Origin of the sequence: Arthrobacter sp. AL12, from assembly GCF_029960645.1 — a bacterium.
Classification (GTDB): domain Bacteria; phylum Actinomycetota; class Actinomycetes; order Actinomycetales; family Micrococcaceae; genus Arthrobacter.
Genome location: NZ_JASBQY010000008.1, coordinates 57,462 through 172,804, shown reverse-complemented (window position 1 = coordinate 172,804; position 115,343 = coordinate 57,462). Strand labels below are relative to the sequence as shown.

Annotated in this window: 97 protein-coding genes, 1 other RNA gene, 2 pseudogenes and 1 riboswitch; of the genes and pseudogenes, 40 read left to right on the top strand and 60 right to left on the bottom strand. The window is 67.1% G+C overall.

Translation table 11 applies throughout. The features are described from left to right. Window positions 1-15 precede the first annotated feature (15 nt). Complete coding sequence (locus tag QK291_RS11255; protein ID WP_282381793.1) at window positions 16-474, top strand: Fur family transcriptional regulator; 459 nt, start codon at window positions 16-18, stop codon at window positions 472-474. On the opposite strand, the gene QK291_RS11250 is transcribed toward QK291_RS11255, so the two are convergent. The 8 genes from QK291_RS11250 to QK291_RS11215 form a co-directional block, all read right to left on the bottom strand. Continuing rightward, complete coding sequence (locus tag QK291_RS11250) at window positions 471-2,096, bottom strand: MDR family MFS transporter (RefSeq protein WP_282381762.1); 1,626 nt, start codon at window positions 2,094-2,096, stop codon at window positions 471-473. The genes QK291_RS11255 and QK291_RS11250 overlap by 4 nt on opposite strands. After that, on the bottom strand, window positions 2,093-2,722 hold the full coding sequence (locus tag QK291_RS11245; RefSeq protein WP_282381759.1) for a TetR/AcrR family transcriptional regulator: 630 nt from the start codon (window positions 2,720-2,722) through the stop codon (window positions 2,093-2,095). The genes QK291_RS11250 and QK291_RS11245 overlap by 4 nt, the downstream gene beginning before the upstream one ends. 114 nt (window positions 2,723-2,836) lie before the next feature. Next, the gene (locus QK291_RS11240) at window positions 2,837-3,727 is read right to left on the bottom strand and encodes a metal ABC transporter permease (RefSeq protein WP_282381758.1); all 891 of its coding nucleotides are present in this window, start codon (window positions 3,725-3,727) and stop codon (window positions 2,837-2,839) included. Then, window positions 3,728-4,531: a metal ABC transporter ATP-binding protein gene (locus QK291_RS11235; RefSeq protein ID WP_282381755.1), complete on the bottom strand. Its 804-nt coding sequence runs from the start codon at window positions 4,529-4,531 to the stop codon at window positions 3,728-3,730. A 115-nt stretch (window positions 4,532-4,646) separates the two neighbouring features. Further along, complete coding sequence (locus QK291_RS11230; RefSeq protein WP_282381752.1) at window positions 4,647-5,618, bottom strand: zinc ABC transporter substrate-binding protein; 972 nt, start codon at window positions 5,616-5,618, stop codon at window positions 4,647-4,649. A 93-nt stretch (window positions 5,619-5,711) separates the two neighbouring features. Then, a complete protein-coding gene (locus QK291_RS11225; RefSeq protein WP_282381750.1) occupies window positions 5,712-6,776 on the bottom strand; it encodes a hemolysin family protein in 1,065 nt (354 codons plus the stop codon). Continuing rightward, on the bottom strand, window positions 6,773-8,110 hold the full coding sequence (locus tag QK291_RS11220; RefSeq protein ID WP_282381747.1) for a hemolysin family protein: 1,338 nt from the start codon (window positions 8,108-8,110) through the stop codon (window positions 6,773-6,775). The genes QK291_RS11225 and QK291_RS11220 overlap by 4 nt, the downstream gene beginning before the upstream one ends. A gap of 386 nt (window positions 8,111-8,496) precedes the next feature. Then, entirely contained in the window at window positions 8,497-9,975 is a 1,479-nt protein-coding gene (locus QK291_RS11215; RefSeq protein WP_282381745.1) for a GuaB1 family IMP dehydrogenase-related protein, read from the bottom strand. 318 nt (window positions 9,976-10,293) lie between these two features. Here QK291_RS11215 and QK291_RS11210 point away from each other — a divergent pair, with 318 nt between their 5' ends. The 4 genes from QK291_RS11210 to QK291_RS11195 all read left to right on the top strand — a co-directional run bounded on the left by QK291_RS11210 (window position 10,294) and on the right by QK291_RS11195 (window position 16,409). Continuing rightward, the gene (locus QK291_RS11210) at window positions 10,294-14,103 is read left to right on the top strand and encodes a multifunctional oxoglutarate decarboxylase/oxoglutarate dehydrogenase thiamine pyrophosphate-binding subunit/dihydrolipoyllysine-residue succinyltransferase subunit (protein ID WP_282381744.1); all 3,810 of its coding nucleotides are present in this window, start codon (window positions 10,294-10,296) and stop codon (window positions 14,101-14,103) included. 128 nt (window positions 14,104-14,231) lie between these two features. Further along, a complete protein-coding gene (locus QK291_RS11205) occupies window positions 14,232-14,831 on the top strand; it encodes a GDSL-type esterase/lipase family protein (protein WP_282381743.1) in 600 nt (199 codons plus the stop codon). A 130-nt stretch (window positions 14,832-14,961) separates the two neighbouring features. Continuing rightward, window positions 14,962-15,789, top strand: a complete 828-nt coding sequence (locus tag QK291_RS11200; RefSeq protein WP_282381742.1) for a DUF4097 family beta strand repeat-containing protein — start codon at window positions 14,962-14,964, stop codon at window positions 15,787-15,789. Beyond that, entirely contained in the window at window positions 15,789-16,409 is a 621-nt protein-coding gene (locus tag QK291_RS11195) for a PadR family transcriptional regulator (protein WP_282381741.1), read from the top strand. Before QK291_RS11200 ends, QK291_RS11195 begins: the two co-directional genes overlap by 1 nt. A 296-nt stretch (window positions 16,410-16,705) precedes the next feature. Here the strand turns inward: QK291_RS11195 and rsrA are convergent, their stop codons facing one another. Both rsrA and QK291_RS11185 read right to left on the bottom strand, forming a co-directional pair. After that, a complete protein-coding gene (gene rsrA / locus QK291_RS11190; protein WP_282381740.1) occupies window positions 16,706-16,966 on the bottom strand; it encodes a mycothiol system anti-sigma-R factor in 261 nt (86 codons plus the stop codon). Beyond that, window positions 16,963-17,835 carry a sigma-70 family RNA polymerase sigma factor gene (locus QK291_RS11185; protein WP_348994571.1) on the bottom strand — a complete coding sequence of 291 codons (873 nt, stop codon included), beginning with the start codon at window positions 17,833-17,835 and terminating at the stop codon, window positions 16,963-16,965. The genes rsrA and QK291_RS11185 overlap by 4 nt, the downstream gene beginning before the upstream one ends. 315 nt (window positions 17,836-18,150) lie before the next feature. Here QK291_RS11185 and QK291_RS11180 point away from each other — a divergent pair, with 315 nt between their 5' ends. The 11 genes from QK291_RS11180 to QK291_RS11130 all read left to right on the top strand — a co-directional run bounded on the left by QK291_RS11180 (window position 18,151) and on the right by QK291_RS11130 (window position 26,928). Then, window positions 18,151-18,732 carry a DoxX family protein gene (locus QK291_RS11180; RefSeq protein ID WP_282381739.1) on the top strand — a complete coding sequence of 194 codons (582 nt, stop codon included), beginning with the start codon at window positions 18,151-18,153 and terminating at the stop codon, window positions 18,730-18,732. A 7-nt stretch (window positions 18,733-18,739) separates the two neighbouring features. After that, the gene (aroA, locus tag QK291_RS11175; RefSeq protein WP_282381737.1) at window positions 18,740-20,170 is read left to right on the top strand and encodes a 3-phosphoshikimate 1-carboxyvinyltransferase; all 1,431 of its coding nucleotides are present in this window, start codon (window positions 18,740-18,742) and stop codon (window positions 20,168-20,170) included. Then, window positions 20,154-21,269, top strand: coding sequence for a ribosome small subunit-dependent GTPase A (locus QK291_RS11170; RefSeq protein ID WP_282381735.1), 1,116 nt, complete (start codon window positions 20,154-20,156; stop codon window positions 21,267-21,269). The genes aroA and QK291_RS11170 overlap by 17 nt, the downstream gene beginning before the upstream one ends. A 110-nt stretch (window positions 21,270-21,379) precedes the next feature. Continuing rightward, window positions 21,380-22,192, top strand: a complete 813-nt coding sequence (hisN, locus tag QK291_RS11165; RefSeq protein ID WP_282381733.1) for a histidinol-phosphatase — start codon at window positions 21,380-21,382, stop codon at window positions 22,190-22,192. A gap of 77 nt (window positions 22,193-22,269) precedes the next feature. Further along, window positions 22,270-22,383: riboswitch (SAM riboswitch) on the top strand. Window positions 22,384-22,417: 34 nt separating this feature from the next. Continuing rightward, window positions 22,418-23,896 carry an aminotransferase class V-fold PLP-dependent enzyme gene (locus QK291_RS11160; protein ID WP_282381731.1) on the top strand — a complete coding sequence of 493 codons (1,479 nt, stop codon included), beginning with the start codon at window positions 22,418-22,420 and terminating at the stop codon, window positions 23,894-23,896. 134 nt (window positions 23,897-24,030) lie between these two features. Continuing rightward, on the top strand, window positions 24,031-24,789 hold the full coding sequence (locus tag QK291_RS11155; RefSeq protein WP_282381729.1) for a class I SAM-dependent methyltransferase: 759 nt from the start codon (window positions 24,031-24,033) through the stop codon (window positions 24,787-24,789). Between the two features lie 36 nt (window positions 24,790-24,825). Further along, window positions 24,826-25,539 carry a metal-dependent transcriptional regulator gene (locus QK291_RS11150; protein WP_282381726.1) on the top strand — a complete coding sequence of 238 codons (714 nt, stop codon included), beginning with the start codon at window positions 24,826-24,828 and terminating at the stop codon, window positions 25,537-25,539. After that, window positions 25,526-25,939, top strand: a complete 414-nt coding sequence (locus QK291_RS11145) for a CrcB family protein (RefSeq protein ID WP_282381724.1) — start codon at window positions 25,526-25,528, stop codon at window positions 25,937-25,939. The genes QK291_RS11150 and QK291_RS11145 overlap by 14 nt, the downstream gene beginning before the upstream one ends. Continuing rightward, on the top strand, window positions 25,936-26,310 hold the full coding sequence (locus QK291_RS11140) for a CrcB family protein (RefSeq protein WP_282381721.1): 375 nt from the start codon (window positions 25,936-25,938) through the stop codon (window positions 26,308-26,310). The genes QK291_RS11145 and QK291_RS11140 overlap by 4 nt, the downstream gene beginning before the upstream one ends. 62 nt (window positions 26,311-26,372) lie before the next feature. Then, the gene (locus QK291_RS11135) at window positions 26,373-26,744 is read left to right on the top strand and encodes a hypothetical protein (protein WP_282381719.1); all 372 of its coding nucleotides are present in this window, start codon (window positions 26,373-26,375) and stop codon (window positions 26,742-26,744) included. A 49-nt stretch (window positions 26,745-26,793) separates the two neighbouring features. Further along, on the top strand, window positions 26,794-26,928 hold the full coding sequence (locus tag QK291_RS11130) for a hypothetical protein (RefSeq protein ID WP_282381717.1): 135 nt from the start codon (window positions 26,794-26,796) through the stop codon (window positions 26,926-26,928). A 109-nt stretch (window positions 26,929-27,037) separates the two neighbouring features. Here the strand turns inward: QK291_RS11130 and ssrA are convergent. The 13 genes from ssrA to QK291_RS11065 all read right to left on the bottom strand — a co-directional run bounded on the left by ssrA (window position 27,038) and on the right by QK291_RS11065 (window position 37,497). After that, window positions 27,038-27,406: a transfer-messenger RNA gene (ssrA, locus tag QK291_RS11125) on the bottom strand. Window positions 27,407-27,537: 131 nt separating this feature from the next. Beyond that, window positions 27,538-28,008, bottom strand: a complete 471-nt coding sequence (smpB, locus tag QK291_RS11120) for an SsrA-binding protein SmpB (protein WP_226759107.1) — start codon at window positions 28,006-28,008, stop codon at window positions 27,538-27,540. A gap of 108 nt (window positions 28,009-28,116) precedes the next feature. Further along, complete coding sequence (locus QK291_RS11115) at window positions 28,117-29,562, bottom strand: M23 family metallopeptidase (protein ID WP_282381789.1); 1,446 nt, start codon at window positions 29,560-29,562, stop codon at window positions 28,117-28,119. A 34-nt stretch (window positions 29,563-29,596) separates the two neighbouring features. Then, window positions 29,597-30,511, bottom strand: a complete 915-nt coding sequence (ftsX, locus tag QK291_RS11110; protein ID WP_282381710.1) for a permease-like cell division protein FtsX — start codon at window positions 30,509-30,511, stop codon at window positions 29,597-29,599. Next, window positions 30,508-31,314: a cell division ATP-binding protein FtsE gene (gene ftsE, locus QK291_RS11105; protein ID WP_282381707.1), complete on the bottom strand. Its 807-nt coding sequence runs from the start codon at window positions 31,312-31,314 to the stop codon at window positions 30,508-30,510. Before ftsE ends, ftsX begins: the two co-directional genes overlap by 4 nt. Window positions 31,315-31,558: 244 nt before the next feature. Further along, the gene (gene prfB / locus QK291_RS11100) at window positions 31,559-32,674 is read right to left on the bottom strand and encodes a peptide chain release factor 2 (RefSeq protein WP_282381705.1); all 1,116 of its coding nucleotides are present in this window, start codon (window positions 32,672-32,674) and stop codon (window positions 31,559-31,561) included. 87 nt (window positions 32,675-32,761) lie between these two features. Next, entirely contained in the window at window positions 32,762-33,175 is a 414-nt protein-coding gene (locus tag QK291_RS11095; RefSeq protein ID WP_282381787.1) for a pilus assembly protein TadG-related protein, read from the bottom strand. Window positions 33,176-33,264: 89 nt separating this feature from the next. Then, complete coding sequence (locus QK291_RS11090) at window positions 33,265-33,717, bottom strand: hypothetical protein (RefSeq protein ID WP_282381703.1); 453 nt, start codon at window positions 33,715-33,717, stop codon at window positions 33,265-33,267. Between the two features lie 46 nt (window positions 33,718-33,763). Beyond that, window positions 33,764-34,108, bottom strand: coding sequence for a TadE family protein (locus tag QK291_RS11085; RefSeq protein WP_348994572.1), 345 nt, complete (start codon window positions 34,106-34,108; stop codon window positions 33,764-33,766). A gap of 57 nt (window positions 34,109-34,165) precedes the next feature. Beyond that, window positions 34,166-34,414 (bottom strand): hypothetical protein, encoded by a 249-nt coding sequence (locus tag QK291_RS11080; protein ID WP_282381699.1) that lies wholly within the window; start codon window positions 34,412-34,414, stop codon window positions 34,166-34,168. A gap of 67 nt (window positions 34,415-34,481) precedes the next feature. Beyond that, a complete protein-coding gene (locus QK291_RS11075; protein ID WP_282381697.1) occupies window positions 34,482-35,423 on the bottom strand; it encodes a type II secretion system F family protein in 942 nt (313 codons plus the stop codon). Continuing rightward, the gene (locus tag QK291_RS11070; RefSeq protein ID WP_282381695.1) at window positions 35,420-36,274 is read right to left on the bottom strand and encodes a type II secretion system F family protein; all 855 of its coding nucleotides are present in this window, start codon (window positions 36,272-36,274) and stop codon (window positions 35,420-35,422) included. The genes QK291_RS11075 and QK291_RS11070 overlap by 4 nt, the downstream gene beginning before the upstream one ends. Then, on the bottom strand, window positions 36,274-37,497 hold the full coding sequence (locus QK291_RS11065; protein ID WP_282381694.1) for an ATPase, T2SS/T4P/T4SS family: 1,224 nt from the start codon (window positions 37,495-37,497) through the stop codon (window positions 36,274-36,276). The genes QK291_RS11070 and QK291_RS11065 overlap by 1 nt, the downstream gene beginning before the upstream one ends. Before the next feature lie 511 nt (window positions 37,498-38,008). Between QK291_RS11065 and QK291_RS11060 the strand changes: the two genes are divergently transcribed. The 3 genes from QK291_RS11060 (at window position 38,009) to QK291_RS11050 (ending at window position 43,345) form a co-directional block, all read left to right on the top strand. Beyond that, window positions 38,009-40,525 carry a GH25 family lysozyme gene (locus QK291_RS11060; RefSeq protein WP_282381692.1) on the top strand — a complete coding sequence of 839 codons (2,517 nt, stop codon included), beginning with the start codon at window positions 38,009-38,011 and terminating at the stop codon, window positions 40,523-40,525. A gap of 152 nt (window positions 40,526-40,677) precedes the next feature. After that, a complete protein-coding gene (locus tag QK291_RS11055; RefSeq protein WP_282381690.1) occupies window positions 40,678-41,721 on the top strand; it encodes a substrate-binding domain-containing protein in 1,044 nt (347 codons plus the stop codon). Then, window positions 41,708-43,345, top strand: coding sequence for a DUF2142 domain-containing protein (locus tag QK291_RS11050; protein ID WP_282381688.1), 1,638 nt, complete (start codon window positions 41,708-41,710; stop codon window positions 43,343-43,345). The genes QK291_RS11055 and QK291_RS11050 overlap by 14 nt, the downstream gene beginning before the upstream one ends. On the opposite strand, the gene QK291_RS11045 is transcribed toward QK291_RS11050, so the two are convergent. After that, entirely contained in the window at window positions 43,342-43,833 is a 492-nt protein-coding gene (locus QK291_RS11045) for a GtrA family protein (RefSeq protein ID WP_282381686.1), read from the bottom strand. The two genes, QK291_RS11050 and QK291_RS11045, sit on opposite strands and share 4 nt — an antisense overlap. Before the next feature lie 169 nt (window positions 43,834-44,002). On the opposite strand from QK291_RS11045, the gene QK291_RS11040 reads away from it, so the two are divergent. After that, entirely contained in the window at window positions 44,003-45,604 is a 1,602-nt protein-coding gene (locus QK291_RS11040; RefSeq protein ID WP_282381684.1) for a DUF2142 domain-containing protein, read from the top strand. Between the two features lie 89 nt (window positions 45,605-45,693). On the opposite strand, the gene QK291_RS11035 is transcribed toward QK291_RS11040, so the two are convergent. The 3 genes from QK291_RS11035 to QK291_RS11025 are packed head-to-tail and all read right to left on the bottom strand — an operon-like array spanning window position 45,694 to window position 48,933. Continuing rightward, the gene (locus QK291_RS11035; RefSeq protein ID WP_282381683.1) at window positions 45,694-47,118 is read right to left on the bottom strand and encodes a bifunctional dTDP-4-dehydrorhamnose 3,5-epimerase family protein/NAD(P)-dependent oxidoreductase; all 1,425 of its coding nucleotides are present in this window, start codon (window positions 47,116-47,118) and stop codon (window positions 45,694-45,696) included. A gap of 3 nt (window positions 47,119-47,121) precedes the next feature. After that, window positions 47,122-48,120, bottom strand: coding sequence for a dTDP-glucose 4,6-dehydratase (gene rfbB, locus QK291_RS11030; RefSeq protein ID WP_282381681.1), 999 nt, complete (start codon window positions 48,118-48,120; stop codon window positions 47,122-47,124). A gap of 45 nt (window positions 48,121-48,165) precedes the next feature. After that, window positions 48,166-48,933, bottom strand: a complete 768-nt coding sequence (locus QK291_RS11025) for a glycosyltransferase family 2 protein (RefSeq protein ID WP_282381680.1) — start codon at window positions 48,931-48,933, stop codon at window positions 48,166-48,168. 151 nt (window positions 48,934-49,084) lie between these two features. Between QK291_RS11025 and QK291_RS11020 the strand changes: the two genes are divergently transcribed. The 7 genes from QK291_RS11020 to QK291_RS10990 all read left to right on the top strand — a co-directional run bounded on the left by QK291_RS11020 (window position 49,085) and on the right by QK291_RS10990 (window position 55,429). Continuing rightward, entirely contained in the window at window positions 49,085-50,317 is a 1,233-nt protein-coding gene (locus QK291_RS11020; protein WP_282381678.1) for a polysaccharide biosynthesis protein, read from the top strand. Further along, window positions 50,307-51,233, top strand: a complete 927-nt coding sequence (locus tag QK291_RS11015; RefSeq protein WP_282381676.1) for a glycosyltransferase — start codon at window positions 50,307-50,309, stop codon at window positions 51,231-51,233. The genes QK291_RS11020 and QK291_RS11015 overlap by 11 nt, the downstream gene beginning before the upstream one ends. A gap of 83 nt (window positions 51,234-51,316) precedes the next feature. Further along, window positions 51,317-52,066, top strand: coding sequence for a glycosyltransferase family 2 protein (locus tag QK291_RS11010; protein WP_282381675.1), 750 nt, complete (start codon window positions 51,317-51,319; stop codon window positions 52,064-52,066). Window positions 52,067-52,068: 2 nt separating this feature from the next. Further along, window positions 52,069-52,503 (top strand): DUF2304 domain-containing protein, encoded by a 435-nt coding sequence (locus tag QK291_RS11005; protein WP_282381673.1) that lies wholly within the window; start codon window positions 52,069-52,071, stop codon window positions 52,501-52,503. Beyond that, complete coding sequence (locus QK291_RS11000) at window positions 52,504-53,391, top strand: glycosyltransferase (protein ID WP_282381671.1); 888 nt, start codon at window positions 52,504-52,506, stop codon at window positions 53,389-53,391. A 24-nt stretch (window positions 53,392-53,415) separates the two neighbouring features. After that, on the top strand, window positions 53,416-54,513 hold the full coding sequence (locus QK291_RS10995; protein ID WP_282381669.1) for an NAD-dependent epimerase/dehydratase family protein: 1,098 nt from the start codon (window positions 53,416-53,418) through the stop codon (window positions 54,511-54,513). 25 nt (window positions 54,514-54,538) lie between these two features. Continuing rightward, window positions 54,539-55,429: a glycosyltransferase gene (locus QK291_RS10990; RefSeq protein ID WP_282381667.1), complete on the top strand. Its 891-nt coding sequence runs from the start codon at window positions 54,539-54,541 to the stop codon at window positions 55,427-55,429. A gap of 62 nt (window positions 55,430-55,491) precedes the next feature. Here the strand turns inward: QK291_RS10990 and QK291_RS10985 are convergent, their stop codons facing one another. Continuing rightward, complete coding sequence (locus tag QK291_RS10985) at window positions 55,492-56,574, bottom strand: acyltransferase (protein WP_282381666.1); 1,083 nt, start codon at window positions 56,572-56,574, stop codon at window positions 55,492-55,494. A gap of 123 nt (window positions 56,575-56,697) precedes the next feature. Between QK291_RS10985 and rfbA the strand changes: the two genes are divergently transcribed. Both rfbA and QK291_RS10975 read left to right on the top strand, forming a co-directional pair. Further along, on the top strand, window positions 56,698-57,567 hold the full coding sequence (gene rfbA / locus QK291_RS10980) for a glucose-1-phosphate thymidylyltransferase RfbA (protein WP_282381664.1): 870 nt from the start codon (window positions 56,698-56,700) through the stop codon (window positions 57,565-57,567). Between the two features lie 60 nt (window positions 57,568-57,627). Beyond that, the gene (locus QK291_RS10975; RefSeq protein ID WP_282381662.1) at window positions 57,628-59,637 is read left to right on the top strand and encodes a DUF6541 family protein; all 2,010 of its coding nucleotides are present in this window, start codon (window positions 57,628-57,630) and stop codon (window positions 59,635-59,637) included. Between the two features lie 27 nt (window positions 59,638-59,664). Here the strand turns inward: QK291_RS10975 and QK291_RS10970 are convergent, their stop codons facing one another. From QK291_RS10970 to glf, 6 genes are all read right to left on the bottom strand, one after another. Further along, a complete protein-coding gene (locus QK291_RS10970) occupies window positions 59,665-60,060 on the bottom strand; it encodes a hypothetical protein (RefSeq protein WP_282381660.1) in 396 nt (131 codons plus the stop codon). Window positions 60,061-60,310: 250 nt separating this feature from the next. Beyond that, window positions 60,311-62,212 carry a L,D-transpeptidase family protein gene (locus tag QK291_RS10965; protein ID WP_282381658.1) on the bottom strand — a complete coding sequence of 634 codons (1,902 nt, stop codon included), beginning with the start codon at window positions 62,210-62,212 and terminating at the stop codon, window positions 60,311-60,313. Between the two features lie 217 nt (window positions 62,213-62,429). After that, window positions 62,430-63,182, bottom strand: a complete 753-nt coding sequence (locus QK291_RS10960; RefSeq protein WP_282381656.1) for an ABC transporter ATP-binding protein — start codon at window positions 63,180-63,182, stop codon at window positions 62,430-62,432. 1 nt (window position 63,183) lies between these two features. Beyond that, window positions 63,184-64,053, bottom strand: coding sequence for an ABC transporter permease (locus QK291_RS10955; RefSeq protein WP_282381654.1), 870 nt, complete (start codon window positions 64,051-64,053; stop codon window positions 63,184-63,186). Continuing rightward, the gene (locus QK291_RS10950) at window positions 64,054-66,045 is read right to left on the bottom strand and encodes a glycosyltransferase (RefSeq protein WP_282381652.1); all 1,992 of its coding nucleotides are present in this window, start codon (window positions 66,043-66,045) and stop codon (window positions 64,054-64,056) included. Next, window positions 66,042-67,229, bottom strand: coding sequence for a UDP-galactopyranose mutase (glf, locus tag QK291_RS10945; protein ID WP_282381650.1), 1,188 nt, complete (start codon window positions 67,227-67,229; stop codon window positions 66,042-66,044). Before glf ends, QK291_RS10950 begins: the two co-directional genes overlap by 4 nt. Window positions 67,230-67,428: 199 nt before the next feature. Between glf and QK291_RS10940 the strand changes: the two genes are divergently transcribed. Next, window positions 67,429-71,352, top strand: coding sequence for an FtsK/SpoIIIE domain-containing protein (locus QK291_RS10940; RefSeq protein ID WP_282381648.1), 3,924 nt, complete (start codon window positions 67,429-67,431; stop codon window positions 71,350-71,352). Window positions 71,353-71,408: 56 nt separating this feature from the next. Here the strand turns inward: QK291_RS10940 and QK291_RS10935 are convergent, their stop codons facing one another. Next, a complete protein-coding gene (locus tag QK291_RS10935; protein ID WP_282381786.1) occupies window positions 71,409-71,789 on the bottom strand; it encodes a hypothetical protein in 381 nt (126 codons plus the stop codon). A 351-nt stretch (window positions 71,790-72,140) separates the two neighbouring features. Between QK291_RS10935 and QK291_RS10930 the strand changes: the two genes are divergently transcribed. Continuing rightward, window positions 72,141-72,389: a WhiB family transcriptional regulator gene (locus QK291_RS10930; protein WP_003804966.1), complete on the top strand. Its 249-nt coding sequence runs from the start codon at window positions 72,141-72,143 to the stop codon at window positions 72,387-72,389. 145 nt (window positions 72,390-72,534) lie between these two features. Here the strand turns inward: QK291_RS10930 and QK291_RS10925 are convergent, their stop codons facing one another. The 4 genes from QK291_RS10925 to QK291_RS10910 are packed head-to-tail and all read right to left on the bottom strand — an operon-like array spanning window position 72,535 to window position 80,973. Next, the gene (locus tag QK291_RS10925) at window positions 72,535-74,004 is read right to left on the bottom strand and encodes a PAS domain-containing sensor histidine kinase (RefSeq protein ID WP_282381646.1); all 1,470 of its coding nucleotides are present in this window, start codon (window positions 74,002-74,004) and stop codon (window positions 72,535-72,537) included. 35 nt (window positions 74,005-74,039) lie between these two features. Further along, window positions 74,040-78,914 carry an NAD-glutamate dehydrogenase gene (locus QK291_RS10920; RefSeq protein WP_282381644.1) on the bottom strand — a complete coding sequence of 1,625 codons (4,875 nt, stop codon included), beginning with the start codon at window positions 78,912-78,914 and terminating at the stop codon, window positions 74,040-74,042. 59 nt (window positions 78,915-78,973) lie between these two features. After that, entirely contained in the window at window positions 78,974-80,332 is a 1,359-nt protein-coding gene (locus QK291_RS10915; RefSeq protein ID WP_282381642.1) for a P-loop NTPase, read from the bottom strand. After that, window positions 80,329-80,973, bottom strand: a complete 645-nt coding sequence (locus tag QK291_RS10910) for a hypothetical protein (protein ID WP_282381640.1) — start codon at window positions 80,971-80,973, stop codon at window positions 80,329-80,331. The genes QK291_RS10915 and QK291_RS10910 overlap by 4 nt, the downstream gene beginning before the upstream one ends. A 148-nt stretch (window positions 80,974-81,121) precedes the next feature. Between QK291_RS10910 and QK291_RS10905 the strand changes: the two genes are divergently transcribed. Then, window positions 81,122-81,337, top strand: coding sequence for a helix-turn-helix domain-containing protein (locus QK291_RS10905; RefSeq protein ID WP_282381638.1), 216 nt, complete (start codon window positions 81,122-81,124; stop codon window positions 81,335-81,337). 38 nt (window positions 81,338-81,375) lie between these two features. On the opposite strand, the gene QK291_RS10900 is transcribed toward QK291_RS10905, so the two are convergent. Beyond that, window positions 81,376-81,954 carry a hypothetical protein gene (locus QK291_RS10900; RefSeq protein WP_282381636.1) on the bottom strand — a complete coding sequence of 193 codons (579 nt, stop codon included), beginning with the start codon at window positions 81,952-81,954 and terminating at the stop codon, window positions 81,376-81,378. A gap of 157 nt (window positions 81,955-82,111) precedes the next feature. Here QK291_RS10900 and QK291_RS10895 point away from each other — a divergent pair, with 157 nt between their 5' ends. After that, window positions 82,112-82,927 carry a LysM peptidoglycan-binding domain-containing protein gene (locus QK291_RS10895; RefSeq protein ID WP_282381634.1) on the top strand — a complete coding sequence of 272 codons (816 nt, stop codon included), beginning with the start codon at window positions 82,112-82,114 and terminating at the stop codon, window positions 82,925-82,927. 104 nt (window positions 82,928-83,031) lie between these two features. Next, window positions 83,032-83,523, top strand: coding sequence for an Rv3235 family protein (locus QK291_RS10890; protein ID WP_282381632.1), 492 nt, complete (start codon window positions 83,032-83,034; stop codon window positions 83,521-83,523). Window positions 83,524-83,687: 164 nt separating this feature from the next. On the opposite strand, the gene secA is transcribed toward QK291_RS10890, so the two are convergent. From secA to mtrA, 7 genes are all read right to left on the bottom strand, one after another. Next, window positions 83,688-86,423, bottom strand: coding sequence for a preprotein translocase subunit SecA (gene secA / locus QK291_RS10885; protein WP_282381630.1), 2,736 nt, complete (start codon window positions 86,421-86,423; stop codon window positions 83,688-83,690). Window positions 86,424-86,493: 70 nt separating this feature from the next. Beyond that, complete coding sequence (locus tag QK291_RS10880; RefSeq protein WP_282381628.1) at window positions 86,494-87,789, bottom strand: crosslink repair DNA glycosylase YcaQ family protein; 1,296 nt, start codon at window positions 87,787-87,789, stop codon at window positions 86,494-86,496. Between the two features lie 32 nt (window positions 87,790-87,821). Continuing rightward, window positions 87,822-88,547 carry a ribosome-associated translation inhibitor RaiA gene (gene raiA / locus QK291_RS10875; protein WP_282381626.1) on the bottom strand — a complete coding sequence of 242 codons (726 nt, stop codon included), beginning with the start codon at window positions 88,545-88,547 and terminating at the stop codon, window positions 87,822-87,824. 162 nt (window positions 88,548-88,709) lie between these two features. Beyond that, window positions 88,710-89,645 (bottom strand): phosphoribosyltransferase family protein, encoded by a 936-nt coding sequence (locus QK291_RS10870; protein WP_282381625.1) that lies wholly within the window; start codon window positions 89,643-89,645, stop codon window positions 88,710-88,712. Window positions 89,646-89,733: 88 nt separating this feature from the next. Next, a complete protein-coding gene (locus tag QK291_RS10865; protein ID WP_282381624.1) occupies window positions 89,734-91,455 on the bottom strand; it encodes an LpqB family beta-propeller domain-containing protein in 1,722 nt (573 codons plus the stop codon). Then, window positions 91,452-93,395, bottom strand: coding sequence for an MtrAB system histidine kinase MtrB (gene mtrB, locus QK291_RS10860; RefSeq protein WP_282381785.1), 1,944 nt, complete (start codon window positions 93,393-93,395; stop codon window positions 91,452-91,454). The genes QK291_RS10865 and mtrB overlap by 4 nt, the downstream gene beginning before the upstream one ends. A 337-nt stretch (window positions 93,396-93,732) precedes the next feature. Next, window positions 93,733-94,407, bottom strand: coding sequence for an MtrAB system response regulator MtrA (gene mtrA, locus QK291_RS10855; protein WP_282381623.1), 675 nt, complete (start codon window positions 94,405-94,407; stop codon window positions 93,733-93,735). A gap of 185 nt (window positions 94,408-94,592) precedes the next feature. Between mtrA and QK291_RS10850 the strand changes: the two genes are divergently transcribed. Next, the gene (locus QK291_RS10850; RefSeq protein ID WP_282381622.1) at window positions 94,593-95,306 is read left to right on the top strand and encodes a DUF4166 domain-containing protein; all 714 of its coding nucleotides are present in this window, start codon (window positions 94,593-94,595) and stop codon (window positions 95,304-95,306) included. Window positions 95,307-95,337: 31 nt separating this feature from the next. Here the strand turns inward: QK291_RS10850 and QK291_RS10845 are convergent, their stop codons facing one another. The 8 genes and pseudogenes from QK291_RS10845 to mnmA form a co-directional block, all read right to left on the bottom strand. Continuing rightward, on the bottom strand, window positions 95,338-96,381 hold the full coding sequence (locus tag QK291_RS10845; protein ID WP_282381621.1) for a hypothetical protein: 1,044 nt from the start codon (window positions 96,379-96,381) through the stop codon (window positions 95,338-95,340). A 2-nt stretch (window positions 96,382-96,383) separates the two neighbouring features. Further along, the gene (locus QK291_RS10840; RefSeq protein ID WP_282381619.1) at window positions 96,384-96,896 is read right to left on the bottom strand and encodes a chorismate mutase; all 513 of its coding nucleotides are present in this window, start codon (window positions 96,894-96,896) and stop codon (window positions 96,384-96,386) included. A gap of 34 nt (window positions 96,897-96,930) precedes the next feature. Beyond that, window positions 96,931-98,165 (bottom strand): annotated as a pseudogene (locus tag QK291_RS10835) (IS110 family transposase). 267 nt (window positions 98,166-98,432) lie between these two features. Next, window positions 98,433-100,136, bottom strand: coding sequence for an ABC transporter ATP-binding protein (locus QK291_RS10830; RefSeq protein WP_282381618.1), 1,704 nt, complete (start codon window positions 100,134-100,136; stop codon window positions 98,433-98,435). Next, on the bottom strand, window positions 100,133-101,146 hold the full coding sequence (locus QK291_RS10825; RefSeq protein ID WP_282381616.1) for an ABC transporter permease: 1,014 nt from the start codon (window positions 101,144-101,146) through the stop codon (window positions 100,133-100,135). Before QK291_RS10825 ends, QK291_RS10830 begins: the two co-directional genes overlap by 4 nt. A gap of 2 nt (window positions 101,147-101,148) precedes the next feature. After that, complete coding sequence (locus QK291_RS10820) at window positions 101,149-102,240, bottom strand: ABC transporter permease (RefSeq protein ID WP_282381614.1); 1,092 nt, start codon at window positions 102,238-102,240, stop codon at window positions 101,149-101,151. Window positions 102,241-102,373: 133 nt separating this feature from the next. Beyond that, a complete protein-coding gene (locus QK291_RS10815; RefSeq protein WP_282381611.1) occupies window positions 102,374-104,002 on the bottom strand; it encodes an ABC transporter substrate-binding protein in 1,629 nt (542 codons plus the stop codon). 313 nt (window positions 104,003-104,315) lie between these two features. Then, window positions 104,316-105,440, bottom strand: a complete 1,125-nt coding sequence (gene mnmA / locus QK291_RS10810) for a tRNA 2-thiouridine(34) synthase MnmA (protein WP_282381609.1) — start codon at window positions 105,438-105,440, stop codon at window positions 104,316-104,318. 276 nt (window positions 105,441-105,716) lie between these two features. Between mnmA and QK291_RS10805 the strand changes: the two genes are divergently transcribed. Beyond that, window positions 105,717-106,961, top strand: coding sequence for an FAD-dependent oxidoreductase (locus QK291_RS10805; protein WP_282381783.1), 1,245 nt, complete (start codon window positions 105,717-105,719; stop codon window positions 106,959-106,961). A gap of 15 nt (window positions 106,962-106,976) precedes the next feature. Here the strand turns inward: QK291_RS10805 and QK291_RS10800 are convergent, their stop codons facing one another. Further along, window positions 106,977-108,209, bottom strand: a complete 1,233-nt coding sequence (locus tag QK291_RS10800; RefSeq protein ID WP_282381607.1) for a cysteine desulfurase family protein — start codon at window positions 108,207-108,209, stop codon at window positions 106,977-106,979. A 50-nt stretch (window positions 108,210-108,259) separates the two neighbouring features. Between QK291_RS10800 and QK291_RS10795 the strand changes: the two genes are divergently transcribed. Continuing rightward, a complete protein-coding gene (locus QK291_RS10795; RefSeq protein WP_282381605.1) occupies window positions 108,260-109,156 on the top strand; it encodes a DMT family transporter in 897 nt (298 codons plus the stop codon). 2 nt (window positions 109,157-109,158) lie between these two features. Here the strand turns inward: QK291_RS10795 and QK291_RS10790 are convergent, their stop codons facing one another. The 4 genes and pseudogenes from QK291_RS10790 to QK291_RS10775 form a co-directional block, all read right to left on the bottom strand. Further along, window positions 109,159-109,902, bottom strand: coding sequence for a transcriptional regulator (locus QK291_RS10790; RefSeq protein WP_282381603.1), 744 nt, complete (start codon window positions 109,900-109,902; stop codon window positions 109,159-109,161). 404 nt (window positions 109,903-110,306) lie between these two features. Then, a pseudogene (locus tag QK291_RS10785) lies at window positions 110,307-110,788 on the bottom strand (Tn3 family transposase); the annotation flags it as partial. A 42-nt stretch (window positions 110,789-110,830) separates the two neighbouring features. After that, the gene (locus QK291_RS10780) at window positions 110,831-111,091 is read right to left on the bottom strand and encodes a hypothetical protein (protein ID WP_282381602.1); all 261 of its coding nucleotides are present in this window, start codon (window positions 111,089-111,091) and stop codon (window positions 110,831-110,833) included. A gap of 366 nt (window positions 111,092-111,457) precedes the next feature. After that, complete coding sequence (locus tag QK291_RS10775; protein ID WP_282381600.1) at window positions 111,458-111,943, bottom strand: hypothetical protein; 486 nt, start codon at window positions 111,941-111,943, stop codon at window positions 111,458-111,460. 443 nt (window positions 111,944-112,386) lie between these two features. Here QK291_RS10775 and QK291_RS10770 point away from each other — a divergent pair, with 443 nt between their 5' ends. From QK291_RS10770 to QK291_RS10760, 3 genes are read left to right on the top strand one after another with little or no spacing between them, the layout of a single operon-like run. Beyond that, the gene (locus QK291_RS10770) at window positions 112,387-113,508 is read left to right on the top strand and encodes an acyl-CoA dehydrogenase family protein (protein WP_282381598.1); all 1,122 of its coding nucleotides are present in this window, start codon (window positions 112,387-112,389) and stop codon (window positions 113,506-113,508) included. A gap of 12 nt (window positions 113,509-113,520) precedes the next feature. Continuing rightward, window positions 113,521-114,333 (top strand): PhnD/SsuA/transferrin family substrate-binding protein, encoded by an 813-nt coding sequence (locus QK291_RS10765; protein WP_282381596.1) that lies wholly within the window; start codon window positions 113,521-113,523, stop codon window positions 114,331-114,333. Next, window positions 114,324-115,319: a radical SAM protein gene (locus QK291_RS10760; protein WP_282381594.1), complete on the top strand. Its 996-nt coding sequence runs from the start codon at window positions 114,324-114,326 to the stop codon at window positions 115,317-115,319. Before QK291_RS10765 ends, QK291_RS10760 begins: the two co-directional genes overlap by 10 nt. Window positions 115,320-115,343 lie beyond the last annotated feature (24 nt).

Genomic DNA, 115,343 nt, shown 5'->3' with positions numbered 1-115,343 from the left:
GAAGCGAGTTCCACGATGTCCCAGGGCGCCACAACCGACGGCAGCCGGGCCACGGTGCCGGCACCTGCCGCGGCCAAGGAACAGCGCGTCACCAAGCAGCGCCTCGCGGTCAGCGCCGTCCTCGACGAACTGACGGACTTCGTCAGCACCCAGGAGCTGCACCGCATCCTGCAGGATCGCGGCACCTCGGTGTCCCTGGCCACGTCCTACCGGATTCTGCAGTCCCTCGCGGACGAGGGCCTGGTGGACGTCCTCCGGAACGCCGACGGCGAGGCCGTGTACCGCCGTTGCGCCGTCACCGGCCATCACCACCATCTGCTGTGCCGCAGTTGCGGCAGGGCCGTCGAGGTCGAGGCCCCGGCGGTCGAGGCCTGGGCCGCGCGGACGGCAACCGAGCACGGCTTCACCTCGGTCGAACACACGGTCGAGATCTTCGGGCTGTGCCCGGACTGCACGGCCCGGGCTGCCGGCTAGTTCCTGGCCCTGCTGGCCGGCACAAGGGCCTCGTCGTCGGAGTCGTCGGCCATGATCAGGATGTTGCCCTCCGAAATGGATTCGGACAGAACATCGTGCTCAATGGCGGTGGCCAGCGGCTTCTGCTTGACGAAGCACATCAGCACGGCGGCGACCAGCGCCAGCGGGACCATCCAGATGAAGATGGGCGTCAGCGCGTCGTTGTACGAGGAAATGATGGCCTCCTTGATCGGGGCTGGCAGCTGGCTGACCACCGCCGGAGTCAGCGAGTTTGTCCCTCCCGGAGGGCCGCCCCCGGTTGCCGAGGCGGGTAGACGCTCGGCCAGCAACTCGGCCAGCCGGCTCGCGAAGAGGCTGCCCACCACGGCGGAGCCAAGTGTGGCGCCGATCTGCCGGAAGAAGTTGTTCGACGCCGTTGCGGTGCCGACTTCGCGTAGCGGGAAGGAGTTCTGCACGATGAGCACCATGATCTGCATGCTCAGTCCGAGGCCCAGGCCCATCACGGCCAAGTAGGCGCAGATTTCCCAGAGCGGCGCTCCCGGCTGGAGGGTGGAGAGCACCACGAGGGCGATCGCGACCAGCACGCCGCCGGCAATCGGCATCCACTTGTAGCGGCCGGTCCGGCTGACCATCTGCCCGGAGACCACCGAGGCAACCAGCAGGGCGCCCATCATCGGGATCATCAGCAGCCCGGACTCGGTGGCGTTGACGCTGAATGCCATCTGCAGGTAGGTCGGCAGGTAGCCGATGGCGCCGAACATGGCCACACCGATCAGCAGGCCGGCGACCGTCGCAAGATTGAAGTTGAGGTCCTTGAACAGGTGCAGCGGGATGATCGGCTCGGCCGTGCGGCGCTCCACCAGGACGAAGGCGACCGCGCTAAGAACCGTACCGGCGATCAGCGCGATGATGACGGGATCGCCCCACGCGTATTTGCTGCCGCCCCAGGTGGCGAACAGCACGAGGCAGGTCGTGGCGATCGCAAGCAACAGCATCCCGCCGAGATCCAGGCGCGGTTTGCCGCTGTGCTTCGGAAGCTTGAGGAAGAACACGGCGCCGGCCAGCGCGAGCAGCCCCAGAGGGATGTTGATCCAGAACACCCAGCGCCAGCCGGGCCCCTCGGTGAACCAGCCGCCGAGCAGCGGACCGGCAACGGAGGCAATGGCGAAGACGCCACCCATCATGCCCATGTATTTCCCGCGTTCGCGGGGCGGTACGACGTCGGCGATGACGGCCTGCGACAGGATCATCAGCCCGCCGCCGCCGAGTCCCTGGACGACCCGGGCGGTGATCAGCACGCCCATGTCGTTGGCGAGGCCGCCGATGACTGACCCGATCATGAACAGGATGATGGCGGCCATCAGCAGGGCCTTGCGTCCCATCAGGTCACCAAGTTTGCCGTAGATGGGCATGGTGATGGTGGAGGCGAGAATGAAGGCCGTGATGACCCAGAGCATGTCGCTGACCCCGTGGAGTTCACCCACGATGGTGGGCAGGGCCGTACTGAGCACGGTCTGGTTCAGTGCGGCCAGGAGCATCGAGAGCATCAGGCCGACGAAGAGCAGCACCATGTGCTGCTTTCCCTCGGCCGGTCCCGCCGTGGGGCCAGCGTGCTTGGTCATGAAAGCTTCCTTAGTAAATGGTGGAGTAGGGCCAGCGAGGGTCCGAGGGTTTCCGTGGAGATGCCCCCGGCGGGGTTAAAATCGGTCGAGGTGATTTCGAAGCGGAGAGGGACGCCGGCGATCATGACCAGCATGCGCGCGGTTTCCTCCAGACTGAAGCCCTCGGCACCGTCCGTCCAGGACGGGTCCCGGGCCAGCACACCGGAGATCCCCCGGCAGACGAGGCTCTCGGCTTTGACCATATAGTCCATGTGGCGGCGTCCCAGATTGGGGTACCGGGCAATCAGCTGGCGGCGACGTGTGCGGTCGGTGCCCCCGATCGCCGTCCAGGCGACCGTCATCAGCAGCCTCGACACCTGCCCGACCAAATCATCGGCAGTGGTGGAGATGCCGGACAGTTGTTCCTCGTCCAGGACAGGTTCACGCAACCCCACGATGGCGTCTTCCTTCACCGGAAAATAGTTGAAGAAGGTCCGCGGGGAGACGCCGGCACTGGAGGCGATGGCCTCCACTGTGGTCTGGTCCACGCCGTGCTGCAGGGCAAGCGACGCGGCCGCCTCATGGAGGGCGGTCCAGGTCTCGGCTTTTTTGCGCTCACGCAGGGGCAGAGGAGCGGCGGCAGTCATGGGTTCAAGAATTGCACGACTGCAAAGATTGCACAAATGCATTCTTGCAGTGATGCAAGAACACCTCCTTGAAGGAATGCACTCTTGAGCGGGCGGCGCGTTGGCCAGGCCCGCTCAGGCGGCCGGCACGGCCGTGCTGCGCAGCACCCGGCCGTCGCTACCGCGCTTGGCTCGGAACCCGCCGATCACCCGGCAGACGACGTAGATCAGGAAGGACAGCGTCGTCACGTACGGGCTAATGGGGATCCGGCCGCCGAGGGCCAGCAGGATGCCGCCGACGGTGGCCGTCATCGCGAACACCACGCTGAGGATCACTACCAGCCGGGGTGAAGACGTCACCCGCATGGCCGCCGCCGCGGGAGTGATCAGCAGCGCCAGCACGAGCAGCGCGCCGACAATCTGGATGGAGAGCGCGACGCTGACGCCGAGCAGCAGCATGAACGCGACGGAGAGTGCCCGCACGGGCACGCCCCGGGCCGAGGCGACGTCGGGGTCCACGCTGGCGAAGGTCAGCGGGCGCCAGATCGCCACCAGGGCAATCATCACCACGACGGCGGCGATCGCCAGGACCTGGAGCTGAACGGTTCCGACGGACACGATCTGGCCGGTGAGCAGCCCGAACTTGTTGGCGGCGCGCCCCTCGTACAGGGAGAGGAACAGGATGCCCAGGCCGAGCCCGAACGGCATGATGACGCCGATGATCGAGTTCTTGTCCCGCGCGCGGACGCCCAGCAGGCCCAGCAGCAGCGCCGCCACCACGGACCCCACCAGGGAGCCCAGGACGATATCCACCCCGATGAGCAGGGCAAAGGCCGCGCCGGCAAAGGACAGTTCGGAGATCCCGTGGACGGCGAAGGCCAGGTCACGCTTCATGACGAAGGTCCCGATCAGCCCGCCGAGCAGGCCCAGCACTGCGCCCGCCCAGAGGGAGTTCTGCACCAGCGCGAGCAGTTCGCCATAGTTTTCGAAGTTGAAGATTGAACTGAGCAGGCTGTCCAAATCCATCTAGCCCACCTCCCCCGCCACCGCGTGGGCGTCCTCGTGGTGGTGCGTCGCGCCGTCCGGCAGCCCGACGACGATCAGCCGTCCGTTGGCGTTGATGACTTCGACGTGGCTGCCGTAAAGGTCGGACAGCACTTCCGTGGTCATGACCTCCTCCGGCGGGCCCACCCGGAACCGTCCGCCAGCCAGATACAGCACGCGGTCCACGTAGTCCATGATCGGGTTGATCTCATGTGTCACGAACACCACGGCACTGTCCTGGTCGTGGCATTGTTTGTTGATCAGGGCACTCACAGCCTGCTGGTGCTGCAGGTCCAGGGACAGCAGGGGCTCGTCGCAGAGCAGCACCTTGGGATCGGTGGCAAGGGCCTGCGCCACCCGCAACCGCTGCTGCTCGCCGCCGGAGAGCTGCCCGACGGGGACCCGCGCGTAATCCGCGGCCCCCACCAGATCGAGGAGTTCGTCGATTCGGCGGTTCACCCTCGCCGTGCCGAGCCGGAGCCCCCAGCGGTGGCCGTCGACGCCGAGCCCCACGAGGTCGCGGGCGCGCAGCGGCGTGTCAGGGTCGAAGGACTTCTGCTGCGGGACGTAGCCGATTCCCCGGCTGCCGCGTTCCACAGGCCGGCCGGCGAGCATGGCCGTGCCGGAGCTGAGCTCCTGCAGGCCCAGCAGCACCTTGAGGAATGTCGTTTTCCCGCTGCCGTTGGGGCCGAGGACAGCGAAGAATTCACCCGGGTTGATGTCCAGATCCAGGCCCTCCCACAAAGTCCGCCTGCCGAACGTCAGGGAGGCTCCACGGAGGCTCACTACGGGTGTCAACTTGGATTCCTCGAATTCTGCGCAAGCCGTTGGCTCGCATTCTTTACCTGGGCCGTCTGACCCGGCTGCCGACCCGGCTGTCCGACGGGGCTGTCTGCTAATCCTAGGCCAGTGCCTTGGCGATGTTGTCGACATTCTCCGTCATCCACCGCAGGTAGGTCTTACCCTCCGGCAGGGTCTCGCTGAAGTCCACCACCGGGACACCGGCAGCTGCTGCCGCATCCTTGACCGCGACCGTCTGCGGGCCCTCGGTCTGCTGGTTGTAGGCCAGCAGCCTGACGCTGCCCGAGCCCATCAGGTCGGTGGTCGCCTTGAGTACGGCGGGCGGCACGTCGGTGTCTTCTTCGATCGCGGCGGTGAACCCGTCCGGGGTCTGGTTTTCCAGGCCGGCGGCGTCCAGCAGGTAGAGCGGCACCGGTTCCGTCACGGCGACCGGTGCGGCACCGGCGGACGCCTTGATTCCCGCGAGCTTGGTTTCGAGGCCGCCGAGTGACTCCTTGAAGGCTGCGGCGTTGCCGCGGAACGTCTCGGCGGAGGACGGTTCAAGCTCGCCGAGCCTGGCCGCGATGGCGTCAGCCAGCCGGGCCATGGCCGGCAGACTGTACCAGACGTGCTCGTTGAAGCCGGCATGTTCATGGCCGTGGCTGTCGGCGGTGCCGGACGGGCCGGCGGTCTCTTCCGGAGCCAGCCCGGACGCTTCCACAGCATTCAGGACATTGGCGTGGTCCAGTCCCGTGTCGTCCGCGAGTTTGTGGATGAAGCTGTCATACCCGCCGCCGTTTTCGATCAACAGTTCGGCCTTGGATACCGCCAGCTTGTCCTGCGTGGTCGCCTCATAGGAGTGCGGGTCCTGACTGGTGCGCGTGATGATGGAGTTGACGCGCACCTTGTCCGCACCGATGGTGCTGACGATGTCCCCGTAGACGCTGGTGGAGGCAACCACCTCGACGATTCCGTCGCCGGCACCGGCGGAATTCCCCGAAGCGGAGTTTCCCGACGTCGGGGCGCAGGCCGTCAGCAGCAGGGTGGCGCCGGCAAAGGCGGCGACGACAGCACGGGCAGCGGGACGGTGCACGGAAAACCTCGGATCTGTTATTGAGAATCAGGAGCAATAGCTCCGAGTGTATCCCTAAATAGGAATGATTCCTATTTAGGGATACGCCGGCACCTACTGGTCCTGGCCGAGCCTGCGGTAGCCGGTGGCCTGGGTGGCGTCCCGGATCTCGCCGACGAGCTGCTCAATTACGTCCTCCAGGAACAGGACGCCCTGGGTGAGGCCGTCCGGGCCGATCACGCGCGCCAGGTGCGAGCCGGTCCGCTGCATGACAGACATGGCCGTCTCGATTTCGTCGTCCATCGCCAGGTTCGCCAGCGACCGGATGTGGCTCTCCGCGATCGGCTGGTGGTACGCCGCGTCGGGGATCGAGAGCACGTCCTTGATGTGCAGGTAGCCGGAGAGCATCCCGTCGTCGTCGAGCATCGGGAAGCGGGAGAACCCGGTGCGGCTTACGGCCTTCTCGAACTCCACCGGGGTGGTGTTCGATTTCATCATCACGAGCTTGTCGAGCGGGACCATCACATCGGCCGCGGTGTGTTCGGAGAACTCCAGCGCTCCGGTGATGAGTCCGGCGTCGTCATCCACGAGCCCGTGGCGGGTGGATTCCTGCACAATCGACTGGACTTCCTCGAGCGTGAAGGAGGAGGTGACTTCATCCTTCGGCTCGATCCGCATCAATTTCAGGATGTGGTTCGCGGACCAGTTGAGCGCGACGATCACCGGCTTGACCAGCCGGGCGATGAACATCAGCGGCGGCGCCAGCAGCAGGGCTGCTTTGTCCGCCACGGAGACCGAAATGTTCTTCGGGACCATCTCGCCGATGGTGACGTGCAGGAAGGTGACCAGCAGCAGGGCGACCGCGAAGGCCACAATGTCGGCGATTTCCACCGGGATGCCGACGGCCTCCAGCGGCACGGCCATCAGGTGGTGGATCGCCGGTTCGGCCACCTGCAGGATCAGCAGCGAGCAGACCGTGATCCCGAGCTGCGCGCAGGCGAGCATCAGCGAGACGTTTTCCATGGCCCGCAGGGTGGTTTGCGCCCGCTTGGATCCCGCCTCGGCGAGCGGCTCGATCTGGCTCCGGCGGGCGGACATGACCGCGAATTCGGCACCAACAAAGAAGGCGTTGCCGAGCAGCAGCACCACCAGCCAGAGGATTCCCGCCCAGTCGCTCATGCGACACCGACCTGGCCGTTGGAGTGCTCCCTCTGGTGCACCGGGACCGGTTTGAAGCAGATCCGGTCAATCCTGCGCCCGTCCATGCGGGTGACGGCCAGGGTGCCGCCGTCGACGTCGACCGTGTCCCCCACCGCTGCGATCCGGCCCAACTTGCTCATGACGTAGCCTCCCACCGTTTCATAGGCAGACTCGTCGGGCACGGTCAGGCCCGGAATCTGTTCGGAGAGTTCATCGGGGCGAAGCAGCCCCGGGAAGTACCAGTCCCCCGACGCGCTTTGCAGCAGTCCCGGACGCACCTTGTCGTGTTCGTCGGCCACCTCCCCGACGATTTCCTCGACGAGGTCCTCCAGGGTGGCGATGCCGGCGGTCCCGCCGTACTCGTCCAGGACCACGGCCAGCTGCAGATTGCCTTCGCGCAGTTCCGCCAGCAGGGCATCGAGGTGGATGGTTTCCGGGACCCGGAGCACATCGGTCATGATGGCCCCGGCCTCCAGCTTGGCGCGCCGGCCCGAGGGGACGGCGATGGCCTTCTTGATGTGCACCACGCCGCGGATGTCGTCCGAGGATTCCCCGATGACCGGGAAGCGCGAATAACCCGTGCGGCGTGCGGCCTCGACAATGTCGGAGACCGGCTGGTCGCCGTCGATGGTCTCGACCCGGATGCGGGGCGTCATGACGTCCGCTGCTGTCCGGCCCGAGAACTTGAGGGTCCGGGCGATGAAGTTGGCGGTCCCGGCGTCGAGGGTTCCCATCGCCGCCGAGCGGCGGACGAGGGAGGCCAGCTCGGCCGGAGTCCGGGCGCCGGAAATCTCCTCCTTGGCCTCAAGGCCGAAGATGTTCAGCACCTTGTTGGAGAAGCCGTTGAGCACCACAATGGCGGGCCTGAAGACAGCCGTGAACATCAGCTGCGGCCGGGCCAGGGCCTTGCCGACCTGGAATGACAGCGCGATGGCCATGTTTTTCGGGACCAGCTCGCCGATCAGCATGGACAGGAGGGTTGCGAACGCCATCGCCATGACCAGCGACACGGAGGAAACCGCGGCCTCCGGCAGGCCCAGGGCGCCCAGCGGGGCTTCGAGCAGTTTGCCCACCGAAGGCTCCATGACGTAGCCGGTGAGCAGCGTGGTGATGGTGATGCCCAGCTGGCAGCTGGAGAGCTGCGTCGACAGGGACTTGAGGCATTTGAGCAGGGGCGCGGCAGCAGTATCGCCGTCATCCACGGCCCGCTGGACGGTGGCCTGGTCAAGGGCAACGAGGGAAAATTCAACGGCGACGAAAAAGCCGGTTCCGAGGATGAGCAGCAGGCCTGCTCCGAGAAGAAGCCACTCCATTTAGCGGCCTGCTTCCGGGCCGGCGGCGCGGCGCAGCGCCCGGCTGCCGGAGGACCGGGTGACGGGGTATCGGGTGCCTGGGCGCCGGGACGGGGTGCCTGGCGGAGGATGATCAGCCGCGGCCGACCCTGTTTCCTGGCAGGTCCCGTTGTTTTGAAGGGCATTTGGCGGGCGTGCCGCCGGCGAATGATGGGCATGTGTTCGGGGTTTGCCGGCTCTTCGGGTGGACTGCGCGGGAACGGTTTCCGTTCCCGCCTGACAGCCCCCAGGCCGGCACCTAGATTTACTGTCCATAAGAGTTTCAGTCTACAGGAGCGGCGGGCGCCGGCCGCCGTCGGGACACCGCAGGTGGCGCCCGAATGCGGCCGCCGCGCCAGCGCCGCGGCTCACCAGCTCTGCGGGACCGGACGGCCTTCCTCATACCCGGCTGCGGACTGGATGCCCGCCACGGCGCGTTCCCGGAACTGCGCAAGATCCGCGGCGCCGGCGTAGCTCATCGAGCTGCGGAGCCCGGCCGTGATCATGTCCAGCAGGTCTTCGACGCCGGGCCGCGCCGGATCGATGAACATCCGGGAGGTGGAGATGCCTTCCTCGAAGAGGGCTTTGCGGTCCTTTTCGAAGGCGCCCTCGCGCTGGTTGCGGTTCTGCACGGCGCGGGCGGACGCCATGCCGAAGCTTTCCTTGAACTGCCGCCCGGCAGCGTCCTGCTGCAGGTCCCCGGGGCTCTCGTGCGTCCCGGCGAACCAGGATCCGATCATCACCTGGCTGGCGCCGGCCGCCAGGGCCAGCGCGACGTCGCGGGGGTAGCGGACTCCGCCGTCGGCCCAGACGCGGCCGCCGGCAGCCCGCGCGGCCGCCGAGCACTCAAGCACGGCGGAGAACTGCGGCCGGCCCACGGCTGTCATCATGCGCGTGGTGCACATCGCGCCGGGGCCAACACCGACCTTGACGATGTCCGCGCCGGCCTGGATGAGCTCGCGGGTCGCCTCCGCCGTGACCACGTTCCCTGCCACCACGGGCACACCGGGGTTGAGCCCCTTCACCGCGGCCAGGGCATCAAACATCTTCTGCTGGTGCCCGTGCGCGGTGTCGAGGACCAGCACGTTGACCCCGGCGGCCAGGAGTTCCGCGGCCCGCCCGGCGACATCGCCGTTGATCCCGACGGCGGCGGCCACCTTCAGCCGGCCGGCCGGGTCCAGCGAGGGACGGTACAGCGTGGAGCGCAGGGCGCCCTTCCGGGTGAGGACGCCGGCCAGCACACCGTCCCGCTGCACCGGCGCAAAGTCGGTCCCGGCGGCGTCCATCGCGTCGAAGGCGCGGCGCAGGCCGGCGCCGGACCCGCCGCCGGACCCGCCGCCGTCGGGGGTGTCTTCCAGCAGTGCCGCGTCCAGCACCAGCGGCTGGTGGCGCATTACCGAGGCGAGCGAGGCGAACCGGTCCTGGCCGTCGCAGTCGGCGGCACGGACGACGCCGGTGACGGCCCCGGAGTCATCGACGACCATGACGGCACCGTGCGGACGCTTTCCCATCAGATGCAGGGCATCGATGACGGTGTCGGCCGGCGACAGCGTCACCGGGGTTTCCAGGACGGGGTGGCGGGTCTTGATCCAGGCCGTAACGTCGCGGATCACGTCGAGCGGCACGTCCTGCGGCAGCACCGCCAGCCCGCCGCGCCGGGCCATGGTCTCGGCCATGCGCTTGCCCGTCACCGCGGTCATGTTCGCCGCGACGAGGGGAATCGCGGAACCGGTCCCGTCATCCGCCGCCAGGTCCACATCCAGCCGGGACGTGACGTCGGAACGGGACGGTACAAGGAAGAGGTCCGAGTAGGTCAGGTCGGTGGTGGGCTCGGTCAGGAAACGCACGGCTGCTCCTTCAATAGGCATTCCGGCAATAGTCATTCCGGTGCTCAACGGGTTCTCCGTGTGATTCTAGCGAGGCCAGCCACGGGCCCGGCACCGGTCGGGCCCACTACTCCGGGCGGCTCCGGAGGGCCGGACGGGGTGCCGCGACGGAGCGTTGAGGCGACTTGATGATTTGAGTCACCCTTATTGGCGGTTTGGCAAGAATCGTCACTAGACTGGCAGAGGTCTGGGTTCACTGGACGCGGAGACTGGATCAATCGCCGTGCCGAGGCACCGTGAACCAGTAGGAATCAAACTCATGGAAGAGGCGTAATTCAAGTGCCAGAGCAGCCTAGCCACCGTCTACCAGAGGAATTTGGCGGAAACGAGTGGCTCGTTGACGAACTGTACGAGCGGTATCAGCAGGACAAGAACACGGTGGACGCCAAGTGGTGGCCCCTGTTCGAATCCTTCGGTGCCGGAGACAGGTCGTCCACCAACGGAGCCTCAGGCGCAGCGACAGTTGCGCGCCCCGCCACCCGCGAACTTCCCGTAGTAGCCCCGGCTGCCGCGACGGCAACGCAGCCGCCCGCGCCGGCCCCTGTTTCCACCGCGCCCGCCCCTGCCCCCGCCGCTCCGGCCCCCGCTCCGGCGAAGAAGGCCCCGGCGACCGTTGCCCGCGACGGCTCCAAGGCCTCGGACGCCGGCCCCGGCACCGCGCCGATACCGGCCCAGCTCCCCAAGAACATCAAGGCACCGACCGCCCCCGAGGAAGACGTCGTCTCCGTCCTCCGCGGACCGGCCAAGGCCATCGCCACCAACATGATCACCAGCCTGGAGGTCCCGACCGCCACCAGCGTGCGGGCAATCCCGGCGAAGCTGCTGATCGACAACCGCGTGGTCATCAACTCCAACCTGGCCCGAGCCCGCGGCGGCAAGGTGTCCTTCACGCACCTGATCGGCTACGCCGTCATCCGCGCCCTGGCCCAGTTCCCGTCGATGAACGTCTACTACGACGAAGTCGACGGCAAGCCTGTCGCGGTCCAGCCGGCGCACGTGAACTTCGGCATCGCCATCGACATGCCGAAGCCCGACGGCTCCCGCCTGCTGATGGTGCCCAACATCAAGAAGGCGGAGACCCTCAACTTCTCCGAGTTCTGGCACACCTACGAGGACCTGATCAAGCGTGCCCGCGCCGGCAAGCTGACCGCCGACGACCACTCCGGCACCACTGTCTCGCTGACCAACCCCGGCGGCATCGGAACCGTGCACTCGGTGCCGCGTCTGTCCAAGGGCCAGGCCGCCATCATCGGCGTCGGCGCACTGGACTACCCGGCCGAATTTCAGGGTGCCAGCGCGAAGATCATCGCGCACAACGCCATCAGCAAGGTCCTCACGCTGACCTCCACCTATGACCACCGCGTCATCCAGGGTGCCGGCAGTGGCGAGTTCCTGAAGCTCGTGCACCAGCTCCTGCTCGGCGCACAGAACTTCTACGACGAGATCTTCGAATCCCTGCGCATCCCCTACGAGCCCGTGCGCTGGAGCCCGGACCTGCAGGTGGACCCGGCCGACGAGATCAACAAGGTCGCCCGGATCCAGCAGCTCATCCACGCCTACCGCGTCCGCGGCCACCTCATGGCGGACACCGATCCGCTCGAGTATGTGCAGCGCAAGCACCCGGACCTGGACGTCCTCACGTACGGCCTCACGCTGTGGGACCTGGACCGCGAGTGGCCCACCGGCGGCTTCGGCGGCAAGCCGATGCTCGCCTTCCGCGACATCCTTGGCGTGCTCCGCGACGCCTACTGCCGCACCGCGGGCATTGAATACATGCACATCCAGGACCCGGAAGAACGCAAGTGGTTCCAGGACCAGATCGAGCACCCGTACTCCAAGCCGAGCCGCGACGAGCAGCTGCGCATTGTCTCCAAGCTCAACGCTGCCGAGGCCTTCGAGACCTTCCTGCAGACGAAGTTCGTCGGCCAGAAGCGCTTCTCACTTGAGGGCGGCGAGTCGCTGATCCCGCTGCTTGACGCCATCATCTCCGATGCTGCCGACGACGAACTCGACGAAGTGGCGATCGGCATGGCCCACCGCGGCCGGCTCAACGTGCTCACGAACATTGCCGGCAAGACCTACGCCCAGGTCTTCCGTGAATTTGAAGGCACCCAGGACCCACGCTCCGTGCAGGGCTCGGGAGATGTGAAGTACCACCTCGGCACCGAGGGCACCTTCACCTCGGACAACGGCAAGGAGACCAAGGTCTACCTCGCCGCCAACCCGTCCCACCTCGAGGCCGTGGACTCCGTCCTCGAAGGCATCGTCCGCGCCAAGCAGGACCGCCTCGACCAGGGCGTAGCCTTCCCCGTACTGCCGATTATGGTGCACGGCGACGCCGCCTTCGCAGGACAGGGCGTCGTGGCGGAAACGCTCAACCTCTCCCAGCTGCGCGGCTACCGCACCGGCGGCACCATCCACATCGTGGTCAACAACCAGGTCGGCTTCACCACGGCCCCGTCGTCGTCGCGTTCCTCCACCTACTCCACGGACGTCGCCAAGATGATCCAGGCGCCGGTGTTCCATGTGAACGGCGATGATCCGGAAGCCGTGGTCCGCCTCGGACAGCTCGCCTACGAGTTCCGCCAGCGGTTCCACAAGGACGTTGTCATCGACATGGTCTGCTACCGCCGGCGCGGCCACAACGAGGGCGACGACCCCTCGATGACCCAGCCGTTGATGTACAACCTGATCGAGGCCAAGCGTTCGGTCCGCAAGCTGTACACCGAATCCCTGATCGGCCGCGGTGACATCACCGAAGAAGAAGCCGAACAGCTGCTGCGCGACTACCAGGAGCGGCTGGAGCGTGTCTTTGCCGAAACCCACGCCGCGCAGACCTCCCCGATCCCGATCATCAAGGCGGATTCCGCAGCGGTGTCCGATCTGGAGCGCCCGATGGCCCAGCAGTCCGATACCGGGATCAGCGCCCCGACCTCGACGGCGATTTCCACCGAGACCCTGGCGCGCATCGGCAAGGCCCACATCGACATCCCCGAGGGCTTCACGGTCCACGCCAAGCTCAAGCAGCTGCTGGAGAAGCGTGAAGTGATGTCCCGTGAAGGCGGCATCGACTGGGGCTTCGGCGAACTGGCCGCTTTCGGTTCGCTCATCATGGAGGGCGTTCCCGTCCGGCTCGCCGGCCAGGACTCGCGCCGCGGCACGTTCGTGCAGCGCCACGCCGTGTTCCACGACCGCGCCAACGGCGACGAGTGGCTGCCCCTGGCCCACCTCTCCGATGACCAGGCCAAGCTCTGGATCTACGACTCCCTGCTCTCGGAATACGCGGCCATGGGGTTCGAGTACGGCTACTCGGTGGAACGCCCGGATGCCCTGGTGCTCTGGGAAGCGCAGTTCGGTGACTTCGTCAACGGCGCGCAGACCATCATCGATGAGTTCATCTCCTCGGCCGAGCAGAAGTGGGGCCAGAGCTCCTCGCTCGTGCTGATGCTCCCGCACGGTTACGAGGGCCAGGGCCCGGACCACTCGTCCGCCCGGATCGAGCGCTTCCTGCTGATGTGCGCCGAAGAGAACATGATCGTGGCCAACCCCACGACCTCGGCGTCGCACTTCCACCTGCTCCGCCGCCAGGCGTACAGCCGGCCGCGCAAGCCGCTGATCATCTTCACGCCCAAACAGCTGCTTCGGCTCAAGGCCGCTGCGTCCTCGGTGGAGGACTTCACCACCGGCACCTTCCGGACGGTCATCCCCGAGCACGAGCAGCTGCCCGGTGACGCCGTCGAGCGTGTCCTGCTGGTCTCCGGCCGCCTGTACTACGATCTGCTGTCCACCCGGCAGAAGACCGGTGACAAGACGACGGCGATCGTCCGGGTCGAGCAGCTCTACCCCCTGCCGGCCGCCGAGATCGCCGCCGAGCTTGCCAAGTACCCGAATGCAGAGGTTGTCTGGGCACAGGACGAGCCCGCCAACCAGGGTCCGTGGCCGTTTATCGGCCTGAACCTGCCGGATGCCCTGGACCGCCGGGTCCGTCTCGTTTCCCGCCCCGCCTCGGCTTCCACCGCGGCCGGATCGATGAAACGCCACGCAGCCGAGCAGGACTCGCTGCTCAAGCAGGCTTTCGCACGTAAGTAAGGTCAGCGCTGCCCGGCCGGAGATGGAAAGATGCAACTCCGGCCGGGCACCGTTGTTTAACCGGCTTTGTCCCCCTATCACGAATGGCGGGGACGGCTTAATGGACGCTCTGAAGTGAAGAGGTAGTCGTGGAAGATCGAAAGCTGCGGATCGCAGCCGTGGGCGATGAAATGCTGGCCGGGCTGGGAGATCCCCGCGCGCTGGGCTGGCTGGGGCGGGTGCTGGCGCGCACGCCGCAGGACGGGCTGTCCCTGGAGTGCTATTCCCTGCCCTGCCCGCAGGAAGGCACGGAAGGCCTGGCCGCCCGCTGGTTCCAGGAAGCCGGCCGGCGCTTCAACGACCGCCACGAGAACCGCCTGGTGATCGGGCTCTCGGGACGCGACGTCGAGTTCGGGCTCTCTACGGCCCGCAGCCGGCTCAACCTCGCCAACATCCTCGACTCCGCGTCGCAGAACAAGATCGAGGTCTTCGTCGTGGGACCGCCGCCGACCCTGGACCCGACCCAGAACCGCAGGCTCGGCGAGCTCAACACCGCCTTTGCCGACGTCACCACGCGGCGCAAACACCTGTACGTCGACACGTTCTCCCCCCTGCTGAACCACGAGCAGTGGCGCCAGGACCTCGCCGCCAACGGCGGCACCCCCGGCCAGGCCGGCTACGGGCTGATGGCCTGGCTCGTGCTGCACCGCGGCTGGTTCCAGTGGCTGAAAATCGACGCCCCGGAGTAGCCTGCGCCCCACGACGCCCCCGGGAACTTCGCGATATATCTTGACTCCGCAAATTCGGCGATATATCGTGACTTTATAGTCACGATATATCGCATTGATTCGCAGCAGTATCGCCCCGCCCGGAGGAACCATGGCAGAGAACTACTGGACCGTCACCGGTCCGCAGACCATCGACGTCGACGGCGTCAGCTCGCTTAAGCTCGGCATCGTCCGGGGCCGGTTTGACATCGTCACGCACGATGAGGCCGTCGCCCGGATCGAAGTGGCCGACGTGCACGGGGACCCGCTGGCGGTCAGCCTCGTCGACGGCCGCCTGGAGGTCCGGCACCAGCTGAACGGGCCGCAGGGCTGGTTCAAGAACCTCATGGGCACCGTCAACAACAGCAGCAGCAACTCGGTGGTCATCAGCATCGCCCTGCCCGCCGGCGTCGAGGTCGAGGCAGGCACCGTCAGCGGCGACGGCATGGTCTCGGGGATCAGCGGGCGCACCCGGCTGAACACGGTGTCCGGTTCCGTCCTGGCCGACGGAACCTCCGGGGACCTGTCGGTCAGCACCGTGAGCGGCGAAGTGATCGCCCGCAACCACCACGGCGTCCTGACGGCCAAGAGCGTCTCCGGCGAGGTCACGGCCTCCGGCGATTTCAGCCACATCCGCGCCAACACCGTCAGCGGGGACCTGAGCTTCGACCTGCACGGCTTCACCGAGGACTTCGGGGCGAACTCGGTCTCGGGTGATGTCACCATCCGCCTCCCGCACGACGTCGGCGTGGACATCATCGCCAAGTCCGCCAGCGGCGCCATCGTGATTAACGACCAAAGGTACAACCAGCCCAGCGGAAGCGTGCAGACCATTGCCGGCCCTGACACCCAGCTCATGCTGGTCCGTACCAACTCCGTGTCGGGGAAGACCTCGATCTTCCACGGGCGGCCGGGCGCGGATCCCACGAAGGGTCCCTGATGCCTCCGGTCTTTGCCCACGGGGCACTGCGTCTCTACCTGCTCGCGCTCCTGGAGTCGGGTCCGAAGCACGGCTACGAGCTCATCAAGGCGCTCAGCGAACGCTTCGGCGGCACCTACTCCCCCAGCGCCGGCACCATCTATCCGCGGCTTGGCAAGCTCGAGGAGGAGGGGTTGGTAGCCACCCACACCGAGGGTCGCCGGACGTACTACAGCATCACACCGGACGGCCTTGCGGAGCTGAACAGCCGGCGGGACGAACTCGCCGGCGTGGAGAACGACATCTCCGCATCGATCCGGCGGCTCGCGGACACCCTGCGGCAGGACATCAAGGTCAACATGCGCGGGCTGCGGGCGGATCTGGCCGCCACGGCCGAGGCCGCGCGCTCCTCGGCCCGTGCGGCCGGATCAACGGTCGCGTCTCTGGCAGGCCAGCGGTACTCGCAGGAGGGCGACGGACGGCTGCGGGAGGCCGAGATGCTGGTGCAGGCCTTCCGGGATGACATCCGCGTGGAACTCCGCCGGCACGGCGGCCGGCACCCGATCACGCCCGTGACGCTGGAGACGGTCAAGACCGTGCTGGACCAGGCACGGATCTCCATACGCAACTCCCTGGACTGATTGGGCCGCTGTGATTGTCGCCTCTATCACCCCCCGCCCGCGCCGGTTCGCGGCGGGTGCCCTGATGTGGGAGACTTGAGGGCAGCTCTTTTGAGTACCAAAAATTAAGGAGGCCAGCTATGAGCAAGCGTGCACGTAAACGTCGTGACCGTAAGCGTGGCGGCGCGAACCACGGCAAGCGCCCCAACGCCTAAGCAAAGCTTGGAATGACAGCTTTAAACGAATGACCCCGGAAACCTCACGGTTTCCGGGGTCATTCGTTTTGACGGGCGAATCGTTGGGATGCCCCCGCCGGGTCAGGCTTCGACCGGGTTGCTGTTGTGAATCCGGTCCAGGATCGAGTTCTTGAGGTTCTCCGGGGCAGCCTCGGTGCAGGAACGCTTCACCATGACGCGGATGACACATTCGAGGTCGTACTGCTCAAAGCACTCCGGGCACCCGTCCAGGTGGTCCTTAATCTCGGCGATGTCATCGTGTGTGAGGGCACCATCCAGATACTCGTAGATACGTTGCATCCGGGCGTCGTCGCAGTCGCCCAGCCCCTGGCAGTCGCTCATTTCCTGTTCTCCTGTTTGTTGCTTCCGGCCGCCGCGATGGCATCGGCGCCCTTGAATCCCCGCTCGGCGGCGTAGTCGGCGAGCATGTCCCGCAGCATCTTCCGGCCCCGGTGCAGGCGGGACATAACAGTCCCGATCGGGGTGTTCATGATGTCTGAAATTTCCTTGTATGCGAAGCCCTCGACGTCGGCGAAATAGACCGCCAGCCGGAATTCCTCCGGGATGGCCTGCAGGGCGCGCTTCACGTCCGAATCCGGCAGGTGGTCCAGCGCCTCCGCCTCCGCCGAGCGGAGTCCGGACGAGGTGTGGGATTCGGCCCGGGCGAGCTGCCAGTCCTCTATGGTGTCGGAGTTCGACTGCAGCGGCTCGCGTTGCCGCTTGCGGTAGAGGTTGATGTAAGTGTTGGTCAGGATGCGGTACAGCCAGGCCTTCAGGTTCGTGCCCGGCTTGTACTGGTGGAACGCGGAAAACGCCTTCGTGTATGCCTCCTGGACCAGGTCCTCGGCATCAGCGGGATTCCGGGCCATCCGCATGGCCGCGGAGTAGAGCTGGTCCACGTACTGCATGGCGTCGCGCTCGAACCGTACCCGGCGTTCCTCCGTGGTTTCCGTCGCAACGTCCAGGGCCTGCCCGTCCACGATCGTCTCCCGGGCGGCCGCATCCCGCACGGCGTCAGTCGCTGCGGTGCCCGGTGATGGGGCGTCATTTACGGTGCCCGCCGGCGCGGCGCCAGGCTCCGGGACCGCTCCGGCGTCCGGGGCAGGTCCGGGAGGTGCGCCGGCGGGGCCGGCTACAGGTGACTTCGCGGGCGTGGCGCCGTTTCCGGTGACCTTGTGCATGGCCGCAACGGCCGGATCCATGGTGCTCATTGCGTCCCAGTCTACTGTCACCGCGCGGCGGGCGCCCGGAACTGCCGGACTTACCCGGTCCTGCCGGGCCATGGTCCACAATGACGCAGGTTCCGCCTCCAGTTGTGCGTCCTTCACCAGAATCAAATGTCCGCCTCCTGCTCACATCAGCTCGTCGTCAGCTCATTCATCATCAGCTCGTCGTCCGGCCGCAAACCGGCGGCCGGGACCTTTCATGCACAACCCCTCCCGGCAGGCAAATATTCCGCAAAAGTGCAAGACTAGAACCGGTTCTCCCGCAGTACTTCCGCGGTTCGTCCATCCAGGAGGAAATTCATGTCTTTTGTCCGCTTTCTCGCCCGTCCCATGCTCGCCTCCAGTTTCGTCCTTGCAGGCATGGACAAGCTCAAGAACGCGGATGACACGGCCACGCAGCTGTCACCCCTGCTGCGCCGCGCGGCTGAATCCCTACCGTTCCAGACCAACGAAAAGGTCCTGGCCCGCGTTATTGGCGGCACCCAGATCGGAGCGGGCGTGCTTTTCGCGCTCGGCAAGTCAGCCCGCCTCGCCGCGACTGTGCTGGCCGTCATCTCCGCACTCAACGGCTACGTTGAATGGCGCAGCGCCGACATCACCTCCAAGGAGGGCCGCGATGCCCGCCGCAAGCAGCTGCTCAAGAACGTCTCGCTGACCGGCGGCGTGCTGCTGGCTGCCGTCGACACGAACGGCCGGCCCAGCCTGGCCTGGCGCGCCGAGCACCTTGCCGCGGACATGAAGAAGTCCACCGGCCACCTCGCCGCGGACGTGAAGAAGTCCACCAACCACCTCGCCGCCGACGTCAAGAAGACCACCGGCAAGCAGCTGAAGAAGGCCGACAAAGCCGTACGCAATGCCGTAGACCACACCGTCGGGGCCTAAGACAGCAATGACAGGCACCACCCCCACCGCAGCTGCCCACACCGTTCCCGCCGCAGACACTCCGCCCTGGCGGGCGCCGTTCGCCGGACAGCCGCTCGACGCAACGGTCACCGTCCCGGGATCCAAGTCCCTGACCAACCGGTACCTCGTGCTGGCCGCACTCGCCGACGGACCCTCGCGGTTGCGCGCCCCGCTGCATTCCCGGGACTCAGCGCTGATGATCGAGGCTCTGCGGCAGCTCGGGGCCACCATCACGGAAGTTCCGGGGGACGGCGATTTCGGTCCCGACCTGGCCATCACGCCCTTCGGCCCGGACGCCACCGGGGCCCGGACCGGTATCGACTGCGGACTGGCCGGGACGGTCATGCGGTTCGTCCCGCCCGTCGCGGCCCTGCGCCGGGGAGTGACCCTGTTCGACGGCGACCCGCACGCGCGCAAGCGCCCGATGGGGCCGATCATCGAGGCGCTGACCGGGCTGGGCGTCGCTGTCACCGCCCCCGACGGCGGCCCCACCTCCTCGCTGCCGTTCGCCGTCGACGGCACCGGCGAAGTGCGCGGCGGCCACCTCGTCATTGACGCCAGCGCTTCCTCGCAGTTTGTCTCCGCGCTGCTCCTGGCCGGAGCCCGCTTCACTGAGGGACTGCACCTCGAGCATCGGAGCAAGGACGCCGGGCAGCCCGTCCCCAGCCTGGACCACATCAACATGACGGTCGCCGTGCTCCGCGGATCCGGGGTGGCCGTGGATGACTCCCGCCCGAACCACTGGATTGTCTCCCCCGGGCCCATCCGCGCCTTTGACCTCAGGATCGAACAGGACCTCTCCAACGCGGGCCCATTCCTTGCGGCGGCCCTGGCCACACGCGGCACCGTCCGCATCCCCAACTGGCCGGCCGAGACGACGCAGGTCGGCGATTTGTGGCGCAGCATCCTCACGATGATGGGTGCCACTGTGACCCTCATGGACGGCACCCTGACCGTCACCGGCGGCCCGGAGATCAAGGGCGCGGACTTTGACGAGACCAGCGAGCTCGCCCCCACGGTCGCCGCGCTCTGCGCCCTGGCCAACGGCCCCTCGCGGCTGAGCGGCATCGCCCACCTCCGCGGGCACGAAACAGACCGGCTGGCCGCTCTCGTCGCCGAGATCAACCGCCTGGGCGGCGACGCGGAGGAGACCTCCGACGGCCTCATCATCCGGCCCGCACCGCTGCACGGCGGTGTCGTCCACAGCTACGCCGACCACCGCATGGCCACGGCCGGCGCCATCCTGGGCCTCGCCGTTCCCGGCATCGAGGTCGAGGACATTGCGGCCACCGCCAAGACCATGCCCGGGTTCGCGCAGCTCTGGGAGTCCATGCTCGCCCAGGGCACCGCCGGCAGCGCGGCCCCCGCAGGCCCAGCCCCCGCAACGAAGGGCACGTCCGGTGGCACGCAGCACTGACTCCTGGGACGAATCCGACGTCCGGATCCGGCCCAACAAGAAGGGCACGCGGCCCCGCACCAAGGACCGGCCCGCCTACGACGACGCTGTCACCGGGCGGATCATCACCGTTGACCGCGGGCGCTACACCGCCGTCGTCGCCGAGGGCACCCCCGAGGAACGCAAGATCATCGCTGCCCGGGCCCGGGAGCTGCGCCGCAACCCCGTCGTCGCCGGCGACTTCGTCTCCCTGGTCGGGGACGTCAGCGGGGAACCGGACACACTGGCACGGCTGGTCAAGATCCAGGACCGCAGGACGCTGCTGCGGCGCAGCGCCGACGACACGGACCCCATCGAGCGCGCCGTCGTCGCCAACGCCGACACGCTGGTGATCGTGGTGGCGGCCGCCAATCCGGAGCCCCGGACCGGTTTCATCGACCGCGCCCTCGTGGCCGCGTACGACGCCGGCATCGAGCCGCTGCTGCTCGTCACCAAGGCCGACGTCAAGGATCCCGCGGAGCTGCTCTCCAACTACCAGCACCTTGCCTTCCCGGTGATCATCTCCAAGACGGCGGACTCCGCCGCCTCCGGCATCGATGCCCGCTCGGATGACGGGCTCTCCGCCCGGCTGGACAAGGACGCCGTCTCCCAGCTCCGGGCCCACCTCGACGGGAAGGTCACCGTCATGCTGGGCCACTCCGGCGTCGGCAAGTCCACCATGGTCAACGCACTGACCGGCGCCGAGCGCGCCACCGGCGGCGTCAACGCCGTCACCGGGCGCGGCCGCCACACCTCATCCTCCGCCCTGGCCCTCAAGGTCAACGAGGCGCCCCCGGGCAGCTGGATCATCGACACCCCGGGCATCCGCTCCTTCGGCCTGGCCCATGTGGATCCCGACCGGATCCTGCGGTCCTTCCCCGACCTCGAGCCCGGCACCGACGACTGCGAACGGGGCTGCAAGCACGATTCCAGTGCCGTCAACTGCGGCGTGGATGCCTGGGTGGCCGCCGGCCATGCCGGCGAATCAGGCCCCGCCCGGCTTGCCTCACTCCGCCGCCTGCTGGGGACCGACCCGCGGATGGAAGCCCAGGACGTCAAGGAACTGGGCACCGTCTCCTAGTCCGGCAGCGCGGCTGCCCGGGCCGTCAGCCGTCCCGCGGCGGGCGGCATCCGGCGGCGCAGCCCCGTGGCCTCCCGCCCCGGCGCCCGCTTTGCCGGTAGTTTGGAACCATGAGTCAACCCGCTTCGAGTTACAACGATGACCTGCGCCTTGCCCATGTACTGGCAGATTCCGTAGATTCCCAGACCATGAGCCGTTTCAAGGCGCTCGACCTTCGGGTTGAGACGAAGCCGGACCTGACGCCGGTGACCGACGCCGACAAGTCGGTTGAGGAAGCCATCCGCGGCCAGCTCTCCCGCTCCCGTCCCCGCGACGCCGTCCTCGGCGAGGAGTTCGGCAGTTCCGGCCACGGCTCCCGCCGCTGGATCATCGACCCGATTGACGGGACCAAGAACTTCGTCCGCGGCGTCCCCGTCTGGGCCACACTGATCGCCCTCGTCGACGAGGGCGAGCCGGTCGTCGGCGTCGTCAGCGCCCCGGCGCTGGGCAAGCGCTGGTGGGCCGCCAAGGGCGCCGGAGCGTACATGGGCCGTTCGCTGGCGGCCGCCACCCGGCTGAAAGTCTCCAACGTCGCCAAGCTCTCGGACGCTTCCCTGTCCTATTCCAGCCTAGGCGGCTGGAAGCAGCGCGGCAACCTCGACGAGTTCCTGGGCCTGACCGAGGAGGTCTGGCGCACCCGCGCGTACGGGGACTTCTGGTCCTACTGCCTCGTGGCCGAAGGCGCCGTCGACATCGCCTGCGAGCCCGAACTGAACCTGTATGACATGGCCGCGCTGGTCCCGATCGTCACCGAGGCCGGCGGGCGCTTCACCTCCCTCGAAGGCGAAGACGGCCCGTTCGGCGGCAACGCCCTCGCCACCAATTCGATCCTGCACTCGGAGGTCCTCAAACGCCTCAACCCGGGCCTGGACGACCTGCTCTAGGGAACTCCCGTAACAAAGCACTTCACATTCCGGCCCCGCCTTTTCTGCGGCAGCGGGCATGACCTACGCTCGAAGCAGGTCACGAGTGCCAGCGCTAAACCCCGGTTTGCTGGCCGGCAACCCTCCATTCGCGGTGGGGTGCCCCGGGTGACGACCTGGCCGGTCCGGAACGGACCCGGCAAGCGCGGATCCCCGGTGCGAGGGGTCCTTTTCGAGCGAGGTCCCATGACGACTGCCACCATTCCCGCCACTCCTGGATTCCAGGCCAGCGACAGCCAGGCCCGTCCCGACGAGCGGTTCGCCTTGGCCCGCCGGCCGCTGGCCGCAGTGACCGGCGCCGAGATCCAGGCACCGCTGATCCAGGGCGGCCACGTCCGCTACGCCAACCTGGACTATGGCGCCTCGGCCCCTGCCCTGTCGGTCGTCTCGGCCTACCTCAATGAGATCCTGCCGTTTTACGCCAGCGTCCACCGAGGCGCCGGCTACGCCTCGCAGATCAGCACTTCGGTCTACGAGAACGCCCGCACCATTGTCCGCGACTTCGTGGGCGGCCGGCCGGAGGATGCGGTAATTTTCACCCGGAACACCACCGATTCCCTGAACCTGCTGGCCGGCTGCCTGCCCGCCGTGGACGGCGTGCACACCGGCGACGTGCTCTACCTCGACATCGAGCACCACGCCAACCTGCTGCCGTGGCAGCGCGTCCCGCACCGCAGCGTCATCGCCGCCCCCACGCTCGCCGCCACCCTGGAACTGCTCCGTGCGGAGCTCGCCCACGGCGGCGTCAGCCTGCTCGCCGTGACCGGCGCCTCCAATGTCACCGGCGAGATCCTGCCGATCCGGTCCCTGGCCGCCCTGGCCCACGACTACGGCGCCCGGATCGTCGTCGACGCCGCCCAGCTGGCGCCGCACCGGCGGATCGACATCGCCGCGGACGACGTCGACTACCTCGCCTTCTCCGGGCACAAGCTCTACGCACCGTTCGGCGCCGGGGTTTTGGTCGGCCGCCCCGACTGGCTGGACGCCGGCACCCCGCACCTGGCCGGTGGCGGGGCCGTGCAGGACGCCCGGATCGACGGTGTCAGCTGGACCACCGGCCCCGCCCGGCACGAAGGCGGCTCCCCCAACGTCCTCGGCGCCGCCGCCCTGGCCCGGGCCACCCAGGTGATCGCCGACCTGGACGTGGACCAGTGGCACGCGCACGAAAACGCGATCCGGTCCTTCCTCGTCGAGGGCCTCGCCCGGATCGACGGCGTGAGCGTCCACCAGATCTTCATTGACAGTGCGTCCTTCGACTATCCGGCAGGCGCCGGGCCCGCCAACGACGAGGATACCGGCGCGGGTACCGGCACGATCGGCGTCGTCAACTTTTCGGTGAAAGGCTACGACGCGGGCCTCGTGGCGGCGTACCTGTCGGCTGAACACGGCATCGGGCTGCGGGACGGCCGCTTCTGCGCGCACCCCCTGCTCCGGCGGCTCGGGCTGCCTTCGGGCTCCCTGCGGGCCAGTTTCGGCCTGGGTTCCCGGCTGGAGGACGCGGAGCGGCTGCTAGCGGCCCTCCATGAGCTGCGCCGGACCGGCCTTGGCTGGGACTACGTCGTGGATGCCGGACGCTGGGTGCCCGCCAACGACACCCGCAGCTACCCGCACTGGGCCCCGAACACGCCAGGCACCGCCGGTGCGGCCCCCTGCACCCAGGACTAGCGGGTCCGGTGGCATACCACGGGGCACCTGTCGGGTCAGGGCACGCCCGGACGGATCCGGTGGGAAACCACCGGCCCTGCCGCGTGCGGTAAATTCAAATGGTACCCACCCGGACCTGCCGAAGGAGATCGCACGTGGCACGCGGCGGACCCAAGCTGCATCAGGAACGCCGCCAGGAGCTGGGGCTGAGCTTCCAGGGCGGCGGGGAACACTACGAACGCGTCCGCCCCGGATACCCCGCCGACTCGGCCGACTGGCTGATCCCCGCGGGCGCTAAGGACGCCGCGGACCTCGGCGCCGGAACCGGTAAGTTCACGGCCTTGCTGGTCGGGCGCGGCCTGCACACGATCGCGGTGGACCCTTCCGCCGACATGCTGGAACAGCTGCGCCGGACGGTTCCGGGCATCACCGCCGTCGTCGGGGCCGCCGAGCACACCGGGCTGCCCGCCGGTGCGTTCGACCTCGTGACCGTCGCCCAGGCCTGGCACTGGTGCGATCCGCTGCTGGCCAGCACGGAGATTGCACGGATCCTCCGGCCCCACGGTGGGCTGGGACTGATCTGGAACCAGCTGGACACGTCCGTCCCCTGGGTGCACCGCCTCTCGCGCATCATGCACGCCGGCGACGTCCACAAACCGGATTTCAGACCGCCCGTTGGCCCGGAATTCACGGGGCTGGAGAGCCACCTCACCCGCTGGGAAGATCCGGTGCGCACCGCGGACATCATCGAGCTGACCAAGTCCCGCAGCTACTACCTGGCGGCCGGTGAGGCGACCCGGGCCAGGGTCCTGGACAACCTCGAGTGGTATCTGCACGAGCACCTCGGCCACGACCGCGGCGAGATCCTCCCGGTCCCCTACCTGACGCAGAGCTGGCGGGCCGTCCGGGCCTGACGGTCTCCGGCGCCGCCTGACGGTAGGCTGGAAACTGTGAAGACCAGTCTGCCCTCCTCCTCGATCGAGGACTACGTCAAGGTCATCTACTCCTTTACGGAGTGGCAGGACAAGCCCATCACCTCCACCCAGCTGGCCCAGCGACTCGGCGTTGCCAACTCCTCGGTCTCCGAGATGGTCCGCAAGCTCAAGGACCAGGGCCTCGTGGACCACCAGCCCTACAGCGCCATCACGCTGACGCCCGACGGCGTCCGGCTGGCGCTGTCCATGGTCCGGCGGCACCGGCTCATTGAAACGTTCCTGGTCCGGGAGCTTGGCTACCGCTGGGATGAGGTCCACGACGAGGCCGAACTCCTGGAACACGCCGTCTCGGAGACGTTCATCGAGCGGATGGCAGCCAAGCTGGGGAACCCGGTCCGGGACCCGCACGGCGATCCGATTCCGGCGGCGGATGGCTCCGTCGAGGTGCCAGCGGCCCACCGGATGAGCGAACTCGACGACGGGCACACGGGCCGGATCACCCGGATCAGCGACGAAAACCCCGAGTTGCTGCGCTACCTGTCGGCCGAGGAGATCGATCTGGACGCCGAGGTCGAGGTCCTGGGCCGCAGGCCGTTCGGCGGCGCCCTGGTGGTGCGCATCGGATCCGGTGCGGCCCGGCACGAGTTCGACCTCGCCGAGGAAGTCGCCTCCGCTCTCTGGGTCCACAGCGAGTCCGGCCATCCCAGCTGCAGCCTTGAGCGAAACTAGCGGCTGGCGTGCGTGGGCGGCCGTCGCCGTCGGCGGCCTGATCGGAACGGAACTGCGCTACGGTGCCGGCCTGGTGTTCCCGGAGACAGCAGGCTCCATCCCCTGGACCACCCTGGTGATCAACGTCGTCGGCAGCTTTGTTTTGGCGGCCCTCACGACGGTCTGGATCGCACGGCCGAAAACAGCCTTCTGGCTGAGGGCCGGGCTCGGGCCCGGACTGCTGGGTTCCTTCACCACCTTTTCGGCCGTGGTGTTCGCCATCGACCAGCAGTTCCGTGCCGGTTTCCATGCCGGCTGGCTGGCCTACCTGGCCCTGTCGCTGGTCCTGGGTCTCGGCGCCGCGGCCGCCGGCTGGAAAACCGGCAAGGCCCTGGCCGACCTGGGCGGTGGCGCCGTATGATCACCGCTGCATTGGTGGGAGTCTTCGGCGTCGCCGGCGCCCTGCTGCGGTTCGCCGTCGACTCCTGGTTTGCGCACCACCCTGGGCGCCATCCGCACTGGCCCTGGGCGACCCTCACCGTCAACGTGACCGGCTCCTTCATCATCGGCGCCGCACTGGGGATCACCGCGCAGCTGGGACTCGGGGCCGAGTGGCAGTCCGGCCTCACGGCCGGGCTCGCCGGTGGTCTCACCACTTTCAGCTCCTGGACCACAGCCACGGTGCGGCTGGTCAGCGAGACGCGCTACCGCGCCGCCGCCCTCAACGTCGCCGCGAACCTTGTCGCCGGCCTGGCGGCGGCGGCGCTCGGCCTCGCCCTCACGGGGCTGTGACGAGCCTAACTCCGGCGCCCTGACGGCGATCCGGGGGCCGTCCCATCCCGTATCGTTGAAGGATGGTTACCCGACGTGAAGCAGCCCAGATCCTCGACATTCCGCTGGAAATGGCCCACCGTCACGGCATCCCGTCCCGGCTGAGCGAGACCGAACTCGGCGACCTCCTGGACAAGCCGCCGGCCTGGCTCGTCCAGTCCAAGGCCAACCGCACCGGCAAGCGCCCCATCTGGGTCCAGCTGACCTGCGCGGTCTGCGGGTTCTCCGAGGCAGCCCGGCCGAAGAAGTGGTGGCCGGAATTCACTTACGTGTGCTGCGCCCACCACGCGCCGTACGAGGTCCCGGGCGTCGCCGCGGGGCTGGTCCGCAGCGAGTATGAGGGTGTGGGGAGCCGTTTCGTCGGCATCGTGGACGTTGCGGTGCCCGAGGCGTAACTTAATATCACGGGGCCATCCCGGCCCCCTGCCGTTAGGGAGCGCCGACATGCCTGACAAAACGCCGCACCGGAGCATGGCCAAGAAGCCGGTGAAAACCATCAAGGAAAAACGGGCCGAGAAGAAGTCCAAGAACGTCGCGGAGACGCACACGGACCCCGTCGCCCACATCAAGAAGCGCTGAGCACGGCCCACCAGCCGGGCTGTGCAGGCAAAGCAAAAGGCCGGAAGCTGACGCTTCCGGCCTTTTGTGTGGAACTTTACGGGGTGGAGCACCGTCTCCGGCGCTCCGATGGTGGAGATGGGGGGAATTGAACCCCCGTCCGATGTCGTGTTGTCAGGGCTTCTCCGGGCGCAGTTTGCGTCGGATTTTCTCGGCCCCAGCCATGCTGCAAACAGCTGGCTGATCCGGGCCCAGTCATCAAAGAGTCCCGTTTACCCCGATGACGGGGGTAAACAGCAGTGGCTATCTAAATGACGCCAGGATCCGGGGCAATAGCAACCTCGGGCTGACGGACTGTCTTACTGCTTAGGCAGCGAGAGCGAAGTCAGTGCGTTTTGATTCGGCACTTATTGGTTTGCAGACAGCGTTTACGAGATAATTCTGCATCCTCGGCCCGCTTCACCTGTCGCGACTAACATCGTCGAAACCGATCATCCCCGTATTTTTTTATCAAACCGAACAGTTCTGGCGCTTGACCGCTACTGCGGTGTACGCGCCGTTCCTTACCGGACTATTAGCATAACGCACGTCCCCGCAGAATCATTCCCGTCGGTTTCGGGGGGCAGGTCCCTAGCGCCGGTTCCGCTCGCGCATGACGCGCAGGGCCTCGCGCTTGTCCTGCTGCTCGCGCAGGGTCTGGCGCTTGTCGTATTCCTTCTTGCCGCGGGCGACGCCGATCTCCACCTTGGCCCGGCCGTCCAGGAAGTACAGCTGGAGCGGGACGATCGTGAAGCCGGACTCGCGGATCTTGTGCGAGATCTTGGTGAGTTCGTCGCGGTGCAGCAGCAGCTTTCGACGGCGGCGCGCGGCGTGGTTGGTCCAGCTCCCCTGGTGGTACTCGGGGATGTGGATGCCCTCCATCCACAGCTCGTCGTTGTAGAAGGTGCAGAAGCCGTCGACCATGGAGGCGTGGCCCTCACGGAGGGACTTCACTTCGGTGCCCATTAGCGCGATCCCGGCCTCGTAGGTGTCGAGGATCGTGTAGTCGTGCCGGGCCTTGCGGTTGGTGGCCACTACCTTGCGGCCACTTTCTTTCGGCACGGTAGAACTCCTTGAATCGATGGGTGGGCCCGCTGCCGGGCCGGCGCGGGCTTCTTCCAGTTTACGGCAGAGCCGCAGCCCGGCCGCGGGCCTTCCGCTCCGGGCGGATCAGAGCAGGTTCATCGGGTCCACGGCCCGGCCGTTGAGCCAGGTCTCGAAGTGCGAGTGGCAGCCGGTGGAGTTGCCGGTGGTTCCCGAATAGGCGATCAGCTGTCCCTGGCTGACCTGCTGTCCGGGGGAAACAGTCACGCTGACGTTGTGGTAATAGATGGTGGTCAGTGAGTTTCCCTGGACGACGCCGTGCGAGATCTTCACATTGTTGCCGCCGCCGTCATTGGCCCAGCCCGCGGAGAACACGTTGCCCGCGGCGGCGGCGTAGACCGGCGTACCGCAGGCCGCGGCGAAGTCGATGCCGGTGTGCATGTAGCCACCCTGGCCGTAGAAGTCGGTGGTGCCCGGAGGAGTGGCGCGCCAGCCGAAGCCGGAGCTGATCCGCACGCCGTTGAAGGGGTGCCGCAACCCGAACGCCGACGGGTTTCCGGGCGGGGCGGGGACGTACGGTGCCGGGGCCGGCGCCGGCGGCCTGACCTGCCCGGCGGCACGGGCGGCCGCCTCGGCGGCTGCGGCGGCGGCTGCCGCAGCTGCCCTGGCGGCCTCGGCGATCCGCCGCTGCTCGGCTTCCCAGGCCTCACGCAGCTTGCGGTCACGCTCGATGATGTCCGCCGCGACGGCGTCCTGCTGGGCCTTTACCTGGGCGATCTGGGTCTGAATGGCGGGCTTGGCGGCCTGGAGTTCGGCGTCGAGGCGGGCGGTGTCGGCGATGAGCTGGTCCACCTGGGCCTTTTTGGCCTCGGCCTCGTCACGAGCAGCCTGTTCACGCGCCAATGCGGCGTCGGCCTTGGCCTTGAGATCCTTTATTTCGACTTCCACGGCTTCGAGCCTGGCCTGGGAGTTGACGTTGGTGGCGTTCTGCTGGGTGAGCTTGTCCATTGCGGAGTTCTGGCTGCGCATCGCTTGGTCGGCCAGGTCGATGGTGTCCGTAAGGCTGCCGCCGCTGTTCGAGCCGAAGAACAGCGAAAGGTTGGAGGGCACACCGCCGGACTTGTAGGCCTGGGTGGCGATCTGTCCGATCAGCTTCTTGGTGTCGGCGATTTTCTGCTTGTCTGTCTCAAGCTGCTGGGTGATCTTGGCCTTGTTCTGCTGTGCCAGGTCCACGCGAGCGGCGAGGGCCTCGGCCTCCTTGACGGCACTGGCCACGCGGCCCTGGGCCTCCAGCAGGGCCTGCTGCGCTCCGGGGAGCTGGCCCTGGTACAGGACGAGGTCCGAGGCGGCCTGCGCGATCCTGGAGTCCACGAATTCAAGGGAATGCTGGACCCGGGCTGCTTCCTCGCGGAGGGCGGCCTGCTGGTCCTCGAGGGTATCGGCGAACGCCACCGGGGTCGGTGCGCCCAGGCTCGCAGCCAGGACGAGCGTCAGCGCGGCGCTGACAAAGCGGCTGCGGCGGACCGCCGCCGGGAGCCGGTTCGAAGCCGGCCGGGGGGCGGGTCGGTGCATCCGTGTCATGGGTATTCCCTTTTCGTTGCGCACGCTAGACCCTCAAGTATCGCCGGAGGGTCAGGAGTGATGATACTCCTGCCAGCAGGACGCCGAGACCGATCAGGGCCGGCGCCAGGATCAGCGTCTGAGCTGCGGAGATGAAGGCGGTGTCCGGATACTGCTGGGACAGGTAGCCGCCGAGGAAGAAGTGCGCCACGGCCCACAGCGTTGCCGAAGCCAGCGCCGCGCCGATCACGGCGGCAATCACGCCTTCCAAAATGAACGGCAGCTGGATCACTATCTTCGATGCCCCGACCAGGCGCATGATCCCGGTCTCCCGGCGCCGGCTGAAGGCCGAGAGCCGGATCGTGGTGGCAATCAGCAGAATGGCGCAGACAATCATCACGCCGGCGACACTGACGGCCACGAGCGACGCCGCGTTCATGACCGAGAAAAGCCGTTCCAGCAGCTGGCGCTGATCGATCACGGTTTCGACGCCGGCCTGGGAGGAGAACGTCTCGCTGATGATCTGGTACTTCTCCGGGTCCTTCATGTTGATCCGGAATGAGGCCGGAAGCTGGTCCGGCGTCACCGAGTCCACAATCGGGGAGTTGGAGAACTGTTCCTTGAAGTGCTTGTACGCGTCGTCCTTGGACTCGAACTGGAAGTCGTTGACGTACTGGGCCACGGCGGGCGATTCAAGCAGCTTGGCCAGATTGTCCTGCTGTTCCGGGGTGGCCGGGCCGGTGGCGCAGCCGGCCGCCGTCGACCCGTCACTGCAGAGGAAGATGGCGACCTGGACTTTGTCGTACCAGTAGCCCTTCATCTGGTTGATCTGCAGCTGCAGCATGCCTGCGGCGCCGACGAAGGTCAGGGACACGAACGTCACCAGGATGACCGAGACCACCATGGAGAGGTTGCGGCGAAGGCCGCTGCCGATCTCGGCGAGGACGAACTGGAGCCTCACAGCTGACCCTCCCCTGCGGCGCGGGCATCGACCCCGGTGACGGCGGTCGGGACGGCAGCAGGCTCGGGTTCCCGCCCGCTCGCATCCCGCAGGCGGCGTGACTGTCCGACGATCGGAATCATGGAGGTGTAGAGGGCCTTGGCCTCGTCCCGGATGATGACGCCGTTGCGGAGCTCGACGACGCGTTTGCGCATCTCGTTGACGATGTCGTCGTCGTGCGTGGCCATAACGACGGTCGTGCCGTTCTGGTTGATCTTGTCCAGCACCCCCATGATGCCCATGGAGGTGGTGGGGTCCAGGTTACCGGTGGGCTCGTCGGCGAGCAGGATACCCGGCCGGTTGACGACGGCGCGGGCGATCGCCACGCGCTGCTGCTCGCCGCCGGAGAGCTCGTGCGGCAGGCGGTTTTCCTTGCCTTCGAGGCCGACGGTCTTGAGGACCTCTGGAACGGTGTCGCGGATGACGCTTCGGCTCTTGCCGATGACTTGCATGGCGAAGGCGACGTTGGCGAACACGGTCTTCTGCGGAAGCAGGCGGAAATCCTGGAACACGACGCCGATCCCGCGGCGGAGCCGGGGCACGCGCCAACTGGAAATGTTCGCTACGTTCTGGCCGGCGACGTAGACGGCGCCGGAGGAGGCCCGGTCCTCTTTGAGGACAAGGCGCAAGAAGGTGGACTTGCCGGACCCGGAGGCCCCGACGAGGAAGGCGAATTCGCCGCGGTCGATCTCAAGGTTGATCGAATCCAGCGCGGGTCGCGCCTTCTGGTCATAGACCTTGGTGACATTTTCGAAACGGATCATGGCCCTAAGTACCCTGCAGGACGTGGACGGGTACGGCCCTGTTCTGCTGCCGGCGCGCGGGCTTTCTAGTGGGGGAAGTAGAGCTCCGGCTTCTCGACTATACGCACGGGTCCGGGCGGATCGGCCCGAGCGCCGGGGCGTGTCGCAGGATTAGACCCGAGGGGCAGGTGTGGCCCAAGAGGCAGTAGCGGCGCGCGTCAAAGGAGCCGGGGCAGCTCTGCCGTCGGCGGGTATTAGCCCGAGGCTACTTGTCCGCGTTGCGGTTGTCGGTCCGCCAGCGGATGCCGGCGTCGATGAAGTCGTCGATCTCGCCGTCGAACACGGCGGAGGTGTTGCCGACCTCGTGCTCGGTGCGGAGGTCCTTGACCATCTGGTAGGGGTTCAGGACGTAGGAGCGCATCTGGTCGCCCCAGGAGGCCTTCACATCACCGGCGAACGCCTTCTTCTCCGCGTCCTCCTGTTCCTTCTTCAGCAGCAGCAGCCTGGACTGCAGCACACGCAGGGCAGCAGCCCGGTTCTGCAGCTGGGACTTCTCGTTCTGCATGGACACCACGGTGCCGGTCGGGATGTGGGTCAGGCGCACGGCGGAGTCCGTGGTGTTGACGGACTGGCCGCCGGGGCCGGAGGAACGGAAGACGTCGACGCGGATCTCGTTGTCCGGGATGTCGATGGAGTCCGTCTGCTCGATCAGCGGGATGACCTCGACGGCCGCGAAGGAGGTCTGACGGCGGCCCTGGTTGTCGAAGGGGCTGATCCGGACCAGGCGGTGGGTGCCGGCCTCGACGCTGAGCGTGCCGTAGGCGTAGGGGGCCTTGACCTCGAAGGTGGCGGACTTCAGCCCGGCCTCTTCGGCGTAGGAGGTGTCCATGATGGTGGTGGGGTAGCCGTGGCGTTCGGCCCAGCGCAGGTACATCCGGAGCAGCATTTCGGCGAAGTCCGCGGCGTCCACGCCGCCGGCGCCGGCCCGGATGGTGACGACGGCTTCACGCTCGTCGAACTCGCCGGACAGCAGGGTCACGACCTCGAGCTCCTTCAGCGCCTTGCGGATCGATTCCAGCTCAACGGCGGCCTCACCCATGGAGTCGGCGTCGTCCTCGTCCTGGCCCAGTTCGACGAGGACTTCAAGATCGTCGATCCGCGAGGTGAGGGAATCCAGACGGGCCAGTTCGGACTGGCGGTGCGAGAGCCTTGAGGTGATGACCTGGGCGGCCGCGGGGTCGTCCCACAGATTGGGTTCGCCGGCGCGTTCGCTCAGTTCGGCGATGTCTTCCTTCAGCGCCTCGACATTCGAAACGTTCTCGATGGAGGCGTAGGTGGCGCGCAGGGCGCGGATTTCTGCGGGAAAATCAATGTTTGCCATGGTTTTTTAAGCCTACGCTATCCGTGCGAGCCGCCCGGACTGGGTTGCAGGGCCCGCCCGGGCTGGGCTGCAGGGCCCGCCTAACGGCTACCGCGTGAGCCGGGAACGCGCCGTCGAACTCGCTTCGATCCTGATGCCGTCGGGGACCAGGAAATTGACCACGGGCGGGTGGACGGCGGCGCTGAGCACCACGACGGCAGTGGAACCGTCCGGACTGCCCGTTCCCGGCCCGACGGCGAGGGCGCTGAATCGGCCCGAGGCGCTGCTGCGGTCCAGGAACTCGACGGCGGCGCTCCGCACGCGGGCTCCGCTGAGGACGGCGGTGGGGCTGCCGCCGCCCGTTTTGAGCTGCCCAAGGGTGAAGCTGTCCGCGGCGGCCACCGAGGCGCCGTCCGCCAGCGACAGGAGCTTCTTGTGTTCGATGTAGACACTGGAGGCGGCGACGACCACGGTCATAAGAAGCAGCGCGAGCAACACGAAGCCGATGATCAACACCGCTATTTGCCCGGCCTCCCTGCCCTGGTCTCGGGGTGGCGGAGCCGTTTCCCGGCCCTGCCGCGGGCGCCCGCGGCGCTGCCTCCGGGGACGGCTCATCGGAAGCGGCCCACCAGTTGGGTGGCGGAGGCGCTGAGCTGCCCGGCATTCAGGTTCAGCGCCTCGCTGAACGGGACGAACGGCAGCGGCACCGTCAGATGGACGGTGACCGTCACGGCTGTGCCGGCGGCCAGGCATTCCGCGGGGGCGCAGCTGGTTTCGACCCGGGCATGCGACGCGGCGTGCCCATGGTCGGCGAGCGCCAGCAGGACGGCCTGCTCGGCGGCGGCCCGGCCGGCGGCGGCATCCGTCTGGGCGACGTAGACCTTGGCAGCCTGGTCCGCGGCACCGACGACCGCGAAGGAGCCGCCCTGGAGCTGTCCCATGGTGATGATGAAGTAGACCAGGGGGACCATCAGGAGCACCGACAGGAACGTGAACTCCACGACAGCGCTTCCCCTTTCGGCATCGCCGACGCCGTTGGTGGTTATCTCCGCGGTTTCTCCCACGGGCCGCCGGCCTGGTGCGTCAAGAGCTTCAGGCGCGTCAGGCGCGTCAGGGCTGGATGGCCGCATGCCCTTTCACCTCCAGGACTGCGCGGGGCCCGATCAGACCGATCACGGGCAGCGGCGCGCGGACCGTGACTTCCAGGGTACGAATGCCCTGGTACGTCGCTTCGGTCGTCGTCACGTCCTGGGCGAACGCAGGATTGAGTGCGACGCCGATCAGCTGCGCCGTCCGTTCCCTGGCGTCAACGGCGCTACGGTCCGCGAGGGTGCCGTATCTGGCGCCTGACGCCGCGGCGTCGATCAGCGTATTCCTGACGTGCAGAACGAGGGTGAGCTGGACAATAGCAAGGAACAACAGCGTCAGCAGCCCTGCCACGAGGACAAAGTCCACCACCGCCGACCCTCGTTCCTCAGTTTTGCCCCAGCCGGCGCCGGGCAGGCGCACGCGCTACTGCCCGACCTTGTCCATGGCCTGGTTGAACAGTCCTTCCAGGGCAGGGACGGCGATCGCGAGGAGTGCTGCGACGAGCACGGCGGACATCAGGGTGATCATCACCCAACCCGGCACATCGCCCCGCTCGCGGGGATCCCCGGGCCGTTCGGGCTTCAGGACACTGGCCGAATGCGTCCTGGCGACCCCGGGCACCAGGCTGATGGTCCACAGCAACTGCGCCATGCGGTTAAGGATCCGTTTCACGTTCTCCCCCTTGGGTTGGTGTTTCGTTTGTCTTCCTGCGCCTTCGCTGCCGTTCCTTTGACGGTTGCTACAAACCCATGCTGATGGCGGCCAGTCCTGGAAAAACCGCGAACACGACAGTCAGTGGCAGGACGCCGAAAACGACGGGAACCATCATTCCGATTTCCTTCTTGCCCGCCGACTCCATCAGCTCGCGCTTTGCCGTGTCCCGGACGTCCTGGGCCTGGGCCCTCAGCACATCAGCGAGGGGCGTCCCGCGTTCGACCGCCACAATCAACCCGTCCACGAAACGCAGCAACGGGCCAAGCTCCGTCCGGGATGAGAACTCCTGGAGGGCTTCCACCAGTGGTTTCCCTGCCCTGGTCTCGGCCAGCACGCGGGTGAAGTCCTTGGACAGCTCTCCCCGGGCACTGCGGCACACCCTGTCCAGTGCCCCCGTGGCGCTCTCTCCCGCACTGACGGCCAGGGCCATGAGCTCGGCGATGCTGGGGAACTCCGCCATCATGCGCGCTTCGCGCTTCCTGACCTGGGCGCCCAGCAGGTAGTCGCGCAGCAGAAATCCACCGGCGGCGCTGCCAAGCACCAGCACTACGGCGAGCAGGGGGCTGGACCGTCCGGCCGCGCCCGAGACCATCACGGCACCGACCGCCGCGACAAAACCGCCCGCGCCCCAGAGAAGCTGTTCTGCCCGGAAATCCGCCGGCGACTTATCGCCCCCGGCCCTCGTCAGGCGGCGGTCCAGGGCGGCGGAGCCGGGATTCAGCCGTCCCAGCCGCGAGACGGCGTCGCCAAGGACCGGGCGCAGGATTCGCTCCAGCGGACCGAACGGGGTGACGTTTCGCGGCGCGGCTAGCAGGAGCCGGGACTGCAGGTTGTGCGACTTCAGCTGCGGGCCGATACGCTCCACGAAGGTGGTCGGCCGCATGAACGGCAGCCTGGTCAGCAACAACCAGGCACCGCAGCCAAGGACCACGCCGCAGGCGGCAGCCGCCGCCATGAGCCCTGTCATCGGAGGACCCGCTCGTCTGCCGGCAGCGCTCCAATGCGCAGCATGACGGCATAGGAGACCAGGGACACGGCCAGGCCGCCAATCAAAACGGCGGCGCCGAGGGGGGTGTTGTAGGCCGCCACCGCCTCGGGCCGGCTAGCCAGCAGCATCAGGACGATCCAGGGGGCGGCCACCGCCAGCCGAGCGGCGTTGACGGTCCAGGACTGCCGGGCCTCAAGCTCGCTCCGGGTCCGGGCACTTTCGCGCAGGAACTCCGCCAGCGTGCCCAGCAGCCGGCCGAGATCCGAGCCGCCCACTTCCCTGGTTAGCCGCAGCGCCTCCACGATCCGGTCGGCGACCGGATCTGCCAGCCGGTCCTTCAGCCGGGTCAGGGAGGGATCGAACTGCCCTCCGGAGCGATAGTCGGAGCCGAACTCGCGGAACACATGACGGAGTTCCTCTGGACCTTTGTCGCCCAATTGGATGAGGGCTTCCGGCAGCGACAGTCCGGCGCGGATCGCCGAGCGGAGGTGGTCAACGACGTCGGGCCACAGCTGGCGCAGAACAGCGGTGCGCTTCCGCGCGCGCCACTTCACGATGGCCAAGGGCAGCCACCCCCCGAAGAGGCCAAAACAGCCTGCGATCGGCCACGACCTGGTCACCGCAAAGAAGATGAGCGTCGTGAACGCTCCGACGCCCAGGCAGCTCGCCAGCAGGCCGGGCCCGCTGACCCTCTCGATTCCAGCGGAGCGCAGCAAATCCTCCAGGCGGTTGGGTCCAGGCCGGCGGCTGGCCGCCTTCGGCTGCTCCCAGGCCGACCACCAGATCAGCAGGAATCCGGCACCGGCCAGGATGCCCAGCAGCGCCGCCATCAGCGTGGCTCCAGCAGGGTTGCGACGTCGTACCCTGCCCGGGCGAACTTCTCGGCGGACGGCATCGAGTTGGCCCTGGGCTGCAGCCGGCCCTCAGCGAGGGCGAACACCATGGACGACTCGATGATGCCGTTCTCCACCCTCCGGCCCAAGGACAGTATCTCCGTCACTTCCCTCCGCCCGCTGGCGTGGCGGGCGCAGTGGACCACAAGGTCGATGCAGGACGCGACAGTCGGAACTACGAAGGCGCTCGAGATGTTCTCGCCTGCAAGCAGCGGGAGCGTGCAGATCTTGGTCACCGCGTCGCGGGACGAGTTTGCGTGGACGGTGCACATCCCGGGCAGGCCTGAGTTCAAAGCGATCAGCATGTCCAGGCTCTCGGCCTCCCGGACCTCGCCCACCACCAGCCGGTCGGGCCGCATGCGCAGTGCTTCCTTGACCAGCCGGCGCATGGGGATTTCGCCTTCGCCCTCCAGATTCGGCTGCCGGCACTGCAGCCCGACAACGTCCCGCAGCGGAAACTGCAGCTCGAAGATCTCCTCGACGGTGATGACGCGCTCGCGGGTTCCGATGCTGGCCGCCAGACAATTGAGCATGGTGGTCTTGCCCGCCTGGGTGGCACCGGAAACCAGGATGTTCAGCCCGCTGGCCACGGCAGCGCCGAGGAACCGGGCAGACTGGGGCGTCAGCGTGCCCAGTTCCACCAGATGCTCGAGCCGGCTGGCCTTCACCACGAACTTGCGGATGTTGACCGCCCAGTGCCGCCGCGTCACATCCGGGATGACAACATGCAGGCGGGAACCGTCGGGCAGGGCGGCATCCACGAACGGGGACGACATGTCGAGGCGGCGCCCGGAGCTTTTGAGCATCCGTTCCACGAGGTCCCGGACCTGCTGGTCCGTGAGCGAGACCGAGGTCAGCTCGGATTCGCCGTTCCGAGCCACATAGATCTCGTTGGGAGCGTTTAGCCAGATCTCCTCAATGGCGGGATCGTCCAGCAGCGGCTGCAGGGCCCCGAACCCCGCCACGGCGTCGAAGACGAACCTTCGGGCATTCTCCAGCGGACCGATCGGTGGGAGTGGCGCCAACAGGGCTCGCTCATCGTAATCCAGCACCGCTGCCTCAACGAGGCGGCGGACTTCACCTGTCTGGCTGAGGGGGTCGAGGCCGCGCCGGCGCATCAACTCGCGGACTTCATCCTCGACAATATGTACAGCCTCCACCGTGGCCCCCAATATGACTGCCGCCCTGTCCCCCGGGGCGCTGCAATTGGGTTAAAGCTATGGGTGGGCGGGCCGCCGAACAAGGGCCTGCAGGGTGGCATGTGGAAAACCGCCGCGGGAGTTCTTCACATTTGTCCCACCAGTAACAACAGAAACTCTGGTTCCGCCTAACCGGCGGTGTTAGGGTGAGCGCGACAAGTCAGACATTCTCAAATCCGGGCAGCTTCGTCAGAGTCCACCGGGCGCGAGATCACTATGACACTGCCACGAGCGTGTTGTTCCGGAGCGACGAATGAAGCGGACCCTATTTCCCCCCAACAGTCACCTCGGCAGCCGGGTCGGGGCCGCGCTGCTGGCCGTCGCCCTCATCGCGGCTCCCGGCCTGGCCACTCCGGCAGCCGCCGTCGAGCCGACACCAACGGCACCCGCTGCCGCAACGGGTGGCACGACAGCGCCTCCGACCGCAACGGTCCAATCCACGGCTTCGCCCGCCCGGACCACAACGACACCTGTGCCCACTCTGCAGGCCAGCACGGGCCCGGCCACGGTCGATGGATCGTCCCAGGCCTACCGGAGCGCCATGGCCGAGGCCACCAAGGCCGGCGGGGCCGAGATGGGGCAGGGAACACGTGCCGCCGGCGGATCGATTGACGGCAGCAAGGCCGTGGCCACTGAGGCGCTGGCCACGGAAGGCACCTGGATGCCCAGCTTCGGCGTGCAGGGACTCGACGTCAGCAAGTACCAGGCCGGCATCAACTGGCAGACCCAGTGGAACATGGGCGCCCGCTTCGCCTACATCAAGGCCACCGAGGGGAATTACTACACCAGCACCACGTTCGGCGACCAGTACCTGGGCTCCAGGGCTGTTGGCATGATCCGCGGCGCCTACCATTTCGCCAACCCCGCGGCCTCCTCCGGCGCTGACCAGGCCCGGATCTTCGCCCAGAACGGCGGCGGCTGGAGCACCGACGGGTACACCCTGCCCCCCGTGCTCGACTTTGAGGGAAACCCCTACGCGGGGCAGACCATTGGCGGCTACTACCAGGGCAACACCTGTTACGATATGACGCCCGCCCAGTTGACGTCATGGGCCCGCGACTTCGGCAACACCATGAAGGCACTGACCGGCCGGCTGCCGGTCATGTACACCACCACCACGTGGTGGAACTACTGCACCGGCGGACCCTCCGGTTTCGGCGACTGGCCGCTGTGGATCGCCCGCTGGCCTGGCTCGCCCAGCGACAGCCCGGGCGCCCTGCCCTCCAGCTGGACCAACTTCAGCTTTTGGCAGTACAGCGAGTCCGGACCTTTCGCCAACGGCGGGGACTCCAACGTCTGGAACGGGGACTACGCCTCGCTTAAGCGGTTCGCCACGGGCACGGCAACGCCTCCCCCGCCCGCCCCGCCGGTCGCGCCCGCCCCGCCGGTCGCGCCCGCCCCGCCGGTCGCGACCGACTCGACACGCCTGCTGGTGTCTCCGGGTGACTTCGACGGAGACGGCACCCCCGACCTCATCCAGCGCAAGTCCGACGGAGAGCTCTGGTTCTACCCCGGCAATGGCGCCGGGGCGTATCTGGCCGGGCGGCGGATCGGTTCCGGCTGGGGGATCTATGACCGGGTCCTCGGTGTGGGGGACTACAACTCCGATGGAAAGAACGACCTGGTCACGAGGAAACTCGACGGGTCACTCTGGTTCTACGCGGGCACCGGACGGGTGTCGGCAACCGACGAGGGCTACCGCCCCGCCGTCAAGATCGGGGAGTTCGGCTGGGATGGCTTTGACTCGCTGCTGGGCGTCCGGGACTTCGACGGCGACGGCAAGTCCGATCTCCTGGCCCGGAAGCCGGACGGGAAGCTGGTCCTGTATTCCGGCACCGGCACCGGCAGTACCGGGTCCTCCCGCCAAACTGATTTTGGCTGGGAGGTCTTTGACCAACTCATAGCGATCCAGGACTACAACGGCGACGGCACAAGCGACCTTGCGGCCCGGCGTCCCGACGGCACGCTCTGGTTCTACTCCAACACCGGCAGCGGGGCACTCATCAACCCGCGCCAGATAGGTTCGGGGTGGGGCGTTTACGAGCACATTGCCGGTACCGGGGACGCCAACGGGGACAGGATGGCCGACTTCGTCGCGAGCGACTCCAATGGTGGCGTGTACTTCTATGCCGGCACGGCCATGCGCGAGCCCGCTTACCAGGCGGCCAGGAAGATCGGCGACTTCGGCTGGGACGCCTTCGACGCCCTGGTTGGCACCCGCGATTTCAACGGAGACGGCAAGGCCGACCTCCTGGCCCGCCGCCCGGATGGCACGTTGTGGTTCTATCCCGGTTCCGGCAGCGGCGACTACAGTGCCGCCCGGAAGATCGGCGACTTCGGCTGGGACGCTTTCAGCGCCCTCCTTGGCGTGGGCGACTTCAACGGAGACCTCAAGAACGACCTCGTGGCCCGGGGCCGGGACGGTTCGCTCTGGTTCTACGCCGGCACCGGCAGAGTCGACTCAACGAGCAATGGCTACAAGCCCGCGGTGCGGATCGGCCTCTTCGGCTGGGAAGCCTTCACGGCGCTGACCGCCACGGGCGACCTCAACGTAGACGGGAAGAACGACCTCCTCGCCCGGCGGGGCGACGGCTCGATCTGGCTCTACCGCGGCACGGGCAAGGTGGACGCGGCAAACAACGGATACCTGCCCGCCCAGAAGGTTGGAGACTTTGGCTGGGAGGCTTTCGCCCAGATCACCGGCCCTGGTGATGTGGACTCCGACGGCAAGAACGACCTCCTGGCCCGGACGGCCGACGGGACGGTGTGGCTGTACCCAGGCGACGGGTCTGGCAAACCCGCCGGAGCACGTCGTATCGCGACGAACTGGAGCGGCTACGACGCGGTGTTCGGGGCGGCGAACCTCAACGCCGACGCCTATCCGGACCTCGTGGCGCGCAAAACTGACGGATCGCTCTGGAACTATGCCGGCACGGGAATGAACCCGAGTGAAGGCTATCTTCCGCGCACCCTGGCGTTGAAGTTCTGACTCTCCCGCGGCCACGGACATCAACCGTGCTCAAGGCGGCGGACTGGTTCACCGGCTAAGGTATATAGGGGTCGCGGGCGCGGCCCGCCAGCTAGAGCATTGAGGAGACAGGCCGGATGAAACCCACGCACAGGGGGCGGAGGTTGGTCCTCATGGCCACCATCTGCGCATTCGGACTGACAGCTTGCTCAGCGGACGAGGCGGGTTCCGGCGTCGTCGGTTCCTTGACAGCCATCGGCAGTTCCAGCCAAAACGGTCCCCTCTCAGCATGGCAGCAGGGCTGGTCCAAGGATTTCCCGGGGACCTCGATGCGTTACTCTCCCGACGGCGATGCGATCGGCCGTGACGCCCTCTTCCGGGGCATGGCCCACTTCGCCAGTATCGATTCACAGCTCACGCCGGAGGACTGGGAGAAGTCCAAGCAAGCCTGCGGCGCCAGCGGAGCCTTGGCGGTTCCGACGTCGGTCACGGCGATCGGCGTCTCCTACAACGTCGCTGGCCTGCGCAATGTCCGCTTGGACCCGGACACCCTTACTGCGATGTTCGACGGCGCCATCACCCGCTGGGATGACGCCAGGATCGCGGCGCTGAACCCGGACACCGATCTGCCCGATCTGGAGGTCGTGCCCGTATGGGCGAAGAATGACTCCGGGCTGACCCACGCCGTCGGCGAGTACCTTGCTTCCGGCATGAGTGGGGGGATGGATATCGACAAGACATGGCCCGACGGGACCGCGGGCGAGTCCGTAGCCAGTTACCCGGACCTCGCCACCAAGGTGGATGACACCGCCGGGGCAGTTTCCTTCATGGACCGGGCCGAGATCGGCACCCGGTTTTCCACTGCGACACTGAAGTTTGGCGACGAATTCGTGACCGCCACCAACGACGCCCTCGCCACCGCCGTAGAAAGCGGCGACGTCACAGGGGCGCCAGGCGGCGGCGTCCAGTTGAACCTGCACCCCGGTACAAGCCCCGGCTACTCGCTGGGCTTCGTCGGATACCACGCGTTTTGCCACGCCTACCAAAACGAAGCGCTCACCCGGCTGGTCCGATCGTGGGCTTTCTACGTGAACGGCGAAGGCGGACAAGCCAACTCCACCTACTTCGCGCAGGTCGGCAGCCCCAGTGTTGAGGCCCTGAAGAAATCCAAGTCCGCACTCGAATCAATCAAGGCGGCAGACAATGTCAACCAGTAGTTCAGGACTCCTTTCCACCCGGCCAGGCACCGCCGGTAGCCCGGGGAGCGCACAAAACGTCACGACCGCGGCCGACCGGGCCGCTGCCGGCGGCCCGGTCAGGCTCTTCTTTCGCGTCTTCGCGCTGTTTGCCCTGATGGCCTCGCTCTGGGTACTGGCCACGCCCCTAATGGCCTACCCGGATGAGCCATCCCACACGATCAAGGCCGCGGCAGTCGCACGGGGACAGTTCATGGTCCAGGAAGGCCAGTCCTACGGCCACGGCGTCCACGTCCAGGTCCCTTCCTATATCGCGAACCTCTCCGCCCAGACATGCACTGCGTTCAAGAAAGACGTGACGGCCTCATGCGCGCCGGCGATCCCCACAGACGATAACTACCTCACTCTGGGCGTGACGTCCGCCGGCCTGTATAACCCGATGTACTACTGGCTGGTGGGTCTCCCCAGCCTCTTCCTGACCGGGGCCCCGGCCCTGCTGGGCATGCGAATTGTCAGCGCACTCCTCGCTACGGCCTTCCTGGCGGCAGGCCTGACGGCGCTTACCCGGCTCAAACGGCCCAAATGGCCGGTCACGGCGGCCGCCGTGGCCTTGACGCCGATGGTTTTCTTCCTCAGCTCCGGCATCAACCCCAACTCCCTGGAAGTCGCCGCGACCATGGCGGTCTTCTGCGGCCTGCTGGTGTGCCTGGAGAATGCCCGAAACCCGTCCCGGGTGAAGCCGGCGATCGTCACCGTCGGCGTCTCAGCGGCCGTCCTTGCCAACACCCGCAACGTTTCGTTGGTCTGGCTGCTGGTGGCGTTCATCGTCGCCGTGTCCTTCTACGGGCTCCGCAGTCTCTGGAGCCTGTTCCGCGACCGCCGGGTGCTCGCCGCGATCGCCTTCATAGTGGTCTCCATGGGACTCGGGATGCTGTGGATTGTCCTGATGCTCTTCGCTCCCGGGTCCACAGCCGCAGCCCCCGAAGGAATCTCCAACGTCGTGGAAGGCGCCCGGCCTCATCAGGCCTTCCTGACTATGCTGGACCGGGCGTTCGACTTCGTGCCTCAATACATCGGGGTGATGGGCTGGCTGGAAGTACCGGCACCACAAGCGGTCATCCAGTTCTGGAGCATGCTCCTGATACTCGCCCTGCTCGTTCCCTTCATGGCGCGGCCGAGGCGCAACGCGGTGGGTTTCTGGATTGCCCTCGGCGCCCTGGCACTCGTCCCCGCGGTCGTCCAGGCGGGCCTCATCACCACGGTGGGCTACATCTGGCAGGGCCGCTACAACCTTCCGCTGTTTGTGATTACAGTGATAGCCGCGGGGATGGCCATCCGGTTCCGCAGCTTCAACCCCACTCCCGGCTTCCGAGGCCTCGCACGCGTTGTGGTCACCGTAGGCGCGATCGCGCACGTTTACACCTTTGTGTACATCCTCCGCCGGTACGTGGTGGGACTACGCGACACCAGCAACTGGCAGGTGATGATCACCCATCCGGGCTGGCAGCCGCCGTTGGGATGGATCCTCTTGACCCTGGCCTATGCCGCCCTGGTCTACGTCGGCGCATCGGCACTATACGCGTACCTGTTCAGCGGACAGCAGCTGATCCGCTGGTCCAGGCCCGGCCGGCAGGGCGCGAGTTAGTCCTGGGAAGAAGGCTTGGCCACTGCTTCGGCCGCTTCGGCGGAGGCAGTGCCGTCCGCGGAATCCGCGGGGCGCGGTTTGAAAATCCAGTATTTGTACAGCAGGAAGTTCCAAGCGGTCGTGACGACGGTGGCAACCACTTTGCCCACAGCGTAGGAGACGCCCGAGGCAGCAAAAAGGTTGACGATGACGTCGATGGCTACGAGGTTGAAAATGACCAGGACGCCGTATTTCAGGAAGCTCACGTGCGCGCGTGCGCCGGACTGGAAGGTGAACTTTCGCTGGACCAGGAAGTTGAAGACCAGGCTGGCGAGGAATGCGATCGGCGTGGCGATCCACAGGTCCATTCCCCCGACCTCGTGGAGCAACGCCAGTAGGCCCAGGTCAATGGCGAACGATGCCACCCCGACGACAAGGAATTTGACGAGGTATCCGTTGTGCACGATATTTTTCAGACGGTCAACCAGGCTTAGAGAACTACCCTGCATGATTCGAAACTACCGCCTGTACTCGTTGGAGTGCCGGGCACCGTACTCGCCCAATGACACCAAAACAGTCTAGACCAGACGTGGGTCTTGTCCACCTCGCGTTGTCCCGGCGGGCAGCAAGTAGAGTTAATCCAGACCTCCGGCCCCCACAGAGAGAACTATCCTTCCCGTGAAACTCGGATCCATGTCCCCCGGGCTGCTGCGCTTTCTGACGGCATTTGCCGTGCTGGCGACACTCACCACCCTTTGGTCCCTGGCCAGCCCCCTGATTTCCGTCCCGGACGAGCAGGCGCACACGATCAAAGCCGGTGCCGTGGTCCGCGGCCAACTCCGGGGCGAATCGGGCACGGCCCAGGGCGAACGGTCCCAGGTCGTCGTCCCGGTATATATTGCCTCCGTCGACGGCCTTTCGTCATGCTACGCATTCAAGCCGGCAATCGCCGCCGACTGCAGCCCGCAGCTGCCCGCGGACGAGACTCCCATAAAGGCGCTGACGAGCGCCGGCAATTACAACCCCATGTACTACGCGGTGACCGGCCTGCCCAGTCTGGTTCTCTCCGGCGCCAAGGCGATCTATGGAATGCGGGTCGTGAGTGGCCTGCTGAGCGCCGCATTCCTGGCCCTGGCGTTTTCAGCGCTGGGAGGTCTGCAGCGGCGCCGCCTGCCGCTGTTCATCGGAAGTTTCGCGGTGACCCCGATGGTGCTGTTCCTCGCCGGAGCGGTGAACCCCAATGCCCTGGAAATTGCGTCGTCGCTGGCTGTCTTCACCGGCCTGTGCCTGAGCTGGGAGCGGATCAGTACCAAGGGAGCGTGGGCGGGGCCGCTTGCCATGGCGGCCGTCTCTGCCGCCGTCCTGGCCAACACCCGTGCCGCGTCACTGGTGTGGCTGGCCCTTGCCGTAGCCGGGTCGCTGCTCCTCTTCGGGCTGGGGCCCCTGTTGGCCGTCCGGCGGCAGCGCTTCCTGTGGGCGATGGTTGCCGTCGTGGGCTTCGGATGCGCGCTTTCGCTGCTCTGGCTCAAAGCCGCCGACAGCCTGCAGAACCTGATGGGCCAGGGCATCGACGCGACCCCGCTGGAAGTCGCCGCCATCATGTTGGACAAGACCTTTGACTTCGCTGCAGGCTACGTCTCTTATTTGGGCTGGCTGGACACGCTGGGTCCTTCCGGCGTGCTGGTAATCTGGTCAGCCCTGATTGGCGGCAGCATCGTGGCGGCCCTGTCCGCGGCCAACCGCGCGGGACGCCTGGCCGTCGGCTTCCTGCTGGTTGGGGTCATCGCCCTTCCGGCGCTGCTGCAGATTCCGCTGGCGAAAGACGTCGGAATCATCTGGCAGGGGCGGTACATCCTGGCCCTGGTCGTGGTGCTGATAGCCTCCTGCGGCGTCGCCTTGCGCCACTGCGCGGTCGGCAACTCGGTGGCTCTGCGCCGGGGAATCAAGATTCTGCTGGGGCTGATGGTGTTCGGCCACTTCTACAGCTTTGTGTACGGCCTCCGCCGCTATGTGATCGGCATCCAGGATCCCGCCAACTGGGGCGACATGATCACCGCCCCGCTCTGGCAGCCGCCCTTCGGCTGGGTGGTCCTGGCGCTGGCGTACCTGGCGGCGCTGACCGCGGGCGCGATGCTGCTGTACCGCAGCACCGCCCCGGCCCAGTACCCGCTTGCGGCGGACACTCCTGCCCTCGGTTCCCACGCCCCCAGCACGGTTCCCCAGTCCCCTGGAACCCGGTCCGCCGCCGCGGAGGACGCCAAGCCGCTCCCCTCCGCCTGAGCCTGAGCCGCAAAGACCCCCGCCGGCCGCCACCCAATGGTGGCGGCCGGCGGGGGTCTTTTCGCGTTGAGCTTGCCTCGGGCCGGCGGTTAGGAGGAAGCCCGGGAGCCGCGCAGGTAAGCCTGCAGCCGGTCCCCCGCCTCCGCCGGAGCATAGCCGGCAGCCTTGATCCGGGACAGGTCCAGGACGCTGTTCGCTGGCCGCGGCGCAACGGTCTTCCCGCGGAAGTACTCCTCCGTGCTGACGCCGGTGACGTCTGTCCGGGTGGCGCCTTCCAGTTCGTAGACGTCCGCCGCGATGTCCGCCCAGCTCTGCGGGTCACCGTCGTTGCTCAGGTTGTAGGTTCCATACGGTGCGCCGGTGGAGATCAGGTGCCGGATCCCCGCTGCGATGTCCTCGGTGAAGCTGAGCCGCCCGACCTGGTCGTTCACGACGGCGGGTTTGATGCCCCGCGCCGCCAGCGACGCCATCGTCCGGACGAAGTTGTTGCCCTCGCCGATCACCCAGCTGGTACGCACGATGTAGTGGCGCGGCACGACGCTGACCACGGCATCCGCGGCGGCCTTGGTCTGCCCGTAGACCCCCAGCGGCGAGAGCTGCTCATCTTCGCTGTGCGACTCACGGGTCCCGTCGAAGACGTAGTCCGAGGAGACATGCACCATGGTCAGGTCATGGTCGACGGCGGCCCGGGCGAGGCGGGCAACGGCGGTGACGTTGACCGCCCACGCAGCACTGCGGCCCTCGGAGGTCTCGGCGGCGTCGACGGCGGTGTAAGCGGCCGCGTTGATAATGGCCGAGTAGTTCTTCCAGTTCCGCGAGGTGAAGGCCTCGTCGCTGCCGAGATCGAACTGTGCGCGCCCGGCGAATTCAACGCCCGCGTCGCCGGCGTAGAGTTCCCGCAGCGCCGTGCCAAGCTGGCCGCCCGCGCCGACGACGAGGATTTTCTTCGCTGGCATCGGCACGACGTCCGCGAGGCGGGGGTGTGCCTTGTCCTTGTCGGAGAGTTCCGCCTGCTCCAACGGGATCGGCCAGGCAATGGCGGCGGTCTCATCGGCCAGGTTCAAGAAAGTGTACCGGCCCTGCGCGTCCGCGGACCAGTGGTCATTGACGAGGTAGGTGTACGCGGTGTTGTCCTCCAGGGTCTGGAACGCGTTGCCCACGCCCCGGGGGATGAAGATGGCCTGGCTCGGATCCAGCTCGGCGGTGAACACCGCCCCGAACGCGGGTCCCTCGCGCAGATCCACCCAGGCACCGAAAATCCGGCCGGTCGCGACTGAGATGAACTTGTCCCACGGCTCGGCGTGGATGCCCCGGGTGGTCCCGGCCAACTCGTTAAACGAGATGTTGTTTTGTACCGGGCGGAAGTCCGGCAGGCCGAGGGCCACCATCTTTTCCCGCTGCCAGTTCTCCTTGAACCAGCCCCGGTTGTCACCGTGGACTGGAAGGTCGTACAGGACAACGCCGGGAATCGGGGTTTCATGGGCGGTCAGCTTTTTCGAGAACTCGATCGACATAATCTACTGGCCCTGTTCCTTGTACTTAGCTTCGGTGGCCGCCTTCTGCGGGCGCCACCAGTCCTCGTTGGCCCGGTACCAGAGAATCGTGTCCTCGATGCCGGCGTCGAAGTTGGAGAAGCGCGGCGCCCAGCCGAGTTCCTGCCGGAGCTTCGTGGAATCGATCGCGTAGCGCAAGTCGTGGCCGGGACGGTCCACCACGTGGTCGTATGCGTCCGGCGCCTGGCCCAGGTGCTTAAGGATCAGCTCGACGACGTCCTTGTTGTTCTTCTCGCCATCCGCGCCGATCAGGTAGGTCTCGCCGATTTGTCCCTTGGCGATGATGGCCAGGACCGCGGAGGAGTGGTCATTGGCGTGGATCCAGTCGCGGACGTTCTCGCCCTTGCCGTAGAGCTTGGGGCGGATTCCATCGATCACGTTGGTGATCTGGCGTGGAATGAACTTCTCCACATGCTGGTACGGACCGTAATTGTTTGAGCAGTTGCTGATCGTTGCCTGCAGCCCGAAGGACCGGACCCAGGCGCGCACCAGCAGGTCCGAGCCGGCCTTCGTGGAGGAGTACGGGCTGGAGGGGTTGTACGGGGTGCTCTCGGTGAACCGCTCGGGATCGTCCAGTTCCAGGTCGCCATAGACCTCGTCGGTGGAGATGTGGTGGAAGCGCTTGTTGTGTTTCCGGGCCGCCTCGATGAGCGTGTACGTGCCGATGATGTTGGTGTCCAGGAAGGGCCGGGGGTCGTGCAGCGAGTTGTCGTTGTGGGATTCCGCGGCATAGTGGACCACCACGTCGGCGTCGGCCACCAGTGAGTCGACGAGCGCCGCGTCGCAGATATCGCCCTGAACGAACTGGAAACGCTGGGCGGGAAGGCCCTTCAACGACTCCAAGTTACCGGCATACGTGAGCTTGTCCAGGACCGTGACATGGTCCCCGGTGTTCGCAAGCACGTAGTGGACAAAATTCGAACCGATGAAGCCGGCACCGCCGGTGACAAGGAGTTTTTGCATTCAGCCAGCTTACCGGCATGGCCAACGTTGCGCCGGAGACGCTGGCTAGGAGCCCGGGGCCGGGCGCACGCGGGAACGCCGGCGGACCGCTTCAAGCAGCAGGCGGACCAGGACCACCCGGGCGGCCAGGATGACCGGCAGCGAGCGCCAGCCCCGGGGAGTCGCGTTATCGCCGTGAATCCGCCGCAGCAGGGTGGACTCGTCCAGGTGCCCGATGGAACCCAGAACGTTGCCGCAGATCGCCAGCCAGAGGTCGTGCGATTCCCGCAGGTAGGGCGGTACGGGGGCGAACATATCCAGGACCTCGCGGCGGAAGGCCATTCCGCACCCGTAGTAGGCGCGGTAGCCGACGAGGATCCCCAGCAGGTTGGCAGCCCTCCGGTTGGTGTCACTGCTGCGGAGCCGCGGTATCGCGGGCCGGGGGCCGCCGCCGAGGACGTCGAAATTACTCGCCACGACCTGGTGCTCTTCGAGTGCGGTCAGCATCAGCTCAAGCCGGCCGTCGGTCCAGACGTCGTCCTGGTCCGCGAGCAGAACGCTCGCTCCGGAGCTTGCCCGGCAGGCCTGCTCGAACGACCTGACATAGCCCTGGTTGGCTGTTGCCTCGATCAGCCGGATCCGCGGATCGGCGAAGCTGCGCACCAGCTCCCGCGTCCCGTCGGTGGAGGCATCGTCGACGATCACGAGCTCGTCCCGCTGCCCCAGCTGGGCCAGGATCGACTCGACCTGCTCCGTGATGAAGGCCGCACCGTTGTAGCTGGCCATGCAGACGCTGGCGCGCACGGCTGGGCTGTTCAGGGGTGAGGAATTCATGGACTCGCTTCGCTTGGACGGGCACGTCGCGGCGCCGAGGCGGCGCCCATACCGGTTTATCCTATGCGAACCGTGCCGGCCGGCGCGGCTGCCCGGCGGCCATCCCGTAAGATCGAGGCAGCCCCCGAGACCACCAAGGACACCCGCACGAATGAAGACCGTACTGCTCCGCCTGTCCGGATTCGCGGTCCTTCCACTCCTGTCCCTGATCACCCCACTGCTGCTCCTGCCCGTTGTCTCCACGGTGGTTGGCGGGGAGGGCATCTCCAGTGTTATTGCCGGGCAGGCGATCGGCACTTTCGCGGCTACGGTCCTGCTGTGGGGATGGAATGTCGACGGCCCAGTGGCGATCGCCCGGGCCGCTGACAACCGGGAACGCGGGCTGATTTACCTCCGCAGCATCCGTACAAGGCTGCTGCTGCTCGTGGCGGTGCTTCCGCTGGCCGGGGTGGTGGCCGCCGTCGTCGCCGTGCCGCAGTTCCGGCTGGAGGCAGCCGCGATGTGCTGGGCTGTTGCCCTGACCGGAATGTCACCGGCATGGTTCTGCATCGGAGTAGGCCAGCCGCGGCTGCTGGCGCTCTACGACACGATCCCCCGTTTTCTGGCCACAGTGGCGGCGGCCCCGGTGCTGCTGCTGACGCAGCAGCTCTGGAGTTACACCGCCCTGCTCGCGCTGGCCACCCTCGGCTCGCTGGTGGGGTTCCACCGGGCGTTCGCGGCCCCGGGCGCGTGGCTCCCGCTCAGCCTGCGCGGCACCCTGGCCGACCTCCGCCGCCAGGGCAAGACGGCAGGGATCAGTCTCGCGGGCAGCGCCTACGCGTCCACCCCCGCGCCGATCGCGACGGCGACAACTGCCCCGCAGGCGTCCGGAAGCCTGGCGACGGCGGACACGCTCTACCGTTTCGGCCTGTTTACCGTCATCGCCCTGGGCAACGCCTTCCAGAGCTGGACGATCGAAAGAGACGCCATCAACCGCCGTCGCCGGCATCTGGCCGCCATCTGGGCGCATGCGGGACTCGGGGTGGCCGGAGCGGTCATCCTCACGCTGGCGGGGCCTTTCGTGAGCAGCCTCCTTTTTGCCGGCCAGGCCCAGGCGAGCACCCTGCTCTGCGCCTATTATGGGATCGCGTTCGTGTTCCTGAGCGCGAGCACCCCGTTCATCCGCAACCTCCTGATTCCCGCCGGCCGCCAGTCGACCGTGCTCCGTTGGACACTGGTCTCCGCTGTCTTCGGGGTGGCCGTGATGCTCTGGGCCGGCGCCGCCGGGAACGCACCGGGCATCGCCCTGGGCATGGCACTCAGCGAAGCTGTCCTGTTCTTCGCCCTGTTGATCCCCGGCCTCAAGCTCCTCCCTGAAGAAAGGGCACCCGACCATGCCTCCTAGCGACAATCGTCCCTCCGTCGCCGCCGTGATTGCAGCGTACTCACCTCCGGAGACCCTGCTGGGCACTGTCCGTGCACTGCTGGTCCAGGTCCCCCACGTGGTGGTGGTCGACGACGGCTCCCCCGCAGAACTTTCCGGGCTCTACACCCGCCTTGCCGGCGAGGGAGCTGTGATCATCCGCCAGCCGACCAACCTCGGGATAGCGGCGGCCCTTAACGCGGGACTCAAGCTCGCCGAAACGACCTGGGACCCGGCGTTCTTCCTTACCCTCGACCAGGATTCCGTCATTACCGATGGGTACGCCGAACGCGCACTGCGAACCTATGATGAGGCCCGGAAGGCCGGGATCGACGTCGGGGTCGTCTGCGCAGCGTCCTACAGCGGCCATCCCGTGCCCACAATCTCCGGCACCGGTCCGTTCGTGAACGCCTTCGACCCGATGCAATCCGGGTTTGTCCTGCCGCGCTCCACGGTGGACCGGATCGGGCGCTTCGATGAAGGCCTCTTCATCGACGGTGTGGACTCCGAATACACCATGCGTGCCCGTTCTGCCGGGCTCAGCGTGCTGGTGGGTGCGGGCTGTGACATTGCGCACGACCTTGGCCAGCGGCAGCCGGGCGTGCTGCTGGGGCGCCCGGTCCGGCTCGGCGGCCGGGAGATCTCCTACAATTACCACTCGCCCGCGCGGGTCTACTATATTTCCCGGAACGGCACGGTCCTCACCCTGCGCTACGCATTGAAGGCCCCCGTCTGGACGGCGAGACGGCTTGTGGAGGAACTGAAGGCACATGTGCTGCGGTTCAGCTTCAGCCCCGGCAGGGGCAAGCTGCTGTGCGCTGCAGCCCGCGGATTCGTCGACGGCGTCCGCGGCGTGACGGGACGCATACCGCTGGATCTGGAACGACGGCTCCGGTAAGCCAGCGCCCCGGCCGCGCCGCACCGCACCGCACGGCCCCCCGGATCGAGGGGGCCGCCCGACATTGATATAGTTTGGACACCATGGAACCAACTGTCGCCCCACGTGTTCTGGTCATAATGCCCGCTTGGAATGAAGCCGAGGCGATCGACCAAACCGTCCGAGAAGTCCTGGCGACCAGCGACCGCTACGACGTCGTGGTCGTCGACGATGGTTCAACCGACGACACGGCCCGTCTGGCAGCAGCGGCCGGAGCCACCGTCCTCCATCTGCCGTTCAACCTGGGGGTGGGCGGAGCCATGCGGGCCGGTTTCAAGTATGCCCACCGTCTCGGCTACCAGCAGGTAATCCAGGTCGATTCCGACGGCCAGCACGATCCGCGGAACATCGACGAGGTTCTCGCCGGGCTGGAGCATGCGGACATATCGATCGGAGCACGGTTCGCTGACCGCGGCAGCTACCGGGTTAGCGGGCCACGCAAGTGGGCCATGGTGTTCCTTGCACGGGTCATTTCCTCATTGGCCAAGACCCGGCTGACTGACGTCACCAGCGGCTTCCGTGCCGGCAACGAACGTGCCATCGCCCAGTACCTGGACCACTACCCTGCGGAGTACCTCGGCGACACCATTGATTCGCTGGTAGTGGCCGTCCGCTCGGGCTGCCGCGTCACCCAAGTGCCGGTCGAAATGCGCCCCCGGCAGGGCGGCAAACCCAGCCACAATCCAGCCAAGGCCGCCGTCTACCTGGGCCGGTCGATCTTCGCCCTTCTGTTTGCCCTGACCCGCAAGCGTTCAGAGATCACCGTGCCTGCGCACGGATTGAAAGGACCATAGCCTTGGGCAATATTGCTGCTTTCCTTCTCGCCCTGGCGATTGTGGCCCTGGTCGTGGAAATGCTGCGGCGCAAGAAACTTCGCGAGAAGTACGCTGCGCTGTGGCTCGTGGTCGGTGTGGCCACCCTCGTTCTCGCGGCTTTCCCCCGACTACTGAACATCGTCGCGGAATTCGTGGGAGTCCAGCTCCCCTCCAACTTGCTGTTCATCATGAGCATCCTGATGCTCCTTGGCGTCTGCCTGCACCTGTCGTGGGAGATCTCCGTCGTGGAGGACGAGACGCGGACGCTCGCCGAGGAGGTCGCCATCCTGCGCTCCCAGGTGGAGTCGCTCAGTGCCGACCCCGCCGCCGCGCCCCGCAGGTCGCCGGTCTCGCCCGGGTCCAGGGTGCCGTCCGCCGGTTCCTCCGACACTTCAACCGAAAGTTCCGATTCCTAAATGGCACTCGATATCTTTGTCCCGTACTGGGGTGACCCGGCCTTCATGCGGGAAACCGTGGACAGTGTCCTCGCACAGGAGAACCCGGACTGGTTACTCACAGTCGTCGACGACGCCTATCCGGGCCTTGAGATCAAGGAATACGTCTCCGGGATCAATGACCCTCGCGTGAGGTACATCCGCAAGGACATCAACGCCGGCATCACGGAGAACTACCGCACGTGTGTGGCCATGGCCACCGAAGACGTCCTGGTGATTCTCGGCTGCGATGATGTGTTGCTGCCCAATTACGTGGACGTCATCCTCACGGCACATCAGCGCTACCCCCACGCCGCAGTCATACAGCCCGGAGTTGAGGTCATTGACGAAAACAGCCGTGTGGTGACAACTCTGGCGGACACGGTGAAGCAGAAGCTGGTCAAGCCTCGGGTCCACGGCGCGCGGGTCGTCGCCGGCGAGCCCATCGCCCGGAATCTGATGCATGGTGACTGGCTGTACTGGCCGTCGCTGGCCTTCCGCACCGACAAGATCCGGGAAGTCGAGTTCCGCGAGGGTTTCCCGATCATCCAGGACCTGGCGCTGGTCATGGACATGATCTTCGAAGGAAGCCAGTTGCTGATCGAGCCGACACTGTGCTTCCGCTACCGACGGCACTCCAACAGCGCCTCGTCCGCCAAACTGGTGGACGGGTCCCGGTTCGCCGGGGAACGCGAGTATTTTGCGGTCGCGGCAGCCCAGGCCGAGGAGCTTGGCTGGACGCGTGCGGCGCGCTCGGCGCGGCTCAGGCTGACCTCCCGTCTGCACGCCATCTATTTGCTCCCCAAAGCGGCGGGGACCCGGAATTCGACCGCGGTCAAGGCCCTTACCCGTCATGCCTTCGGCCAGTAACCTGCCAGCAACGAAAGGTCCCCAGTGACTTCTCCCTTTCCCCCCTCCTCCCGTCCCGGCGGCACGGTTCTCGTCACCGGCGGCGCCGGCTTCATCGGCTGTGCCATCTCGACGCCGCTTGCGGAGGCATTTGACCGCGTCGTTGTCGTCGACAACCTGCACCCGCAGATCCACGAGTCCGGTGAACGGCCCGTCGAACTCGATGCCCGGGCAGAGCTCATCGTCGCGGATGTGGCTGAGGCCGCGACCTGGGACAAGGTACTGGCCGATGTCACCCCGGATGTGGTCATCCATCTGGCCGCCGAAACCGGAACGGGACAGTCCCTGGAGGAGTCGACGCGGCACACCCACGTCAACGTCGTCGGCACCTCGCAACTCCTGGACGGGCTGAACCGTCATGGGAAGCTGCCCCGCCGGATCGTTCTGTCCTCCAGCCGCGCCGTTTACGGCGAAGGCGCCTGGCAGGACGCGGACGGCAGGCTGTTCTATCCCGGCCAGCGCACCAGCACCACGTTGGACCAGGCGCAGTGGGACTTCCCCGGCGCCGCCCCCGTAGCGATGAAGGCTTCGGAGACCTTCCCGGCACCGGTCAGCGTCTATGGTGCCACCAAACTGGCCCAGGAACACGTGCTGCAGGCGTGGGCGAAGTCCTTTGGCGTGGAGACCGTTGTCCTGCGGCTGCAGAACGTCTACGGACCGGGGCAGTCTTTGATCAACCCCTACACCGGCATCATGAGCCTTTTCTGCCGGATGGCGATGGGTGGCAAGTCGATTCCGCTCTACGAGGACGGCGAAGTCCGGCGTGACTTTGTGCTCATCGACGATGTTGCCTCCGCTATCGTCGCGGGCGCCACATCCCCTCAGGTCCAAGGCGAGCCGATGGATATCGGTTCAGGCGAGTTCCAGACAATCGGCACCGCGGCGAAGCTGATCGCGGCCCACTATGGCGCCCCGGCGCCGCACGTTACCGGGCAGTACCGCCAAGGCGATGTCCGCCACGCCTGGGCCGATGTTTCCGCAGCACGGGAAGTCCTCGGCTGGACCCCGCAGTGCAGCCTCGAGCAGGGTATCGACCGACTGGCCAACTGGATTGATGCCCAGCCGGGCGTCAAGCCGGCCTGACCCGCGCCAACGAAACGGATTAGTCGTGCCTGTGACCGCCGCCGTCGTCTCCTTGTACAACCCGTCGAAGAGCATCCTGGCCAACGCCGAGATACTTCTGACGCAGGCGGACGCCGTCGTCGTGGTCGATGACGGCAGTCCGGAAGATCCTTCGGAAATCCTCGACAGGCTGTCCGAGATGGGCTGTGAACGGGTACGCCTGACCGAGAACTCGGGGATCGCCGCAGCGCTGAACGCCGGCGTCAGCTCCGCCCTGGCCGGGCCGCGGAAGCCGGACTTCATCCTCACGATGGACCAGGATTCGTCGCTTGACGACGGATACGTGAAGGCACTGGTGACTGCGGCGACCCAGGCTGAGGCTGCCGGTATTCCAGTGGGCATGGTGGCGCCGGGCTCCATCCGCGGGCTTCCCGTCCGGCGCGGGCCCGTCCGGAACGGCGTTCAACTGGGCGGAGAACCGATCCAGTCCGGCCTTCTGCTGCCCGTTCCCGTGCTCGAACGGCTCGGCCTCTTCGACGACTCACTGTTCATCGACGGCGTGGACAGCGAGTACTACCTGCGCTGCCAGGCCGCCGGCCTGGAAGCGGTCCTGGCCGAGGGTGCATCCCTGGGCCACGCCCTGGGCAGTACCGTGCCAGCCAGTGTGTTCGGACGGGCGGTGGGACTGGGAGGGAGACCTCTGCAGGTGAGGACGGCAGCACCGTGGCGGTACTTCTACATTTTCCGGAACAGGATCCTGCTGGCGCGGGACTACGGCCACCGCTACCCGGGCTGGACCATCAGGGGCATCCTGGCTGACTATCGCCACCTGGCGATCGTTACACTCCTGGCCCCCGGCCGGCGCACCCGGCTCATAAATGCCTTCAGCGGAGTCTCTGAAGGACTCGCCGGCCGCAGAGGCAAACGCCGTCCCTGACGCCGTCCGGGCCCGGGATCAGGAGCCGCAACCTGTGTCCGGGAAGCCTGCTGCAGTCCGGCCTAGATGCTTTTCTTGGCCCGGCGCATGACGGGCCGCTCAACAAATAGCCAACTCGCCGCGGCGAACGGAATGGTGCACAAGGTCGCCGCGACGGTGAACCACCACACACCCCAGTGGTAGGCCCCAAAAACCGCCAACAACTGCTGCACCGGGAAGGCGTAAATGTACGCGCCATAGGAAATGTCGTGCCGGGCGATCAGCCTCGGCTGCGGCAGCCACGTCGAAATCCACAGCAACCCGTATGCGATGAACGGTGCCGCGAGCTGCCCGCCGTAGCCGTCGACCAGCATGATCGAGAGCGCCGCAACCACAATGGACGCCGGCCCGGCTATCCGGTGGATGCCAAGGCGGGAACTGAGGACCTGGACCACCGCACCACCCAGGAAGTAGGGAATCAACCGGGCGGCGAGTTCAAAGTCAAGGTTGGACTGCAGGTACGGCTTGACCGCCGCGATATTGGCCCACAGCAACACGCTGGCGGCAAAAGCGGCGACGATGGGCCACGGTGTCTTCCGGACCAGCGGGATGAACCCCAGCATCGCGACCAGCAGGTAGCACATGAACTCGAAATAGAGGGTCCACAGCGAGCCGTTCCAGGCCCCGGGGTACGGCACTCCGGCCGGCGTACCGGCAATGTCGTAGCTGACAATCCTCAGACCCAGATTGGCGAAAACAGAGTTGAGCGGCGTCGTGGGTGCCGACAGGAATCCCTGCAGCGAACCGTGCTGGATGAGGAACGCGACCGGGGCGAACACAAAGGCCATCAGAACGAGGCAGACGATAAACGCGGGGAAGATCCGGGCCACACGGTGCACCAAATAGGTACCGATTCGGTTGCTGAACCGGCTCGCCGTTATCAGGTAGCCGCTGATGCCAAAAAAGCCCGCCACGGCCCAGCCGCCGAGGTTTTCGCCGCGGAAGCCCGGCCCGTTGCCCGCGCCGACGATGTGCCAACTGTGCGCGAACAGCACGGAAAGGGCCAGGACCAGCCGGATGAGGTTCAGGCTGTTGCCGCGCGGATCCAGCCGGTACCCAAAGGTGGGCGACGGAATCGCTTCAGGCTTCAGTGCAACTGTGCTCAATTCCGGGCTTCCTTCGTCACATCGTACCGGGCGCTTAAGTCTACATGGCGGCACAGACGCCGTTTCCGCCCCGCGCCCGGCACCGGTTTGCTGTGGCGGCACCAGTACGGGAGGATTGAAACCATGCGTGGAATAATTCTGGCCGGCGGTACCGGCTCCCGGCTGCACCCGATCACATTCGGCATCAGCAAGCAGCTCGTCCCCGTCTACGACAAGCCGATGATCTACTACCCCTTGTCGACGCTTATCCTGGCCGGAATCCGCGACATCCTCATCATCACCACCCCACATGACGCTGAACAGTTCCAGCGCCTGCTCGGCGACGGTACACAGTTCGGTGTGAACCTCACGTACGTGCAGCAGCCCTCCCCCGACGGCCTCGCCCAAGCTTTCATTCTCGGCGCGGAGCACATCGGCAACGAAACCGTGGCCCTCGTGCTCGGCGACAACATCTTCTACGGCCAGGGCATGGGCACCCAGCTCCGCCGGCACGCCAACATCGACGGCGGCGCCGTTTTCGGCTACTGGGTCAAGGACCCCAAGGCGTACGGCGTGGTGGAGTTCGACGACGAGGGCAAGGCCCTGTCGCTGGAGGAGAAGCCGGCAAAACCCCGCAGCCACTACGCCGTGCCCGGACTGTATTTCTATGACAACGATGTCATCGACATCGCCAAAAACCTGCAACCGTCACCGCGCGGCGAACTTGAGATTACCGACGTCAACCGCACGTATCTGGAGAACGGCAAACTGCAGGTCGAAATCCTTCCGCGCGGCACCGCGTGGCTGGACACCGGAACCTTCGACGACCTCAGCGACGCTTCCAACTTCATCCGGACTGTCGAGAACCGCCAGGGCCTGAAGATCGGCGCGCCGGAAGAAATCGCCTGGCGCAACGGCTACCTCACCGACGAGGAGCTCAGGCAGCGCGCCGAACCCCTGGTGAAGAGCGGGTACGGCGCCTATCTGCTGGGACTGCTGGACCAGACCATCTGAGATGGGTTTGCCGCGCTACCGGCCGCGCCCGGACCGCCCTGACATCGTGCGGTCCCGACGTTGAGCTGGCTGGAGACCGTCCCGTTCCTTGCCGCAGCCGCTGTTTTCCTGATCCTGCCGGGCGGCATGGTCACTCTGGTCCTCGGCCTGCGTGGCCTGCCGGCACTCGCCCTGGCGCCACTGGTGACCGTGGCGCTGTCAGCCGTGATCGGTGTCGCGCTTCCCTACGCCGGGTTGCCGTGGTCCTCTGTCCCGATCCTGCTCGGCGGGACGGCTCTGGCGCTCTCGCTGGGGCTCGCACGCCGGCTCAGCGGCGACCCGATCCGGTTCACGCCGACGGAACCGCGGCTCCTGCTGCGCCGCCAGTCACTGGTCATCGCAGGGTCCTATCTCGCCGGGGCGGCCGCCATTTTGGCCCAACTGGCCGTCGCCTTCGGCACACCAGAGAGCTATTCCCAGACGTTTGACAACGTTTTTCACCTCAACGGGGTCAGGTACGTGCTGGAGACCTCCAACGCGTCCTCCCTCACGATGACTTCGATGACCAGCGGCGGCCAGCCGCCCTACTTCTATCCGGCCGCCTGGCACGGACTGGTAGCCGCCTTCATCCAGCTCACAGGCCTGCCTTTGACCGTCGGGGTCAACGTCCTGAACATGGCGATCGCCTCGGTGGTCTGGCCGCTCGGCGCCATGCTGCTGACGCGTGTGGTGGCTGGCAAGCGTCCTGTGGCGGTGGCCGCCGCCGGCGCCCTCTCTGCAGGGTTCGCGGCTTTCCCCATCCTGCTCCTCGATTTTGGTGTCCTGTACCCGAACTTCCTCTCCGTGAGCATGTTGCCCTCGTCCCTGGCCGCCGTCGCGCTTCTCTTCGGACAGGCCGAGGACCTTCCGGTCGACCCCTGGGCCAGGTTCGGCCTCCCCCTGCTGCTGGTGCCCGCAGTGGCCCTGGCCCACCCTAACGGTTTTATGTCGCTCCTGGTGCTCTCCGTGCCGGTCGCGGTCCAGGCGTACTGGCGGCGCTACGTTCCGGCCCACGGCTACCGGATTCGCCGCCGTGAATTTGCGCTGTCGACGGCGGCACTCGTCGCGGGCGCCGCCGGCTTTGCCCTGCTCTGGAAGGTGATCCGGCCACCCCAGGACGCTGCGTTCTGGGGACCGATCCAATCCGTGGCCGGTGCAGGTTGGGAGGTGCTGGCAAACTCCGCCATGAACCGTCCGATCGCGCCCGGGATCAGTCTCCTGATGCTGCTGGGGCTGCTCATCTCCCTGCGCCGCGGCAGCAGGTTCTGGCTGCTGGCCTGCTTCGCCACGACAGGCGCGCTGTTTGTTGTCGTATCGGGAATGGAGATCAGTCCCTTCCGGAGCGACGTCACGGGGGTCTGGTACAACGACAGCTACCGGCTGGCGGCCCTCCTGCCGCTGACCGCGCTGCCCTTTGCCGCGCTGGGAGCCGACGAAGGCTGGCGCCGGATCTCTGCGGCCCTCAGCAGGGGCAAGGACGGACTCCGGAGCGGCGAAACGGCCCCCCGCCCGGCGGGGAAGGCCCTCCGTACGGCCGGAGTTACGGCGGCCCTGGTCCTGATGGTCATCGTGTCCCAGGTGCCGTCCCTGGCGGGGGCGGTCGGATCGGCACAGCGGAACTACGCGGCAGGCCCGGACTCGGCGCTCGTCTCGACGGACGAACAAGCGGTGCTCGACCGGCTCCCCGAATTCGTTCCCGATGGTGCTGCCGTGGCAGTGAACCCGTGGACGGGCGCGGCCCTGGCCTACGCCCTCGCCGACCGCGATACGACGGCAAAACACGTCCTGACTGCCAACACCAGGGACGTCGAGATACTGAATGCCCACCTGCGCGATGCCGGCGCGGTCCCCGGCGTGTGCGAGGCGGCCCGCGCCACGGGCGTCCGCTACGCACTCGACTTTGGCACCCAGGAAGTCCACGGCGGAACCCATCCCTTCCCGGGGCTTGCGGACCTGGCCGGTTCCTCCGCGGTGAAACTCGTCTTCCGGCAGGGCCAGGCCGCCCTGTACGAACTGACGGCCTGCCAGCCGGCTGGGCCCGGTCAGGGATAAACCAAGAGGCGGACCCGGGGCAGCGGGTCAGGGCAGCTTTGCCACCTGGATCAGTTTCTGTTGCGCGTCCTCGATGCGGCCTGCTGACCCGGTGACCCCAAGGCTCAGCCTCGTCACCTGGAGCCCGTCGACAACTTCAAGCACGTACTCGGTGGACCCGCTGAGGGTGTTGACCGAGTACCAGGCTCTGGCACCAAGCCCCGGCACTGTTTCCGGCGCCATCATCAGCCTGGGCAGCCCCAACCGGCCCAGGGCGGCCTCGTCCGCCGCAGTGGTGGTCGAGACCAGCAGTGAGTTGCCGGTGTCCGGCGCCTGACCGGCGGGGACGGGTGCCAGGGCGAAGGTGCAGTTGAGCTCCACCAGGCCGTCCTTGGCGGACGTCTTCGCTGCCGCCGGCTGAAGATCCGCTGCTATTGGCCCCAAAACTTCTTTGACCTCTGCCACCGATGGCGCGCTGCAGTCCTCCGGCCGGGGCGGAAGGACCGTGCGCCCGTCATGGACGGTGGGCTGACTGCCCGGACCGACTTCCGAGGTGGCAGTGGGGGTGTGCGCCGGACGGGTGGCTTCGTCCGTTTGCGCCGCGTCCGGCCCCGCGGACGCTGTACAGGCAGAGACGGACATTCCAGCAGCCAGCAGGGCTGCAGAGCACCTCAGCGCCGCGCTGCGTCGCCGCCTAGTTGAAGATGTCATAAGCAACTCCCATGACGAACCGGTCGCCCGGGTGTGCGGTCCTCAGGTACTGCAGCAGGTCCCCGTCGTTGAGGGAGATGCACCCCCAGGTTGGAACGTTGTTCCCGTGCAGGAAGATCGCGAAGCCGGCGTTCATGGTGATCGGGGCATCCGGCGGGCGGTTGTAGTTAATGACTACACCCTGCCGGTAGTCACGCGAAGGGCGCGTCGCGAAGTACCACATGTTCTCGTCCGGGAACACGTCAGCGCTGGACTCGAAGTACTTGTTGTAGTTGTTGTTGAGCTGCCCGCCCCAGCGGGAGTACGGGTTCAGGGTCCGGTAGGCCAGCGCGGTCCCGGGGTCACCGAGCCCGAAAGCCTCGGTGACGGTAAAGCTGCCGGTCGGGGAGTATTTCTGCCACGTCGGTCCGGTGGCAACGCCCGGTCCGGCGAAGCCCGACTCACCCGCGGAGCCCAGCGCACCCCACTCCTTGACGTAGCTTCCGTCCGGCTGGCGCACGCACGTGATGAAGTTGACCCGGGTGGCTCCGTATTCCTCTGCAATGGAGAAGGTAACCCTTGAGGCGCCGTTTGTGTTGTATTTGACCGCCCCCGAGTTCAGCCCCGGGCAGTACGCGGCGGCAGAGATGCGGTAACGGACACCCTTGCCGGGAATCCATTCGAGGACGCCGAACTGGAAGGACTGGCTGCAGAAGCCGCCGGAGTTGCATGCCTCGGCGCTCACCGGGTAGCCGAGGGCGCCGTCCTGGGCTTTGCGTGCGGTGTAGAAATGTCCCAGGCCGCCCCAGACAGCCTGGGTGCCCGCGCCGACGGCATAGTAGATGCGCCCCCGCTGGAATTCCTGCGAGCAGCCGCCGCCGCGGAGCCCGCACTTTTCGGTCGCGGAAGGGTATCCGAGGTAGCTTGAGTGCGCCCCCAGGCCCGCGTACTTGGCATTGATTGCCCCCCAGACCGGAACGGTCCCCACTCCGGGCGCGTAGTACATGGATCCCCGCTGGAATGTCTGCACGCAGGCGCCGGACGGAAGACCGCACTGTTCCGCGGCCGTCGGGTAGCCCAGGTAGCCGCTGGCTCCACCCAGTGAATCGTAGGCTGCGCCGATGGCCCCCCAGATTTGCCAGGTGCCGGCCGGCCCGTAGTAGATCAGGCCGCGCTGGAAGTGCTGGACGCAGGTACCGGCCGGCTGGCCGCATGTTTCGGCTTCCACGGGATAGCCGAGGTAGCCGCTTTGGCCGCCCAGTGCCTCGTAGCTGGCGTTGATGCCGCCCCAGACCGGAAACGTGCCGCGCTCGGGAACGGCGTGCAGCCGTCCGCGCTGGAAGGCCTGCCGGCACAGTGCTGTGGTTCCGACGCAACTGACGTTGCCCGTCGGATAGGCCAGATAGCCGTCAACCCCGCTGTACTTGACCCAGGCGGCTTCGATGTCTCCGGCAACGAGATGGGCGCCCGTGGCCTGGCTCCACGCAATGGTGCCGTTGGCAAATACCTGGAGGCAGCCTCCGTTCACCAGCCCGCATTTCTGTTCGGCGGTGGCCGGTCCGGCGGCTCCGGTGTCGCCACCCAGGCGCTGGTGTTCGACGCCGATAGGGCCGGGCACGGTGAATGCCGCTTCAGCCACTGCGGCGGGCGCCGTGGTCTCCGGAGCGGGGGTGGCCGTAACTGCAGGTGTCGGGGCAGCCGTGGGCGCCCCGGTGTTGGTGGGGGGGACGGCAGACGGGCTCGCGGCCGGGGCGGCCGTCGTCGGCGGCGAAGGGGCCGGCGACGGCGGCTGGGTCGGCTGCGGGGCCACGCTTGAGGCAGCGGGCGCCGGCGTTGTGGCGGACGGGGCCGGCGTCGGCGTCAGGGCCTCCATGGGGATCGCGCCGGCCGCAGCCGGTCCCTGCACTAGGGCAGCGAAACACAGGGCTGCGGTGAGCGCCGCGGTGACGGTCCGGCCGCGTTTCCAATGCCCTTGGTCAGTGCGGTGTCCCTGGATTCGGTTCCGTTGTTTCTTCGGTGCCCACACTGCCATTGCTATGCTCCCGCATCCCCCGGACGAGGCTGAGTCCCCGTTTCGGCCCCAGCATAGCTGATGGCGTACCAGGATGGCCCGGTACACGCCGCTACTGGACTGTGGACCGCCGCCGCAGTTCGCCGACGACTTCGTGGACGTCCCCGTCCATGACGATCTCCCCGTGTTCAAGGAGGACGCCGCGCTCACACACGGTGGCGACCAGGTCCAGGTCGTGGCTCACGACAAAGAGGGTCTTCCCCATGCCCGAGAGTTCCTTGATTTTCGCGATGCACTTGCGCTGGAAGGGCTCGTCCCCCACCGCGAGGATCTCGTCGATCAGGAAGACTTCCGGATCCGTGTGCACCGCGATGGAAAACGCCAGCCGCAGGTACATCCCTGAGGAGTAGAACTTGACCTCGGTGTCGATGAACTCGCCGATTTCGGAGAATTCCACAATCGAGTCGAACTTCTCGTCGATCTGCTTCTCGGACATGCCAAGGATGGCCCCGTTGAGGTAGACGTTGTCCCGGCCGCTGAGGTCATGGTGGAAGCCTGCGCCGACTTCGATGAGCCCGGCGACGCGGCCGCGCGTGCGCACCGTTCCGCCGTCGGGCTGCAGAACCCCGGAGATGAGCTTCAGGAGGGTGGACTTGCCGGAGCCGTTGAGCCCCATCAGCGCCACCGTTTCGCCTTGCTTAACTTCAAGGGAGACATCCTTGAGGGCCAGGAACTTCTTCGACAGGTCCCCCTTTCGGCCCTTGACCAGCCAAACCAGTGCTTCTTTGAGGGAACGGGTGTGGCGGAGCACGAACTGCTTCCGGAGGTCGATGCAGCTGATGGCTACATGGCCGTGTGCGGTCATGTCAGAGCTCCTGTGCGAAGTGGACGGCGAGCCGGCGGAACGTCAACTGCCCGACGAACAGCACGGCAAGCGTGATCAGCGTGGCGACGGGCAGCCACAGTGTCAGCAGGCCCGGGGGCGTGGCGTCGGCGACCAGCTGGTCCGCCTTCAGCGTCGGTTCCCAGAAGGCCCAGTGGAAGACCTCGACGGCGACCGTCATGGGGTTCAGCTGGTAAATCCAGAACCACTGGCCCATCGCCTCTTGGACCATCGTCCAGAGGTAAAGCACCGGGGAGGCCCACGTGACCACCATGACGATCATTTCGACAATGTTTTCCGAGTCCCGGAAATAGACGTTGACAGCGCCGAACAGCAGGCCGAGGCCCGTGCCCAGGACGGCGACCATCAGGAAGATCAGGACGACGGCGGCCAGCTGAAGGACCGACGGGGTCCATCCCACGATCAGGCAGGCACCCACGAGCACCAGCAGCTGGGGCAGGAAGTGCACCGCCGACACCCAGACGGTCGCCACGGGGAAGAGCTCGCGGGGCAGGTAAATCTTCCGGATGAGGTCCCGGTTGTCCACGATCGAGCGGGTGGCGTTGGACAGCGATTCCGTGAAGAAGTTCACCAGGACAATGCCGGAGAACAGGTAGATCGCATAGTTGGGTGTCCCCCGCTGGAGGTTCAGGAAGATGCCCAGCGCCACGAAGTAGATCAGGAACTGCACGAGCGGCTTCACGTACGACCACATCAGGCCCAGGACCGAGCCGCGGTAGCGGACCTTGATTTCCTTGCGCACCAGCAGCTTCAGGAGGAACCGGTCCCCGTAAACGTCCAGGAGTCCCCGCCCGGATCCGGGCTTCACCAGCTGGTCAACCTGGCTTGCCATCTAGTCGCCGTCCTTGGAGTTCGCCTCGAACGTCTTCTTCCACGCGTCGAAAGAGCTGATCTCCGCTACGGCGGACCGGTACTGCTGGGCTAGCTGGTCCCATTCGCGGTAGACCTGCAGGTGCAGCCGGGTGGCTTCGGTCAACATGGCTTTGAGCTTCTTGGGGTCCCGCTGGTACCAGGAGGCGCCGGTGCCTTCGGCGTTGGACACCACGACACTGTCATAGTGCGCCACCCGGTACCAGCGGTTGTCGCGGTGGGCCAGATACCCCTGCGGCCTTTCCGCACTTTCCGGGCCGGGCGCTTTGATCAGCTGCCGCGCGACAGTCTTGATGCCCCACGGGATGAGGTCCTTCTTGCGGGGCATGCCGACGACGGTTCCGCCCATCGGCCCGCGGCCGATCTTTGGCGCCGGGAAGTCGTCGACGTCGTCCTTCAGCTGCGCGTCCGGGTAGTCGGCCTTCAGGGCGCTGATTTCCGGCAGCTTGGTGCCGAGCACCTTGTGGAGGTCGTCGGGGCCCTTCAGGAGGTCGCGCAGCGCTTCGATGTGTCCGTGCTCGGTGAAGTACTGCATCGACACGAGGTGCTTGACGTCGGACTGGAAAGATTCGCGCAGCACCCGGCCGCCCTTGGGGTACGGGCTGTGGATCAGGGTGGTGATGAGCCTGTTACGCGCGTGGAAGTAGGCCTGCCAGCCGACCAGGTCGTCCTTGTCAAGCCACGACACGTGCCAGACGGCAGCGCCGGGCATCGATACGGTGGCAAAGCCGGCCTCCCGGGCGCGCAGTCCGTATTCGGCGTCGTCCCACTTGATGAACAGCGGCAGCGCCAGCCCGATTTCCCGGATCACCTTGGTGGGGATCAGGCACATCCACCAGCCGTTGTAGTCCACGTCCACGCGGCGGTGCAGCCACGGGGTCTGGCGGAGGTTCGCGACGCTAAAATCGTGCCGCGTCTCCATGTCGGCGTGGGGCAGGGCCGGCACGATCCGGTAGGGGTCCACGACCTCGCCGAAGGTGTGCAGGACGCTGCGGTTGTAGAGGTCGAACATGTGGCCGCCGACGATCGTCGGCTTGCGGCAGTGATCGGCGAACGTCAGGAGCCGCACGATGCTTTCGGGTTCGACGACAATGTCGTCGTCGAGCAGCAGGGCGTAGTCACTGCCGTTTTCGACGGCCTCGAACATGCCGCGCGCGAAGCCTCCGGAGCCGCCAAGGTTTGCCTGGTTAATGATCCGGAGCTTGCCTCCGAGGGCATCCCGGACGGCGGCGAAGCCCTCCTGGTCCTCGACTTTTTGCGTGCCCTGGTCCACGATCAGGATTTCCTTGACGTTCGCCAGGACGTCCGGGTTATCCGCCAGGATGCGGGCGTTGTTCAGACAGAAGTCGGGCTTGTTCATCGTGGTGATTTCGAGGGTGACCTGCCCCTTGGGGCGGCCGGTTCCCGCGGTCTCCCACTGGGCGCTCTCGAGCACCAGCCCGTCCGCGCTGGCGGCGAGGTCGAACCAGTACCATCCGCCGTCGCCAAACGGCTTCAGCGACAGCTCGAACACCGAGGTGGTGTCACCATCGACGTGGACACCGTCGACGCGCTGGACGGAGCCGCGGGCGTTCGACTTGTACACGGTGACCGTGCCGGTGCCGCTGGTCCGGACGACCAGCCGGATGTCCCGGACGGACGTCCAGCGCCGCCAGTAGCTCGCGGCGAACGCGTTGAAGTAGGTGCCGAAAGAGATCTGTTCACCGGACCGGACGCGCATCGAATGCCGGTTGATAAGGTCTTCGAAGTGCGCCTGCTGGCTGCCGGAGCTGAACATCTGCAGTTTGTCTTCGGGAAGCTTCGGTGTCCGGGCCAGCTCGTCGTTCTCGCGCAGCCGGATGCCGCTGGCCGTCCCCGCGTCCGCGTACAGGGAAACCGTGTCCGGCTGGTCCGCCGAGGGCAGGATGACGCGCTGGATCGCGGCCCAGGCTGTGGTTCCTTCGGCGGCGCTCATGCGTCCACTCCTCCGCTTTCAATCGTGGCGCCGGCCTCGAAATGCGGCCGGATCGTGTTGTCGAACATGGTCAGGGCAGAGCCGATGGCCATGTGCATGTCAAGGTACTTGTAGGTGCCGAGCCGTCCGCCGAAGAGGACGTCCTTCTCGGCCGCCGCCAGGTCGCGGTATTTGAGCAGGCGCTCACGGTCCGCGGCGGTGTTGATCGGGTAGTAGGGCTCGTCGCCCTTCTCGGCGGCCCGGGAGAACTCGCGCATGATGACGGTTTTTTCCGTCTGGTAGTCGCGCTCCGGGTGGAAGTGGCGCGGCTCGATGATCCTCGTGTAGGCGACATCGGCGTCGTTGTAGTTGACCACCGACGTGCCCTGGAAATCACCGACGTCGAGCACTTCTTCCTCGAAGTCGATGGTGCGCCAGGAGAGGTCGCCCTCGGCGAAGTCGAAGTAGCGGTCGACCGGCCCGGTGTAGACCACGGGGATGTTCCCGACGACCTTGTTCTTGCTGTACTGCTGGGACTCGTCGAAGAAGTCGGTGTTGAGGTGGACTTCGATGTTCGGGTGTTCGGCCATCTTTTCGATCCAGGCGGTGTAGCCGTTGGTCGGGAGGCCCTCGTGCGTGTCGTTGAAGTACCGGTTGTCGTAGTTGTAGCGCACCGGGAGCCGGGAGATGATGCCCGCGGGCAGGTCCTTCGGATCGGTCTGCCACTGCTTGCCGGTGTAGTGCTTGATGAACGCCTCGTACAGCGGCCGGCCGATGAGCTGGATGCCCTTGTCATTGAGGTTCTGCGGATCGGTACCGGCGAGCTCCCCGGCCTGTTCCAGGATCAGCTCCTTCGCCTGCCCCGGCGTCAGGTTCGCGCGGAAGAACTGGTTGATCGTGGCGAGGTTGATTGGCAGGGAGTAGACCTCACCCTTGTGCACGCCGTACACCTTGTGCACGTAGTTGGTGAACGTTGTAAAGCGGTTCACATACTCCCAGACGCGCTCGTTGGAGGTGTGGAAAAGATGCGCACCGTAGCGGTGCACCTCGATGCCGGTCTGCACTTCCTTTTCGCTGTAGGCGTTGCCGCCGATGTGATGGCGGCGGTCGATGACAACGACCTTCAAGCCCAGCTCCGTGGCGGCCTGTTCTGCGATTGTCAGGCCGAAGAAGCCCGACCCTACGATGACGAGGTCAGCGGTCACAAACTCTCCTGATTCGAATGCGGGCAGCGCAATGTTGCGCATTGTCTGCTGCTCTAGCCTACCCGAGCACCAAACTGGATCGGCCACGCACACCTTCGTCCACATAGGCCGAATCCCCTGCCCCGGGTCAGGGAAACCACGCCTAGGGTGGGATCCAAACGACGCCGCGGGAGGGGCCGCGGGAAAGGACCCGTCCTCGATGATGCTGCACTGCACCCTGGTCGCGGCTCCGGGGTCCGCCCTCCGTTCCGGACCGGTGGAACTGGCGGTCGAGCTGCCCGACAGTTGTCCCGGCGCGGATCTGCAGGCGGCAATTTCGCGTCGCTACGGCACCGGGACGCTGTCGGTGGGCCGGCTGCCGGTGGCCGGCTTGCACGTCGGCGAGGGGCCCCTCGTCCAGGGTGCCGTTCTGGTGGACGGCGCCGCCCCGGCAGCCGCCGGGAACATCGTACCGCTGGCACTGGCCGTGCACAGCGGGCCTGGCGCCGGACTGGTCTTTCCGTTGCGGCGTGGACGGTTCCGGATCGGCCGCAGCGGAACCGAGATCGTCATTCCGGATGCCGAGCTGTCCCGCGAACATGCGCAACTGGACGTGACTGAGTCCACCGTAACCCTCCTCGATCTCGGGAGTGCCAACGGGGTCAGGGTCGACGGGAAGAAGGTCCGTGCGGCGGTCATTTCGACGGATTCCCTGATTTGCTGCGGCGGCTCGTCGATGTCCCTGGTTTTCGGCGGCATCGTAGATCCCGGCAGCCTGGCCGCTGCCGGGTCCGACGTCACCGCACCGCTAGTCATCAGCAACCCGGCAGCGCACAGCAACAGGGCGGCGCTCCTGCTGGCTGCGGCGCTGCCGCTGGCAATCGGCGTCGGGCTGGCCGTCTTAACCGGAATGTGGATCTTCCTGGCGTTCACTGCCGTGTCCGCGATTTCGGTGCTCGTGCCCGTCGGCGCGGGCAGGAGGCAGCGCCGCGAGCTTAGGGCCGCGGTCGCCGCGGCGGCGCGTGAGGACAAGGAACGACGACGGCGTGCCGCACCATCCGCCGGTGAGCTGTCGATGGGAGTCGGCTCCGTGGAACCCGGCCCGCTGAAGGATTCTGACATTACCGGCCCGGTCTGGTTGCGGCTCGGGCAGGCAGAGCAAAGCGTGAATATCCGGCTGGACCCGCCGGATCCCGGGGTCCGTCCACCGCCGCCCGCCAGGATGCCGGTGACCCTCGATCCCGCGACGGCAGTGACGACGCTGCGTGGCCCGGCACCCTGCGTGGCAGGGCTGGTCAGGTCCTTGATGCTGCAGCTTGCCGGCTATCCTGCGGCCCGGCGGACCAGGGTCCTCATCCACGGTCCAACCCCGCCGCTTCTTGCCGCGCGCTTCCTGCCGGCCGTAACCCTCTCCGCGCATGAACGTTCCACGCTGGAGGCCCTGGCAGCCGGCCCAGGCCGGGACTATGAGCGCGGTGTCCTGATCATCGTTGCTGCCCCCCGCACAGCCGGGCTGCGCGCCGCGGCGGTCAGCCGCGGCTGGCAGGTGATCGACTGCGCCGGCGAACCGGCCCCGGCTGCCGGCGCGGCCCTGATTCTCACCGAACGTACTGCCTGGCTCTCAGCGGCCGGCTCGTCGCTGGAGTTCACGCCGGATCTTGTTCCCTCCGTCGTCTTCGACCGCAATTGCCGCCGGCTGGGGGCCCGGGCCCCGGCGTCCGCGCCCGCAACGGGCATCCCCACGGCCTGTTCCCTCGGCGGGCCGCTTCCGGTCTCGGCGGAGGACGTATCGCTGCGCTGGGCCGAGTCCACTGCCGCGCGCGGACTTCCCGTCCTGGTCGGTTTCGGCACTTCCGGCCCCCTGCGGCTGGATCTCCAGGCCGACGGTCCCCACTTCCTGGTGGCGGGCACCACCGGATCCGGCAAGTCGGAGTTCCTCCGGACCCTCGCGGCGGCGTTGGCGGCCGCGCATCCCCCGGACCGGATCAATCTGATGTTCATCGATTTCAAGGGCGGATCCGGCCTCCGGCCGCTGGCCGGGCTGGTCCACTGCGTCGGTCTCCTCACGGATCTGGACCTTGATGAAGTGGCGCGGACCCTGGTGTCCCTGGCGGCCGAAGTCCGCCGCCGGGAAGTGCTCCTCGCCTCGCATCAGGCCGCCGATCTCACGGCCTACGAGGCACGTGACCCGCACGGCCCGCCGCTGCCCCATCTGGTCCTCATCATTGATGAATTCAGGATGCTGGTTGACGAGGCGCCGGACGCGCTGGCCGAGCTCATGCGAATTGCTGCCATCGGCCGCTCACTGGGGATCCACCTGATCATGGCGACCCAGCGTCCGCAGGGGGCCATTTCCGCGGACATCCGCGCGAACGTGACCAGCTGCGTCGCCCTGCGGGTTCAATCCGAGCTCGAGTCCCTCGACATCATCAATTCCCGGCTGGCGGCCACCATCCCGGTCACGAGCCCGGGACGAGCCTTCGTGGTCCGCGGAAACGGGGCACCGGAGGAGTTCCAGACGGCCACCCTCACGCCACGCGTTCCCACGGCGGCCCGCGGCCCGACCGTGACGGAGGCGATGGAACTCCTCAACCGCCCGGCAGCCGCCGGGTCCCCGGGCCGAGCCGGCGGCGCTCCCCCGCCGCCGTCCGCGGCGGTGGCCCAGCTGGCCGAAGCGGTGACGGCAGCCTGGGCGGCCACCGGCAGTCCGAATCCGCGCCGCCCTGTGGCGGCGCCCCTGCCCCGGCAGGCGCCGTTCCCCGCCGACGGGACCCGCGGCAGGATCAGGCTGGGGCTGCTGGACCTTCCCGAGGAACAACGTGTGGCCGAGTTCGGCTGGGATCCGGGCGCGCACGGTCACCTTGGACTGGTCTCTGGGCTCGCCGGCGGTGCCGATGCTGTTTTGGGGCTCATCATGGCGCAGCTCCTGAACGGCGACGACGAATCCCATCTGTACCTTCTGGATGCTGCCGGTTCCTTCAGCGCCGCGGCTGCCCACCCCCGTGCCGGGGCGGTCGTGGGGCTGCACGAGCTGCGGCGGTCGGCGCGGGTGCTGGAACGCGTTGCCGAAGAGATGACCCGGAGGCTGGGCACCGCCCGCCCGGCCGGCACCCCAGCCCTCCTCCTGGCACTGTGCGGGTGGGGTTCCTGGGTTTCGGCGTTCCGGGCCGGCCCGCTGGCGTGGGCCGAGGACCTGGTCCAGGACATCGTCCGCGACGGCGCCCGGGCGGGGATCACCGTGGTGGTGGCGGGTGAACGCGAAGTGGTCACCTCAAGGTTCTTTGCTGCCGTTCCCAACCGGATCTTCCTGCCCGCCGGTTCAACGGAAGAGGGGCGGCTCGCCTGGCCCCGGCTGCCTGCCGCCGCGGCGGTTGCCGGACGGGTCGTGGTCTTCGGGCCGCTGTCCGCCGCTTCCTCCCCTTCCGGGCACGTGGGACAGCTCTTCGAGCCCCGGGCGCCCGCCGCTGGCGAGCCCCACCCGGCCGCCCGGACCCGACCCTTCCGCGTCGAGCCGCTTCCTGTGCGGGTGACGGTCGCCGACGTCCGGTCCGCCGCAACTGAGCCGGCTCCGCCGCCAGGCCGGCTGTGCCTCGGGGTGGAGGGCGATGAACTCCGCCCGGCGCACGTCCCGCTGCCTCCCGGGGCTGTCCTGGCCGTCCTCGGCGGCCGCGGGTCCGGGAAGACCTCGCTGCTGTCGGCCCTGCCGGGCCTCAATCCCGGCGCGAACTGGCTGCGGGGCCCGGCGGCAACGGATCCAGAGCGTTGGTGGACCGGGACCCACGACGCTGCGCTCGCCGGAGTCCTGGACCCGGCGGCAATTCTCCTGGCGGACGACCTCGATCTGCAGTCAGCGGAAACCAACAACCGTCTGCTCCTGCTCAACAGCCTCGGCTGGCGGGTGGTCCTGACCGCGGGCTTCAGCCCGGGCCTTCGGCTGCGGGTGCCGCTGGTGCAAAACGCGGCAGGCCCGGGACGGGGCGTGCTGATCGCCCCGCGGTCCTTGATGGACGGAGACCTGTTCGGGATTCGGTTCGAACTGGAGCAGAACCCTCCGCCCGGCCGGGCCGTCCTGATTGCGGACGGGCGGGTGCGGCCGGCGCAGTTGGCCTACGACCCGGCCGCCCACTCCGACGGCGGACCGTGAACCCACCGGGCGCCGCCGGGCTGCGAGCCGGGCTACGTGGGGGCACCCGGGAACGGCTACAGGGCGGGCGGTGCCCCGCCGGCGCGCGAAGCGAACGCGATAACCCGCTTGTCGAACAGCAGGACAATGGCGAGAACCGCCGGGACCAGCATGGCCAGGCCCGCCAGCGGGTATCCGCCGGTCAGTGTCGGAAAGCCGATTGTGAGCGTAAAGAGCTGTGCCACCAGGGCGCCGGCGCGCGGCCACCGGTAGGCGCGGAACAGGAAGGTGGCTACCGCATAGAGCCAGGCGGAAAAGGCCAGCAGGAGCCCCAGCGTGAACACCGCACCCCAGAAGGAGAGCACCGGGGCGCCGGTCAGCAGTTGGCTTCCGTACCAGATGGCCGCCACCAGCAGCGCGGTCGCCTCCAGTGCCACGATGATCGCAATCACCAGGATTCCTGCAGGCCGCGCGGGCGTGCCGGTCCCGGCGCCGCCTGCCGGGGTCCCTGCGGGGTCGGCGTCGCGGTTATCGGCAGGGTCGGCGGGGTTTTCAGGGGCTCTGGACACACTGGCACAGTACCGGACATGGTCGTCCAGATGTGAGGGCACCGCCAGCCAATGTGATGCATCGCTCACGATCCCGCGGCATTTTGCAGCCGGGTACCCCTTGTTTACGCAGCGTTAACATGACACGCTTAATCCAGTTGACCGAGGGGGCCCCAGAGGGCCCCTTTCTTATGAAGCCTCTAGTGAATAATTTCACAAAGGTTTTTAACGTGTGCCCAGGAAATGGAGTGACTGATCAGCATGGATTGGCGTAACCGCGCAGCGTGCCTTGACAAGGACCCGGAGCTATTCTTCCCCGTAGGAAACACCGGTCCTGCCCTCCTGCAGATCGAGGAAGCCAAAAGTGTTTGCCGTCGATGCCCCGTCGTCGACACGTGCCTGCAGTGGGCACTTGAGTCCGGGCAGGACGCCGGAGTCTGGGGCGGCATGAGCGAAGACGAGCGCCGCGCCCTGAAGCGCCGCGCCGCCCGCGCCCGCCGCGCCTCCTGACACGGGGTTCCTGGAGCCGGCCCGCCGGCGACCCGCTGTGAGCGGCAGGACAGCAATGGCCGCAGACCTCCGTCTGCGGCCATTGCCCGTTAAACCCCCGGTCTGACCGGCGGCCCGCCGGCCGAAGGACTCAGCCGAACCGGCGCTACCGTTTCGCCAGGCTCAGGACAATCTGGACAGCCGTTCCGCCGCCCTCCCGGGCCTTCCACTGGATGCAGCCGCCCAGTTCGCTCGTCACCAGGGTCCGCACGATCTGCAGGCCGAGTCCCTCCACATAGGGGGTGGCCGGGATGCCAACCCCGTCGTCCGCCACAGTCACGGTGAGCAGCTCCTCGCCGTCCTCGCTTTCGGAACGGTCCGCGATCAGCCAGACGGTCCCGGTCCGGCCCTCCAGGCCGTGTTCGACGGCGTTCGTCACCAGCTCGTTGATCACCAGGGCCAGCGGCGTGGCAAAGTCGCTCGGCAGTTCGCCGAAGAGTCCGGAACGCGCCGTCTTCACCTGCTGCGACGGGGAAGCCACCTCGGCCGAAAGCCGGAACTGGCGGCCGATGAGCTCATCGAAGTCGACGCTCTGGGTCAGGCCCTGCGACAGCGTCTCATGCACGAGGGCAATCGTGGCCACCCGTCGCATCGCCTGCTCGAGGCCCTGCTTGGCCTCGTCGCTGACCATCCGCCGCGACTGCATCCGCAGCAGCGCAGCGACCGTCTGCAGGTTGTTCTTCACCCGGTGGTGGATCTCGCGGATCGTGGCGTCCTTCGTCACGAGTTCCATCTCCCGCCGCCGCAGCTCGGAGACGTCGCGGCAGAGCACCAGGGCGCCAAAGCGCTGCTGCTCATCCCGCAGGGGAATCGCCCGCAGCGACAGGCTGACCCCGCGGGACTCGATTTCACTGCGCCACGGCATGCGTCCCGTGACGACCAGGGGCAGGGTCTCGTCCACCATGCGGCGGTCCCTGAGCAGGCCCGCGGTCACCTCGGCCAGGCTCCGGCCCTCGAGGGACTCGCCATCGCCGAGCCGGCGGAACGCCGAGACCCCGTTGGGGCTCGCGTACTGGACGATGCCCTCGGCGTCGAGCCTGATCAGGCCGTCACCGACGCGGGGCGCGCCGCGGCGGGACCCGGTGGGCGAGGCGAAGTCCGGCCACAGGCCCAGCGTCCCCATCCGCAGCAGGTCATAGGCGCACTGCCGGTAGGTCAGCTCCAGCCGTGAGGGCATCCGGGAGCTGGAGAGGTCCATGTGGGTCGTGACGATCGCCAGCGTCCGGCCGTTGCGGACCATCGGCACGGCCTCGACCCGCAGGGCCATGTCGCTGCTCCAGTTGGTCTCGTTGGAGCGCTCAATGGTGCGGCTCTCCCACGCCTTGTCGACCAGGGGCTGCAGATCCGACCTGATCCCCTCCCCCACGAAGTCGGCATGGAACACCGTATGCGTGGTGGAGGGGCGGACATGGGCCAGCGCCACGTAGCCGAACTCAGGGTGCGGAAACCACAACGCCAGGTCCGCGAACGCCAGGTCCGCGACCATCTGCCAGTCACCGACGAGGAGGTGCAGCCACTCGGCATCCCCCGGCCCGAAATCAGCATGCTCCCTGATAGGGTCCGTAAAGATTGCCACAGCACCTCCATTTGCGACGCCGGCAGCCCAGCTGGCTAGCGTCGGACGATTGACCTCAAGAGCCTCAATGCTACCGACAGCGAGGCCATGTCATCGGCCTCGAGGGCGTTGACCTCGTCAAACATGCTCTTCGCCCGGTCCAGCTGCTCAACATTCTGGCCCTCCCAGGCCAGCAGCCGTTCCTCCGCCGGCAGGTCCGGAGAGGTGGCCTCCAGCACCGCCGCCGTCATATCCGAAACGGTCGAGTAAAGATCGTCACGGAGGGCCGCCCGGGCCAGCGCCTGCCAGCGGTCCTTCCGGGGCAGTTTCGTGATGCGTTCGAGCAGCGAGTCGGCGTGGAAGCGGTTGAACACCGTGTAGTAGACATGGGCGATGTTTTCGACGGGTTCCGGGCTGACGTGGACGATCTTGGCGATGTCGAGCAGCACGAAGCTCTCGAACAGTTCCGCCCAACGGTGGGCCAGGTCCTCGGGCAGTTCCCAGCCGCGCGCCTTCTCGAGCCATTCCGCCACCCGGGCACGGTCGTCCCCGCGCAGGTAGTCCAGCAGGCGTGCCCGCATGGGGTCCATCAGCGGCTTGAACTCGCCGACGATCTCGGCAATGGGCCGGGAGGCGTTGGACTGGCTCAGGACCCACCGGACGGCCCGGTCCAGGAGCCGGCGGATGTCCAGGTGCACGGTGCTCCAGTGCTCCGTCGGGAAGGATGCGGGGAGCTCGTTGAGTTCCCCGACCATGATGTTCAGCTCGTACACCTCCCGGAGTGCCACGAAGGCCTTGGCGACGGCGGCCTCGGTGGCCGAGGTCTCCTCCATGGCGCGGAACACGAAGGTGATGCCGCCCATGTTGATCATGTCGTTGGCCACCACCGTGGCGATGATTTCGCGCCGCAGCGGATGGGTGTCGAGCTCAGCGTCGAACCTGTCGCGCAGCTGCTGCGGGAAGTAGGCCCGCAGGGTCTGCCGGAACCACGGGTCCCCGGACAGGTCACTGTCTCTCAGCGCCGAGGCAAGTTCGATCTTGGCGTAGGCCGCCAGCACCGACAGCTCTGGCGAGGTCAGGCCCTGGCCCTGCTCCAGCCGCTCGCGCAGTGTCTCGGTGGTCGGCAACGCCTCCAGATCGCGTTTGAGGTCGGCGGACTTCTCCAGCCAGTCCATCAGGCGCTCGTAGCTGGGGCTCCATTCGGAAACCCGCATCCGGTCATTGAGCAGCAGGATGTTCTGGTCGATGTTGTCCTCCAGCACGAGGCGGCCGACTTCGTCGGTCATCGACGCCAGGAACTCCGAACGCTCCGCGGGATCCAGTTTGCCAGCGGCAACCATACGGTCCACGAAGATCTTGATGTTGACCTCGTGGTCCGAGCAGTCCACGCCGGCGGAGTTGTCGATCGCATCGGTGTTCAGGATGACGCCCTGGAGGGCCGCCTCAATCCGGCCACGCTGGGTCATGCCCAGGTTTCCGCCCTCCCCGACCACTTTCACGCGGAGGTCCCGGCCGTCGACGCGGATGGAGTCGTTGGCTTTGTCGCCGACGACGGCGTTGGTTTCGGTGCCGGCCTTGACGTAGGTGCCGATTCCGCCGTTGTACAGCAGGTCGGCCGGGGCGAGCAGGATCGCGCGCAGCAGTTCGGGCGGGCTGAGCTGGGTGGTCCCCTCGGGCAGTCCGAGCGCGGACCTGACCTGGTCCGAGACGGGGATGGACTTGGACTGGCGGGCAAACACCCCGCCGCCTTCGCTGATCATTGACTTGTTGTAGTCGTCCCAGGATGAACGGGGCAGCTCGAAGAGCCGCTGGCGCTCGGCGAAGGAGACGGTCTCGTCCGGGGTGGGATCGAGGAAGATATGCCGGTGGTCAAAGGCCGCCAGCAGCCGGATGTGCTTGGACAGCAGCATGCCGTTGCCGAACACGTCACCGGACATGTCGCCGACGCCGACGACGGTGAACGGCTCGGACTGAGTGTCCAGGTCCAGTTCGCTGAAGTGCCGCTTGACGGATTCCCAGGCACCGCGGGCGGTGATGCCCATGGCCTTGTGGTCGTAGCCGACGGACCCGCCGGAGGCGAAGGCATCGCCGAGCCAGAAACCGTATTCGGCGGCAAGGCCGTTGGCGATGTCGGAGAAGGAAGCCGTTCCCTTGTCGGCCGCGACGACGAGGTAGGAATCGGCGTCGTCGTGCCGGACGACGTCGGCCGGCGGCACCAGCTGCTCGCCCTCCGACGTCGTGATGAGGTTATCGGTGACGTCCAGGAGTCCGCGGATGAAGGTCTTGTAGCTTTCGACGCCCTCGGCCATCCATGCGGTGCGGTCCGCCGCCGGGTCCGGGAGCTGCTTGGCGTAGAACCCGCCCTTGGCGCCGGTGGGCACAATCACGGCGTTCTTGACCGTCTGGGCCTTGACCAGGCCGAGGATCTCGGTGCGGAAATCCTCGCGCCGGTCCGACCACCGCAGCCCGCCGCGGGCGACCTTGCCGAAGCGCAGATGCACGCCCTCGACCCGGGGCGAGTAGACCCAGATCTCGAACATGGGCCGCGGGAACGGCAGGCCTTCCATGGCGGCGGGGTTGAGCTTGAAACTGAGGTGCGGCTTATTCTGGTAATGGTTCGTCCGCAGGGTCGCCAGGATCAGGTTCTTAAAGGTCCGCAGCACCCGGTCGGCGTCGAGGGTCGCGACCTTTTCGATGGCAGCGTCCAGTGCGGAGCGGACCTCGTCCTGCCTGATCCGGCGCGCCTCCTCGTCCAGGGAGGGATCGAAGCGGGCTTCGAACAGGGCGCTGAGCCCGAGGTTGACCTCCGGGTTGGCCAGCAGGGTGTCGGCCAGGAACCCGTAGGAGTTGGTGTTGCCCATCTGCCGCATGTACTTGGCATAGGCGCGCAGCACAACGACCTGGCGCCAGTGCATTCCCTCGCGCAGGACCAGCCGGTCGAAGCTGTCAGATTCCACCGCACCGGACACCGCGGCGCCGAAGGAGTCCGCGAGCAGCTGCCCGGTCTCGAGCGGGTCCACCCCGGCCGGGTACTTCAGGCCCAGGTCGTAGAGGAAGAAGTCCCGGTGGTCAGCGGTCTCGATCTCGAACGGGCGCTCGTCGAGGACTTCCAGGCCCAGGTTGTGGAAGTAGGGCAGGATCTGGCTCAGGCTCTTGGGCTCGAGCATGTAGAGCTTGACGCGGGCGTCCTCTTCGAGGGTCGCGCCGGCGCCGTGGGGGAGGTAGACATGGACGCCGGGGTGCTCCTTGACGGCTTGCCCGGCCAGGGCGGCGGCGGCACCGTACTTCTCGAAGCGGGCGATGTCCTCAAGGGCGTCCTCCACCTCGTAGTCGACGCGGTAGCTCGCCGGGAAGGCCTCGGCCCACACGGCGGCTAGCTCCTTGGCGCGGTTTTCCTCGATGCCGCCGAGGCCGTCGGCGCGGGCGTGCAGGACCTCGGCAATGCCTTCGCTCCACGAGCGGGCCGCGCGGACCAGCCGCTTTTCGAGGTCGTCGGTGTTGACGTTGCCAACATCGGCGTTCTTCGGAAGCCGGATCCGGAAGAAGAGCCGCGCCAGGGCGGATTCGGTCATCCGCGCCTCGTAGTCGATGGACACTGCGTCGAAGGTCTCGCGCAGTTCCTGCTCGATGCGCAGGCGCACGTTGGTGGTGTACCGGTCGCGCGGAAGGTAGACGAGTGCGGACATGAAACGGCCGTAGATGTCCGGGCGCAGGAACAGTCGGGTCCGGCGTCGTTCCTGCAGGCGCTGGATGCTCGTGGCAATGGCGGCCAGGTCGGGGATCTCGATCTGGAAGAGCTCGTCGCGGGGGTAGGTTTCGAGGATGCCCAGCAGGTCCTTGCCGGAGTGTGAATCCGGCGGGAAACCGGCATCCCGCAGGACCGCGGCGACCTTCTCCCGGACCACCGGGATGTCACGCACGGATCCGGCGTACGCGGTGGTGGCGAAGAGTCCGATGAAGCGCCGTTCGCCGTTGACGTTGCCGGCTGCGTCGAAGCTTTTGACGCCGATGTAGTCCAGGTAGGCCGAGCGGTGAACGGTGGACCGTGAGTTGGCCTTGGTGATGACGAGCGCGCGCTTTTCCCGTGCCTTCTTGCGGCCGGTCTCCGTCAGGTGCTGGATCTGGTGCGGCGTGGCGGCACTTGCACGCAGCAGCCCCAGCCCGCTCTCCTCCCGGGGTTCCAGGACATCCTCGCCGGATTCGTTCTTGAGGTCGTATTCGCGGTAGCCGAGGAAGGTGAAGTTCCCGTCGTCCAGCCAGCGCAGCAGTTCCTGGGCCTGGCGGAGTTCGGCGATCTGCGCCGGATTGGCGAGCTTGTCCAGGTCCCCGGCAATCTGGATGGCCCGGTTCCTCATCTTCGGCCAGTCCTCGACGGCGGCGCGCACATCGTTGAGCACCCGGCCGATGCCCTCGGTCAGCGCCGCCCGTTTCGCGTCGTCGACGCGGTCGATTTCGACGGCGATCCAGGATTCCATGTGGGAGGCGTTGTCGCCCTGCGCGATCAGGTGCGACAGGTTGGGCATCGCTGCCGTGTCGCCGCTGGAGATGCCCAGGTGGGAGGGGACCCGGGCGACCCGGGCCAGCTCCCCGGTCTCACGGTTGCGGGTCACGACGAACAGCGGATGCATCACCAGGTGGATGGGGGCCTGCTGCCGGACCAGCTCGGCGTTGACCGAGTCAACGAGGAAGGGCATATCGTCGGTGACGATGAAGACGACACTGCGGTCATCGTCGTCGGCGATCACGATGTTGGCGTGGCCCGGGAAGCGCTGCTCCGCCGTTTGACGGTGCGTCTGCGCCCGTGCCGCGAGCAACTCGGCGGGATAAGCCCGGGCGTCTTCCCCGGCGATGTGCTCGTAGTAGTCCCGCAGGTAGCCTTCTCCGGCACCGATCGAAACGGGTTGATCCTCCACGCTGGACCCAGACGACATCGACAAACGCCTCCATCAAGAAAATTCATGGCCGCTTCGTTGCGGCCCTCATGGCGAGCCTAACCCTTTAGGCGGCGCTTCGCTGTGGTGGAAAATACAGAGGATCGGCTGTTTTGCTGGACGGGTGCACAAACCAAGGCGGCGATGCCCCTCCGGAGTGGGGAATCCGGCGCGGCTTCCAACAGCAGCGATCCGGAGAGCAGGGCCGCATCACTCGAGGCCGGATCGGCCGGGAGGAACGCCAACAACGGGGCTGTCGGGCCGTACCGCTCCCAGGCATCGCGCAGTTGCCGCTCCGGGGAACGCCCCACTGCGGACTGACGGACCTTGTTCAGCACCACGCGCGCGGACGCCTGCGGGACGGCGGCTTCAAGTTCGGCCAGGCCGCGGACCAGCCGCGGGACGCCGATCGAGTCAGCGGCGCCGACGGCGAACACGGTGTCCGCCAGTTCAAGGCTCCTCAGCGTCGCGGCGTTCCGGCGTGGCGCCATGGTGTCGAAACTCAGTTCTTCGTCGCTTTCGAGGCAGAACCCCGTATCGATGACGGTGACGTCCACGACCTGCCGGGCGCGCGCCAGGACGAGGGACAGCGCCGCGGCGCGAAGTTCAGTCCAGCGGTCCGCCCGGGTGATGCCGGTCAGCACCCGGAAGGTTCCCGCCCTGGTCACCACGGGGGCCGCAATCCGGAGCAGAGCTTCGGCGTCCAGGAGGCCCTGGTCCGCCAGGCGGCAGGCCTGCGCGAGGCCTGCGGCTTCGTCCAGGAGTCCAAGCATGGCGGCGACGCTGGCACCGTAGCTGTCGGCATCCACCAGCAACACCGACTTTCCCGCGGCAGCGAGTTCGGCCGCCATGTTGGCAGCGAGCATGGTCCGGCCCGGCGATCCGGCCGGGCCCCACACCGCAATGATCTGCCCGGCCCCGGATCCTTCCGGTCCCTCAGCGGTAGCACCGCCAGAGCGGCCGGGCGTCGGGCCGGATCCCTCCGCGACAGCACCGCCGGAACGGGCCGGCGTCGGGCCGGGATCGACCACGCCGGCGCCGCCTGCCCGCCGGAGCCGCTGGTCAGGTCCGGCCAGTCGTGCCACCGCCCCCGTGATGCGGCTGGCGAGCGCGGCGGCGTCGACGCCGGTGACGTCGGCGTCCACGCCGATCCCCTGCAGCCGGGCCTTTTCCTCCGGACTGTCGGTCAGTGCCAGGACGGCGACACCGACGGCGGACAGCCGGTCGACCAGCGACGCCGTCAACTCCTCGCTGCCCTGCGCCACGACGGCGGCCCGGGCCAGGCCGCCCTGGCACGCCGCCAGCAGTTCCGCCAGTTCGGTGCACCGCCGGACGATGGACACCGGCCCGTGAAGCCGTTCCAGCCTGCCGACCAGGTCTTCGCGCGAATCCCCGACGGTGACGACCGGGATGCTCATCGGCCCGGGCCTCCTGGGTTCCAGACCACGGAGATCTTGGCCTTGTTGGCCTGCGCGCCCAGCAGATCGGGCATCTGGCCGTCCGTCACCAGCACCATCACCACAGTGGACCGGGCAGACCCCAGCGCAGTGCTGCCCGGGCTGACCTGGGCGACTTCGGCGCCCGGCAACAGCAGGGCCGGCTGAATGAACCCGTTCCGGTCGTCGGGCAGCGCGACCCAGACGTCCACCCGTGACCCGGCAACCGCCTGCGGGGGCAGCGCCTCATCGATGGTGACCGCGACCGGTTTCCGGTCCAGGCCATCGACTTGCCCTAAGCTCCCGCGCGGCACCAGTTGGTCCTTGCCGATTCTCTGGACGGCAACGAGCCCGTCCGGAAGGCCGGACGCCGGCGTCAGATACTGCTGCTCCACATCGCCCAGGCGCACCTTGACGCGGTTCAATTTGTCCGGGGTCAGCTTTTCGCCCACGGCGATCGCCTCCCGTGCGGTGTAGGCATCGGCTGTCTGGTCCGCGGCGCCGACCAGGGAGATGACTCCTGCAACGGAGGCCAGCACGAGCAGGATGCCGATGAGGAGCCTGGGATCTTTCCAGGACGGTTTCTTCAGCCGCGCCCCGCCGGCCACCGTGCTCCCACTCATGCGCCTGCTCCCCCCGTAGTCGCCGCCCGGCACCGGCCGGGCCTCCTCATTGTTACGCCTTCGCGCCCTGACGGGAAGATGCCGGAACAAAGAAGTGCAAACTGTGGATATCGGCCTCAGACGAAGCCATTGGTGGCAAAATGAAGTCATGCCCCGATTCCTGACCCTTGCCGACGTCGCAGAGCAGCTCCAGATCAACGCCCCGGCGGCCTACGCGCTGGTGCGCAGCGGCCAACTCAAGGCCATTCAGGTGGGCGGACGTGGCCAGTGGCGCGTCGAGGAAAAGATGCTTGAGCAGTACATCGAGGAGCGGTACGCCGAGGCAAGCCGGATGATCGAAGAGACCAAGTCCAAGACCCGCTGAGCCGGCGTCCCGCATACGCTGCGGCGCCCGCCCATTCATCATGCCCCGTAGCCCGGAGCCCGGGCCGACCTGAGGGCGGCCAGCGCGGCAAAAGGGATGGTCGCCAGCTGCCGGACGTTGGCCGCCCGCCGGTCCTCGCCTTCGCCGGTGACCGCCAGGTCAAGGTAGTCGCGACCGACCCGGTCAATCACCCCGTGGAGCGTCCTTTCACCCGTTGAGCCACCGGAGATCAGGACGGCGAGTCCGGTGCGGTCCCGTGCCAGCCCGCGCAAGGCGCTGGCGAGGCCAAGTCTTTGCCTGACCCTGGACGGCTCGGGCACGGCGAGCCGCGAGAGCCCAAGATAGCGAACCGCCGAGGCATAGGGAACCAGCACCTGGTGCGTCGGTTCATCCAGAACGAGGGCCTGGCTCCCGGCGTGGCTCAGACTCCCGTGGAACGTCGATCCGGACGCAAGCTCGACCACGATCAGCAGCCCCAGCGAGCCGCGCAGCCGGTCGGCCAGTTCCACCGCCGCCGACTCCGACCGTGTCCGCTCCGCGATTTCCGCGTCGAGATCCAGCCGCTCGCTGGCGGCCAGCTGTGTCTCCAGATCGTCAAACAGGGCATCCCAGCGCATTTCGTCAGGTTAGGCGCGCCAGGCCACAAGGGTCAACCACGCCGCTTTGAATTCTCTATGGACAAATGCTTTCCTTAAGGATCAAACTGAGACTAAATACATCAAACAACATCAAACAACATCATTGTATTGTCACTTCAGGCGAGGCGGTCAGACCATGAGGGCAACAGATTTCCCACCACCGAGGCGCCGCCGCGTGTTCGACGCCGACGCGGCCATGGCCGCCGTTGTCTTATTGCTCGGAGTTTTCCTTGCCGTCAACGGCGGAAGCATCGTCCAGCGCTGGCGGTCAACCCCAGGACGGCAGCAGCCCGTCGGGTTCGAGGAGCAGCTGGGCATTGCGGCAAACACGGCCGGCCTGATCGTCATCGTCTGGTGGGCCATGTCTTTTGCCATTGCTGTCGCGGCAGCACTGCTCAACCGCCACGGGCACGCCCGCGCCGCCTCGGCTGCCGGGACGTTCATCCCCGCCTTCATGCGCCGCCTCGCCCTGGCCGCGGTCGGACTCCAGCTGGTCACCGCACCGCTGGCAGCCGCCTCTCCCCTGCCGGATGTCCCCGGATCCCCGTGGGCCGTACGGGCCGCATCCGCCGCGTGGACGCCGACGGCGGTCCCGATCCCAACCGGAGCTCCGCCGCCTGCGGCCATTGAAACCCCCGGACCGGCGCCGCAGCCGGGCGCTCCGGCCGTGGCCCATCCTCAATGGCGGCCACTCAGCCCGGTCGTCGAACCCGGCCCCCTGGCGGGACGCCCGCTGCGGCAACAGCAGCCCGGAGCCCTCCCCGCGGAGGTGACGGTCCGCCCCGGAGATTCGCTGTGGAGCCTGTCCTCTGCCCGTCTGGGACCCTTCGCCTCCGACGTCGACGTCGCCCTGGACTGGCCCCTGATCTATCAGGCCAACCGGGACATTATCGGCGGGAACCCCAACCTCCTGAGGCCGGGCCAGGTGCTCCAGCTGCCGCCCGGGCACTGAATCCCCAGACGCCGCGGGACGGCATTAACGGCTCCGCCGGAACCACCAGCATCCCCACGACCGCACAGCGGTCCAACCCGCCCGCCCACAGCAAAGGAAGCAACATGAGCGCCCTGCCCGGCCCCCGCGCCGCCGCGCAAGTTCCCGCATCCACTGCCGCACCCCTGCGTCTGGTGCCCGGGGGCGCCGACCCGGCCGCCCCCGGCGCCGGTCCCGGCGTTCCGGCCACACCGCTGCGCATGACCGATCAGGACCGCGAGATCTGTGCGATCTCCCGCAGCACGGTTCAGGCCGCCATCGAGGTGCTGGCCGGCACCCGGCCGGCGCAGCAGCTCGCCCGGCGGCTCGACGAACGCTGCCTCGCGGCGCTGCAGCACCGGGCCGCCCTGACCCGGAGGGCACCGTGCGGGGCATCACCGACCGCCGGACGCCTGCACGGCAACCCCGCAGTCCGCTCCGTCCGGGCCTGCCGGGTCTCCGCCGACGTTTATGAGGCCAGTGCCGTGGTGGTCGAGGAGCTGCGGGTCCGGGCGGTCGCATTGAGGCTGGAGCGCAGCAGGCTTGCCTGGCGGGTCACCGTGCTGGAAATCGGCTGACAGCCCAGGACAAGTCGTCCGTGGAAACCTGCTGGGGGCCGGCTCACGGAACCGAGGAGAGGAGGAGAAGAGGAGGCAGCAACGAAAGAGGACCGGAGCATGCTCCGGTCCTCTTTCGCTGCTGCGCCGTTCGGGCTGGCGGCTGCGGCCCGGCCGGCAGCCGGCTAGCGCCGCTTCTTTTTGTTCGCGCGGCGCGCTGAGTCCTGCGCGGCCTTGGCCGGGTTGCCGGAGCGGCCGGAGGACTTGGCCTCGACGCGGGTCTGGGCCGAACCGTCCTCGCCGGGTGCCGTGTACTGCAGCTGGGCCGGCTTTTCGGGGGCTTCCAGCCCGGCAGCCCGGATCTGCGGCTCGTGGTGTTCGGTGTGCTGGCCCGCCGCGTCGGCCACGACGACGTCCTCGGCGGGGGTTACCTCGACCTCAAGATTGAACAGGAACCCGACGCTCTCCTCCCGGATGGCCTCCATCATGGCCTGGAACATGATGAAGCCCTCGCGCTGGTATTCCACCAGCGGGTCGCGCTGGGCCATCGCACGCAGGCCGATGCCTTCCTTCAGGTAGTCCATCTCATAGAGATGTTCCTGCCACTTGCGGCCGATCACGGACAGGACCACACGGCGTTCGAGCTCGCGCATGCTCTCGTGGCCGATGGCTTCCTCGCGGGCCTGGTAGACCAGGCGCGCATCGGAGAGGATCTCCTCCCGGAGGAAGTCCACGGTGATCCGCGACTTTCCGCCGGCCTCGTCGATGAGGTCGCGCGGGGTGACGCTCACGGGATAGAGCGTTTTGAGGTTGGTCCACAGCAGGTTGAAGTCCCAGTCGTCGCCGGTGCCCTCCGCGGTGGCTTCCTCGATGAACGAGGTGATGGTGTCTTCCAGGAAGTACTGGACCTTCTCGTGGAGGTCATCGCCCTCGAGGATGCGGCGGCGGTCACCGTAGATGGCCTCGCGCTGGCGGTTTAGGACGTCGTCGTACTTCAGGACGTTCTTCCGCTGTTCGGCATTGCGGCCTTCGACCTGGCCCTGGGCCGAGGCGATGGCACGCGAGACGAGCTTGGATTCGAGCGCGACATCGTCGGGCACCGAGCTGTTCATCAGCCGTTCAGCCGCGCCCGAGTTGAACAGGCGCATCAGGTCGTCGGTGAGGGAGAGGTAGAACCGGGACTCGCCGGGGTCGCCCTGGCGTCCCGAGCGGCCGCGCAGCTGGTTGTCGATGCGGCGTGATTCGTGCCGTTCGGTGCCCAGCACGTACAGCCCGCCGAGGCTGAGGACTTCCTCGTGCTCGTCCTTGACCGACTGCTTGGCTGCTTCGAAGGCCGCGGGCCAGGCCGCTTCGTATTCCTCGGAGTTTTCCTCCGGGTCCAGGCCGCGCTTGGCGAGGTCGGCGACGGCGGTGAACTCGGCGTTGCCGCCGAGCATGATGTCGGTACCGCGGCCCGCCATGTTGGTCGCCACGGTCACGGCGGCCTTGCGGCCGGCCTGGGCCACAATCGCGGCCTCACGGGCGTGGTTCTTCGCGTTCAGGACCTCGTGCCGGACGCCTTCCTTGGCCAGCAGCCGGGAGAGGTATTCGCTTTTTTCCACGCTGGTGGTGCCGACCAGGATCGGCTGGCCCTTTTCGTGCCGTTCGGCGATGTCCTTGACCACGGCGTCGAACTTGACGGCCTCGTTCTTGTACACGAGGTCCGCCTGGTCGATGCGCGTCATGTCGCGGTTGGTGGGGATCGCGACGACGCCGAGCTTGTAGGTGCTCATGAACTCGGCGGCCTCGGTCTCGGCCGTACCGGTCATGCCCGCGAGCTTGTCGTACATGCGGAAGTAGTTCTGCAGCGTGACCGTGGCGAGCGTCTGGTTCTCGGCCTTGATCTCGACGCCTTCCTTCGCCTCAATCGCCTGGTGCATGCCTTCGTTGTAGCGCCGGCCCGCGAGGATTCGGCCCGTGTGCTCGTCAACGATCAGCACCTCACCGTCGAGGATGACGTAGTCCTTGTCCCGTTTGAAGAGTTCCTTGGCCTTGATGGCGTTGTTGAGGAAGCCGATCAGGGGGGTGTTGGCGGACTCGTAGAGGTTGTGGATGCCGAGGTAGTCCTCGACTTTTTCGATGCCGGCCTCCATCACACCGACGGTGCGCTTCTTTTCGTCGACCTCATAGTCCTCGTCCGGCTTGAGCCGGGTGACGACCTTGGCGAACTCGCTGTACCAGCGGTTGGTGTCGCCCTGGGCGGGGCCGGAGATGATCAGCGGCGTCCGTGCCTCATCGATGAGGATGGAGTCCACCTCATCGACGATCGCGAAGTGGTGGCCGCGCTGGACGAGCTCGGACTTGTCCCACGCCATGTTGTCGCGCAGGTAGTCGAAGCCGAATTCGTTGTTGGTGCCATAGGTAATATCCGCGGCGTACTGCTCGCGGCGCAGGGCGGGGTCCTGGTTGGACAGGATGCAGCCGCTGCTCAGGCCGAGGAACCGGTACACACGGCCCATGAGGTCCGACTGGTATTCAGCCAGGTAGTCGTTCACGGTGATCACGTGCACACCGTTGCCGGCAAGGGCGTTGAGGTAGGCCGGAGCGGTCGCCACGAGGGTCTTTCCTTCACCGGTCTTCATTTCGGCGATATTGCCCAGGTGCAGGGCGGCGCCGCCCATCAGCTGGACGTCGAAGTGCCGCATACCGAGGGTGCGGGAGGAGGCTTCGCGGACGGCGGCGAACGCCTCGGGCAGGAGGTCATCGAGCTGCTCGCCGTCGACGTGGCGTGCGCGGAGACGGTCGGTCTCCTGGCGCAGTTCGGCGTCGGTGAACGTCTGGAAGGAGCTTTCAAGGGCATTAATGGAATCGGCATAGTTCCGCAGGTGCCTCAGGGTTTTCTTGTCACCCGTGCGGAGAAGTTTTTCGATAAGTGATGCCACGTGAAGTTGCTCCCAGTCTCAAGCTGCCGAATTCTGGCGTTTTTAGTCTACGGGAGAGACGCAGGGCCGGTTACGCCTGTTCCCTCTGAGCGGATACGCCGCTTCCTGCCCCGGACACCGCGTCCGCGAGCGCCGGCGCCAGGTCTCCTTTGGGGGAGACAACGACCCGGTCCAGCTCCAACCACTCTGCCATGAGCTGCAGTTCCGCGGCGAGTTCGACGGCGGTGTCGGCGGGAGCGCCGGGCTCCGCGTGAGCGGCCCTCGCCAGCAGGAGGCCGTTGGTCCGGTCGGCTTTGAGGTCGACGCGGGCCACGATCCCGTCGCGAAGCAGGAACGGCAGCACGTAGTAGCCGAAGCGGCGCTTCGGCTCCGGGGTGTAGATCTCGACGCGGTAGTGGAAACCGAATAGGGCCTCCAGGCGGCGCCGCTCAAAGACCAGCGAGTCGAAGGGGCTCAGCAGAGCCCGGCCGGTGGCCGTGCGAGGGAGTTTCGCCTCGGCGTGCCGGTAGACGGGCTTGCTCCAGCCGGACACTGTGACGGGGAGCAGCCTGCCGGCGCCGGCGAGGTGTTCGACGGCGATCGCGGACGCACGCATTGGCGTCCGGAAGTAATCAGCGAAGCACCGCAGCGTGCCGATGCCGTGGGCGCGGGCGGCGGCGTCGATCAGGCGGACCAGCGCGGCCTCCCGGTTCGGTCCGGCGTCCTCCTGGTCCGGCCCGGCGTCCGGCCCGGCGCCCGGGGCGGCTGCGTCGTCGGGATCCGGCAGCCCGGGAAGGACCTTGGCGGTGAGCGTGTAGCGCCTTTCAAAGGAGTCGGTGCGGGAGGCGGCCGAGATGAGGCCCGCCTCGAAGAGGTGCTCCAGCACGCGTTTCACAATGTTCCAGTTCCAGCCCCAGTTGTCCTGTTGCCGGGCCTCCACGTGGCCCAGCCGGGCGGTGAGTTCGGCGGCGGTCATCGGCCGGCCGGCGGCGAGCGCTTCAAGCACCCGGGCGGCGACGCCGCTCCGCAGCTCTGGATCCATGGTGTGGGCCCCGACCCATGAGCGGCTCTGCCACCGGAGCAGGTCCTGGAAATGGTCGGGACGGATAAAGCTGGCCTCATGGGCCCAGTACTCCATCATGCGGCGCGGGTGGCGTCCCGCCATCCGGTCAAGGATGGTGCGGTCGTAGTTCCCCAGGCGGGAAAAGAACGGCAGGTAATGGCTGCGGGACAGCACGTTGACGGAGTCGATCTGGACCAGCTGGAGGCGGGCAAGGGTACGGCCCACCGCCCGTGCAGTCACGGGTCCGGCGGGCCGTACTTTGTCCAATCCCTGGGCTGCCAGTGCGATCCGCCGGGCCTGCTGGAGGCTCAGCGATTCCTGCACGTCAGTCCCTTCGTCGGATGGTCAGCACCAGCTTATGCGCTGGCCGGCTCATCCTCGGAACGGTACGCCAGGATTTTCTCCTCCAGCGGAGCCTCACCCGGCTCGCAGGTCTGGTCGAGGGAGATCACTCCGTACGTCCACCCCTCGCGGCGGTACACAACCGATGGCGCCTTGGTCTCCTTGTCCACGAAGAGGTAGAAGTCGTGACCCACGAGTTCCATGTTGTCGACCGCGTCGTCGAGCGTCAGGGATGCAGCGGGGAAAACCTTCCGGCGGATGAGCACCGGTGAGTCTCCGGCCGGGATATCGTTCTCGACCTCATAAGGTGATTTCTCGGCGGGGGCTTCCTTGGGCTCCAGCCAGTGGTTCGCCTCGACGTAGAGGGGTTCGCTGGTGCTCGCCGGCGCGAGTGTTGCCGTCGCCTCGGTGACGGACTTGGGGGTATGCCTGCCGTGGTGGACCTTCTTGCGGTCCTTCGCCCGGCGCAGGCGTTCAAGAAGCTTGTTGTAGGCGAGGTCGAACGCGGCAAACTTGTCCGCGGCGCTGGCTTCGGCACGAATCACGGGACCCCGTCCCAGGACGGTCAGCTCAACCGTGAGCATCTCGTCGGTCTGCCGGGCCTTGGTCTCCTTGGAAACCTTCGCGTCCACCCTCTGGACCTTGTCCCCCAGCGACGCGATCTTCGAGATCTTCTCGTCGGCGTACTCGCGGAACCGGTCGGAGACCGTCAAATTACGTCCGCTGATCATGAACTCCATGGTGCCCTCCAAATGACTTCGGTGACACGACGGCGGCACTTCCTGGGGCTGATCTGACTGACAGTCGAGCCCCTTTCCGAGCCGCTATCGACAGGTACATCTATTCTTGGTACCCATCTCCGACGTTAGTTCATAGCCACCTCTTATTCATCCTTTTTTGGTTTATTTTTTTCCTTGACGCGGCGGTTCCCCAGCCACCGCACGGTCCGAGGCGCCGATGTCGAGCGTGCCGGGCGGGCGTGTCGCAGCGACGACGACGGCGCCCCTGACCACGGCGCCGGCGGCCCGCAGCGCCCGGGCCGCCTCGGCCACCGTGGACCCGGTGGTGAGCACGTCGTCAACGATGATGCACGGCCGGCCGTTCACCTTTGGAGCGAACAGCCCGCGGCGGACCCGCATGGACCCCCGCACCCGCTGTGTGCGGTCCCCGCGGCCCAGCCCCTTCTGTCCGCCGGTTGTTCCCCTGGCTCCCCCGGTCTTCCGGAGGGCATGGGCGGCCGTGAACCTGGCGGGCGGCCCGCTTCCCGGGGCCCGGATCCGCCGCATCCTGCCCAGCAGCACGTGGACTGGACTGAAGCCCCGATTCCGGTAGGCGCCGCTGCTGGTGGGCACGGGGACCAGCAGCAGTCCCTGGGCGTCCCCGGCAGCGGCCCGGATGGCCCGGGCCAGTCCTTGCGACAGCACCTCCGCAAGCTGTCCCTGGCCGTGGCTCTTGAAGGACAGGACGGCCTGCGCCAGCTCCGCCCGGTAGGCGCCGGCGGCCACGACCGCAAGGAGCGCGGAGCCGTCCACATCCATCAGGGCGGGCGCCTGGGCCTCTGCCCGGAACGGCCGGCGCATCAGCAGCCGGACCTGCCGTTCGCAGCCCCCGCAAAGGGCCAGATCCTCAGCGCCGCAGCAGACGCAGTCCACCGGCGCCGCGAGTGCCAGCACTTCGGCCGCTGCCTTCGCCGCCCCGTCCGCCAGCCGCGCCAGTGGCCGGCGGTAATCCCCGCGGTGTCTCGAAACGGCCGTTGCCGCCGGCGCAAGATCAGGGTCGGCGACGGCACTGGCCCGGCGGTCGAGGTCGCGGTCACGGAGTTTCCTGGAGGTCCCCACAGACACTACGTTCCGCCCGCCCGGCGAGTCAGGCAACGCTGTGGCACGCCATGTGGAAAAGTCGCCCCCTCCCGGGGGTCCCTGGGCCCTAGCCCGGATAGGACGGGTCGACCGGGCCTTTGAGCTGCGGCGCCCAGCCGTTACCGAGCCGCTGGAAGATCCCTTCCGTGGACTGCGCGTAGATCTCCTCCCGGCCGTTCCCGGCGCTGATCGCGGTGAGTCCCGGCCATGGTGCAAGCTGCTGCGGCTGGGTCGATGTGAGGGAGATTAGTTCGGGGGTGACGGGTTCGTTCGGGGAGCCCTTCATCACCGCGACTGTGCTGTCATCCACCCACACGCCCTGGTCCGGATCGTTCGCCGCCAGCAGGGTCATTGGCACGGTGAGGTCTTTGGGCGTGCCGTCGGCGGCACGGACAACGCCGGCGATCTGGACCCTGGTCCTGCCGTTCTGCTCCGTGAGGACGAGGGCGCGGGTGCCCTCGCGGGAGACCCGGAGCTCCTTGACGGACCGTCCGGCGAGCCAGGCCGGGGACAGCGTTGCCGCGGGGACGCCTGAGCCTTCCGGCACGCCGACGGGCCGGTGCGCGATGATTTCAGTGGCGCCGTTGGCCCCCGGCCCCGCAGTCCAGACCCAGTCGTACCGGTCGAAGGAGGGGCGGGTCAGCGTGGAGCGGGTGGTCAGCGCCCTGGCGGGCTGCCCGGGCACCACGGAGTACAACGTGCCGCGGCCGGCGTTGAGGAAGGCCGCGGACTGCGAGACGGGAGACTCCGCGGGGGCCCGCGGCGCCAGGGCAGAGACAGGCTGGATGTCCGGTAGCGGCGAGGTCCGGTTGTTCTCGTACCGGACCAGGCCGTTGTCGCTGACGGCGATCTGGCGGGCCGGGACGTTCTTGTCTCGGATCGGCGGAAGAACCGAACCGTTGTCCTCCACACGTACCAGATCCTGGTTGGCCCGGAGCTCAACGTTGATGACATCGGGCTGGCTGCGGAAGGTCAGGGCGAGCTGGGTCTGCATCCGCAGCCGGTCCTCGTTGGACGCCTCCACAAGGTCCTTCGCCGTGAGGTCCACCTGGGCGGCGCCGGAGACAACCGGGACAGACTCGCGGGCCAGCTTGATGCCGGAGGGGAAGGCGCTCACGACGGCGCCCTTGAGGTAGGGGGCCGGACCGCCGAGGAGGGCGCTGGTCATGGCTTTGACGGTCTTCTTCTTGATGAACCACCGGACATCGGGCACCGCGTAGGTGAACGTCGGGTCATAGAAATAGATCGGATAGGCGCCGTAGATGACCTTGAACGTCTCTTCCGGGATCGCCGTGCCGTCCGGGAGTTCCGCAATCCGCCATTCACCGTCCACCTGGGTCAGGGTGGCCGGGATGTTCTCCTTGGTGCCCTCCGGCAGCTGGGTCGCCACCCCGTCCGCGTCGACGGAGTAGGAGACATCCAGTTCATAGTTGAAGACGTTTTCGACGCCCGTCGGCACGACGCGCGCGGCCCGGAAGACGAGCGCCCGCTGGTCCGGCTTCCAGGTGACCGACGATGCCTGGGTCAGGTATTGGCGTGCCACCGCGTAGTCGTCCTCGTAGCCGCTGCCGGCGAGGTAGAAGTCCTCGATGACCGCTTCCGGCGCCGCGCCCTCGCGCGGCGCCGACGGGAAGAAGACGGGGGCGTTCTTGGGGTTCCCGGCGCTCTCGTCAGTGCTTTTCCCCACCGGACCCGAGCGGGGGATCTGGGCGCACGAGGTCAGCAAAAACAACAGGACCGCCAGCAGAGCGGCCGCCGCACGTGTGTCCCTCCGGGTGGAAGCGTTCATGACCCGTCCCTCGTTCCGGTTTCGGCTGTTCCGGGGACCGCGGCTCCGCTTCCAGCCGCGGGGGCATCCCGCGTTTCGGCGTCGGTGGTCCCGGCGTCGGTGGTCCCGGCGTCGGTGGTCACGGCGTCGGTGGTCACGGCGTCGGTGGTCCCGGCGTCGGTGGTCACGGCGTCGGTGGTCCCGTTGTCATTGTCGTTGTCATTGTCGTTGTCGTTGTCGGCGCGTGGCCGCGGCGAGTGGTCCAGCAGCAGCATGGTCCGGTCGCTGCCTGCCCCCTGAAGTCCGACGTCGACCGGCTCCAGCTGGAGGGGGGACTTCGTGATGGTCTCGCCCTGGCGCAGCGCGAGGGTGAGGCGGAAGTTGGCGCCGCCGCCTTTCCTCCCCCAGGCCTGGAGCCAGCCGTTGTGAAGTTTCGTGTCCTCGGCGGCAATGGACAGGCCAAGGCCACTGCCTCCCGTGGTGCGCGCCCGGGCCGGATCGGCACGCCAGAACCGGTCGAAAACGCGGGCCGCTTCCGCGGGGGTCATGCCGATGCCGTGGTCCCGGACGGCGACGGCCACGGCGTTGTCGTTAGCGGCCACGGAAATGTTCACCGGGCGGCCCTCGCCGTGTTCCAGGGCGTTCAGGACGAGGTTGCGCAGGATCCGGTCGATCCGGCGGTCATCCATGTCCACGATGATGCTGCCAGCGGGCGCGTTGAGCGTGACTTCGGAGCCGTACTCGGCGGCTACCGGGGCCACGCCTTCCATCACATGCGAAACGAGCTGCACGATGTCTCCCGGTTCGGCGTCGAGCGTGGCCACCCCAGCGTCGAAGCGGGAGATCTCCAGCAGGTCGGCCAGCAGGGACTGGAAACGCTCCACCTGGTGGTAGAGCAGCTCCGCGGAGCGCTTGTTGACGGGGTCGAAGTCCCCGCGCGCGTCGTAGAGCACTTCGGCGGCCATCCGCACGGTGGTGAGCGGGGTGCGCAGTTCGTGCGAGACGTCCGAGACGAACCGCTGCTGCATCTGGGAGAGCGTGGCGAGCTGGGTGATCTGCTCCTGGAGGCTGGCGGCCATGTGGTTGAAGGACGCTCCCAGCCGGGCAACCTCGTCCTCGCCCTTGACCACCATGCGTTCCTGCAGCTGTCCTGCGGCGAGCTTCTCGGAGACGAGCGCTGCATGGCTGACGGGGCTGACGACGTTCCGGGTCACGTACCAGGCGACCGCGCCGATGAGCAGCGCCAGCACCGCGCCGCCCGCCAGGAGGACGTTCTGGATCTCGTTGAGGGTCTTCTGGGCCGTATTGAGGTCATAGATCAGGTACAGCTCGTAGACCGTGCCATTGAAGGTGACCTTGTTGCCGACGGCAATTCCGGGGCGGTCCTCGGTGCCTACCGGGAACTCCGTGGAGGCCCAGAACTGCTCCTTGCCGGAATCCTGCACGGCCTTGCGCAGTTCGGGCGGAATGACGCTGATGGTGAGCTGGTCCGAGGCCCGCGATTCGACCCAGCGGTTACGGGGTTTGGTCTGTTCGGGCATGGCCTCAAAGACGTACCTCCGCTGGATCACGGAGCCGCGGCCCTCGACGGCGTTCAGGGTGTCATAGACGAGTGTGATGACGCTGGACTGGTCGGTGACCTGGGCGCCGTCGAACGTGTCCTGGATCTGCTTGACGTTATAGCGCGTCTCGGACTCGGCCTGGACGAGCCGTTCCTGGAAGAGGTTGTTGGCGATCTGGTTCGACAGGTACGCGCCGACGACGGCGAACGACGAGATCGCCAGCATCAGGGTCGTCAGCACGGTCCGGAACTGCAGCGACCGCCGCCATTTGCGGTGCAGTGAGCGCAACAGGTGGCGGATGCCTGGAAGCAGGCGCGAAGCGCCGATGCTGACCAGCCGCGCCACCCGCACGCCGACGATCCGGGCGCGCTTCACCCAGAGCCTGCTGCTGAAGCGCATGGCACGCCAGCCGGCCGCAAGGCCTGCAGGGCGAGGGGCAGGCGGTGCCGCAGCGGGTCCGGGGGTGCCGGATCCGGGCGTACCGGGTCCGGGGGTGCCTGGTCCGACGTCGGCCGGCCGGGCCGGGGCCCTGCCGCGGCCCAGGGCCGTGTCCGCCTCCGGGCCGCGGGCGGCGGGCGCTGTCACGCCCGGCTCATCGAGGCCAACTGACGTGCGGGCGGAGGGCGCTGTCACGCCCGGCTCATCGAGGCCAGCTGAGGTGCGGGCAAGGTCCTCCGGAGCGCCCCGCTCCAGCGGGGTGCTCACCGGACCGGCTCCGGGGCGGCCGTCCCGCGGTTCAGGAACCTGCTTTGTAGCCGACACCACGGACCGTCAATACAACTTCGGGGGCTTCCGGGTCGCGTTCGATCTTGGACCTCAGCCGCTGGACGTGGACATTGACCAGCCGGGTATCGGCGGCGTGCCGGTAGCCCCAGACCTGTTCCAGGAGTAGTTCCCGGGTGAAGACCTGCCAGGGCTTGCGTGCCAGCGCGACCAGCAGGTCGAATTCCAGGGGCGTCAGCGAGATGCGGTCGGTGCCGCGGCTGACAAGGTGCCCCGCCACGTCGATCGTGACGTCCGCGATGTGCAGCGTTTCCGGCGCCTTCTGGTCGCCGGGCCGGAGCCGGGCCCGGACGCGGGCGACGAGCTCGGCCGGTTTGAAGGGCTTCGGAACGTAATCGTCGGCCCCGGACTCAAGTCCGCGGACCACGTCCGAGGTGTCCGCCTTGGCGGTAAGCATCACGATCGGCACGTCGGACTCGGCCCGGATCTGGCGGCAGACTTCAATGCCGTCAATGCCCGGGAGCATGAGGTCGAGCAGCACGAGGTCGGGTTTGGCGGAGCGGAAAACGTCCAGCGCCTGCCCGCCGTCAGCGCAGAAGACGGGCTCGAACCCGTCATTGCGCAGCACAATACCGATCATCTCGGCCAGCGCCTCGTCATCGTCCACTACCAGAATGCGTGCCTTCATATGTATATGTTCCCCTATTGAATTGGCTTTGTCGTATTCGGCGGCGCCCCGGCATGGCGTCGCCGGCACCCGGGCCGCACATCCACACCGCAGCGCCGCGTCCTGCCTGCTGTGACAAACCGGGCTTCGTCCCGCATGCTGTGGACAGGAATACATCTACCTGCCAGGAACCCCAGGAGGATTCTGTGAGCACCCCGATCTACCAGCGCGCCCTTGGAACTGACTATGCCCGGCTGCAGCCGGAGCTTCAGGAGTACTTCTCGCTCACCCCCGGTTCCGGCCACTACGGCGTTGGCGAGGGCGTGTTTGAGGTGGTCGGCTGCCGGCAGAGGTGGCTCCGCCCCCTGCTGCGCCTCGCCAGCGGGGAGGAGTCCTTTTTCCCGGAATACGGCGAGGACATCCGGTTCCGGATCGAAAACCACGCCCACCTGGACCCGTTCGGCCGTTCCAGCCTCACGGCACGGCGCGAGATCTTTTTCCCGGGCACCACCCGCGTGTTCCACGACACCACCAGCTTCGATGAATCGGGCAGCCGGCACGGGCTGGTGGATTATGTCGGGCGGTACCGGCGGCTGGTCACGGACCTGAACGTCAGCGTCACCGCCGGCGGCCGGCTGCGCGGGGTTTCGGAGGCATCTCGGCTGTTCCTCGGGCCGCTGCGGATTCCGTTGCCCGGCGCCCTCGATGCCAAGGCCTACGCAGAACAGTGGTGGGCGCCCGAGGAGGGCACGTCCGGGAAGCACCGGATCCAGGTGAAGGTGATCCAGCCGCAGCTCGGGCTGGTCCTGGTCTATGCCGGGCACTTCGACTACCGGCTGGAACCGTATCCCGGCGGCGCGGCCGCACCGGGCTACCTTCCGGAGCACGCCAGGCCGGACCGCTGGGAAGCCCGCAGCTGACGGTGCCGTGTGCCGGCGCTGCGTCCCGGTGCTAGCCGAGCGCAAGCTGGTTGAGTCCGTCGGCCACCTGCGTCAGCCGGGTCAGCACCGCCGTCGCGGACGACGGCGAATACCGGGCCAGCCCGTCCGAGGGCGTCACCCGCAGGGCGCCCAGGGTCGACGCCGGCAGTCCCAGCTGGCGCCATGGCCGCCAGACGGTTTCCACGACGTCGGCCACGCGGGGCAGCGCTGCGGCGGGGTTGGAGACGTCCAGGGCACCGGTCCAGAGCCGTTTGCCCGCCTCCACCGCGCCGGCGAGCTGCTCCCACTGGCGGGACGTCAGGGCCCGCAGCGGCACGGCAATCCCGTCGGCCCCGGCGGCCAGGATCCGGTCAAAAGGCGCCTCGACTTCCGGAACGCAGACAACAACCTCGACGGCGCCGGCCGCCCGCAGGGCGTCGATGACCAGCTGCCAGGCGTCGGTGGCCTCCCTGCCCGGCACCGAGCGCAGGGTCCGGTAGCCGCTGGAGGTGGGAATGGTGCCGGCCAGCACCGACGCGATCTCCGGCTCGTCGATCTGGACGACGATCCGCGCACCGGGGGCAGCCGCGGCCACCCGGCTGAGGTAGCTGCCGGCACCGGCAGCCAGAGAGGCCGCCAGGTCCCGGCGGGCGCCATGGTCGATGAGGGCGCGTTCCCCGTTGTGCAGGTGCAGGCCCGCCGCGAGACTGAGCGGACCGCGGAGCTGGACCTTGATGTCATGCGCAGGGGTGTCCTCGGCGCCGATCACATCGGCGAGGATGTTGATGTCGGTGGACAGGGCAGAACGCGCCCGTTTGAAATCCTTCCCGGGCCGGTCCACGATCCGCCAGCCGTAGGGCTGGACGTCCACGGCCAGGTCCACCAGCAGGGACGCTGTCCGGCCGAGCGCGTCGGAGCCGACGCCCCGGTCGGGGAGCTCAGCCAGGAAGGGCAGGTGCGGGCTGCCGAGCTCGCCGCGGATGATCCGTGCGGCCTCGACCGGGTCTTCGCCGGGCCAGGTGCCCAGGGCGGTGGCGGTGACCTGTTCCGGTTCCGGTTCCAATGGTGCGGCCACGGCTAAGCGGTGGCGGAGACGGCCGGGCCGGCCGCCCCGGGGACATGGCCGGCGGACCCTGAGCGCCCGGCATCCGCGGCCTGGTTCCCGGCGGCCAGGGCATCCGCGGCGAGGGTACCGGCGGGCAAACTGTCGGCGGCCAGTGAGGCCTCGTGGTCCTCGGCAATGGCCTCGTGGTGCCGGATGACCTCTCCGATGATGAAGTTGAGGAACTTCTCGGCGAACGCCGGATCCAGGTGGGCCTCCGCCGCGAGCCGCCGCAGCCGTGCGATCTGCGCCGTCTCCCGGCCCGGGTCTCCGGCGGGAAGCTTGTGGGTTGCCTTGAGGAATCCGACTTTCTGTGTGGCCTTGAAACGCTCGGCCAGAAGGTAGACGAGGGTGGCATCGATGTTGTCGATGCTGGAACGGATCGACAACAGCTCCGCCATCACCGCAGGATCCACCTGACCGGCCAGCGAGCTGGCCCCGGGGTCATAGGAGTCGGCGTCGGGATGTGTCTGGTTCTGCTCAGTCATTGACCCAGTCTAGATACCCCACGGTTCTAAGCCGTCAAGCGGCGCGGAGTTCAACGTTTTGGGTAGTGGTGTGCCACGCGGTGTCCTCGTTGTAGGTGGTGTGGTGGCGGAGGCAGCCGTGGAGGACCCCGACAAGCCGGTTGGCCAGGGCCCGGAGGGCCTGGTGGTGGGTGGCACCGCGTGAACGGCGGGCGTCGTAGTAGGCGAGACGCCGGGCGAGACGCTGGGTGCGGCGAAGGCCTGCCGGTCCAGGGCATCGGCCCGGCGCCGGTTTCGGGCATGCCGGGCCAGCACGCTGCGCTTGGTGCCGGAGGCCCGGGTGACCGGGCTGGTCCCGGCGTAGTCACTCCGTGATCTGGCGTCGGCGTAGCGGTCCGCCGCGTCCCCGAATTCGCCCAGCACCCGGGCGCCGGGCACCGGCCCCAGACCCGGCTGGCTGAGGTAGATCTCAGCGTCCGGGTGCCGGCCAAAAGTTTCCTCCACCTGCCCCTGCAGGACCCCGATCTGGGTGTTCAGTTCGCGGATGACGGCAACCAGGGCCGCCGTGGTGGCCGTCTAGGCGGCCTCGATCCCCGGGCGGGCTGGCAACTGGGGCGCGTGCAGCGCTTCGACGATCTTGCTGGAGCGTGAAGCCAGGTAGCGTTGCCGTCCGGCGTGCCGCAGCAACGCCTGGACCCTGGCCGGGGTGAGGCGGTCCCCGGCCTTTGGCCCGGGTGCGGTGCCGAGCACGGCCATCGCGTCCCGTCCGTGCAGGTCCTGCCCGAACGCTGCCAAAGCGGCCGGGTAGTACTCACGCAGGTTCGAACGCAGCACGTTCGCCTGCCGCTGCCTGGCCCAGATCAGCGACTGGTGAGCCCTGGCCAGGACCTTGACCTCTTCCGCGACGCCGCTGTCCGCAGCGATCGCCCGGTGCAGCTCCCGGTCAACAGCCACGATCCGGGCCAGGACCAGCGCATCGCCCTTGTCCGATTTCGCCCCGGCCGCCCCGGTGCGCTGCCGGTAGCGGGCCGACTGCGCCGGGTTGATCGCGTAAACTGTATAGCCGGACGCCAGCAGTCCCTGTACCCAGGGCCCGCGGTCAGTCTCAATCCCGACCAGCACCTCGGCCGCTGGCGCGTTCTCGGGCAGGTACCCTCCGAGCAGGGCATGGAGGGCCTCAAGCCCGGATACGCCCTCATTGAGCCTGCGGCGCGCCAGTAACCTGCCCGCCTCATCCAGGACCGCGATGTCGTGGTGGTCCTCAGCCCAGTCGTCGCCGATGAACAGCATCGTCCCGATCCTTCCGTTGTCGACTTTTTCCGGGCACGACGGGGAGGAAGGAACTGGCTGCGGTCTAATGGATCAGTGCTGCACGGCACGACACCCCACCAGCGCTACAGGCCCACCTCACCAACCGGCAGGGGCACGGTGGCTCATCGCTCCCGCTGCCGGACGGCGCAGGGAGTGCCTCCGCACCGCCCGTTCCTGCGCGAAAGGACATGCCCACCGTTCGCGCTGAACGGTGGGCATGTCCTTCCGGCATGCGCCAAAACCGGGCTAGCTGTGGAGCACCTCGCGGAAGGCCTCGCGGCGCCGGGCCTGCTCGTCGGGATCCGGAACGGGCAGGGACGCTATGAGTTTCTTCGTGTAGGAGTGCTGCGGATTGCCCATCACCTGGCTGCCGATCCCCTGTTCCACCATCTTGCCCTTGTAGAGCACCCCGACCCAGGGCGAAAGGATGTCCACGACGGCGAGGTCGTGGCTGATGAACAGGGCCGCGAACCCGAACTCGCGCTGGATCTCCTTGAAGAGCTCCAGGACCACGGCCTGCACGGAAACATCCAGCGCCGACGTCGGCTCATCGGCGATGAGCAGCTTCGGGTTCAGGATGAGCGCCCGCGCCAGGGAGGCGCGCTGCCGCTGGCCGCCGGAGAGTTCGTGCGGGAATCTGTCAGCGTACGACGCCGGCAGCTGCACTGACTCGAGCAGCTCGCGAACGCGCTGGCGTGCCTCCGCCGCGGTCGGGTTGCCATGGATGATGAGCGGCTCGGCGACGCAGTCGCCGATGGTCAGCTGCGGGTTGAAGGAAGCCGCCGGGTCCTGGAACACGAAGCCGATCTCCTTGCGGAGCGGTTTGAAGGTGCGCTCCTTGAAGTTCAACATTTCGTACCCCAGCACCTTGAGGCTGCCGCCCGTGGTCCGGTTGAGGCCGGCGATGGCCCGGCCGATGGTGGTCTTGCCGGAACCCGACTCCCCCACGAGGCCGAAGACTTCGCCTTCGGACACTGTGAAGCTGACGCCGTCGACCGCTTTGAAAGCCGGGGTGCCCAGCCTTCCCGGATACTCAATCGTCAGGTTCTTCGCCTCGACCAGCACCTTTCCGCCCTGATGGGCGCGTTCCGTCATGCCTTCGGACGCGGAGTTGCGGCCCAGGTGCGGGACGGCGGCAAGGAGTTTCTTGGTGTACTCCTCCCTGGGCTGGGCGAACAGGACCCGGGAGGAGGCTTCCTCCACGACGTCCCCCTGGTACATGACCACCACCCGGTCGGCGAGGTCGGCGACCACGCCCATGTTGTGCGTGATCAGCACGATGGAGGTACCGAACTTGTCCCGCAGATCCCGCAGCAACTCCAGGATCTCCGCCTGGACCGTGACATCGAGGGCGGTCGTGGGCTCGTCGGCCACGATCAGCCCCGGGTTCAGGGCCAGCGCGGCGGCAATAACGACGCGCTGCTTCTGGCCGCCCGAAAACTGGTGCGGATAGTAATTAACCCGCGTTTCCGGATCCGGGATGCCCACTTTCCGGAGGGCTTCGACGGCCCGCGCCTTCGCCTCCTTGGCCGAGATCTTCTTGCCACTGGCGGTATCGACATGCGCCCGGATGCCTTCGGCAATCTGCCAGCCGACGGTGAAGACGGGGTTGAGGGCCGTGGACGGTTCCTGGAACACCATGGCCACGTCGCGGCCGCGGATCTGCCGCAGCTTGGCCGCACTGACGCTGATGACATTGTTGCCGTTGATCAGCACGGCACCCTGGCTGGTTGCCGTTTCCGGCAGCAGGCCCAGGATGGTCTTGGCCGTCACGGTCTTGCCGGATCCCGATTCGCCAACGATGGCGACAACCTCGCCGGGGTTGACTTCGAGGCTGACGTCCTTGACGGCATAGACATCGCCGGCATCGGTCGCGAACGTGACCTTGAGGTTTTCGATATCCAGGACAGGGCCGGAGCCGGGGCCCGGCCGGTCGATGTTGGTTGTCATGAACTTCTCACTTCTGCTTGGAGCGCCGCCGTCGCGGCCCTGTCCGAACCTCCGCCGGGAACCTTGCTGCCGGACTTCCTGCGGCCCCTAAGCCGTGGATCGTTGAGATCGTTGATGCTCTCACCCACAAGGGTCAGCCCCAGCACGGTTAGGACGATGGCCGTACCCGGGAAGATGCCCGTCCACCAGATGCCCGATGAGGCATCGTTAATGGCCTTGCTGAGGTCGAAGCCCCATTCGGCGGCGGAGGACGGTTCGATGCCGAACCCCAGGAAGCCCAGCCCCGCGAGGGTCAGGATCGCCTCGGACGCATTCAGCGTGAAGATCAGCGGCAGTGTGCGCGTTGCGTTCTTGAAGATGTGGCGGCCCATGATGCGGAAGCTTGAGGCACCCACCACCTTGGCGGATTCAACGTACGGCTCAGCCTTCAGCCTGATGGTCTCGGCCCGGATCACGCGGAAGTACTGCGGGACGAACACCACCGAGATGGAGATGGAGCAGGCCACGATACCTCCCCAGAAACTGGACTGGCCGCGGCTGATGACGATTGACATCACGATGGCGAGCAGGAGCGACGGAAAGGCGTAGATCGCATCGGCGATCACCACCAGCGCACGGTCCAGCCAGCCGCCGAAGTAACCGCTGAGCAGGCCGAGGGCGACGCCGAGGAAGATCGACATCACCACGGCGACGATGATCACGACCGCCGCCGTCTGGGCACCCCAGATCACGCGGGAGAAGACGTCGTAACCGCTCACCGTGGTACCCCAGATGTGGGCTGCGCTGGGGGGCTGCTGGGCCGGGAAGGTGCCGGACGCGTCGCTAAGCTGCGCGAAGCCGTAGGGTGCGATGACCGGCGCGAACACTGCCGTCAGCAGGAAGACAACGGTCAGCACGAGGCCGGTGACGAGCATGCCGCGCTGCAGCCCGACGCTCGTCCGGAAGTGGGAGATCACCGGCAGCCGGTAAATGAGGGGCTGCTTGCGCCCGCTATCTGTAATTGCACTCATGGCTAGTACCTCACTCGCGGGTCGATCAGGGCGGCCGCGACGTCCACGACGAAGTTCGTGACGGCGACGATGACCGCCAGCAGCACAACAATGCCCTGGACGGCGACGAAGTCGCGCGCGTTCAGGTACTGCACCAACTGGTAGCCGAGGCCCTTCCACTCGAACGTGGACTCAGTGAGGACGGCGCCGCCAAGCAGGAGGGCGATCTGCAGCCCCATCACCGTGATGATCGGGATCAGCGCCGGCTTGTAGGCGTGTTTGGTCACGAGCCGGAAATCGCTCACGCCGCGGGACCTTCCGGCCTCGACGTAGTCCTTGCCAAGCGTGCCGATGACATTGGTGCGGACCAGCCGGAGAAACACCCCGGCCGTCAGCAGGCCCAGAGTCACGGCCGGGAGGATCGAATGGGCCGCAACGTCGCCGAGCGCCGCCATGTTGCCGCTGCGCAGCGCATCCAGCCAGTAGATCCCGGTAGGGGCAGCCAGGCTTCCCATGGCCAGTTCGGTCCTGGTGGAGGCCCTTCCTGCAACCGGAAACCAGCCGAGCCAGACCGAGAAAGTCAGCTTCATCAGCAGGCCAGCGAAGAAGACCGGAGTGGCGTAGCAGAGGATGGCGAAGAACCGCAGAAAGGCGTCCGGCGCCTTGTCTCGTTTGTAGGCGGAGACGAGCCCGAGCGGGATCCCCACCAGCAAAGCCACGATCAGGGCATTGATCGTCAGTTCCAAGGTTGCCGTGCCGAAGGTTGCGAGCATCTCGACAACGGGCCGGCGGTCCGTGATCGTCGTGCCGAAATTGCCGGTTGCCACCTGGCCAAGGTATTCGAGGTACTGCACGATGATCGGCCGGTCATAGCCGGCGTCGTGGATGCGCTGGGCCAGCACATCCGGGGGAAGCCTGCCGCCCTGGGCGGCAGTGATGGGGTCTCCGATGACCCGCATCAGGAAAAAGACCATGGTCACCAGGATGAAGATGGTCGGGATAATGAGGAAGAACCGGATCAGGAGGTATGTCCCCAGGCCTCCACCGGATGCTTTGCTTTTCGACGGAAGGAGCCCGTCGGCGTCGTTTGGCGGCGCCTCAATCAGTGTTGTCATTGCTACCTAAAATTCTGCTTTCGCGGCCATGGGCCGGCCCCGTGAACTGCTGGTGCTGCAAATGACCAGGAAAGGCGGGGCGCCACGAGGACGCCCCGCCTCCCAGGCTGGTCAGAACCGCAGGAATGCAGCCTTACTTGGAAACAGTTCCCAAACGGAACTTGAAGGAAGCATCGAGGGTTGTGTCGACACCCTTGACACTGCTGCCGGAAATGGCAACCTGTGCGCCCTGGAGCAACGGAAGCGTCGAAATGTCCTTGGCCAGGGCATTCTGGGCATCCTTGATCGCTGACTCGCGTGCGCTCTTGTCCACGGTGGTGAGCTGCTTGTTGATCAGGTCATTGACGGTGGGGTTGTTGTAGTGGTTCTTCAGGAAGCCACCCTCCGGGAAGAACGGGGTGAGGTAGTTGTCGGCGTCGCTGAAGTCAGGGAACCAGCCGAACTGGAACTCCGGGTACTCATCGGCCCTGCTGGCCTTGCTGTAGGTCACCCATTCAGTGGACTGCAGGTTGACCTTGAACAGGCCGGACTTCTCCAGCTGGTCCTTGATCATGGCGTATTCGTCGCCCGAGGACTTGCCGTAGTGGTCCGGGTTGTACTGCAGGTTCAGGGTCACCGGGGCGGTCACGCCGGCGTCGGTCATGACCTTCTTTGCCTTGTCCAGGCTGGGCTTGCCGGCGTCGCCGTAGGCTTCCTTGAACGATTCGTTGGCGCCGAGGAAGCCGCTGGGCACGTTGGAGTACAGGGGCAGGTACGTGCCCTTGTACACCTGGTCCGCGATCGCCTGGCGGTCCACGAGGTTGGCGATGCCCTGACGGACGGCGAGCGCCTTCTTGGGATCGGCGTCGGCGGCCTTGGCGCCGAACGGCATGGTGTCGAAGTTGAACGTGATGTAGCGGATTTCGCCGCCGGGCCCGACGTTCACCTTGACCTTGGAGTCCTTCTTCAGGTCATCGATGTCGGTCGCGCTGAGGCTGCGGTTCGCCACGTCGATGTTGCCCTGCTGGATGTCCAGCTTCATGTTGGTGGGATCCGCGTAGTACTTGATCGTGGCGGCATCGTTGGCCGGCTTGCCCAGCACGCCTTTGTAGTCGGGCCAGGCCTTGAAGCTGATCAGCTCGTTCTTCTTGTACGTTTCGATCGTGTACTGGCCGTAGAAGGCCTTCGCCTTGGCGATCGAGTCGTCGTCGAGCAGTTTGTCGGCCGGGAAGACTTCGTCGTCCACGATCGGCGCGGCAGGGCTGCTGAGGATCTGGGCGAAGGTCTGGTCATTGGCCAGCTTCAGCTTGAACACCACCGTGTTCGCATCCGGGGCAGTAATGCTGTCCACGTTGGCCAGCAGGCTTGCGGGGCCGGCGGGATCGTTGATCTTCGTCTGCCGGTCAAAGGAGAACTTGACGTCCTTGGAGTCCAGGGTGTGGCCGTTGGCCCACTTCAGTCCAGACTTGAGCTTGACCGTGTATTCGGTGGGCGAAGTGAACGAGCTCGACTCGGCCAGGTCCGGCACAGGATCGGCACTGCCCGGCTTCGAGTTAAGCAGGAAGGAGTAGATCTGGTTCATCACCATAAAGGAACCGTTGTCGTACGCGCCGGCGGGATCCAGGGCCGTGACCTTGTCCGTGGTGCCGTAGGAGATCGGGCCCGTGGCCGCAGCCGATGACCCGCCACCGCCACCGGACGGCCCGGTGCACGCGGTCAGCGCAAAGGCGGATACCCCGACGAGCGCGATGGCGCTCTTGAGGGCTTTCTTGTTGATTGCCATCTGTGAACTTTCTGTTCGATGAGTACTAGAGAGCGCAGCCCCGACGTACTTGAGACGACTCGGAGGCGGCACATTGTCCTGATGCCTCGATTCAACCAGACAGCCACTGGGTGAATCGTTACATCTTGTGAGATGAGACACAAAATTTACACGAACGGGCAGAACTCGCCATTATCTTCAGGAATTCCACCTGAAATTCGGCAGGGCGGCCGGGCGCAGCCCCGGCACCCCGAAACCGACGGAAAAGGCCGCGCACCAACGGTGCGCGGCCTCTTTCGACGGGCCATGGGACGACCTCCGGATATCGGGCTGTCTAGAGTGCGGCCCGCTGCAGGGAACGCGCCGCATCGATGGTGGCCTGGCCCAGCACCCGGCTGCCCTGGTACAGCACCACCGTCTGGCCGGGGGCGACGCCACGCAGGGGCTCCGTCAGCGTCACAACAAGCTCGCCGGCACCCGCTGCGCGTTCCATCCGTGCCGTGGCGGGCACAGGGTCGCCGTGGGCGCGGACCTGGGCGTAGCAGTCGAAGTCCTCGCCGGTGGCCACTTCGGCGATCGGCAGCCCGGCCCAGGAGACCTTGATGCCGCGGATCTCATCGATGGCCAGGAGTGCCTCCGGGCCCACGACCACCTTGTTCTCCTTGGGCCGTATTTCCAGCACGAAGCGCGGCTTGCCGTCGGCGGCGGGGGTGCCCAGCTTAAGCCCGCGGCGCTGGCCGACCGTGAACGCGTTGGCGCCGGGATGCTCGCCGACCTTCGCGCCGGACTCGTCCACGATGTCGCCGGTGGTCATCTCGATCTTCTCGGCCAGCCAGCCGGCGGTGTCGCCGTCCGGGATGAAGCAGATGTCGTGGCTGTCCGGCTTGTTGGCCACCGACAGGCCGCGGCGTTCCGCTTCGGCGCGGACCTCGGCCTTGGACGGGGTATCCGCGAGCGGGAACATGCAGTGCTTGAGCTGCTCGTGGGTGAGCACGCCGAGGACGTAGCTCTGGTCCTTGGCCCAGTCCGCGGCGCGGTGCAGCTCGGGGTTGCCCTCCGCGTCGTTGATCACCTTGGCGTAGTGGCCGGTGCAGACGGCGTCGAACCCCAGGGCTATCGCCTTTTCCAGCAGCGCGGCGAACTTGATCCGTTCGTTGCAGCGCATGCAGGGGTTGGGGGTGCGTCCGGCGGCGTATTCGTCGATGAAGTCCTGGACGACGTCTTCCTTAAAGCGTTCCGAGAAGTCCCAGACGTAGTAGGGAATCCCGAGCACGTCGCATGCCCGCCAGGCGTCACGGGAGTCCTCGATCGTGCAGCAGCCGCGGCTGCCGGTGCGCAGGGTGCCCGGCATCCGGGACAGCGCAAGGTGGACGCCGACGACGTCGTGTCCCGCCTCGACGGCGCGGGCTGCGGCAACGGCGGAATCGACGCCGCCGCTCATGGCTGCAAGAACTCGCATACTGACTTTCTTTGGGGTTCGGGGGCAGGTGCCGGCACCTGCCGCTGCTGGACGCAGGGACTAACACAATGCCTGACGCACCAGTCTATCGCCACGCCGAATTCTCACCCAAAAGACCTTGACGGCCCGGGCCGCCGCTTCTAAAGTCAAAAATAGCAATTTTAGATTTTATGCTGTTTGGATTCACTACGGTATTAGATTCACTACGAGTTTTAGGTTCACTACGAGCAACGCGGTGCCCCGGTTGTGCCGGCGGCCGCAGGAACCGAGCGCATGATGGCCACCGGGAACATCCTGATCGTGGGCGGAGGACTCGCCGGCGCCACCGCGGCCAGGACCCTCCGCGCCGAAGGGCATGCCGGGCCGGTGATCCTGCTGGCAGAGGAGCCGCACCACCCGTACCTGCGCCCGCCGCTGTCCAAGGAATACCTGCTGGGCAAGGCCGACGACGACGCCCTGCCCGTGCTTCCGGACGGCTGGTACGCGGAGAACGGGGTCGAACTGCGGCTGGGCGTCACCGTCACGGGGATCGATCCGGCCGCCCGCACCGTGGTGCTCGGGGACGGCCGGACGCTGGGCTACGGCTCGCTGCTGCTGGCCACCGGGGCACGTCCGCGGCGGCTTCCGCTGCCCGGCAGCGGCCTGGCGGGAGTCGGGACGTTCCGGACCGTGGATGACAGCCTTCGACTCCGCGCCGGGCTGGCCGGCGGCGGCCGGAACGTGGTGATGATCGGTTCGGGCTGGATCGGTATGGAACTGGCCGCGGCGGCGAGCGCCTATGGAAACTCCGTCACCCTGCTGGGGCTGGAGGACGTGCCGCTGGCCGCGGCGATCGGCCCCGAGCTGGGCGGTTTCTTCCGGTCGCTGCATGAGGCAAACGGCGTCCGGTTTCGGCTCCCCGCCTCGGCCGCCGGGATCACGGGAAGATCGGGGCGGGCCACCGGGGTGGTCACGGATGCCGGGGAAGTCCTGCCCGCGGATCTGGTGATCATCGCCGTGGGCGTGGTCCCTGAGGTTTCGCTGGCCGAGGCGGCGGGCATCACGGTACACAACGGCATCCTCACGGACCCCTCGCTGCGGACCTCCGCGCCCGGTATCTTTGCCGCCGGCGACGTCGCCAACGCCCTGCATCCCTTCACCGGCGAGCACCACCGCAGCGAGCACTGGTCCAATGCCCTCAACGGCGGCAAGGTGGCGGCCAGGGCCATGCTCGGCCTGGACGCCGAGCTGGACACGGTCCCTTACTTCTACACCGACCAGTTCGACGTCAGCATGGAGTACTCCGGCTTCCCGACACTCACCGCCGGCCCGCCCACGATCCGCGGTTCGCTCGAGGAGAAGGAGTTCTTCGCCTTCTGGCAGCGCGAGGGCCGGGTGGTTGCGGGAATGAGCGTGAACTGGCCCCGGTCCGCCAAGCCCCAAAAGACCATCAGGCAACTCATTTCAGCGAAAATGCCCGTGAGCCCCGGGGCCCTCGCTGACCCCGACGTCCCGCTGGACCGGCTCCTGCCGGAAGCCTGACGGCGCCTGGCCCGCCTAGTTTGTGCCGCCGGCGGCGTGGCGGGCGACCGTTCCGGCGGTCTGGATGCTGGATTCGTGCCCGGCCATGCCGGCCTGGCGGGCGCGGGCGAAGGCGCCGGGCAGGGCGGCCAGCAGGGCCTCGACGTCGGTCCCGGTGGAGGTATGGCCGAGGCTGAAGCGCTGGGCGCCCCGGGCGGTGTCCTCGTCCAGTCCCATCGCCAGCAACACATGGGACGGCCGGGGAACCCCCGCGGTGCAGGCCGATCCCGTGGAGGATTCCACTCCGGCCAGATCCAGCAGGAACAGCAGGGAGTCGCCTTCGCAGCCGGGGAAGGTGAAGTGGGCATTGCCCGGCAGCCGTCCCGCGCCGGGAGCCCCGCGCAGGACGGCGTCGGGCACGGCTGCGCGGACGCCGTCGATCAGCCGATCCCGGAGCGCGGCGATGCGCGCTGCTTCCTCCGGAAGGTTGGCCGTGACGGCTTCGGCGGCCGCGGCAAACGCCGCAACCGCGGCGGTGTCGAGGGTTCCGGAGCGGACGTCGCGTTCCTGTCCCCCGCCGTGCTGGACGGGGGTCAGTTTCACGGCCCGGCCCAGCAGGAGCGCCCCGACGCCGACCGGGCCGCCGATCTTGTGCCCGGAGATGGACATGGCGTCAAGTCCGCTGGCACGGAAATCCACGGGCACCGAGCCGAACGCCTGGACCGCGTCGGAGTGGACGGGGACGCCGGCCCGGTGCGCCAGTGCGACGATCTCCGCGATGGGCTGGAGGGTGCCGACTTCGTTGTTGGCCCACATCACCGTGACCAGGGCGATCGACGCCGGATCCCGGGAGAGCTCCGCCGCCAGCACGGCGAGGTCGACGACGCCGTCGGCGTCCGCCGGCAGCCAGCAGACCTCGGCACCCTCGTGCCGCCCGAGCCATTCGACGGTGTCCAGCACGGCGTGGTGCTCGACGGCGGAGCACAGGACGCGGGTACGGGCCGGGTCCCCGTCGCGCCGGGCCCAGTACAGGCCCTTGACGGCGAGGTTGTCCGCTTCGGTCCCGCCAGAAGTGAAGATGACTTCGGAGGGATGCGCCCCGGCCGCGGCCGCCAGCACCTCCCGGGCGTCCTCGACGGCGCGCCTGGCGCGGCGGCCGGATCCGTGCAGTGAGGACGGGTTGCCGGTCCGGGCCAGTTCGCGCGTCAGCGCAGCCAGGGCCTCCGGGGCGAGGGTGGTGGTGGCAGCATGATCAAGGTAGACAGGCACAGGGCAATTCTACCTGCGGGCGCCCCAGGGCACTGGTGTAGATTCGAGCGGTGAAAGCGTCCCTGTACCTGGTCCTGGCCACGCTGTTCTGGGCCGGGAATTTCATCGTCGGCCAGGCCGCCGTCGCCTCGATGACCCCTCTTGACCTGACGTTCTGGCGCTGGACACTGGCCGCCGTGCCGCTGCTGCTGCTGGCCCAGTTCGTGGAGAAACCCGACTGGGGCGCCGTCCTGCGCCGCTGGCCGGCGCTGCTGCTCCTGAGCGTGCTCGGCATGAGCGGGTACACGCTCCTGCTGTACGGGGCGCTCGGCCACACTTCCGCCGTGAACGCCGCCCTGATCACGGCGGCCAACCCGGCCCTGATCGTTGTGCTGGCCATCGTTCTGCTCGGAGAGAGGACCACGCGGCTGGGCTGGCTCGGCATCTGCCTCGGCCTGCTGGGCGTGCTGCTGGTGCTGACCCGCGGCGAGCTGCAGCGTGCGCTGAGTTTTTCCCTCAATCTGGGTGAACTCATGATGATCGGCGCGATCATCGTCTGGGGCCTCTACACGATCATCGCCCGCAGGCTGGGCGTCCCCGCCATCACAGCCACCGCCGTGCAGGTGGCGATGGCGGCAATCACGCTGGCGCCCTTAGCCCTCGCGCTGGATGTGCGACTTCCGGAGACGCCGTCCGAAGCCTGGTCGCTGGCGTACATCGTCGTCTTCCCCTCGCTGGGTGCCTACCTGCTCTGGAACATCGCCCTCAAGACCACCCCGCCCGGGACGGCCGGGAACTACCTCAACCTGATCGTTGTGTTTACGGCGGTCATCACCGTGACACTGGGAACGCCGCTCGCCCTCGTCCAGATCGCCGGCGGCGTCCTGGTGATCGCGGGGGTGCTGCTGACCGGTCGGAACGGGCAGCCGAAACCCGCAGTGGCAGCCGCGCCACGCCTTGCCGCCTAGGCTCAGGGTTCCTGGGGCCTGATCCGGGCGCAGCACTGCGACCGCTGCGCGGTTCCGTCCGCGCGGAGGTCGTTGATGGCAAGGGCCTGGACCCGGTCCGGGTCGATGCCGCAGCCTGCCGCGGCCCCGGCCAGGAACGCCCCGTTCATGGCGCAGACCACGTTGGCGTGGCCTTCGGCGATCCGGTGGAAGGGGCAGTTGAGCAGCACCAAGCCACCGGCGCCGTCGTCCTCGGGACGGTAGCCTTCCGCGGCGAGGAATCCTGCGAACGCGTCTCCCCCGACTGTTGCCCCTGGATCCGCCGGCCCAGCCACCGCGCCCGCGGCGCGGGCGGCGGACTCCCCCCGCGCGTAGGCCGTGCGCACCAGCGCGTCGCGAGCGGTACCGCCGCCGGCCATTGACTCCTCGATGGCCGAGACGAGCAGTTCGGCGGCCAGATCGTAGTTCCGGTCCGGCACGGAGGCCGCGACCTCCCGGACCGCTGCCAGATAGAGCTTGGACGGGCGGCCTGAACCGGGCCCTCCCCTGCCGCCCAGCTTCCGGAACTCCACGGCCAGGAGACCGTCGTGCACCAGCCGGTCCAGCTGGAAGGAAGCCGTGCTTCTGGGGAGGCCGAGGGCGCCGGCGGCGTCATCGCGGCTGACGGCGCACCCGGTCGAGGCGACGAAGTCGAACAGCTTCCGGCGGCTCTCGTCACCCAGCGAGGCCAGGGCCGCAATCCTGCGCTTCCACGGGGCTCGGATCATGAAGTCAGCCTAGCTCTAAAAACAACATTCATTGCTTAAATACTCATCCAGTCTAAAAATCAAACTATCCATTGTAAAAGGAATAGTCACGAAAGGGGTGCCTTGTGAAAAAGCGAAATCTCCGACTCTAAGGATTTGCCGGGCGTCGTAGTGGCCTGTATCTGCCGGGTTTAACCTGGTTGGCGCGGGGCGAGGTGTAGGCGCCGGTCGGGTTGATGTATTCCCAGCCCAGAGGCGAGCGGAACTGCAGCAGGGGGCTGTGGCGTTCCCGTCCCTATCGAGAGTGGTGATGGTGGGGCCAATGTCATCCCAATGCAGAGCAATCGTTTTGTATTGATGGTCCCGCCGAAGCGGCGTCAACGTGGCAGGTCCCGAATCGTTGGTGGGTGTGTGTGACGGATATCGCCGATGTTGCGGATCCGGGGCGCGAACCAGTAGGGCGAGTACTGGTCCGAGACGCGCGTGTAGATCAGCCGTCCTGGCTCGGCACCGTATTTGGGTTCACATGCCCGGTGGATTCAGCTTTGCTGCCGACCCGGAAACCCTGTCCGTCCGAAAAGGAGGTGGTCCCGTCGCCCAATTGTGCGGCGAAGGGGTGGCCGTGCTGGGTATTAACCAGGTCCGCGAGGGCTGCGCTGTAGGTTCGTCGCGGACGTCAGAGGGTTAGTGGCGGTCCAGCTGGGCGTGGGTGACGCCGGTGCAGGATTCGGCCATCTTCGTCAGCCCCAAGGTGATTCCGTCGGCCAGGATCGCGGTGAGCAGGAGTTGTTTGTCTTTGGAGGGATGGCCGGATTTGAGGCTAGTGAAGTGGCGGGTGAACCCTGTCCAACCATCAACTTCTTAGCAGGTCGGTGATCCTGATCCGCGGGAACATGGCGCTTGGTTTCCCCTCCGTCTGCCGTAACCAGAGGCAGCTTACCGGCGGTCTTCATGACCGCGTAGTCGGCGCCGGCAAAAGGTAGTCATCGAAATCGCGGAACTGGCGCGGTCCGGTGACCCACATGTCTCCGGAGCTCAGCGCATTCTTGAGTTCCGTGAGGGCGCAGAACTCGTAGAACCCCCGGTCCAGGCCGTTCTCGGTGAAGACCAGTGGTGTCCACCGCTGCCGGATGAACGAGACCGGCGCGTCATCGGGGATCCTCCGGGCGCCGATGGTGTTCAGGGCGTGGATGAGATTGATCGCGGCCATAAGGTCTTGTGCTGCGGGGGCCGCCGCCAGCCGATTTCGGTCGATGAACTCTCGGGGCGACGGAGAAGCGACCCGTGTGCTCCGGGGTGTCGCTGGGTCCCGTCGTGTCGGAGGCCATAAAAGGCGTCGGCGGTGTCATAGCCTCTGCTGGGCCAACGGCCCAGCAGACCCCGCCCCAGGCGGACCGCTTCTTTCCGGCAACCCAATCCTGACCAGCCGCCACGCATCAGCGGGAGCAGCCTGCTGCCGAGGCCACTCAACACGACCGTTCCGTCGCCTGCCGTCTGCCGGAAGTGAACTGTTCCCTCTCCTTCCCGGATGGTTTCGAACGTCCCTGCCATGCTGACTCCGAGCGCCGCGACATTGTCAACTCGAGAGAAGCTCCGGTTTGATTTGCCAGGGTGGAACGACAAGAAGGAACATGATCGCCGCGATCACGAGGCCGGCCGCAAAGGCGGTGTTGAGGTGCGTTGAGAGTGCCGCGCCGTTGTACATGGTCACTCCGACTGCAGCCAGTGCCGCGGCTAAAACGGTCAACACCACAAAGTTTTGTCGCCGAAGGCCGAAGAGAAGGAGAAGTGACGGAACGACATACCAGATCACGCTTGCCGTGCCCATCGAATTGATCTGGCTGATGACAGCTGTGCTGCCTGGAATTGAGGCAACCAACGGCCGATAGAACATCGACGTGCAATGAAGAATCAACCCAAGGAGACCAGCCGCGGCAAGGGAAAAGTCCAACGTAGTCAGTCTGGCTGACAGCCCTTTTAGTGGCAGCGCAGGAACTAAAAGCCGCGAGAGCAACAAAAGCAAAGCAACGACGGCGAGAATCACCACGAATTCACTCGGCATTTCCACAGACTACAGCGGCGCCGCAGGGAATACCCCTTGGATTTGAGATCCCTCGTTCGCCCGTCATCGACCCGTCCAGAAAAGTCCCGCCCGGGGGTGCCCTGTTGAGGTCCGGCGTTGGGACGCTGGACACACCGGCCTTGACGTCATGGCATACGTACAAACGTCCAATCCCTGCGCACATAGTGTGTTGCTTTCAACTTCGTTTCTTCCAATCGCAGCTTCAAATGGCGGATTGGCAGTCCCTTTTTTGACTGGGACCTCAACTGGCGCCCCACTTCCCTCGAGAAAGGGGTGTTGCCTGCCCAAAGGCTACTGGAAGGTAAGGTCTGGACTCTGGCGTGGAGGCCGGGCGGGGTGCATAATCGTCACGTGCTGGCCGTGATCCTCGTCAGCATTCAATGCAGGCACGCGGGGGCGATCAGGGCGGACGGGTGAGTGGATTGTCAACGGGCCAGGCACTGGACGATGTGGTCAAGGTCGCGCGGGAGCACGCCGAGAGGGTGGACTCCGACGGTGTTTATCCTCTTGAGGCGGTCGCGGAGTTGCGGGCCAGCGGGCTGCTGGGGCTGGTGCTTCCCATAGAGGCCGGCGGTGCCGGTGCCGGGCCTGGGGAATTCACCGAGACGGTCATTGCGCTGGCGGAGGCCTGCGGTTCAACGGCGATGATCTATCTGATGCATGTCACCGCCGCAGTCTCTATTGCTGCCGCTCCGCCGCCGGATCTGCCGAACCTGCTTGCAGGGATGGCGCGCGGGACAACGCTGGGCACGCTGGCCTTCAGTGAGCGGGGATCCCGGTCACATTTCTGGGCGCCCGTATCGATCGCGACCGCCAGCGGGACTTCTGTCCGGTTGCGCGCGGATAAGAGCTGGGTGACGTCGGCCGCCCACGCCGATGTCTATGTGGTCTCGACCGGTGCGCCCTCGGGGGTTCCTGGCGAGGTGGACCTGTATGCCGTTCCCGCCGGTACGCCGGGTCTAAACGTTGCCGGTCCCTGGCGGGGGCTCGGGTTGCGCGGCAACGACTCCGCACCGATGACCGTCGACGCCGGCATTCCGGTCGGGTACCGGCTGGGTGGGCCGGCGTCGGGCTTCGCGCTGATGATGGAGACGGTGTTGCCGTGGTTCAACCTCGGCAACGCGGCGGTCTCGCTGGGTCTGGCATCTGTCGCTACCCGGGCCGCTATCGAACACGTTGGAGCGGCCAGGCTCGAACACCTAGGCCAGTCGCTGGCCGGGTTGCCTACGATCCGGGCCCAGATCGCCCGGATGGGCATCAGCCTGGCCGCGCAGCGTGCTTACCTGGCCCATGCCGCGGGCAGCGTCGCGGCTCCCGGGGAAGACACGATGCTGCAGGTGCTCGGCATTAAGGCCTCGGCCAATGATGCCGCACTTCAGATCACCGACGCGGCCATGCGGGTCTGCGGGGGTGCGGCGTTCTCCAAGCACCTGCCCATCGAGCGGGCCTTCCGTGATGCGCGGGCTGGCTCGGTAATGGCGCCGACCGCGGATGCGCTCTACGACTTCTATGGCAGGGCCGTCACCGGCCTGCCGCTGTTCTGAGGGGGCCGGATCATGTCCGAGCAGCTGCTGGTCGGGGCCGTGGCGTACTCACCTAATGTGGTGCCCATCTGGGAAGGCATCCGCGAATACTTCACGCAGTCGCCGGCACCGATGGACTTTGTCTTGTTCTCCAACTATGGACGCCAGGTCGAGGCCCTTCGGGCCGGACAGGTCGACATCATCTGGAACACCAACCTGGCCTATGTGCGTACGGTCATGCAGACCGGGGGCCGGGCCCGGGCACTGGCGATGCGCGACACCGACACACGGTTCGCGACCGTGTTCGTCGCCCGCAGCGGAAGCGGGCTCTCCGGCCCGGACTCCCTCGCCGGACAGCGGCTGGCTCTGGGGTCCGCAGACTCGGCCCAGGCTGCCATCCTGCCGCTGTACTATCTGGCCCGGGCCGGCCTGGACCTCAGTTTGCTGGACGTGACGCGGTTCGATAGTGACATCGGGAAGCACGGTGACACCGGGCGCAGCGAGCTGGACGCTATCGACGCGGTATTTGCCGGCGAGGCAGACGTGGCGGCCATCGGAATCTCCACCTGGGAAGGCATCGGGGGCGGGGAGCTGATGCCGGAGGCGCTGGAGGCGGTGTGGCAGACCGAACCGTACTGCCATTGCATGTTCACCGCCCTGGACACCCTGCCCTCCGAACGCTACGAACCGTGGGTCAACACGCTGCTGGCCATGGACTGGGAGCGGCCCGAGCACCGCCGGATCCTGGAGCTCGAGGGCCTGCGGCGCTGGGTCCGGCCCGAACTCGACGGCTACGCCGGGCTGTTCGCCGCCGTCGAAGAACAGGGGGTGACCCAGTGGTGGTGATCCTGGACCTGGTGCGCATGGTGGGGACCCTGGCCGAGGGTGCCTCCGGTGCGGTGACTATTGGCTCCGCGACCGAGTTTGAGCTGGTCCAACGCTGGTGTGAACGAACGGGCAACACCCTCATGACCAAGTCTTGGACCGACGTCGGTCCCGTCGTCGTACGTCGCGGCCGCCTGCCCGACCCGGCGGTGACGCTGGGACCGGATCGCCTGCCCGGGGCCCGGCTCTGGCTGTACACGAACTTCCACTGCAACCTAGCCTGCGACTACTGCTGTGTCGCATCCTCACCCAAGGCCGAGCGCCGGGAGCTTGGCGTCGAACGAATCGGCCGCCTGGTCGAGGCGGGCGCCGCCTGGGGCGTCCAGGAGGTTTATCTCACCGGTGGCGAACCGTTTCTGCTGCCTGACATTGCCCGGATTGTCACAGACTGTGTCCGGCTGCTGCCAACCACCCTTCTGACCAACGGCATGCTGTTCCGGGGGCCCGGGCTTCGTTCCTTGCGGGCGATGCCGCGCGAGGGCTTCGCCCTGCAGATCAGTCTGGACTCCCCGACCCCCGAGATCCACGACGGGCACCGCGGTGCCGGCAGCTGGGCCCGGGCGGTGGCCGGGGTCCAGGTTGGACTGGGCGAAGGTTTCCGGGTCCGGGTGGCTGCCACCATCGCCTCGCCCCAGGCGAGCGATCTGGCCGCCCTGCACGATTTTCTTGACGGGCTGGGCATCCCCCGGACCGATCAGGTCATCCGCCCGGTCGCGCAGGAGGGAGCCTCCAGCACCGGAGTCCAGTTCAGCCGCGAAACACTGGTACCCGAAGTCACAGTCACCGCCGACGGGGTGTACTGGCACCCCGTAGCCGCGACAGACGACCAGGCCCTGGTCAGCACGCAGATCGAACCCCTGGGACCGGCGCTCAGCGAGGTCTACCGGCTCTTCGCCGAACAATGGGCTGCAGCCGGCGCGGCCGCCAAGCTTTTTCCCTGCGCGTAGGACCGGCCAACAGTGTCCGGACCG

Excerpts from the sequence above, each read along its gene's own strand:
- QK291_RS11255 (WP_282381793.1), top strand. The coding sequence starts at position 16 with ATGTCCCAGGGCGCCACAACCGACGGCAGCCGGGCCACGGTGCCGGCA.
- QK291_RS11250 (WP_282381762.1), bottom strand. The coding sequence starts at position 2,096 with ATGACCAAGCACGCTGGCCCCACGGCGGGACCGGCCGAGGGAAAGCAG.
- QK291_RS11245 (WP_282381759.1), bottom strand. The coding sequence starts at position 2,722 with ATGACTGCCGCCGCTCCTCTGCCCCTGCGTGAGCGCAAAAAAGCCGAG.
- QK291_RS11240 (WP_282381758.1), bottom strand. The coding sequence starts at position 3,727 with ATGGATTTGGACAGCCTGCTCAGTTCAATCTTCAACTTCGAAAACTAT.
- QK291_RS11225 (WP_282381750.1), bottom strand. The coding sequence starts at position 6,776 with ATGAGCGACTGGGCGGGAATCCTCTGGCTGGTGGTGCTGCTGCTCGGC.
- QK291_RS11220 (WP_282381747.1), bottom strand. The coding sequence starts at position 8,110 with ATGGAGTGGCTTCTTCTCGGAGCAGGCCTGCTGCTCATCCTCGGAACC.
- QK291_RS11200 (WP_282381742.1), top strand. The coding sequence starts at position 14,962 with ATGGCAGAGAACTACTGGACCGTCACCGGTCCGCAGACCATCGACGTC.
- QK291_RS11195 (WP_282381741.1), top strand. The coding sequence starts at position 15,789 with ATGCCTCCGGTCTTTGCCCACGGGGCACTGCGTCTCTACCTGCTCGCG.
- rsrA (WP_282381740.1), bottom strand. The coding sequence starts at position 16,966 with ATGAGCGACTGCCAGGGGCTGGGCGACTGCGACGACGCCCGGATGCAA.
- QK291_RS11185 (WP_348994571.1), bottom strand. The coding sequence starts at position 17,835 with ATGAGCACCATGGATCCGGCCGTTGCGGCCATGCACAAGGTCACCGGA.
- QK291_RS11180 (WP_282381739.1), top strand. The coding sequence starts at position 18,151 with ATGTCTTTTGTCCGCTTTCTCGCCCGTCCCATGCTCGCCTCCAGTTTC.
- aroA (WP_282381737.1), top strand. The coding sequence starts at position 18,740 with ATGACAGGCACCACCCCCACCGCAGCTGCCCACACCGTTCCCGCCGCA.
- hisN (WP_282381733.1), top strand. The coding sequence starts at position 21,380 with ATGAGTCAACCCGCTTCGAGTTACAACGATGACCTGCGCCTTGCCCAT.
- QK291_RS11160 (WP_282381731.1), top strand. The coding sequence starts at position 22,418 with ATGACGACTGCCACCATTCCCGCCACTCCTGGATTCCAGGCCAGCGAC.
- QK291_RS11140 (WP_282381721.1), top strand. The coding sequence starts at position 25,936 with ATGATCACCGCTGCATTGGTGGGAGTCTTCGGCGTCGCCGGCGCCCTG.
- QK291_RS11135 (WP_282381719.1), top strand. The coding sequence starts at position 26,373 with ATGGTTACCCGACGTGAAGCAGCCCAGATCCTCGACATTCCGCTGGAA.
- QK291_RS11130 (WP_282381717.1), top strand. The coding sequence starts at position 26,794 with ATGCCTGACAAAACGCCGCACCGGAGCATGGCCAAGAAGCCGGTGAAA.
- QK291_RS11115 (WP_282381789.1), bottom strand. The coding sequence starts at position 29,562 with ATGCACCGACCCGCCCCCCGGCCGGCTTCGAACCGGCTCCCGGCGGCG.
- ftsE (WP_282381707.1), bottom strand. The coding sequence starts at position 31,314 with ATGATCCGTTTCGAAAATGTCACCAAGGTCTATGACCAGAAGGCGCGA.
- prfB (WP_282381705.1), bottom strand. The coding sequence starts at position 32,674 with ATGGCAAACATTGATTTTCCCGCAGAAATCCGCGCCCTGCGCGCCACC.
- QK291_RS11075 (WP_282381697.1), bottom strand. The coding sequence starts at position 35,423 with ATGACAGGGCTCATGGCGGCGGCTGCCGCCTGCGGCGTGGTCCTTGGC.
- QK291_RS11070 (WP_282381695.1), bottom strand. The coding sequence starts at position 36,274 with ATGGCGGCGCTGCTGGGCATCCTGGCCGGTGCCGGATTCCTGCTGATC.
- QK291_RS11055 (WP_282381690.1), top strand. The coding sequence starts at position 40,678 with ATGGCCACCATCTGCGCATTCGGACTGACAGCTTGCTCAGCGGACGAG.
- QK291_RS11050 (WP_282381688.1), top strand. The coding sequence starts at position 41,708 with ATGTCAACCAGTAGTTCAGGACTCCTTTCCACCCGGCCAGGCACCGCC.
- QK291_RS11045 (WP_282381686.1), bottom strand. The coding sequence starts at position 43,833 with ATGCAGGGTAGTTCTCTAAGCCTGGTTGACCGTCTGAAAAATATCGTG.
- QK291_RS11035 (WP_282381683.1), bottom strand. The coding sequence starts at position 47,118 with ATGTCGATCGAGTTCTCGAAAAAGCTGACCGCCCATGAAACCCCGATT.
- rfbB (WP_282381681.1), bottom strand. The coding sequence starts at position 48,120 with ATGCAAAAACTCCTTGTCACCGGCGGTGCCGGCTTCATCGGTTCGAAT.
- QK291_RS11025 (WP_282381680.1), bottom strand. The coding sequence starts at position 48,933 with ATGAATTCCTCACCCCTGAACAGCCCAGCCGTGCGCGCCAGCGTCTGC.
- QK291_RS11020 (WP_282381678.1), top strand. The coding sequence starts at position 49,085 with ATGAAGACCGTACTGCTCCGCCTGTCCGGATTCGCGGTCCTTCCACTC.
- QK291_RS11015 (WP_282381676.1), top strand. The coding sequence starts at position 50,307 with ATGCCTCCTAGCGACAATCGTCCCTCCGTCGCCGCCGTGATTGCAGCG.
- QK291_RS11010 (WP_282381675.1), top strand. The coding sequence starts at position 51,317 with ATGGAACCAACTGTCGCCCCACGTGTTCTGGTCATAATGCCCGCTTGG.
- QK291_RS11000 (WP_282381671.1), top strand. The coding sequence starts at position 52,504 with ATGGCACTCGATATCTTTGTCCCGTACTGGGGTGACCCGGCCTTCATG.
- rfbA (WP_282381664.1), top strand. The coding sequence starts at position 56,698 with ATGCGTGGAATAATTCTGGCCGGCGGTACCGGCTCCCGGCTGCACCCG.
- QK291_RS10960 (WP_282381656.1), bottom strand. The coding sequence starts at position 63,182 with ATGACCGCACACGGCCATGTAGCCATCAGCTGCATCGACCTCCGGAAG.
- QK291_RS10955 (WP_282381654.1), bottom strand. The coding sequence starts at position 64,053 with ATGGCAAGCCAGGTTGACCAGCTGGTGAAGCCCGGATCCGGGCGGGGA.
- QK291_RS10950 (WP_282381652.1), bottom strand. The coding sequence starts at position 66,045 with ATGAGCGCCGCCGAAGGAACCACAGCCTGGGCCGCGATCCAGCGCGTC.
- QK291_RS10940 (WP_282381648.1), top strand. The coding sequence starts at position 67,429 with ATGATGCTGCACTGCACCCTGGTCGCGGCTCCGGGGTCCGCCCTCCGT.
- QK291_RS10930 (WP_003804966.1), top strand. The coding sequence starts at position 72,141 with ATGGATTGGCGTAACCGCGCAGCGTGCCTTGACAAGGACCCGGAGCTA.
- QK291_RS10920 (WP_282381644.1), bottom strand. The coding sequence starts at position 78,914 with ATGTCGTCTGGGTCCAGCGTGGAGGATCAACCCGTTTCGATCGGTGCC.
- QK291_RS10915 (WP_282381642.1), bottom strand. The coding sequence starts at position 80,332 with ATGAGCATCCCGGTCGTCACCGTCGGGGATTCGCGCGAAGACCTGGTC.
- QK291_RS10910 (WP_282381640.1), bottom strand. The coding sequence starts at position 80,973 with ATGAGTGGGAGCACGGTGGCCGGCGGGGCGCGGCTGAAGAAACCGTCC.
- QK291_RS10905 (WP_282381638.1), top strand. The coding sequence starts at position 81,122 with ATGCCCCGATTCCTGACCCTTGCCGACGTCGCAGAGCAGCTCCAGATC.
- QK291_RS10900 (WP_282381636.1), bottom strand. The coding sequence starts at position 81,954 with ATGCGCTGGGATGCCCTGTTTGACGATCTGGAGACACAGCTGGCCGCC.
- QK291_RS10895 (WP_282381634.1), top strand. The coding sequence starts at position 82,112 with ATGAGGGCAACAGATTTCCCACCACCGAGGCGCCGCCGCGTGTTCGAC.
- QK291_RS10890 (WP_282381632.1), top strand. The coding sequence starts at position 83,032 with ATGAGCGCCCTGCCCGGCCCCCGCGCCGCCGCGCAAGTTCCCGCATCC.
- raiA (WP_282381626.1), bottom strand. The coding sequence starts at position 88,547 with ATGGAGTTCATGATCAGCGGACGTAATTTGACGGTCTCCGACCGGTTC.
- QK291_RS10865 (WP_282381624.1), bottom strand. The coding sequence starts at position 91,455 with ATGAACGCTTCCACCCGGAGGGACACACGTGCGGCGGCCGCTCTGCTG.
- mtrB (WP_282381785.1), bottom strand. The coding sequence starts at position 93,395 with ATGCGCTTCAGCAGCAGGCTCTGGGTGAAGCGCGCCCGGATCGTCGGC.
- mtrA (WP_282381623.1), bottom strand. The coding sequence starts at position 94,407 with ATGAAGGCACGCATTCTGGTAGTGGACGATGACGAGGCGCTGGCCGAG.
- QK291_RS10840 (WP_282381619.1), bottom strand. The coding sequence starts at position 96,896 with ATGACTGAGCAGAACCAGACACATCCCGACGCCGACTCCTATGACCCC.
- QK291_RS10830 (WP_282381618.1), bottom strand. The coding sequence starts at position 100,136 with ATGACAACCAACATCGACCGGCCGGGCCCCGGCTCCGGCCCTGTCCTG.
- QK291_RS10825 (WP_282381616.1), bottom strand. The coding sequence starts at position 101,146 with ATGAGTGCAATTACAGATAGCGGGCGCAAGCAGCCCCTCATTTACCGG.
- QK291_RS10820 (WP_282381614.1), bottom strand. The coding sequence starts at position 102,240 with ATGACAACACTGATTGAGGCGCCGCCAAACGACGCCGACGGGCTCCTT.
- QK291_RS10815 (WP_282381611.1), bottom strand. The coding sequence starts at position 104,002 with ATGGCAATCAACAAGAAAGCCCTCAAGAGCGCCATCGCGCTCGTCGGG.
- mnmA (WP_282381609.1), bottom strand. The coding sequence starts at position 105,440 with ATGCGAGTTCTTGCAGCCATGAGCGGCGGCGTCGATTCCGCCGTTGCC.
- QK291_RS10805 (WP_282381783.1), top strand. The coding sequence starts at position 105,717 with ATGGCCACCGGGAACATCCTGATCGTGGGCGGAGGACTCGCCGGCGCC.
- QK291_RS10790 (WP_282381603.1), bottom strand. The coding sequence starts at position 109,902 with ATGATCCGAGCCCCGTGGAAGCGCAGGATTGCGGCCCTGGCCTCGCTG.
- QK291_RS10780 (WP_282381602.1), bottom strand. The coding sequence starts at position 111,091 with ATGGCCGCGATCAATCTCATCCACGCCCTGAACACCATCGGCGCCCGG.
- QK291_RS10775 (WP_282381600.1), bottom strand. The coding sequence starts at position 111,943 with ATGCCGAGTGAATTCGTGGTGATTCTCGCCGTCGTTGCTTTGCTTTTG.
- QK291_RS10765 (WP_282381596.1), top strand. The coding sequence starts at position 113,521 with ATGTCCGAGCAGCTGCTGGTCGGGGCCGTGGCGTACTCACCTAATGTG.